This window comes from Mycobacterium sp. 852002-51152_SCH6134967 (genome assembly GCF_001667105.1).
Taxonomy (GTDB): domain Bacteria; phylum Actinomycetota; class Actinomycetes; order Mycobacteriales; family Mycobacteriaceae; genus Mycobacterium; species Mycobacterium neumannii_A.
Genome location: NZ_LZIK01000068.1, coordinates 227,485 through 339,219, shown reverse-complemented (window position 1 = coordinate 339,219; position 111,735 = coordinate 227,485). Strand labels below are relative to the sequence as shown.

General features: G+C 67.3%; 122 protein-coding genes and 1 pseudogene (2 of these 123 cut by a window edge). 86 read left to right on the top strand and 37 right to left on the bottom strand.

What is annotated here, in order from left to right; all coding sequences use genetic code 11:
• Window positions 1–127, top strand: the 3' portion of a protein-coding gene (locus tag A5790_RS22790; protein WP_066849532.1) for an NAD(P)/FAD-dependent oxidoreductase. It extends 1,049 nt beyond the left edge of the window; the window shows 127 of its 1,176 coding nt (coding positions 1,050–1,176); the start codon falls outside the window, past its left edge; the stop codon is at window positions 125–127.
• Between the two features lie 55 nt (window positions 128–182).
• Here the strand turns inward: A5790_RS22790 and A5790_RS22785 are convergent, their stop codons facing one another.
• The 4 genes and pseudogenes from A5790_RS22785 to mftR form a co-directional block, all read right to left on the bottom strand.
• Window positions 183–1,463: a VOC family protein gene (locus A5790_RS22785; RefSeq protein ID WP_066849529.1), complete on the bottom strand. Its 1,281-nt coding sequence runs from the start codon at window positions 1,461–1,463 to the stop codon at window positions 183–185.
• A pseudogene (locus tag A5790_RS22780) lies at window positions 1,460–1,983 on the bottom strand (RNA polymerase sigma factor). Before A5790_RS22780 ends, A5790_RS22785 begins: the two are co-directional and overlap by 4 nt.
• Window positions 1,984–2,062: 79 nt before the next feature.
• A complete protein-coding gene (locus A5790_RS22775) occupies window positions 2,063–3,721 on the bottom strand; it encodes an NAD-dependent malic enzyme (RefSeq protein ID WP_066849526.1) in 1,659 nt (552 codons plus the stop codon).
• A gap of 57 nt (window positions 3,722–3,778) precedes the next feature.
• Complete coding sequence (gene mftR / locus A5790_RS22770) at window positions 3,779–4,378, bottom strand: mycofactocin system transcriptional regulator (RefSeq protein ID WP_066849523.1); 600 nt, start codon at window positions 4,376–4,378, stop codon at window positions 3,779–3,781.
• A 104-nt stretch (window positions 4,379–4,482) separates the two neighbouring features.
• Here mftR and mftA point away from each other — a divergent pair, with 104 nt between their 5' ends.
• From mftA to mftG, 7 genes are all read left to right on the top strand, one after another.
• The gene (mftA, locus tag A5790_RS25595) at window positions 4,483–4,575 is read left to right on the top strand and encodes a mycofactocin precursor MftA (protein ID WP_067090967.1); all 93 of its coding nucleotides are present in this window, start codon (window positions 4,483–4,485) and stop codon (window positions 4,573–4,575) included.
• Window positions 4,560–4,877, top strand: a complete 318-nt coding sequence (gene mftB, locus A5790_RS22760) for a mycofactocin biosynthesis chaperone MftB (protein ID WP_066849518.1) — start codon at window positions 4,560–4,562, stop codon at window positions 4,875–4,877. Before mftA ends, mftB begins: the two co-directional genes overlap by 16 nt.
• Window positions 4,874–6,109 (top strand): mycofactocin radical SAM maturase, encoded by a 1,236-nt coding sequence (gene mftC / locus A5790_RS22755; protein ID WP_066849515.1) that lies wholly within the window; start codon window positions 4,874–4,876, stop codon window positions 6,107–6,109. The genes mftB and mftC overlap by 4 nt, the downstream gene beginning before the upstream one ends.
• 2 nt (window positions 6,110–6,111) lie before the next feature.
• On the top strand, window positions 6,112–7,302 hold the full coding sequence (gene mftD / locus A5790_RS22750; RefSeq protein ID WP_066849512.1) for a pre-mycofactocin synthase MftD: 1,191 nt from the start codon (window positions 6,112–6,114) through the stop codon (window positions 7,300–7,302).
• A 132-nt stretch (window positions 7,303–7,434) separates the two neighbouring features.
• Window positions 7,435–8,178 (top strand): mycofactocin biosynthesis peptidyl-dipeptidase MftE, encoded by a 744-nt coding sequence (gene mftE, locus A5790_RS22745; RefSeq protein ID WP_066849510.1) that lies wholly within the window; start codon window positions 7,435–7,437, stop codon window positions 8,176–8,178.
• On the top strand, window positions 8,175–9,587 hold the full coding sequence (mftF, locus tag A5790_RS22740; protein WP_066849507.1) for a mycofactocin biosynthesis glycosyltransferase MftF: 1,413 nt from the start codon (window positions 8,175–8,177) through the stop codon (window positions 9,585–9,587). The genes mftE and mftF overlap by 4 nt, the downstream gene beginning before the upstream one ends.
• A gap of 14 nt (window positions 9,588–9,601) precedes the next feature.
• Window positions 9,602–11,056, top strand: a complete 1,455-nt coding sequence (mftG, locus tag A5790_RS22735; RefSeq protein ID WP_231987870.1) for a mycofactocin system GMC family oxidoreductase MftG — start codon at window positions 9,602–9,604, stop codon at window positions 11,054–11,056.
• Here mftG and A5790_RS22730 read toward each other — a convergent pair.
• Complete coding sequence (locus tag A5790_RS22730) at window positions 10,979–12,628, bottom strand: MFS transporter (RefSeq protein ID WP_066849504.1); 1,650 nt, start codon at window positions 12,626–12,628, stop codon at window positions 10,979–10,981. The genes mftG and A5790_RS22730 overlap by 78 nt on opposite strands.
• Before the next feature lie 90 nt (window positions 12,629–12,718).
• On the opposite strand from A5790_RS22730, the gene A5790_RS22725 reads away from it, so the two are divergent.
• Entirely contained in the window at window positions 12,719–13,372 is a 654-nt protein-coding gene (locus tag A5790_RS22725) for a TetR/AcrR family transcriptional regulator (RefSeq protein WP_066849501.1), read from the top strand.
• On the opposite strand, the gene A5790_RS22720 is transcribed toward A5790_RS22725, so the two are convergent.
• Both A5790_RS22720 and A5790_RS22715 read right to left on the bottom strand, forming a co-directional pair.
• Window positions 13,338–14,600 carry a cytochrome P450 gene (locus tag A5790_RS22720; protein ID WP_066849498.1) on the bottom strand — a complete coding sequence of 421 codons (1,263 nt, stop codon included), beginning with the start codon at window positions 14,598–14,600 and terminating at the stop codon, window positions 13,338–13,340. The genes A5790_RS22725 and A5790_RS22720 overlap by 35 nt on opposite strands.
• 101 nt (window positions 14,601–14,701) lie before the next feature.
• Window positions 14,702–15,952 (bottom strand): cytochrome P450, encoded by a 1,251-nt coding sequence (locus A5790_RS22715; RefSeq protein WP_066849495.1) that lies wholly within the window; start codon window positions 15,950–15,952, stop codon window positions 14,702–14,704.
• Between the two features lie 40 nt (window positions 15,953–15,992).
• On the opposite strand from A5790_RS22715, the gene A5790_RS22710 reads away from it, so the two are divergent.
• The 12 genes from A5790_RS22710 (at window position 15,993) to rpsQ (ending at window position 23,596) form a co-directional block, all read left to right on the top strand.
• On the top strand, window positions 15,993–17,645 hold the full coding sequence (locus tag A5790_RS22710; RefSeq protein WP_082961852.1) for a carboxylesterase family protein: 1,653 nt from the start codon (window positions 15,993–15,995) through the stop codon (window positions 17,643–17,645).
• Between the two features lie 383 nt (window positions 17,646–18,028).
• Window positions 18,029–18,334 carry a 30S ribosomal protein S10 gene (rpsJ, locus tag A5790_RS22705; protein ID WP_003883485.1) on the top strand — a complete coding sequence of 102 codons (306 nt, stop codon included), beginning with the start codon at window positions 18,029–18,031 and terminating at the stop codon, window positions 18,332–18,334.
• A 13-nt stretch (window positions 18,335–18,347) separates the two neighbouring features.
• Window positions 18,348–19,022, top strand: coding sequence for a 50S ribosomal protein L3 (rplC, locus tag A5790_RS22700; RefSeq protein WP_064400120.1), 675 nt, complete (start codon window positions 18,348–18,350; stop codon window positions 19,020–19,022).
• A complete protein-coding gene (gene rplD / locus A5790_RS22695) occupies window positions 19,022–19,690 on the top strand; it encodes a 50S ribosomal protein L4 (protein WP_066849489.1) in 669 nt (222 codons plus the stop codon). The genes rplC and rplD overlap by 1 nt, the downstream gene beginning before the upstream one ends.
• Entirely contained in the window at window positions 19,690–19,992 is a 303-nt protein-coding gene (rplW, locus tag A5790_RS22690) for a 50S ribosomal protein L23 (RefSeq protein WP_064400118.1), read from the top strand. Before rplD ends, rplW begins: the two co-directional genes overlap by 1 nt.
• A 38-nt stretch (window positions 19,993–20,030) precedes the next feature.
• Window positions 20,031–20,867 carry a 50S ribosomal protein L2 gene (gene rplB, locus A5790_RS22685; RefSeq protein ID WP_064419510.1) on the top strand — a complete coding sequence of 279 codons (837 nt, stop codon included), beginning with the start codon at window positions 20,031–20,033 and terminating at the stop codon, window positions 20,865–20,867.
• 21 nt (window positions 20,868–20,888) lie between these two features.
• Window positions 20,889–21,170: a 30S ribosomal protein S19 gene (gene rpsS, locus A5790_RS22680; RefSeq protein ID WP_007167837.1), complete on the top strand. Its 282-nt coding sequence runs from the start codon at window positions 20,889–20,891 to the stop codon at window positions 21,168–21,170.
• Window positions 21,170–21,766: a 50S ribosomal protein L22 gene (gene rplV / locus A5790_RS22675; protein WP_066849485.1), complete on the top strand. Its 597-nt coding sequence runs from the start codon at window positions 21,170–21,172 to the stop codon at window positions 21,764–21,766. Before rpsS ends, rplV begins: the two co-directional genes overlap by 1 nt.
• Window positions 21,766–22,638: a 30S ribosomal protein S3 gene (rpsC, locus tag A5790_RS22670; RefSeq protein WP_064400115.1), complete on the top strand. Its 873-nt coding sequence runs from the start codon at window positions 21,766–21,768 to the stop codon at window positions 22,636–22,638. The genes rplV and rpsC overlap by 1 nt, the downstream gene beginning before the upstream one ends.
• Before the next feature lie 3 nt (window positions 22,639–22,641).
• Window positions 22,642–23,058 carry a 50S ribosomal protein L16 gene (gene rplP / locus A5790_RS22665; protein ID WP_059101353.1) on the top strand — a complete coding sequence of 139 codons (417 nt, stop codon included), beginning with the start codon at window positions 22,642–22,644 and terminating at the stop codon, window positions 23,056–23,058.
• Window positions 23,058–23,291 (top strand): 50S ribosomal protein L29, encoded by a 234-nt coding sequence (rpmC, locus tag A5790_RS22660; RefSeq protein ID WP_064419507.1) that lies wholly within the window; start codon window positions 23,058–23,060, stop codon window positions 23,289–23,291. The genes rplP and rpmC overlap by 1 nt, the downstream gene beginning before the upstream one ends.
• Before the next feature lie 2 nt (window positions 23,292–23,293).
• The gene (rpsQ, locus tag A5790_RS22655; protein ID WP_064419506.1) at window positions 23,294–23,596 is read left to right on the top strand and encodes a 30S ribosomal protein S17; all 303 of its coding nucleotides are present in this window, start codon (window positions 23,294–23,296) and stop codon (window positions 23,594–23,596) included.
• A 59-nt stretch (window positions 23,597–23,655) separates the two neighbouring features.
• Here the strand turns inward: rpsQ and A5790_RS22650 are convergent, their stop codons facing one another.
• The 3 genes from A5790_RS22650 to A5790_RS22640 form a co-directional block, all read right to left on the bottom strand.
• The gene (locus A5790_RS22650) at window positions 23,656–25,188 is read right to left on the bottom strand and encodes a sugar transferase (protein WP_082961851.1); all 1,533 of its coding nucleotides are present in this window, start codon (window positions 25,186–25,188) and stop codon (window positions 23,656–23,658) included.
• Between the two features lie 138 nt (window positions 25,189–25,326).
• Window positions 25,327–26,043 (bottom strand): GAF domain-containing protein, encoded by a 717-nt coding sequence (locus A5790_RS22645; RefSeq protein WP_066849483.1) that lies wholly within the window; start codon window positions 26,041–26,043, stop codon window positions 25,327–25,329.
• Window positions 26,044–26,130: 87 nt separating this feature from the next.
• Entirely contained in the window at window positions 26,131–26,820 is a 690-nt protein-coding gene (locus A5790_RS22640) for a TetR/AcrR family transcriptional regulator (RefSeq protein ID WP_066849481.1), read from the bottom strand.
• A gap of 56 nt (window positions 26,821–26,876) precedes the next feature.
• Here A5790_RS22640 and A5790_RS22635 point away from each other — a divergent pair, with 56 nt between their 5' ends.
• From A5790_RS22635 to A5790_RS22570, 14 genes are all read left to right on the top strand, one after another.
• Window positions 26,877–27,560 carry a DUF2306 domain-containing protein gene (locus A5790_RS22635; RefSeq protein ID WP_066849478.1) on the top strand — a complete coding sequence of 228 codons (684 nt, stop codon included), beginning with the start codon at window positions 26,877–26,879 and terminating at the stop codon, window positions 27,558–27,560.
• A gap of 42 nt (window positions 27,561–27,602) precedes the next feature.
• Window positions 27,603–29,954 carry an arylsulfatase gene (locus A5790_RS22630; RefSeq protein WP_066849474.1) on the top strand — a complete coding sequence of 784 codons (2,352 nt, stop codon included), beginning with the start codon at window positions 27,603–27,605 and terminating at the stop codon, window positions 29,952–29,954.
• 31 nt (window positions 29,955–29,985) lie between these two features.
• Window positions 29,986–30,672, top strand: a complete 687-nt coding sequence (locus tag A5790_RS22625; protein ID WP_066849471.1) for a hypothetical protein — start codon at window positions 29,986–29,988, stop codon at window positions 30,670–30,672.
• A gap of 305 nt (window positions 30,673–30,977) precedes the next feature.
• On the top strand, window positions 30,978–31,346 hold the full coding sequence (gene rplN, locus A5790_RS22620) for a 50S ribosomal protein L14 (RefSeq protein ID WP_064400107.1): 369 nt from the start codon (window positions 30,978–30,980) through the stop codon (window positions 31,344–31,346).
• A complete protein-coding gene (gene rplX / locus A5790_RS22615) occupies window positions 31,347–31,670 on the top strand; it encodes a 50S ribosomal protein L24 (protein ID WP_064400525.1) in 324 nt (107 codons plus the stop codon). It abuts the gene before it with no gap.
• Window positions 31,667–32,239 carry a 50S ribosomal protein L5 gene (gene rplE, locus A5790_RS22610; protein ID WP_066849468.1) on the top strand — a complete coding sequence of 191 codons (573 nt, stop codon included), beginning with the start codon at window positions 31,667–31,669 and terminating at the stop codon, window positions 32,237–32,239. The genes rplX and rplE overlap by 4 nt, the downstream gene beginning before the upstream one ends.
• A 3-nt stretch (window positions 32,240–32,242) precedes the next feature.
• Complete coding sequence (locus A5790_RS22605; RefSeq protein WP_064400527.1) at window positions 32,243–32,428, top strand: type Z 30S ribosomal protein S14; 186 nt, start codon at window positions 32,243–32,245, stop codon at window positions 32,426–32,428.
• 118 nt (window positions 32,429–32,546) lie between these two features.
• A complete protein-coding gene (gene rpsH, locus A5790_RS22600; protein ID WP_064345607.1) occupies window positions 32,547–32,945 on the top strand; it encodes a 30S ribosomal protein S8 in 399 nt (132 codons plus the stop codon).
• Between the two features lie 21 nt (window positions 32,946–32,966).
• A complete protein-coding gene (gene rplF / locus A5790_RS22595) occupies window positions 32,967–33,506 on the top strand; it encodes a 50S ribosomal protein L6 (protein WP_066849466.1) in 540 nt (179 codons plus the stop codon).
• A complete protein-coding gene (rplR, locus tag A5790_RS22590) occupies window positions 33,507–33,917 on the top strand; it encodes a 50S ribosomal protein L18 (RefSeq protein ID WP_064345609.1) in 411 nt (136 codons plus the stop codon).
• Between the two features lie 34 nt (window positions 33,918–33,951).
• Window positions 33,952–34,614 carry a 30S ribosomal protein S5 gene (gene rpsE / locus A5790_RS22585; RefSeq protein ID WP_064423144.1) on the top strand — a complete coding sequence of 221 codons (663 nt, stop codon included), beginning with the start codon at window positions 33,952–33,954 and terminating at the stop codon, window positions 34,612–34,614.
• A complete protein-coding gene (gene rpmD, locus A5790_RS22580; RefSeq protein ID WP_066849464.1) occupies window positions 34,615–34,839 on the top strand; it encodes a 50S ribosomal protein L30 in 225 nt (74 codons plus the stop codon).
• Window positions 34,836–35,279, top strand: coding sequence for a 50S ribosomal protein L15 (rplO, locus tag A5790_RS22575; RefSeq protein ID WP_064419497.1), 444 nt, complete (start codon window positions 34,836–34,838; stop codon window positions 35,277–35,279). The genes rpmD and rplO overlap by 4 nt, the downstream gene beginning before the upstream one ends.
• 115 nt (window positions 35,280–35,394) lie before the next feature.
• Window positions 35,395–35,736 (top strand): DUF732 domain-containing protein, encoded by a 342-nt coding sequence (locus A5790_RS22570; protein ID WP_066849462.1) that lies wholly within the window; start codon window positions 35,395–35,397, stop codon window positions 35,734–35,736.
• Between the two features lie 26 nt (window positions 35,737–35,762).
• Here the strand turns inward: A5790_RS22570 and A5790_RS22565 are convergent, their stop codons facing one another.
• Entirely contained in the window at window positions 35,763–36,689 is a 927-nt protein-coding gene (locus tag A5790_RS22565; protein WP_066849461.1) for an LLM class flavin-dependent oxidoreductase, read from the bottom strand.
• Window positions 36,690–36,750: 61 nt separating this feature from the next.
• On the opposite strand from A5790_RS22565, the gene sppA reads away from it, so the two are divergent.
• A complete protein-coding gene (gene sppA / locus A5790_RS22560) occupies window positions 36,751–38,547 on the top strand; it encodes a signal peptide peptidase SppA (RefSeq protein WP_066849460.1) in 1,797 nt (598 codons plus the stop codon).
• Between the two features lie 9 nt (window positions 38,548–38,556).
• On the opposite strand, the gene A5790_RS22555 is transcribed toward sppA, so the two are convergent.
• From A5790_RS22555 to A5790_RS22545, 3 genes are read right to left on the bottom strand one after another with little or no spacing between them, the layout of a single operon-like run.
• Complete coding sequence (locus A5790_RS22555) at window positions 38,557–39,456, bottom strand: class I SAM-dependent methyltransferase (RefSeq protein ID WP_066849458.1); 900 nt, start codon at window positions 39,454–39,456, stop codon at window positions 38,557–38,559.
• 9 nt (window positions 39,457–39,465) lie between these two features.
• Window positions 39,466–40,368 carry a class I SAM-dependent methyltransferase gene (locus A5790_RS22550; RefSeq protein WP_066849456.1) on the bottom strand — a complete coding sequence of 301 codons (903 nt, stop codon included), beginning with the start codon at window positions 40,366–40,368 and terminating at the stop codon, window positions 39,466–39,468.
• Window positions 40,365–41,321 (bottom strand): class I SAM-dependent methyltransferase, encoded by a 957-nt coding sequence (locus A5790_RS22545; protein ID WP_066849453.1) that lies wholly within the window; start codon window positions 41,319–41,321, stop codon window positions 40,365–40,367. Before A5790_RS22545 ends, A5790_RS22550 begins: the two co-directional genes overlap by 4 nt.
• Before the next feature lie 264 nt (window positions 41,322–41,585).
• Here A5790_RS22545 and secY point away from each other — a divergent pair, with 264 nt between their 5' ends.
• The 3 genes from secY to map are packed head-to-tail and all read left to right on the top strand — an operon-like array spanning window position 41,586 to window position 44,271.
• Window positions 41,586–42,926: a preprotein translocase subunit SecY gene (secY, locus tag A5790_RS22540; protein WP_066849450.1), complete on the top strand. Its 1,341-nt coding sequence runs from the start codon at window positions 41,586–41,588 to the stop codon at window positions 42,924–42,926.
• Window positions 42,923–43,471, top strand: coding sequence for an adenylate kinase (locus A5790_RS22535; RefSeq protein WP_066849448.1), 549 nt, complete (start codon window positions 42,923–42,925; stop codon window positions 43,469–43,471). The genes secY and A5790_RS22535 overlap by 4 nt, the downstream gene beginning before the upstream one ends.
• Before the next feature lie 5 nt (window positions 43,472–43,476).
• A complete protein-coding gene (map, locus tag A5790_RS22530; RefSeq protein ID WP_066849445.1) occupies window positions 43,477–44,271 on the top strand; it encodes a type I methionyl aminopeptidase in 795 nt (264 codons plus the stop codon).
• Between the two features lie 29 nt (window positions 44,272–44,300).
• On the opposite strand, the gene A5790_RS22525 is transcribed toward map, so the two are convergent.
• Complete coding sequence (locus A5790_RS22525; protein ID WP_066849828.1) at window positions 44,301–45,791, bottom strand: catalase; 1,491 nt, start codon at window positions 45,789–45,791, stop codon at window positions 44,301–44,303.
• A 12-nt stretch (window positions 45,792–45,803) separates the two neighbouring features.
• The gene (locus tag A5790_RS22520; protein WP_066849442.1) at window positions 45,804–46,235 is read right to left on the bottom strand and encodes a Fur family transcriptional regulator; all 432 of its coding nucleotides are present in this window, start codon (window positions 46,233–46,235) and stop codon (window positions 45,804–45,806) included.
• A gap of 158 nt (window positions 46,236–46,393) precedes the next feature.
• Between A5790_RS22520 and A5790_RS22515 the strand changes: the two genes are divergently transcribed.
• From A5790_RS22515 to A5790_RS22480, 8 genes are all read left to right on the top strand, one after another.
• Window positions 46,394–46,855 carry a MarR family winged helix-turn-helix transcriptional regulator gene (locus A5790_RS22515; RefSeq protein WP_066849439.1) on the top strand — a complete coding sequence of 154 codons (462 nt, stop codon included), beginning with the start codon at window positions 46,394–46,396 and terminating at the stop codon, window positions 46,853–46,855.
• Window positions 46,856–46,917: 62 nt separating this feature from the next.
• Window positions 46,918–47,433: a sigma-70 family RNA polymerase sigma factor gene (locus A5790_RS22510; RefSeq protein WP_066849436.1), complete on the top strand. Its 516-nt coding sequence runs from the start codon at window positions 46,918–46,920 to the stop codon at window positions 47,431–47,433.
• On the top strand, window positions 47,430–48,155 hold the full coding sequence (locus A5790_RS22505; RefSeq protein WP_066849433.1) for an anti-sigma factor: 726 nt from the start codon (window positions 47,430–47,432) through the stop codon (window positions 48,153–48,155). The genes A5790_RS22510 and A5790_RS22505 overlap by 4 nt, the downstream gene beginning before the upstream one ends.
• Before the next feature lie 71 nt (window positions 48,156–48,226).
• Window positions 48,227–49,933, top strand: coding sequence for a thiamine pyrophosphate-binding protein (locus A5790_RS22500; RefSeq protein WP_066849431.1), 1,707 nt, complete (start codon window positions 48,227–48,229; stop codon window positions 49,931–49,933).
• Window positions 49,914–50,579, top strand: a complete 666-nt coding sequence (locus A5790_RS22495) for a hypothetical protein (RefSeq protein WP_066849429.1) — start codon at window positions 49,914–49,916, stop codon at window positions 50,577–50,579. The genes A5790_RS22500 and A5790_RS22495 overlap by 20 nt, the downstream gene beginning before the upstream one ends.
• A gap of 7 nt (window positions 50,580–50,586) precedes the next feature.
• Window positions 50,587–51,597, top strand: coding sequence for a 3-oxoacyl-ACP synthase III family protein (locus A5790_RS22490; RefSeq protein ID WP_066849428.1), 1,011 nt, complete (start codon window positions 50,587–50,589; stop codon window positions 51,595–51,597).
• The gene (locus A5790_RS22485; protein WP_066849823.1) at window positions 51,597–52,631 is read left to right on the top strand and encodes a histidinol-phosphate transaminase; all 1,035 of its coding nucleotides are present in this window, start codon (window positions 51,597–51,599) and stop codon (window positions 52,629–52,631) included. The genes A5790_RS22490 and A5790_RS22485 overlap by 1 nt, the downstream gene beginning before the upstream one ends.
• Before the next feature lie 39 nt (window positions 52,632–52,670).
• On the top strand, window positions 52,671–53,183 hold the full coding sequence (locus A5790_RS22480) for a MarR family transcriptional regulator (protein WP_066849427.1): 513 nt from the start codon (window positions 52,671–52,673) through the stop codon (window positions 53,181–53,183).
• 16 nt (window positions 53,184–53,199) lie between these two features.
• On the opposite strand, the gene A5790_RS22475 is transcribed toward A5790_RS22480, so the two are convergent.
• Window positions 53,200–54,156: an NmrA/HSCARG family protein gene (locus tag A5790_RS22475; RefSeq protein WP_231987868.1), complete on the bottom strand. Its 957-nt coding sequence runs from the start codon at window positions 54,154–54,156 to the stop codon at window positions 53,200–53,202.
• Between the two features lie 88 nt (window positions 54,157–54,244).
• Here A5790_RS22475 and A5790_RS22470 point away from each other — a divergent pair, with 88 nt between their 5' ends.
• On the top strand, window positions 54,245–54,721 hold the full coding sequence (locus tag A5790_RS22470) for a MarR family winged helix-turn-helix transcriptional regulator (RefSeq protein WP_066849423.1): 477 nt from the start codon (window positions 54,245–54,247) through the stop codon (window positions 54,719–54,721).
• Window positions 54,722–54,728: 7 nt separating this feature from the next.
• Here the strand turns inward: A5790_RS22470 and A5790_RS22465 are convergent, their stop codons facing one another.
• Both A5790_RS22465 and A5790_RS22460 read right to left on the bottom strand, forming a co-directional pair.
• Window positions 54,729–55,967: a GAF domain-containing sensor histidine kinase gene (locus A5790_RS22465; RefSeq protein ID WP_066849422.1), complete on the bottom strand. Its 1,239-nt coding sequence runs from the start codon at window positions 55,965–55,967 to the stop codon at window positions 54,729–54,731.
• Window positions 55,964–56,626, bottom strand: a complete 663-nt coding sequence (locus tag A5790_RS22460) for a response regulator transcription factor (protein WP_066849419.1) — start codon at window positions 56,624–56,626, stop codon at window positions 55,964–55,966. The genes A5790_RS22465 and A5790_RS22460 overlap by 4 nt, the downstream gene beginning before the upstream one ends.
• Before the next feature lie 125 nt (window positions 56,627–56,751).
• Here A5790_RS22460 and A5790_RS22455 point away from each other — a divergent pair, with 125 nt between their 5' ends.
• The 3 genes from A5790_RS22455 to A5790_RS22445 are packed head-to-tail and all read left to right on the top strand — an operon-like array spanning window position 56,752 to window position 59,557.
• On the top strand, window positions 56,752–57,564 hold the full coding sequence (locus A5790_RS22455; protein WP_066849416.1) for an HAD family hydrolase: 813 nt from the start codon (window positions 56,752–56,754) through the stop codon (window positions 57,562–57,564).
• A 55-nt stretch (window positions 57,565–57,619) separates the two neighbouring features.
• On the top strand, window positions 57,620–58,849 hold the full coding sequence (locus A5790_RS22450) for a serine hydrolase domain-containing protein (RefSeq protein WP_066849413.1): 1,230 nt from the start codon (window positions 57,620–57,622) through the stop codon (window positions 58,847–58,849).
• A 12-nt stretch (window positions 58,850–58,861) separates the two neighbouring features.
• Entirely contained in the window at window positions 58,862–59,557 is a 696-nt protein-coding gene (locus A5790_RS22445; RefSeq protein WP_066849410.1) for a nitroreductase family protein, read from the top strand.
• 7 nt (window positions 59,558–59,564) lie between these two features.
• Here the strand turns inward: A5790_RS22445 and mmsB are convergent, their stop codons facing one another.
• From mmsB to A5790_RS22410, 7 genes are all read right to left on the bottom strand, one after another.
• Window positions 59,565–60,440: a 3-hydroxyisobutyrate dehydrogenase gene (gene mmsB / locus A5790_RS22440; RefSeq protein ID WP_066849407.1), complete on the bottom strand. Its 876-nt coding sequence runs from the start codon at window positions 60,438–60,440 to the stop codon at window positions 59,565–59,567.
• Between the two features lie 12 nt (window positions 60,441–60,452).
• On the bottom strand, window positions 60,453–61,619 hold the full coding sequence (locus tag A5790_RS22435; protein WP_066849404.1) for an acyl-CoA dehydrogenase family protein: 1,167 nt from the start codon (window positions 61,617–61,619) through the stop codon (window positions 60,453–60,455).
• Window positions 61,620–61,639: 20 nt separating this feature from the next.
• Entirely contained in the window at window positions 61,640–63,160 is a 1,521-nt protein-coding gene (locus A5790_RS22430) for a CoA-acylating methylmalonate-semialdehyde dehydrogenase (protein ID WP_066849820.1), read from the bottom strand.
• A gap of 93 nt (window positions 63,161–63,253) precedes the next feature.
• Window positions 63,254–64,096 (bottom strand): LLM class F420-dependent oxidoreductase, encoded by an 843-nt coding sequence (locus A5790_RS22425; protein WP_066849400.1) that lies wholly within the window; start codon window positions 64,094–64,096, stop codon window positions 63,254–63,256.
• Between the two features lie 22 nt (window positions 64,097–64,118).
• Window positions 64,119–64,964: an LLM class F420-dependent oxidoreductase gene (locus A5790_RS22420; RefSeq protein WP_066849398.1), complete on the bottom strand. Its 846-nt coding sequence runs from the start codon at window positions 64,962–64,964 to the stop codon at window positions 64,119–64,121.
• A 38-nt stretch (window positions 64,965–65,002) separates the two neighbouring features.
• Window positions 65,003–66,496 carry an ATP-binding protein gene (locus A5790_RS22415; protein WP_066849396.1) on the bottom strand — a complete coding sequence of 498 codons (1,494 nt, stop codon included), beginning with the start codon at window positions 66,494–66,496 and terminating at the stop codon, window positions 65,003–65,005.
• On the bottom strand, window positions 66,496–68,163 hold the full coding sequence (locus A5790_RS22410) for an FAD-dependent oxidoreductase (RefSeq protein WP_066849393.1): 1,668 nt from the start codon (window positions 68,161–68,163) through the stop codon (window positions 66,496–66,498). The genes A5790_RS22415 and A5790_RS22410 overlap by 1 nt, the downstream gene beginning before the upstream one ends.
• A gap of 692 nt (window positions 68,164–68,855) precedes the next feature.
• On the opposite strand from A5790_RS22410, the gene A5790_RS22400 reads away from it, so the two are divergent.
• From A5790_RS22400 to truA, 9 genes are all read left to right on the top strand, one after another.
• A complete protein-coding gene (locus A5790_RS22400; protein ID WP_156656495.1) occupies window positions 68,856–70,058 on the top strand; it encodes a S9 family peptidase in 1,203 nt (400 codons plus the stop codon).
• A 215-nt stretch (window positions 70,059–70,273) separates the two neighbouring features.
• Entirely contained in the window at window positions 70,274–70,495 is a 222-nt protein-coding gene (infA, locus tag A5790_RS22395; protein ID WP_003418601.1) for a translation initiation factor IF-1, read from the top strand.
• Window positions 70,496–70,532: 37 nt separating this feature from the next.
• Complete coding sequence (rpmJ, locus tag A5790_RS25590) at window positions 70,533–70,646, top strand: 50S ribosomal protein L36 (protein WP_003879483.1); 114 nt, start codon at window positions 70,533–70,535, stop codon at window positions 70,644–70,646.
• A gap of 221 nt (window positions 70,647–70,867) precedes the next feature.
• Window positions 70,868–71,242 carry a 30S ribosomal protein S13 gene (rpsM, locus tag A5790_RS22390; RefSeq protein WP_066849389.1) on the top strand — a complete coding sequence of 125 codons (375 nt, stop codon included), beginning with the start codon at window positions 70,868–70,870 and terminating at the stop codon, window positions 71,240–71,242.
• 6 nt (window positions 71,243–71,248) lie between these two features.
• Window positions 71,249–71,665 (top strand): 30S ribosomal protein S11, encoded by a 417-nt coding sequence (gene rpsK, locus A5790_RS22385; protein ID WP_064345641.1) that lies wholly within the window; start codon window positions 71,249–71,251, stop codon window positions 71,663–71,665.
• Window positions 71,666–71,686: 21 nt separating this feature from the next.
• Complete coding sequence (gene rpsD / locus A5790_RS22380; RefSeq protein ID WP_064399046.1) at window positions 71,687–72,292, top strand: 30S ribosomal protein S4; 606 nt, start codon at window positions 71,687–71,689, stop codon at window positions 72,290–72,292.
• 75 nt (window positions 72,293–72,367) lie between these two features.
• A complete protein-coding gene (locus A5790_RS22375) occupies window positions 72,368–73,420 on the top strand; it encodes a DNA-directed RNA polymerase subunit alpha (protein ID WP_064399044.1) in 1,053 nt (350 codons plus the stop codon).
• A 63-nt stretch (window positions 73,421–73,483) separates the two neighbouring features.
• Window positions 73,484–74,122 (top strand): 50S ribosomal protein L17, encoded by a 639-nt coding sequence (rplQ, locus tag A5790_RS22370; protein WP_066849388.1) that lies wholly within the window; start codon window positions 73,484–73,486, stop codon window positions 74,120–74,122.
• A gap of 7 nt (window positions 74,123–74,129) precedes the next feature.
• Entirely contained in the window at window positions 74,130–74,999 is an 870-nt protein-coding gene (gene truA, locus A5790_RS22365) for a tRNA pseudouridine(38-40) synthase TruA (protein ID WP_066849386.1), read from the top strand.
• Here truA and A5790_RS22360 read toward each other — a convergent pair.
• The 4 genes from A5790_RS22360 to A5790_RS22345 all read right to left on the bottom strand — a co-directional run bounded on the left by A5790_RS22360 (window position 74,996) and on the right by A5790_RS22345 (window position 78,238).
• Window positions 74,996–75,652: a cutinase family protein gene (locus A5790_RS22360; protein ID WP_066849383.1), complete on the bottom strand. Its 657-nt coding sequence runs from the start codon at window positions 75,650–75,652 to the stop codon at window positions 74,996–74,998. The genes truA and A5790_RS22360 overlap by 4 nt on opposite strands.
• Window positions 75,653–75,754: 102 nt before the next feature.
• Window positions 75,755–76,414: a cutinase family protein gene (locus A5790_RS22355; RefSeq protein WP_066849380.1), complete on the bottom strand. Its 660-nt coding sequence runs from the start codon at window positions 76,412–76,414 to the stop codon at window positions 75,755–75,757.
• 24 nt (window positions 76,415–76,438) lie between these two features.
• Window positions 76,439–77,188 carry a cutinase family protein gene (locus tag A5790_RS22350; RefSeq protein WP_231987867.1) on the bottom strand — a complete coding sequence of 250 codons (750 nt, stop codon included), beginning with the start codon at window positions 77,186–77,188 and terminating at the stop codon, window positions 76,439–76,441.
• A 33-nt stretch (window positions 77,189–77,221) separates the two neighbouring features.
• Window positions 77,222–78,238 carry a DMT family transporter gene (locus A5790_RS22345; protein ID WP_066849377.1) on the bottom strand — a complete coding sequence of 339 codons (1,017 nt, stop codon included), beginning with the start codon at window positions 78,236–78,238 and terminating at the stop codon, window positions 77,222–77,224.
• Between the two features lie 77 nt (window positions 78,239–78,315).
• On the opposite strand from A5790_RS22345, the gene A5790_RS22340 reads away from it, so the two are divergent.
• A complete protein-coding gene (locus A5790_RS22340) occupies window positions 78,316–78,882 on the top strand; it encodes a CGNR zinc finger domain-containing protein (protein WP_066849368.1) in 567 nt (188 codons plus the stop codon).
• A gap of 44 nt (window positions 78,883–78,926) precedes the next feature.
• Window positions 78,927–80,318, top strand: a complete 1,392-nt coding sequence (gene eccB / locus A5790_RS22335; protein ID WP_066849366.1) for a type VII secretion protein EccB — start codon at window positions 78,927–78,929, stop codon at window positions 80,316–80,318.
• Here the strand turns inward: eccB and mycP are convergent.
• Both mycP and eccD read right to left on the bottom strand, forming a co-directional pair.
• On the bottom strand, window positions 80,286–81,617 hold the full coding sequence (mycP, locus tag A5790_RS22330; protein WP_066849364.1) for a type VII secretion-associated serine protease mycosin: 1,332 nt from the start codon (window positions 81,615–81,617) through the stop codon (window positions 80,286–80,288). The genes eccB and mycP overlap by 33 nt on opposite strands.
• A gap of 14 nt (window positions 81,618–81,631) precedes the next feature.
• Window positions 81,632–82,957, bottom strand: coding sequence for a type VII secretion integral membrane protein EccD (eccD, locus tag A5790_RS22325; protein ID WP_197696862.1), 1,326 nt, complete (start codon window positions 82,955–82,957; stop codon window positions 81,632–81,634).
• A gap of 138 nt (window positions 82,958–83,095) precedes the next feature.
• Between eccD and eccCa the strand changes: the two genes are divergently transcribed.
• The 4 genes from eccCa (at window position 83,096) to A5790_RS22305 (ending at window position 88,639) form a co-directional block, all read left to right on the top strand.
• Entirely contained in the window at window positions 83,096–86,806 is a 3,711-nt protein-coding gene (eccCa, locus tag A5790_RS22320) for a type VII secretion protein EccCa (protein WP_066849812.1), read from the top strand.
• Window positions 86,803–87,936: a type VII secretion-associated protein gene (locus tag A5790_RS22315; RefSeq protein ID WP_066849358.1), complete on the top strand. Its 1,134-nt coding sequence runs from the start codon at window positions 86,803–86,805 to the stop codon at window positions 87,934–87,936. Before eccCa ends, A5790_RS22315 begins: the two co-directional genes overlap by 4 nt.
• A gap of 72 nt (window positions 87,937–88,008) precedes the next feature.
• Complete coding sequence (locus A5790_RS22310) at window positions 88,009–88,332, top strand: WXG100 family type VII secretion target (protein ID WP_064426603.1); 324 nt, start codon at window positions 88,009–88,011, stop codon at window positions 88,330–88,332.
• Between the two features lie 10 nt (window positions 88,333–88,342).
• Complete coding sequence (locus A5790_RS22305) at window positions 88,343–88,639, top strand: WXG100 family type VII secretion target (protein ID WP_066810521.1); 297 nt, start codon at window positions 88,343–88,345, stop codon at window positions 88,637–88,639.
• Between the two features lie 102 nt (window positions 88,640–88,741).
• Here A5790_RS22305 and A5790_RS22300 read toward each other — a convergent pair whose 3' ends face one another.
• Window positions 88,742–88,933 (bottom strand): excalibur calcium-binding domain-containing protein, encoded by a 192-nt coding sequence (locus tag A5790_RS22300; protein WP_066849355.1) that lies wholly within the window; start codon window positions 88,931–88,933, stop codon window positions 88,742–88,744.
• 329 nt (window positions 88,934–89,262) lie between these two features.
• Here A5790_RS22300 and rplM point away from each other — a divergent pair, with 329 nt between their 5' ends.
• From rplM to A5790_RS22270, 6 genes are all read left to right on the top strand, one after another.
• On the top strand, window positions 89,263–89,706 hold the full coding sequence (gene rplM, locus A5790_RS22295) for a 50S ribosomal protein L13 (RefSeq protein ID WP_064394308.1): 444 nt from the start codon (window positions 89,263–89,265) through the stop codon (window positions 89,704–89,706).
• A 50-nt stretch (window positions 89,707–89,756) separates the two neighbouring features.
• Window positions 89,757–90,191 carry a 30S ribosomal protein S9 gene (gene rpsI, locus A5790_RS22290; RefSeq protein ID WP_231984531.1) on the top strand — a complete coding sequence of 145 codons (435 nt, stop codon included), beginning with the start codon at window positions 89,757–89,759 and terminating at the stop codon, window positions 90,189–90,191.
• A 234-nt stretch (window positions 90,192–90,425) separates the two neighbouring features.
• Window positions 90,426–90,842 carry a hypothetical protein gene (locus tag A5790_RS22285; RefSeq protein ID WP_066849352.1) on the top strand — a complete coding sequence of 139 codons (417 nt, stop codon included), beginning with the start codon at window positions 90,426–90,428 and terminating at the stop codon, window positions 90,840–90,842.
• 132 nt (window positions 90,843–90,974) lie between these two features.
• A complete protein-coding gene (glmM, locus tag A5790_RS22280) occupies window positions 90,975–92,312 on the top strand; it encodes a phosphoglucosamine mutase (RefSeq protein WP_066849349.1) in 1,338 nt (445 codons plus the stop codon).
• Window positions 92,313–92,352: 40 nt separating this feature from the next.
• Window positions 92,353–92,658: a type VII secretion target gene (locus A5790_RS22275; RefSeq protein WP_066849347.1), complete on the top strand. Its 306-nt coding sequence runs from the start codon at window positions 92,353–92,355 to the stop codon at window positions 92,656–92,658.
• A gap of 1 nt (window position 92,659) precedes the next feature.
• Window positions 92,660–94,087: a hypothetical protein gene (locus A5790_RS22270; protein ID WP_066849345.1), complete on the top strand. Its 1,428-nt coding sequence runs from the start codon at window positions 92,660–92,662 to the stop codon at window positions 94,085–94,087.
• Window positions 94,088–94,094: 7 nt separating this feature from the next.
• Here A5790_RS22270 and A5790_RS25875 read toward each other — a convergent pair whose 3' ends face one another.
• Entirely contained in the window at window positions 94,095–94,304 is a 210-nt protein-coding gene (locus A5790_RS25875; RefSeq protein ID WP_156656487.1) for a hypothetical protein, read from the bottom strand.
• Between the two features lie 197 nt (window positions 94,305–94,501).
• Between A5790_RS25875 and A5790_RS22265 the strand changes: the two genes are divergently transcribed.
• A complete protein-coding gene (locus A5790_RS22265; protein WP_066849343.1) occupies window positions 94,502–95,068 on the top strand; it encodes a hypothetical protein in 567 nt (188 codons plus the stop codon).
• Here A5790_RS22265 and A5790_RS22260 read toward each other — a convergent pair.
• The 3 genes from A5790_RS22260 to A5790_RS22250 all read right to left on the bottom strand — a co-directional run bounded on the left by A5790_RS22260 (window position 95,065) and on the right by A5790_RS22250 (window position 98,488).
• Window positions 95,065–96,351, bottom strand: a complete 1,287-nt coding sequence (locus A5790_RS22260; protein ID WP_066849341.1) for a DEAD/DEAH box helicase — start codon at window positions 96,349–96,351, stop codon at window positions 95,065–95,067. The two genes, A5790_RS22265 and A5790_RS22260, sit on opposite strands and share 4 nt — an antisense overlap.
• A gap of 201 nt (window positions 96,352–96,552) precedes the next feature.
• Complete coding sequence (locus A5790_RS22255) at window positions 96,553–97,605, bottom strand: LLM class F420-dependent oxidoreductase (RefSeq protein WP_066849339.1); 1,053 nt, start codon at window positions 97,603–97,605, stop codon at window positions 96,553–96,555.
• 37 nt (window positions 97,606–97,642) lie between these two features.
• Window positions 97,643–98,488, bottom strand: a complete 846-nt coding sequence (locus tag A5790_RS22250) for a dienelactone hydrolase family protein (RefSeq protein WP_066849337.1) — start codon at window positions 98,486–98,488, stop codon at window positions 97,643–97,645.
• Window positions 98,489–98,543: 55 nt separating this feature from the next.
• On the opposite strand from A5790_RS22250, the gene glmS reads away from it, so the two are divergent.
• The 13 genes from glmS to A5790_RS22185 form a co-directional block, all read left to right on the top strand.
• On the top strand, window positions 98,544–100,412 hold the full coding sequence (gene glmS / locus A5790_RS22245) for a glutamine--fructose-6-phosphate transaminase (isomerizing) (RefSeq protein ID WP_066849809.1): 1,869 nt from the start codon (window positions 98,544–98,546) through the stop codon (window positions 100,410–100,412).
• Window positions 100,412–101,305: an alpha/beta fold hydrolase gene (locus A5790_RS22240; RefSeq protein ID WP_066849334.1), complete on the top strand. Its 894-nt coding sequence runs from the start codon at window positions 100,412–100,414 to the stop codon at window positions 101,303–101,305. The genes glmS and A5790_RS22240 overlap by 1 nt, the downstream gene beginning before the upstream one ends.
• 36 nt (window positions 101,306–101,341) lie before the next feature.
• A complete protein-coding gene (locus A5790_RS22235) occupies window positions 101,342–102,763 on the top strand; it encodes an NAD(P)H-hydrate dehydratase (protein WP_066849331.1) in 1,422 nt (473 codons plus the stop codon).
• A 26-nt stretch (window positions 102,764–102,789) separates the two neighbouring features.
• Window positions 102,790–104,172: a glutamate decarboxylase gene (locus A5790_RS22230; RefSeq protein WP_066849328.1), complete on the top strand. Its 1,383-nt coding sequence runs from the start codon at window positions 102,790–102,792 to the stop codon at window positions 104,170–104,172.
• A 30-nt stretch (window positions 104,173–104,202) separates the two neighbouring features.
• Window positions 104,203–105,390 (top strand): alanine racemase, encoded by a 1,188-nt coding sequence (gene alr / locus A5790_RS22225; RefSeq protein ID WP_369829811.1) that lies wholly within the window; start codon window positions 104,203–104,205, stop codon window positions 105,388–105,390.
• Window positions 105,390–106,511, top strand: coding sequence for an alpha/beta fold hydrolase (locus A5790_RS22220; protein ID WP_156656486.1), 1,122 nt, complete (start codon window positions 105,390–105,392; stop codon window positions 106,509–106,511). Before alr ends, A5790_RS22220 begins: the two co-directional genes overlap by 1 nt.
• Complete coding sequence (tsaE, locus tag A5790_RS22215; protein ID WP_066849317.1) at window positions 106,504–106,971, top strand: tRNA (adenosine(37)-N6)-threonylcarbamoyltransferase complex ATPase subunit type 1 TsaE; 468 nt, start codon at window positions 106,504–106,506, stop codon at window positions 106,969–106,971. The genes A5790_RS22220 and tsaE overlap by 8 nt, the downstream gene beginning before the upstream one ends.
• The gene (gene tsaB, locus A5790_RS22210; RefSeq protein ID WP_197696861.1) at window positions 106,950–107,585 is read left to right on the top strand and encodes a tRNA (adenosine(37)-N6)-threonylcarbamoyltransferase complex dimerization subunit type 1 TsaB; all 636 of its coding nucleotides are present in this window, start codon (window positions 106,950–106,952) and stop codon (window positions 107,583–107,585) included. The genes tsaE and tsaB overlap by 22 nt, the downstream gene beginning before the upstream one ends.
• The gene (gene rimI, locus A5790_RS22205) at window positions 107,582–108,034 is read left to right on the top strand and encodes a ribosomal protein S18-alanine N-acetyltransferase (protein ID WP_066849315.1); all 453 of its coding nucleotides are present in this window, start codon (window positions 107,582–107,584) and stop codon (window positions 108,032–108,034) included. The genes tsaB and rimI overlap by 4 nt, the downstream gene beginning before the upstream one ends.
• On the top strand, window positions 108,031–109,056 hold the full coding sequence (tsaD, locus tag A5790_RS22200) for a tRNA (adenosine(37)-N6)-threonylcarbamoyltransferase complex transferase subunit TsaD (RefSeq protein ID WP_066849313.1): 1,026 nt from the start codon (window positions 108,031–108,033) through the stop codon (window positions 109,054–109,056). Before rimI ends, tsaD begins: the two co-directional genes overlap by 4 nt.
• 181 nt (window positions 109,057–109,237) lie before the next feature.
• Window positions 109,238–109,540, top strand: coding sequence for a co-chaperone GroES (gene groES / locus A5790_RS22195; RefSeq protein ID WP_046754122.1), 303 nt, complete (start codon window positions 109,238–109,240; stop codon window positions 109,538–109,540).
• Window positions 109,541–109,634: 94 nt separating this feature from the next.
• Window positions 109,635–111,257, top strand: a complete 1,623-nt coding sequence (groL, locus tag A5790_RS22190; protein WP_066849310.1) for a chaperonin GroEL — start codon at window positions 109,635–109,637, stop codon at window positions 111,255–111,257.
• A gap of 53 nt (window positions 111,258–111,310) precedes the next feature.
• A protein-coding gene (locus A5790_RS22185; protein ID WP_066849307.1) for an adenylate/guanylate cyclase domain-containing protein crosses the window boundary here: on the top strand, window positions 111,311–111,735 show its 5' portion. It continues 1,087 nt past the right edge of the window; only the first 425 of its 1,512 coding nucleotides appear in the window; its start codon is at window positions 111,311–111,313; its stop codon lies off the right edge, out of view.

The window sequence follows — 111,735 nt, the reverse complement described above, 5'->3', positions numbered from 1 at the left end:
GTTCCTCGCCTACTACGAGCGTGACGGCGTGGTCGCCGGAGTCGTGGGCGGCGGAATGCCGGGCAAGGTGATGAAGGCGCGCGCCAAGATCGCGGCGCGCGCGCCCATCGCCGACCTGCTCGGCTGAGTGGATTGGGTGCGCTACCAATCGCTGATCGATAGGTAGCGCACCGAAATCACCCCTAGTGCTCGCCGAGGTAGAAGCGGGTGCCCTGATCGTCGGTGCACAGCGCGGACTTCCCGTAGGACTGCTGCGACGGCTCGTCGATGACGGTGCCGCCGGCCTCCCGCACGCGCGCCACCGCGGCATCGATGTCGTCGACCGTCCACATCGGCACGGTCACCGCCTCGGAGTTGCCGCCGGCGACACCGGACATCGGATGCGTCTCGCGCACCCCCCAACCGTCGTCGATGCGCCCGGGCTCGAACGTCCAGAACAGCACCCTGCTGTAGAACGCCTTGAATGCGCTCGAGTCCGGAACCTGATAGGTGATGTATGAAAGTTCTCCCGGCCCAGTGCCGTTGAGGGCTGGACGCGGTGTGCCCGGAGCCGGCCGGAAGACCGCGAACGCCATCCCGCTGGGGTCGGTGGCGTCGATGACGGTACCGAAGTCGAACTCCTGAGTCCGGCCCACGGTGCCGCCGCCGTCGATGATCGACTGCCGTGCACCGTCGATGTCGGTGACCGCGTAGCAGCAGAGCATGCCCTGCGGCCTGTCGACGCTGAAGATGCCGATCCGCTGGTCGGTGTTGGTCACCTGGTGGGCCGCGGGGTCATAGGTCCAGCCGAGCACATGACCGTAGAACCGCGCGGCCGCCTCGGCGTCTGGCACCCACACCGACACGTAGCCGACGTCACCGTGCTGGATCGGGACGGCCGCAGCCGTCACGGGCCCGGTGAGCATCCAGCGGTGGCCGAACGGATCGACGATCGCTGCGCTGCGCGCGCCGTAATTCTCGTACGGCTCGCGCTGCACCTCGGCGCCGTGCCTGCGAGCCCGTTCGAGCGCCGCGTCCGTATCGGCGACACGCAGCATCAAGCTCACCGAAACAGACTGCCTTGCAGGAGCTCTCAGCCCGATCTCGGGATACTCGTCGGCGAGGTAGAGCACGCCGTCGCCGATCGCCAACTCGGCGTGGCCGATGCGGCCGTCGTCCATCTCGAAGGGTTCACCGACCACCGTGGCGTCGAACGCGTCGACGTACCACGCGATCGCATCGCGAGCATTGCGGACCGTCAGATACGGAAGTGCCGCCGACCGGGGGACCGTCGGCGCGACGGTCGGCTCGGACAGTTCGGCGATGGCGGTATCGGTTCCACTCATGACGACCTCCTCGGTTCGATTCGGTAGAGAAAGCGCCGACTCCAGTCGGGCGCGCAGCCCGGCGGCGAAAGCCGGGTCGGGGGCGACCGGAAGTTCGTCGCCGCGCAGCACGGCCAGCGGATCGTGGCTGTTGTTCACGACTGCCTCCCTTCCGGTTCCGGGTAGTGAGCGCGAAACGCCTTGCGGGCCCGCACCAGCAGCGCCTCTGTCGCGTGCACCGTGCGGCCGATGAGCTCGGCGCATTCGGGCACCGAGCAGTCGTCCATGTAGCGCAGTGCCAGAACCGTGCGGTGCTGCTCGGGTAGCTTGGCGAGCACGCTCTCGGCGACGATGCGGTCAAGTTCGGCGTCCCAGTCGTCGGGCGGCTCGACAGGTCGGGCAGTTCGGCGACCGGCGTGGTGAACCGGTCGTGGCGGCGCCGGTAGTGGTCGGCCAACTTGTGGCGCGCCACCCCGAGCAACCACGGCACGGTCATCGGTGGTGGAGCGGTTTTTCTCGCGGCGTCCATGGCCGCCAGAAAGGTTTCCGACGTCAGGTCTTCGGCGGCTCCACGGTCACCACAGCGTCGGACGAAGTATCCGTACACCACCGGCAAGGATTCGTCGTACAGCGCGAGCAGCTCCCGTGGAGCGTCGGTGCCATTCGGTTCGGCGCTCACACCCATATCGTCGCCGTTGCGCGCCGAACTCCGACGGTTCCTGCGGAACTTTTTTGCGCTGGCGGACAGGGTTGCAGGGTCAGCCCCGGTATTCGGGAGTCCACCGCACGTCGGTGATCCGCTGCGCCAGCTCGTCGGGATTGCGGGTGGGTGCGACGCCGTCGGCGACGGCTTGGGTTGCGACCGCCTGCGCAATGCGTATGGCCACATCGGGGATGTCCGACCACGCGGGCAGCAACGATGCCCCGGCATCGACGACGGCGGGAGACGCGTCGCCGAGCGCCGCGGCCGCGGCCCGCATCATCTCGTCGGTCACCCGTGTCGCCTGCGCCGCGGTGACGGCCAGGCCCATCGCGGGGAAGATGTAGGCGTTGTTGCATTGGGCGATCGGCCGCTGCACCCCGTCGCGTTCCAGCGGCGCGAACGGCGAACCCGTCGCCACCAACGCGCGTCCGCCGGTCCAGGTGTCCAGTTCGGCTGGGTGGGCCTCGGCCCGGCTGGTCGGGTTCGACAGCGGGAAGATGATCGGGCGATCAACCTTGGCGGCCATCTTTCGCACGATGTGCTCAGTGAATGCCCCTGTGGCGGTTGACAATCCGAGCAATACGCCGGCATCGACGTGATGGATGACGTCGGCGAGCTGAGCCGGCCCGGACAAGCTCCAGCTCGCCACCCGCCCGGCGGGTTGGGCGAACGCCCGCTGGCCGGGGGACAGGTCGGTGCGGTCGTCGGTGAGCAGACCGTTGATGTCGACCACCCAGATCTGTGTCGACGCCTGCTGAGCCGACAGGCCCTCGCTGACCATCTGACGGTGCACCATCTCGAGCACCCCGATGCCTGCCGAGCCGGCGCCCAACATCACCACCTGCTGCTGTGACAGCGGGCGCCCCACCACCTGGGCCGCCCCGTGCAGCGCGCCCAAGGTCACCGCGGCGGTGCCTTGAATGTCGTCGTTGAAAGTGAGCAGCTTGTCGCGATAGCGCTGCAGGATCGGCAGCGCGTGCGCGGTGGCGAAGTCCTCCCACTGCAGAAGGACGTCGGGCAGCTCGTCGCGCACCGTGGTGACGAAATCGTCGATGAACGAGTAATACTCGTCGTCACCGATGCGGCGGTGCCGCCAGCCGAGGTACTGCGGGTCCTCGAGCAGCTCGACGTTGTCGGTACCCACGTCCAGCAGCACGGGCAGCGTGCGGGCCGGGTCGATGCCGCCGATCAGCGTGTACAGCGAGAGCTTTCCGATGGGAATACCCATGCCGCCGATGCCCTGATCGCCCAGGCCCAAAATGCGCTGGCCGTCGGTGACGACGATGACGTCGACCTCCCGTCGCGGGCGGTTGCGCAGCATCTCGCGCAGGAACTCGCGGTCGGGGTAGGAGACGAACAGCCCGCGCGGGCGCCGGTAGATCTCGCTGAAGCGCTGGCAGGCCTCGCCGACGGTCGGTGTGTAGACGATCGGCATGGTTTCGGCGATATGGTCGCGCAGCACCCGGTAGAACAGTGTCTCGTTGCGGTCCTGCAGGTTTCGAAGATAGATGTGCCTGTCCAGCGGCTCGCGGCGCCTGCTGAACTCGCGCCATGAATGTTCGGTCTGCTGCTCGAGGCTCTTCTCGGCCGAAGGAAGCAGTCCCAGCAGCCCGAATCGGCGGCGTTCTGCGTGGCTGAAAGCCGTACCCTTCGTCCACAGAGAGTCGTAGAGCAGATCGTGGCCCGTCTTGTGCTCGGCGCTGTGCTCGGCCATCGGCGTCCTTTCGCGACCGCCCCAAGCTATCGCGGTGGCCGAGTGCGCCGAGGTGATTCAGCGATCGAGTGCCCACAGCCCGTCGGCGACGGTGTCGAACGCCGCACCGAGCGCCTGAGCCAGCGAAACCTTCTCGTCGGCCAGCCAGTGTTCGTACGCCGAGAGCGCTACGCCGAGCATCGTCCACGCCACCGTCTGCGGTATCAGGTCGCCTGCGGTGGCGTCGAGGCGTTTGGCGACGAACTCGGCGACCACGCCGCGCCAGCCGGCGTACATGGTCATCGAGTAGGCCTGCAGCGCGGCGGTCTCCAGGATCACCCGCATGCGCATCCGGTGGCGCGCCGTCTCGGCGGCATCGAAGCTGTTGAACGCCAGCAACGCGGTGCGCAGCGCCTCGCCGATGGGCACCTCGGGATCGAGATCGGCCAGCAGGTTTCGCATGTGGGCCAGATGAGCGTCGAAATCGCCCCAGGGCAGGGCGTTCTTGGACGGGTAGTAGCGGAACAGCGTGCGCCGCGCGATTCCCGCGGCTTCGGCGATGTCGTCCACGCTGACGTCGTCGAACCCTTTTTTGGCAAAGAGGTCGATGGCCACGTTGCTGATGTGGTCCCACGTCGTCGAGCGCCGGCGGCCCACCCGGTGCTGGTCCGGCCCCATAGGGGGTCCCCTTTCCATTTAGGCACTCGATGCCATATTATTGCGACCTCGATCACAGTTGTCGAGAACCGGTGATATTGAAAGGCACAGCCATGGAGGGCCAGATGGAACCGAAGCAGCAGGTGGAGAACGACGAGCTGGTTACCGAGACGCTCGTCGAAGAGGTGTCGATCGACGGGATGTGCGGGGTCTACTGATCGTGACCTCGTCGTCGGCGGTGCCCGAGGAAGGCGTCGCATTCGACCCGGAGCTCGGCTGGCGGCTGCACCACCAGGTGGCGGTGCGGCCGGAGCCGTTCGGGGCGCTGCTCTACCACTTCGGGACGCGCAAGCTGTCGTTTCTGAAGAACCGGACCATCGTCGACGTCGTCAACACCTTGTCCGACCATCCCGACGTCCGATCCGCCTGCCGTGCCGTCGGTATCGACGACGCGCAGCAGGCGCCGTACCTGCAGGCACTCGGCGTGCTTGCTCGATCGAAAATGCTGGTGCCGCAATGACATCGACCGAAGCCGTACGTGTGCCCAAGCTGGTCGAGCAGTTCGAGCACGGACTCGACGCCCCGATCTGCCTGACCTGGGAACTGACCTACGCCTGCAACCTCGCGTGCGTGCACTGCCTGTCGTCGTCGGGCAAGCGCGACCCGCGCGAGCTGAGCACTGCGCAGTGCAAGGACATCATCGACGAGCTCGAGCGCATGCAGGTTTTCTACGTCAATATCGGCGGCGGCGAGCCGACCGTGCGTTCGGACTTCTGGGAGCTCGTCGACTACGCCACCGCCCACCACGTCGGGGTGAAGTTCTCCACCAACGGTGTGCGCATCACTCCCGAGGTCGCGACCCGGCTGGCCGCCAGCGACTACGTCGACGTGCAGATCTCCCTCGACGGTGCGACCGCGGAGATCAACGACGCCGTCCGCGGGGCGGGGTCCTTCGCGATGGCGACCAGGGCCCTGCAGAACCTGGCCGACGCCGGTTTCAAGGACGCCAAGATCTCGGTGGTCGTGACCCGCCACAACGTCGACCAGCTCGACGACTTCGCCGCTCTCGCAGCGCAATACGGCGCAACGCTGCGGATCACACGGCTGCGGCCGTCGGGTCGGGGCGCCGATGTCTGGGACGACCTGCACCCCACCGCCGACCAGCAGGTCCAGCTCTACAGCTGGCTGGTCGCCAAGGGTGACCGGGTGCTCACCGGCGACTCGTTCTTCCACCTCGCCGGGTTGGGTGAACCCGGCGCGCTCGCCGGGCTGAACCTGTGCGGGGCGGGCCGCGTCGTGTGTCTGATCGATCCCGTCGGCGACGTCTACGCGTGCCCGTTCGCCATTCACGACCGGTTCCACGCCGGAAACATCCTGTCCGACGGCGGTTTTCGGAATGTCTGGCAGAACGCGCCGCTCTTTCGTGAGCTGCGCGAACCGCAGTCGGCCGGTGCGTGCGGCAGTTGCGGGCACTATGACAGCTGCCGCGGCGGGTGCATGGCCGCCAAGTTCTTCACCGGGCTGCCGATGGACGGCCCGGACCCCGAGTGCGTGGAGGGCTACGGCGCTCCCGCCCTGGCTCAAGAACGGGTCAAGCCGAAGTCCAGCGTCGACCACTCGCGATCGGGTCCGGTGATGCTGAAGCTGCTCACGACGCCTCCCCGGCCCGATGTCGGCGCCGGGGCGCCTCCCCGGCCCGATGTCGGCGCCGGGGCGCCTCCCAAGAGGCTCTGCAACGAAAGTCCGGTGTGATCATGGCCGACACCTGGTTCGAAACGGTCGCCGCCGCTCACGAGCGTGCGAGGCGCCGGCTTCCCAAGCCGGTGTACTCGGCGCTCGTCGCCGCCAGCGAGAAGGGCGTGACGGTCTCCGACAACGTCGAGGCGTTCGCCGAGTTGGGCTTCGCGCCGCATGTCGTCGGTGCGACGGAGAAGCGCGATCTCGCGACCACCGTGATGGGACAGGAGATTTCGCTGCCGGTGCTGATCTCGCCGACAGGTGTGCAGGCGGTCCACCCGGACGGCGAGGTCGCGGTCGCACGCGCGGCCGCCGCGCGCGGCACCGCGATGGGCCTGTCGTCGTTCGCCAGCAAGCCGATCGAAGACGTGATCGCGGCCAACCCCAAGCTCTTCTTCCAGGTGTACTGGCTGGGCGGGCGGGATGCGATCGCCGCCCGGGTCGAGCGCGCGCGGCAGGCGGGTGCGGTCGGTCTGATCGTCACCACGGACTGGAGCTTCTCGCACGGCCGCGACTGGGGCAGCCCGAAGATCCCCGAGCAGATGGACCTGCGCACCACCGTGCGCATGCTCCCGACGGGGCTGACCAAACCGCGCTGGATGTGGCAGTGGGGTAAGACCCTGCGGCCGCCGAACCTGCGGGTTCCCAATCAGGCCGCGCGAGGCGAGGAGGGACCGCCGTTCTTCGCCGCGTACGGCGAGTGGATGGGCACCCCGCCGCCGACCTGGGAGGACATCGCCTGGCTACGCGAGCTGTGGGGCGGTCCTTTCATGCTCAAGGGCGTGATGCGTGTCGACGACGCGAAACGTGCTGTGGATGCCGGTGTTTCAGCGATCTCGGTGTCCAATCACGGCGGTAACAACCTGGACGGGACGCCGGCCTCGATTCGCGCCCTGCCGCCGATCGTCGAGGCGGTCGGTGACGACATCGAGGTGGTGCTCGACGGAGGCATCCGGCGAGGCAGCGACGTGGTGAAGGCGGTCGCGCTCGGTGCCCGCGCGGTCATGATCGGGCGGGCATACCTGTGGGGTCTGGCGGCCAACGGGCAGGCCGGTGTCGAGAACGTGCTCGACGTCCTGCGGGGAGGCATCGATTCTGCATTGATGGGGCTGGGTCGCGCCTCGGTACATGATCTTGGACCCGACGACGTCCTGGTCCCTCCCGGGTTCATCCGGGAGCTCGGCGTGCCCGGAGGTTCGGCCACCTGACGGCGAACCCTGCGGTCGGGAACATGCTGGTACAGGCGGGGCGCAGGGGACTGGGGGGGCGACGCCGGCGCCGGCGGCGAGAAATTCGGTGAATCAATTGCTGCGCATGCTTCAACAATTGGCGCACGACAGGTGAATTCGGCCTACCATCGGCGGGTGCCGTCTGTCAGCTTGCTCGCGAATGCGACGTCGAAGCAGCTGCAGAGCAAGCCGTCAGCCCTCCTCGTGCCCGTCGGATCCACCGAGCAGCACGGCCCTCATCTCCCGCTGGACACCGACACCCGCATCGCGACGGCCGTTTGTGGGGCGGTTGCTGACCGGCTCGCCGACACCGACGGCGTGAACTGGATGGTCGCCCCCGCCATCGGCTACGGCGCGAGCGGCGAGCACGAGGAGTTCAGCGGCACCGTTTCAATCGGGACATCCGCGCTGAGGCTGTTGCTGGTGGAGTACGGCCGGTCGGCATCCCGGTGGGCGTCACGGCTGGTCTTCGTCAACGGCCATGGCGGCAACGTCGAAGCGCTGGCCGCCGCGACCGCTTTGCTGCGCTACGAAGGCCGGGAGGCGGGATGGTGCTCGTGCACGGTGGCGGGTGCCGACGCGCACGCGGGCCATACCGAAACGTCTGTATTGCTACATATTTCGCCGCAGGACGTCCGTATCGACGAGCGGGTGCCCGGCAACATGGCGCCCCTTCGCGAGTTGATCCCCGAACTGCGGCGGGGCGGAGTGGCCGCGGTCAGTGAGGTCGGTGTGCTCGGCGATCCCACCACCGCGACCGTGGAGGACGGCGCCCGCATTTTTCCCGATATGGTCCAAACATGCCTTCGGCGGATCACGCGCTGGGCGCCCGACCGCGACGGGAAGCTGACATGACGGGACCGCGACTGCCCGACGGTTTTGCCGTGCAGGTGGACCGCCGGGTGAAGGTGCTCGGCGACGGGTCGGCCCTACTCGGCGGCTCCCCGACCCGCCTCCTTCGTTTGGCGCCGGCGGCGCAGACCATGCTCAACGCCGGCCGACTCGAAGTGCACGACGCCGTCAGCGCCCAGTTGGCCCGGACCCTGCTCGACGCGACGGTCGCGCACCCCCGTCCCGCCAGCGGCCCGTCGCACCGGGACGTGACGGTCGTGATACCGGTGCGCGACAACGCTTCTGGCGTCCGCCGACTGCTCACCGCCGTGCGCGGTCTGCGGGCGGTGGTCGTCGACGACGGCTCTGAGACACCACTCGAGGCGTCCGACTTCGCCGACGTCCACGCCGGGGTACAGGTGGTGCGACACGAGCGCAGCCGCGGACCCGCGGCCGCCCGCAACACCGGTCTGGCCGCGTGCACGACCGACTTCGTGGCTTTCCTGGACAGCGACGTCGTACCACGGCGCGGCTGGCTGGAGGCGCTGCTGGGCCACTTCTGCGACCCCGCCGTGGCCCTGGTCGCACCGCGCATCGTCGGCCTCCGCGAGCCGGACAATGTGGTCGCCCGCTACGAAGCGGTGCGCTCCTCGTTGGACCTGGGTCTGCGGGAGGCCCCGGTCATGCCCTACGGCACGGTGTCCTATGTACCCAGTGCCGCGATCATCGGCCGGCGGGCCATGCTGGGGGAGGTCGGCGGCTTCGACGAGACGCTGACCTCAGGTGAGGATGTCGATCTGTGCTGGCGACTCATCGAATCCGGTGCGCGTCTACGCTACGAGCCCATCGCGCTGGTGGCGCACGACCATCGGACCCAACTGCGAGAGTGGTTCTCGCGCAGGTCTTTCTACGGCGAGGCCGCCGCACCGCTGTCGGTGCGTCATCCCGGTAAGACCGCTCCGCTGGTGATCTCGGGCTGGACGTTGGTGGCCTGGATGCTGATGGCGATGGGTTCGTCGATCGGATATCTGGCCTCGATCGTCGTCGCAACCATCACCGGCAGGCGCATCGCCAAGTCCCTGTCGAGTGTGGAGCCCGAACCCAAAGACGTCGCGGTCGTGGCCGCACACGGACTGTGGTCCGCAGCGATGCAGCTGGCGTCGGCGATCTGCCGGCACTACTGGCCGGTCGCGCTCGTCGCGGCGGTCTTGTCCCGACGATGCCGGCAGGTCGTGCTCGTGGCCGCGGTGGTTGAAGGGGTCGTCGACTGGTTGACCCGGAGCCGAAACACCGAAGACGACACCCAGCGGGTCGGCCTGCTCACCTATATCGCCCTCAAGCGCCTCGACGACATCGCCTACGGGGCAGGTCTGTGGACGGGTGTTGTCCGTGAGCGTCATCTCGGTGCGCTCAAACCCCAGATCCGGACCTGAGACGACTCTGCCGCGTGCGCAGTATCTTTATTGCTCCTCGCGTCCGCAGTAACGTCCTGATCGTCGGTGCCGGCAGCGCCGGATCCGTTCTGGCCGAGCGGCTCTCCGCCGACCCGGCATGCACCGTCACCGTCGTCGAATCGGGTCCCGGGCCGTCCGACCCTCGGGTCTCGGCGCAGATCAATGACGGACTGCGGCTGCCGATCGGCGCCGCGAGTTCAGTGGTGCGGCGCTACCCGACAACGTTGACCGTCGATCCGCTGCGTCATGCGATGCTCATGCGCGGCGAGGTGGTCGGAGGATCGGGCGCCGTCAACGGCGGCTACTTCTGCCGTGGGCTTCCGTCGGATTTCGACGACTGGCGCCTGCCCGGCTGGGCATGGTCGGATGTGCTCCCGCACTTCCGGGCCATCGAAACCGACCTCGACTTCGACAATGCTATACACGGCTCGGAAGGGCCGATACGAATTCAGCGTGTTGCCGAATTCGACGGCTGCACAGCATCATTTGTGGCGGCGGCCACCGAAGCCGGGCATCCGTGGGTAGTCGATCTGAACGGTTCGACCGTCGAGGCGCCGGTGGGGGCCGGAGTGGGCGCGGTGCCGCTGAACATCCACCAGGGTGCCCGCATGGGTCCCGGTGGGGCCTTCCTGCAACCGGCTTTGGACCGTGCGAACCTCACCTTGCTCACCAATACCCGGGTGCACCGCATCCGCATCACCGCCGGGCACGCGGTCGGCGTGGAGTGTGCAAGCCAGGACGGTGCCACTTATCTCGAGGCGGACCGGATAGTGCTGTGCGCCGGAGCAATCGGGTCGGCACACCTTCTGATGCTCTCGGGCATCGGCCAACCCGAAACCCTCGAGCGGCTGGGAATACCGGTGGCGGCGAATCTGCCGGTGGGAGTGGTGATGTCGGACCACCCCGAGTGGGTGCTGCCGGTGAACTGGACGGAAACACACGGACTCCCACCCCTCGAGGCCGTGCTCACCACCGACGACTGGCTCGAAATCAGGCCGTACACAGCCGGTTTCGGAGCTATGGTGAGCGGCCGGCGCGACGATCCCGGCGACCATCCCCATATCGGGGTGACGTTGATGCGGCCGAAGTCACGAGGGGCCGTCAGGGTGGTGAGCGCCGACCCCGATGTGCCTCCGGTCATCGAGCACCGCTACGACAGCGAGCCCGACGACGTCGAGAAGCTGCGCGCCGGGGTCGCGTTGTCCCGCGAACTCGTCGGCGCAGCCGAGGTCGGGCCGGCATCATGGTCGACGTCGCAGCATCTCTCGGGGACTGCGCCGATGGGTGACGATGATGACGACGTCGCGGTGGTGGACCCGCGGTGCCGGGTGCGCGGGGTAGAGGGGCTCTGGGTCGTCGACGGGTCGGTGCTACCGGTGATCCCCAGTCGCGGCCCGCACGCCACCATCGTCATGGTCGGGCACCGAGCGGCCGAGTTCATCGTCTGACCGCGAGACGATCCTCTCGATGAAGCGTAACTGCCTTCCGTCTCGGCCAGGTGCCCACAGTGCGATGAACACCGCGGCAACCGCGCAAAGGCCCCCGAGGGCGATCAGGGAGATGTGCATGGCGTCCATGAACGCCAGTTGCGCGGCCTGTGACAGGTCGGCACCCTGTGGGCCCAGCCGTGCGGCCACCTCGAGCGCCTCGGCCAGCGAGTTCGACGCGGCCGTGCGGAGCGATTCGGGTAGGCCGCGCAAATGGGGCGCAAGGCTATCGCCGTACTGGGCGGCGAGCACCGAGCCCGCCACCGCGATGCCCAGTGCGGCGCCGATCTCGCGGGTGGAGTCGTTGACCGCCGACGCGACGCCCTGCTTCTCGTCCGGCACCGCACCCATGATCGCCGAAGTCGCTGGCGCCGTACACAAACCGATGCCAGTCGACATGACGAGTAGCGGCAGCGCGAGGTCCAGGTAAGGCGAGTTCACTTCGAGCGTTTGCATGTAGAACAGCCCGCCCGCAATCAGCGCCAGGCCGGTGGAAAGGACGATCCGCAGACCCAGTCGTGGCAGATACCACGGTGTTGCAAGGCTGAGGACCAGAAGAGGGGCAACCAGCGGCGCCAATGCGAAAGCCGTCTGCAGGGGGGTGTAGCCGAGCAACAGCTGCATGTATTGCATCGAGACGAAGAAGAACCCGAAGTTCGCGAGGAAGAAGAACGTCACCACGATGGCACCGGTGGTGAAGTCGGCCTTGGCGAACAGCCGGACGTCGAGCAGTGGGTGCGCGCTGCGCAGTTCCCACACCGCGAAGACGGCCGCCATGACAACGCCGGCAGCCATGCACCCGTATACGAGGGGATGTGTCCAGCCGTGGGCGGGCGCCTCGAGCACGCCGTAGACGAACACCGCGACGGCTCCGCCGATCAGTACCGCTCCTGGCCAGTCGAGCGGTGTGGCTTGCTGGTCGCGAGACGAGGCCACCGTGCAGGCGAGCCCGAACAGGCCCGCACCGGAGAGCGTGAACGCCCAGAAGATCGACTGCCACGACCAGAAGTGGAGTAGCACACCGGATCCCAGAAAGCCGACCACCGCACTCGAGCCCGCGACGCCCGCCCAGATGCCGACGGCCTTGTTGCGCTCCGCTTTCGGGTATGCGGCCGTCAACAGCGACAGGGTGGCGGGCATGACGAACGCCGCGCCCACACCGGCCACGGCGCGGGCGATGATCAATGCGAGTGGGCCGTCGAAGATCAACGGCGCCGCCGAGGCGAGTGTGAAGATACCGAGACCCGCGAGCAGAGCACCGCGGCGGCCGTACCGGTCGCCGATCGCGCCGGCGGGCAGCAACAGACACGCCAGCACCAGGGTGTAACCGTCGACCACCCACGTCAGCTGGGCCTGGGTGGCCGTGGTTTCCACCGCGATGTCGGGCAGGGCGGCGTTGAGGGCGACCATCGAGCTGATCACCAGCGCGACGCCCATGCAGGCGACGGTGAGTAGCCAGACGCGCGCACGGGAGGACAGGTCTGCGACGCTCGCGCCGATATCCTGGTCAGACCGGCTGAGGGTGTCGACCATACGTCGCTCTCTTCCGCAGTAGATTTTCGAGACTAACAGTCTCGGTATGAGACCGATAGTCTTGTTCCCGGCGAGGAAGTGGGTTAAACGATGAGCGGGGCGAGTACCGACCCGAGGCCGGCCCGGTCCCGTGCCCGCCTGCTCGAGGCGGCTACGACGCTGCTGCGGGCAGGCGGCCCGAGTGCGGTCACCATCGACGCGGTCACGAGAACCGCCAACGTCGCGCGCGCCACGCTGTATCGCCACTTTCCGAGCGCCAACGACCTGATGGCGGCGGCGTTCTTGAGCCTGCTCAATCCGGCGCCGATGCCGCCCGCCGAGGGCAGCCTGCGCGACCGATTGATTGCGGTCGTCGTGGGATGGGCGGAGTCAATCGCCGAGGCGTCCGCAATGATCACCGCCATGACATGGATGGCATCCGGTCCCGATGTGGGGACGTACTCCGAGGTGCAGCAGTCGGATTCGGATGCCGTGGGGACCCTGAGGTCACGCATCATCGCGCTGTATTCGGCGCCCTTCGACGCGATCCTCGACGGCGCTCAGGCGGCCGAGGAACTCGACGAGGTGGACCGGATCCAGACGATCGCACTTCTCATCGGCCCGTTGATTCTCGGGAAGCTGTCGACGGTGGCCGACTTCGACTACCGTGCGTGCGCGGAGGCCTCCGTCGACGGATATTTGGCCACCCACGCGAAGAAGCCGAGCGAGATCACCTCAGCGAGTAGCGAATCGGAAGATGCTTGAGCCCTCCGACGAACACTGTCGCGGCTAGTTCGGGTTCCCCGGCCAGCTCGATCGAGTCCAGCCTCGGCAGCAGTTCGGTGAACAGGCTGTTCATCTCCATGCGCGCCAACGCGGCACCGAGACAGAAGTGCACGCCGTAGCCGAACGAGAGATGCTTGTTGGGATCGCGGCCGACATCGAATTTGAACGGTTCGTCGAAGATATCTTCGTCGCGGTTCGCGGATGCGTAAGCGAGATAAACGGATTCACCCTTGGCGATCGGTACGCCACGGACCTCGGTGTCTTCGGCGGCGGTCCGCATGAACTCCTTGACCGGGGTGGTCCAGCGGATCATCTCCTCGACCGCGGTGCCCATCAATTCCGGTTGTGCCTGAAGTCGCGCGAGTTGGTCGGGGTTGTCGATCAGCGCGCGAAGACCGCCGGAGATCGCGTCCTTGGTGGTGTCGTGGCCTGCGGTGGCCACGATGACGTAGTACGACGCGGTGTCGACCTCGCTCAGCGGCTCACCGTTGATGGTTCCGTTGGCGATCGCCGATGCGAGATCATTGGTCGGGTTCGCCCGTCGTGAAGCGGTCAGTTCGCCGAAGTAGGCGAAGAATTCGACCACCGTCTGCAGTTTCTCCTCGGGGGTGGTCCCGCGCTGATACTCCTCGTCGTCACCGCCGAAGATCTCCTGGGTGAGCTTGAGCATGCGCGGGAAGTCCTCCTCGGGCAGTCCGAGCAGCGAAAGGATCACATAGAGCGGGTAATGCACCGCGATGTCCTCGACGAAGTCGCATTCGGGGCCGATGTCGCGCATCTTGTCGACGTAGCGCTTGGCCAGTTCGTCCACCCGAACCTTCAATTCGCGCATCGCCTTGGGGCGGAACCAATCCGCGCCGATCTTGCGGACATCGCGATGATGCGGGTCGTCCATGTGGATCAGCGTTCTCAGTCCCATGCCCGCTTCCAACTGTGCCCTTGCCAGGTCGTCGGCTTCGGCGGTCGCAAGCAGTGGCCGCGGCTCGCTCAGCCACAGGTTGTTGTCGCGTTCGATCGCCATGATGTCGGCGTGCTTGGTGATCGCGTAGAAGGGCCGGTACGGTGGGTGGTCCACATAGGGCACCGGGTTGTGGGCCCGCAGATGAGCAAAGGCGGCGTGCAGCCGATCGTCGTCGGCATACGCCTTGGGATCGGCGAAGACCTTCGCGGCTTCCTGTGATCTCTGGTCCATCGTCGGCGTGCTCATGAAGCTCCTCGGGAAAGACTTGACGGGTGTCAAGCACAGTCTATGTGACCGACACCACTTCGCGCCGCGAGGTGGCTCCCACCACGCCGACGGGTTCGTCTTCAGCGCAGCGAGTATCTGATCGGCAGGTGTTTGAGCCCACCGACGAAGATCGTCGCGATGAACTTCGGGTCGCCGGCCAACTCGATCGAATCCAGCCGTGGTACCAGCTCGGTGAAGAAGCTGTTGATCTCCATGCGTGCCAGAGCGGCGCCGAGACAGAAGTGCACGCCGTAACCGAATGACAGGTGCTTGTTGGGGTCACGCCCGACGTCAAAGCGGAAGGGCTCGTCGAAGATGTCCTCGTCGCGGTTGGCCGAAACATAGGACAGCAGCACCGATTCGCCCTGCTTGATCGGTACACCGCGCACCTCGGTATCGGCCGTGGCGGTGCGCATGAACTCCTTGACCGGAATGGTCCAGCGGATCATCTCCTCGACCGCGGTGCCCATCAGCTCCGGGTGGGCTTTCAGCCGGGCGAGCTGGTCCTGGTTCTCGATCAGCGCCAACAGACCACCCGAGATCGCCGCGCTCGTGGTGTCGTGGCCTGCGCTGGCGACGATGACGTAATAGGACAGGCAGTCGACGTCGTTGAGATATTCGCCGTCGATCTTGGCATTGGCGATCGCCGAGGCCAGGTCGTCGGTGGGGTTGGCCCGGCGTTCAGCGGTCAGCGCGGTGAAGTAGCGGAAGAAGTCGGTGATGACCTCGTGCAGTTCCTGCGCGCTCTTGCCACGGGTGAACTCGTCGTCGTCGCCGCCGAACATCTCCTGGGTGAGCTTGAGCATGCGGCCGAAGTCGGATTCGGGCAGCCCGAGCAGTGACAGGATCACGTAAAGCGGGAAGTTCACGGCGACCTCTTGGACGAAGTCGCATTCGGGACCCTTTTCGACCATCTTGTCCACATAGATCTTGGCCAGCTCGTCGACGCGGGCCTTCAACGCGCGCATCGCCTTGGGCCGGAACCAGTCCGCCCCGATCTTGCGGATGTCGCGGTGCAGGGGGTCGTCCATATGGATCAGAGTGCGCAGCCCGCCACCGGCGGCGAGGTTGGCCTGCGACAGATCGTCGGTGGCGGCCGTGACCAGCATCGGGCGCGGCGCATTGATCCAGAGCTCGTTGTCGCGCTCGATCGCCATGATGTCGGCGTGCTTGGTGACGGCCCAGAACGGCCGATAATCGGGCACGTCGACGTAGGACACCGGGGCGTTCTCGCGCAGGTGGGTCAATGCGGCGTGCAGGCCCGACTCGTTGGTGTAGGCCTTCGGATCGGCCAGCACCTTGGCGGCGTCTGCGATGATCGGCGTGCTCATAGGTTCCCTCGCTCAGGGTCATTCTTGACAGCTGTCAAGTATGCACTCTAAGCGATGGTCCTGCGGGGGGACCACGACGCGTCAGTACGCTCGCGAGGTGGCGAGTGGAAGGCGCGGCCGACCTGTCCGGCGCGGTGTCTGTCGCGTGGCGGCGGCGCTCGTACTGCTGGCCGCCGCGGTCTCCGGTTGCGCCGAGGGCCAGACCGCCGCGGTGAAGATGCCCGACGACCCCGGGGTGGTGCGAACCGCCGCGGGAGCGGTCCGCGGGACCGTCGCCGACGATCATCGGTACTTTGCTGGAATCCCTTACGCCGCACCGCCTCTCGGTGCGTTACGCTGGCAGTCGCCCGCGCCGGTCGAGTCGTGGGCGGGATTCCGGGATGCGACTCGCCCCGGTGCGCGCTGCATCCAGGACACCAGCTCCGACGTCGATCGACGCCCGCCCAGCGAGGATTGCCTGACCCTCAACGTCTGGACGCCGCCGCCGTCGGACGAACCGCGGCCGGTGATGGTGTGGGTCCACGGTGGCAGCTTCCTGAACGGCAGCGGCGACATCTACCCGGCGCGGCGGTTGGCCGGTCGCGGCGTCGTCGTCGTCACTATCAACTATCGCCTCGGGGCGCTGGGCTTCCTCGCTCATCCCGCATGGGGTTCCGGCGGCGACGTCGGCAACTACGGCCTCGCCGACCAGCAAGCCGCGCTGCGATGGGTCCGCGACAACATCGCCGGGTTCGGCGGAGATCCGGACCGGGTCACGATCGCCGGCGAATCGGCGGGCGGGATGGCGGTGTGCGACCACCTCGTCGCCCCCGGGTCCCGGGGCTTGTTCAGCGCGGCGATCATCCAGAGCGCGCCATGTCAGGCGCAGTACGACCTGCCGGCCGCCCAGGAGGCCAGCACCGCATACGCAGCCGATGTCGGATGCGCCGATCCCCGCGTCGCCGCGGACTGCCTACGGTCGCTGCCCGCCGATCGGTTGGCGGCCCCGCTGACGTACGCCCGGTTCGGGACCGAACGCCTGAGCGGTCCGGTGGCGGGCACCGAGGCGCTACCCGAGAAGTCGTTCGCCGCGATCACCAGCGGTGAGGCCGCCCGGGTGCCGGTGATGATCGGCACCACGCAAGACGAACACACGCTGTTCGCGGCGCTGCAGGCGTTGCGCGGGAGGACATTCGACGCCGCGAACTACTCCGGACTGCTGGCCGAGGCGTTCGGACCCCACGGGTCCGCCGTGGCGGCGCGGTATCCGCCCGAACGGTACGGCGGGAACGTCGCGCTGGCGTATTCGGCGGCGGTGACGGCGGCCGAATACGCCTGCGTGGCCGACCGGATGGCCGACGCCCTTTCCGACCAGCCCGTCTACGCCTACGAATTCGGGGACCGCGACGCGCCGGCACCCGAACCCCTGCTCGAGGCGCCGTTCCCGGTCGGGGCGGCGCATTCCCTGGAGCTTCGCTACCTGTTCGACGTCGGCGGCGCACCACCGCTGGACCTTGCCCAACAGCGGTTGTCCGAGGAGATGGTCGACTACTGGGCGCGGTTCGTCGCGGCCGGCTCACCAGGACCCGGTTGGCCGGAGCTGACCAGCGGGCCCGCGGGTGAGCGGATGTGGCTGGAACCGGATGGCAGCCGCGTCATCACCGATTTCGAGCAGAAACACCAGTGCGCGTTCTGGGCCGGCCTGGGAAGCTGATCCCGGACCGGACGCGGACTCGACGGCACCGCTGCAGTCACGGGTACGGTGGCCCTACGGGCCCGGCGCCAGGGCCAGCGGGTATCCCGTGGCCAGGGATTTGGAGCGTGCCGTTTTCTAGGGCATACTGTTCGGGTTGCCTTGAGCCGGGACGGTGCCTGTTCGGACCGCGTGGCCGGGGCATACGACCGGCGCCCAACCGGGCGCATCCGGTGCCAATCTCGATCGCGAAGATTTTCGAGCGGACGAGTGCGTGTGCGGGCGACACACCCGACCGCGGGGGCCGGTGGACCACAGACAGAAGAACAGCGGCGGCATGCAGCGTGATTGCGCCGGTGAGGGCGGCCCGATTTCGGGCCCAGTATGAGTGAGGTAGGAGAAGCGTGGCGGGACAGAAGATCCGCATCAGGCTCAAGGCCTACGACCACGAGGCGATCGACGCCTCGGCGCGCAAGATCGTGGAAACGGTCACCAGAACCGGCGCCAGCGTGGTTGGTCCTGTGCCGCTGCCGACTGAGAAGAACGTGTACTGCGTCATCCGGTCCCCGCACAAGTACAAGGACTCGCGGGAGCACTTCGAGATGCGTACTCACAAGCGGCTGATCGACATCCTCGACCCCACGCCGAAGACCGTTGACGCCTTGATGCGCATCGATCTGCCGGCCAGCGTCGACGTCAACATCCAGTAGGAGAGACCAGAACATGGCTAGCGGTAATAAATCCGCCGCCCCGCGGCGAGGCATTCTGGGCACCAAACTGGGCATGACGCAGGTGTTCGACGAGAACAACCGGGTCGTGCCGGTGACGGTCGTCAAGGCCGGGCCCAATGTGGTGACGCGTATCCGTACGCCGGAGCGCGACGGCTACAGCGCGGTGCAGTTGGCCTACGGCGAGATCAGCCCGCGCAAGGTCAATAAGCCTGTCACGGGCCAGTATTCGGCCGCCGGGGTCAACCCGCGCCGGCATCTGGCTGAGCTGCGGCTCGATGACGAGTCCGCCGCCGCCGAATACGAGGTGGGCCAGGAGCTGACCGCCGAGATCTTCGCCGACGGCAACTACGTCGACGTCACCGGCACCAGCAAGGGCAAGGGTTTCGCAGGCACGATGAAGCGGCACGGTTTTCGCGGTCAGGGCGCCAGCCACGGTGCACAGGCCGTGCACCGCCGCCCCGGTTCGATCGGTGGTTGCGCTACGCCCGGCCGCGTGTTCAAGGGCACGCGCATGTCGGGCCGCATGGGCAACGACCGCGTGACGACGCTGAACCTGGTGGTGCACAAGGTCGATGCCGAGAACGGCGTGCTGTTGATCAAGGGCGCAATCCCCGGCCGTAACGGCGGGCTCGTGATGGTCCGCAGCGCAATCAAGAGGAGCGAGTAATGGCTCTCAAAGTTGATGTCCACACCCCGGCTGGGGCGAAAGACGGCTCCGTCGAGCTGCCCGCCGAGCTGTTCGACGTCGAGGTGAACATCGCGTTGATGCACCAGGTGGTCACCGCGCAGCTGGCCGCGGCGCGGCAGGGCACGCACTCCACCAAGTCGCGCGGGGAAGTCCGCGGCGGCGGCAAGAAGCCGTACCGGCAGAAGGGCACCGGCCGCGCGCGCCAGGGCTCGATCCGGGCGCCGCAGTTCACCGGCGGAGGCATCGTGCACGGCCCCAAGCCGCGCGATTACAGCGAGCGGACCCCGAAGAAGATGATCCGGGCCGCGCTGCGCGGTGCGCTGTCCGACCGGGCACGCAACGACCGGATCCATGCGGTCACCGAAATCGTCGCGGGCCAGACGCCGTCGACCAAGAGCGCCAAGACGTTTTTGGCCACGCTCGTCGGCGACCGCAAGCTCGAGAAGAACAAGGTGCTCGTGGTGATCGGCCGCGCCGACGAGGTCAGCGCCAAGAGCGTGCGCAATCTCCCGGGCGTGCACGTGATCTCGCCCGACCAGCTCAACACGTACGACGTGCTGAACGCTGACGATGTGATCTTCAGCGTGGAGGCGCTCAACGCCTACATCAGCGCCAACCAGACTGCGAAAGAGGAGGTGTCGGCCTGATGGCGACCGTCACTGACCCCCGCGACATCATCCTGTCGCCGGTCATCTCCGAGAAGTCGTACGGGCTGATCGAGGACAACGTCTACACGTTCATCGTGCACCCCGACTCGAACAAGACGCAGATCAAGATCGCGATCGAGAAGATCTTCGGCGTCAAGGTCGACTCGGTGAACACCGCCAACCGGCAGGGCAAGCGCAAGCGCACCCGCACCGGATACGGGAAGCGCAAGAGCACCAAGCGCGCCATCGTCACGCTGGCCGCGGGTAGCAAGCCCATCGACCTGTTCGGAGCACCGGCTTGATTTCGTCAAGCCGGCGACGGAGGAAGACCTAGAGAATCATGGCAATTCGCAAGTACAAGCCGACGACCCCCGGTCGCCGCGGTGCCAGCGTCTCCGACTTCGCTGAGATCACTCGCGACCACCCGGAGAAGTCGCTGGTTCGACCGCTGCACGGCAAGGGCGGTCGAAACGCGCACGGCCGCATCACCACCCGGCACAAGGGCGGTGGGCACAAGCGTGCCTACCGGGTGATCGACTTCCGTCGCCACGACAAGGACGGCGTCAACGCCAAGGTCGCGCACATCGAGTACGACCCCAACCGCACCGCCAACATCGCACTGCTGCACTACTTCGACGGGGAGAAGCGCTACATCATCGCCCCCGAGGGTCTCAAGCAGGGCACCGTCGTCGAGTCGGGTCCCAACGCCGACATCAAACCGGGTAACAACCTGCCGCTGCGCAACATCCCCGCGGGCACCCTGGTGCATGCGGTGGAACTGCGGCCAGGCGGCGGCGCCAAGCTCGCGCGCTCGGCCGGCGCCAGCATCCAGTTGCTGGGCAAGGAAGGCACTTACGCGTCGCTGCGTATGCCCTCGGGTGAGATCCGCCGCGTCGACGTGCGCTGCCGCGCCACCGTCGGCGAGGTGGGCAACGCCGAGCAGGCGAACATCAACTGGGGCAAGGCCGGCCGCATGCGGTGGAAGGGCAAGCGCCCCTCCGTCCGTGGTGTCGTGATGAACCCGGTCGATCACCCCCACGGCGGTGGTGAAGGTAAGACCTCCGGTGGTCGTCACCCGGTGAGCCCGTGGGGCAAGCCCGAAGGCCGCACCCGCAAGCCGAACAAAGCGAGCAACAAGCTCATAGTCCGTCGCCGGCGCACCGGCAAGAAGCGCTGAGAGTAGGCAGGTACAAGGAATATGCCACGCAGCCTGAAGAAGGGTCCGTTCGTCGACGACCATCTGTTGAAGAAGGTCGACGCGCAGAACGAGAAGAACACCAAGCAGGTCATCAAGACCTGGTCGCGTCGGTCGACCATCATCCCGGATTTCATCGGGCACACCTTTGCGGTGCATGACGGCCGCAAGCATGTCCCGGTGTTCGTCACCGAGGCGATGGTCGGGCACAAGCTCGGCGAGTTCGCCCCCACCCGCACCTTCAAGGGTCACATCAAGGATGACCGGAAGGCGAAGAGGCGCTAATGACTACAGCGATTGAATATCCGTCCGCGACGGCGAAGGCGCGCTTCGTGCGCGTATCGCCGACGAAGGCGCGCCGCGTCATCGACCTGGTGCGCGGTAAGTCGGTGTCCGAAGCGCTGGACATCCTGCGGTGGGCTCCGCAGGCGGCCAGCGAGCCGGTCGCCAAGGTCATCGCGAGCGCGGCGGCCAACGCGCAGAACAACGAGGGCCTGGACCCGTCCACTCTCGTGGTCGCGACCGTCTACGCCGACGAGGGGCCAACCGCCAAGCGCATCCGGCCACGCGCGCAGGGCCGTGCGTTCCGGATTCGCAAGCGCACCAGCCACATCACGGTGATCGTGGAGAGCAGAGTGAGCCAGGAGCAGCGTGGCGGCGGCCAGTCGGCCAGCGCGGCTCGTTCGCGTCGCGCCCAGGGCAGTAAGGCCAAGAGCGCTGAAGCGGCCAAGAAGGCCCCCGCCAACAAGACCGCAGAGCAGGCGCCCGCCAAGAAGGCACCAGCCAAAAAGGCCGCGCCCAAGAAGGCCGAGGCGAAAGCCGGCACCAAGGCTGAGAAATCGACTGCTAAAGCGTCCGATGCGAAGGAGGGCTCGGAGTAGTGGGCCAGAAAATCAATCCCCACGGCTTCCGGCTCGGTATCACCACCGACTGGAAGTCCCGGTGGTACGCCGATAAGCAGTACAAGGATTACGTCAAAGAAGACGTCGCGATTCGACGGCTGCTAGCCACCGGCCTCGAGCGCGCCGGCATCGCCGACGTGGAGATCGAGCGCACCCGGGACCGCGTGCGTGTGGACATCCACACCGCACGCCCGGGCATCGTGATCGGCCGCCGTGGCACCGAAGCCGACCGTATTCGCGCCGACCTCGAGAAGCTGACCGGCAAGCAGGTGCAGCTGAACATCCTCGAGGTGAAAAATCCCGAGTCGCAGGCGCAGTTGGTGGCCCAGGGCGTTGCCGAGCAGCTGTCCAACCGCGTGGCCTTCCGCCGCGCCATGCGCAAGGCGATCCAGTCCGCGATGCGGCAGCCCAACGTCAAGGGAATTCGCGTGCAGTGCTCGGGCCGCCTCGGTGGCGCCGAGATGAGCCGCTCGGAGTTCTACCGCGAAGGTCGCGTGCCGCTGCACACGCTGCGCGCCGACATCGACTACGGCCTGTACGAGGCGAAGACGACGTTCGGCCGTATCGGCGTGAAGGTGTGGATCTACAAGGGCGACATCGTCGGTGGCAAGCGTGAGCTGGCCGCCGCCGTGCCGGCCGGTGCGGATCGTCCGCGCCGCGAGCGTCCTTCTGGCACCCGGCCGCGCCGCAGCGGCGCGTCGGGCACCACCGCGACGAGCACCGAAGCCGGCCGTGCCGCTTCGGGCGGTTCCGAGAGCGGCACGGCTCCGGCCGGCAGCGTCGCAGACAACGCCGCGGCTTCGCAGGCCGCAGCGGCGGCCGAGACGCCGACAGAAAATACGGAGAGCTGAATCATGTTGATTCCCCGCAAAGTCAAGCACCGTAAGCAACACCACCCGAGGCAGCGCGGCATCGCCAGCGGCGGCACGACGGTGAGCTTCGGTGACTACGGTATCCAGGCGCTCGAGCACGCCTACATCACCAACCGGCAGATCGAGTCCGCTCGTATCGCGATCAACCGGCACATCAAGCGTGGCGGCAAGGTGTGGATCAACATCTTCCCGGACCGCCCGCTGACCAAGAAGCCCGCCGAAACCCGCATGGGTTCCGGTAAGGGTTCGCCCGAGTGGTGGGTGGCCAACGTCAAACCGGGCCGCGTGCTCTTCGAGTTGAGCTACCCCGATGAGGCGACCGCCCGGGCCGCGCTGACCCGCGCGATCCACAAGCTGCCGATCAAGGCACGCATCGTCACCCGAGAGGAGCACTTCTGATGGCAGTGGGAGTGACGCCGGGCGAACTGCGCGAGCTGACCGACGACGAATTGAAGGGTCGGCTGCGCGAGTCCAAGGAAGAGTTGTTCAACCTGCGCTTCCAGATGGCGACCGGCCAATTGTCGAACAACCGCCGGCTTCGCACGGTGCGTCAGGAAATCGCGCGCGTGTACACCGTGCTGCGCGAACGTGAGTTGGGTCTGGCCTCCGGACCCGTGGGTGAGGATTCGTAGAAATGGCAGACAACACTGCAAAAGGGCCCAAGTACACCCCGCGCAAGGACGAGGAGCGTGGCCGCCGCAAGACGGCCATCGGGTACGTGGTTTCGGACAAGATGCAGAAGACCATCGTGGTCGAGCTGGAAGATCGTAAGAGCCACCCGCTCTACGGCAAGATCATCCGCACCACCAAGAAGGTCAAGGCACACGACGAGGACGACAGCGCGGGCATCGGCGACCGGGTGTCGCTGATGGAGACGCGTCCGCTGTCGGCGACCAAGCGCTGGCGGCTCGTCGAGATTCTCGAGAAGGCCAAATAGGCCGAACCGCAAGGAAAACCCCCGAACACCGAACGTGTCGGGGGTTTTCGCTTTTGCGCTCAGTCTTCTGCGGGCCGCAGGACCGCCAGCACGGTCAGAAGCAAAATCTTGAAATCCAAAAGCAGCGACCAGTTGTCGATGTAGTAGTTGTCCCATTCGGCGCGGTCGGCAATCGAGGTCTGGCCCCGGAAACCGTGCACCTGGGCCCAACCCGTCATGCCCGCCTTCACCCGGTGGCGCTGGCCGTAGCGACGTACGTGCATCTCGAACAACTCGACGAACTCCGGCCGCTCGGGGCGCGGCCCCACCAGGCTCATCTCTCCGCGAAGCACATTGATCAGTTGGGGCAGTTCGTCCAGCGATGCCTTGCGCATGATGCGGCCGATACGGGTGCGTCGATCGTCGCCCTCGACTCCGCCCGGCGCCGTACCCTTCTCGGGTTCGAAACCCGCAGCGGTCTTCTCGGGTTGGCGCATGGTGCGAAACTTCAAGCACCCGAACACCTTTCCGTCGCGTCCGATCCGCTCTTGACTGAAGAAGATCGGGCCCGGCGAGCTGAACTTCACCGCCATCGCGAGCACGAGCAGCAACGGCGAGATGAGCACAAGTCCGATCAGCGCAGCGACGCGGTCACTGCCATGCTTGACGGCGAATTGCCAGCCTTTCGGATTGACGCGGGTCAGCACCATGAGCGGTACGCCGCCCATGTGCTCGATTCGGGTGCCACTGCCCACTGAGTCCATCAATCGCGGCACCACGCGCACGCGTAACCCGAGTTCCTGAGCCAATTGCGCGGTCCGCGACAGGTGTTCGTCGGGTAGCGGCGATGGGGCGATGATGAGCTCCTCTGCCCGCGTGGCGCGCGCGGCGCTCTCGAGCTCGTTCGTACCACCCAGGTAAGGGACGTCGAACATCTCCACATCTGTGGGCCGCGTGTCGTCCAATACACCGACCGGACACATGCCGTAGTCCCGGATCTGACGCATGCGGGAAATGAGCTGATGGGCGACCGGACCGGACCCGACGACCAGTGCCGGCCTGCCGACATCGAACCTCCTGCGCAGCCAGCGGTTCACCAACGACCGAGCCAGGCGCACCACGGGAATGAGAATGGCGGCGAACACCCAGATCTTCAGGACGAGTTCGCTCGGGCGGACGTACGGCGTGAGAACCTCTCCGACCGGCAGACGGGGCACCAGGAGCACCATCAGCGTCAACGTGGCCAGAGCGGCCACCGCGATCGACGTTGCCACGGGCTCGAACTGGTCCAGGAAGCCCTCATTCAGCTTCTGTCGATACATCGACCGGGTGGTCATCACGAGCAGCAGGATCGGGACGAAAAGCCACGAGAACAGGGCGAGGTTGCGATCCTGCTCCATGTCGCCCGGGATCCACCAATGCGCCAGCGCCACCGCGGCCACAGCCAGGACGACGTCGATCGCCACGGTGATCATCGAGTACCACGGATCGACACGGAGAACTTCAACCCAGCGGGGTGTCGGATTGGGCGAAGGAGCCGGCACAACCTTCAACCGCGGCACCGTCGGACGGCTACTAGGCGCGTGCTCCGAGACATCCGCCTTAAGCTGCATTTATCACTCTCTCGGACAGAACTGGCAACTATGTTAGATGCACTGTACCGACCCCGATCTCAAAAAGCGCAGTCATAGCAAGCGTTGAAAACGCGCGCTCTCGTGCCAGTGAACTTCAAGTTTGCTGAAGTTCTGTTATCAAGCGTTTGACGTGGGAGGGGCGCTGAAAATCCGCTCCGTAGTCAGTTGCGCAAGATCGCTCAGAATCTGGACGTGGCCAGTGCTCCACTGCCTTGGCTTGCTGTCGGAAACACACAGCGTGCCGATCGCGTGGCCATCTTGATCGATCAGGGGTATGCCGAGGTAGGCGGCCATCGCACCGCCGCGCACCACAGGGTGGTTCATGAACACGGGGTCGGTCCGTGCGTCTTCGACGACCAAAGCGGCTCTATCGGCCACGGTGTACTGGCAGATGGATTGGTCGAAGGGCATCGCTCGGTCCTCGATCGAGAGCTTTCCCATCCCGGCGGTGCTCTTGTAGTACGTACGGTCGGCATCGACCAGGCTCACCGCCGCGAACGGGGTCCCCAGCGCCTCTGCGGCCGCTCGGGTGATCCGGTCGTAGGCCGGGTCCGGCGGCGAGTCGAGTAGTCCGGTCGAACGCAGTGAACTCAGTCGATCGGGGTCGTTTACCACCGTCGACACGTCCGGCATGGCATCGCTGTCCAGCACTCCTGATTCGGACAGGTGCGAGAGTAGTTCCTTCGCCGAGACGCTGGTGCGCATCTGGTCGGCGACCATTTGTGATGCGACCGCACGTGCGACGTAGGTTTCCACGTCCGTGCCGGCATTGCGTGCGCATTCTTCGAGTTGGCGGTTGAGCCACTCATCGAAGCGCCGAAACGAGCGAGTCACAATGCGAAACCGTATACGAATTGGCTGATCTGCACGTGTGGGTCGAATGGCAGCGGGAGTTTTCGGTCGCAGGCGTCGTCGCGCCCGCTAACCGATCCTGGCGGCGATGCCGTCGAGCAATTGACCCAACCCGGAGCGGAAGTCGGCGGAAGTTTCGTCGTCGGTGGGGTCGAAGACACCCTCGTGCAGCGCCGCGGCGAGTGCCGGGAACTTCTCCGGGTCGAGCAGGCTCCGAAGAAGTGCCGGATACCCCGGCCAATCGGTTCGACCAGCCTCGATGTCGACTGCCGCCGCACCGCGGACGAAGTGCAGAACCGCCATGACCGCGGCGAACTTCTCGCGCTCGGTGAGCCCGGTGTCGGCGAGGGCGGCCAGCCCCGCGTCCAGCCACGCCACCTGGCCCGGATCGGCCGGCGGCCCGGCGGACACGGCCTGTAGCACCCATGGGTGGCGGTGGTAGACGTCCCACAATCCGTCCGCCCAATTCGTCAGGGCCTCAGCCCAATCGGCGGCCGCGCCGCTTGGTGGACGGCCGACCGCGTCAGCCGACATGAAGATCACGAGCTCGTCCTTATTGGCGACATGCCGGTACAGCGACATCGTGCCGCACCCCAGACGCTCGGCCAGTCGGGCCATGGACAGTGCGTCGAGACCGTCGGCGTCGGCCAGTTCGACGGCTGCGCGCACGATGCGCTCGCGGCTCAGCCCAGTGGAGCGTGCGGGCTCGCTCGGCTCATGCCAGAGGAGCTTCAGTGCGCGCGGTAGGGATTCGCTCATCGATGGTCAGCCTAAGTCACTGGACACCGGGCGCGTATGCCGTACGCTCGTTGCGTATGTCATACGCATTTTGTCGGACTTCTCACCGGTGGGCGCTTGCACTCGCGGTCGTCGTGGCGTGCTTTCTGGGCTTCTCCGTACCGCCGTATCTGGCCGGCGGCACCCGGGTGCCCGCCACGTTCTGGCTGCACTACCCGCTGTTGGTGTTTCATGTGATGTTTGCGAGCGTCGCGATGGTCGCGGCAGTCGTGCAGATCTGGCCCCGGCTTCGTACCCGTCACCCCGCGCTGCATCGCCGTTGCGGACGCGTGTACGTCGTCGCTGCACTTCCGGCGGCCGTGTCGGCGATGGTGATCGGCGCGGTCACTCCGTTCGGACCACTTTTGGCCGTCAGCAACGTGACGTTGGGCGCGCTGTGGCTGTGGTTCACCGCGAGGGGTTATGTCGCGGCCCGGAGTCGCCGTATCTCCGCCCACCGGCGGAACATGGTGCGCAGCGCGGCGCTGGCACTGTCTGTCATCACCAACCGAATCTGGACGCCTGTCATCTATGTCTCCTTTCAACCATTGCAGGACAACGTCTTTGGCGGCAATGCCGAACATTTCCAATGGTTTGTCGCCGGAGTCGGTGCATGGCTGGGGTGGACGGTTCCTCTCGGAGTCGTTCAGTGGTGGCTGACCAGACGGGCGGTGACGGCGTCGTCGTCGAATCGTCAGCTAACCGAGACACCCCACGTGTAATCTCCGGGCCACACTGCGACGCGACACCGGACAAGGCTGGGCATGGCAACCGAATTCAACGGCAAGATCGAACTCGATATCCGCGACTCGGAACCGGACTGGGGCCCGTACGCCGCACCGACTGCCCCCGAAGGCGCCCCCAACGTGCTCTACCTCGTCTGGGACGACATCGGTATCGCCACATGGGACTGCTTCGGCGGCCTCGTCGAGATGCCCACGATGAGCCGTATCGCCGAACGCGGCGTTCGACTGTCGCAGTTCCACACCACCGCGCTCTGCTCGCCGACCAGGGCGTCCCTGTTGACCGGTCGCAACCCGACGACCGTCGGCATGGCGACCATAGAGGAGTTCACCGAAGGCTTCCCCGGCTGCAACGGGCGGATTCCGTTCGACACCGCGCTACTGTCCGAAGTGCTGGCCGAACACGGATACAACACCTATTGCGTCGGCAAGTGGCATCTGACACCGCTCGAGGAGTCGAATCTGGCCTCCACCAAACGACATTGGCCCCTGTCGCGCGGCTTCGAGCGGTTCTACGGGTTCATGGGCGGCGAAACCGATCAGTGGTATCCGGAGCTGGTCTACGACAACCACCCCGTCGCGCCGCCGGCCGCGCCGGAGGAGGGTTACCACCTGTCAAAGGACCTGGCGGACAAGACCATCGAGTTCATCCGCGATGCGAAGGTGATCGCACCGGACAAGCCGTGGTTCTCCTACGTCTGCCCAGGAGCCGGACACGCCCCGCATCACGTCTTCGCCGAGTGGGCCGACCGCTACGCCGGCAAGTTCGACATGGGCTACGAGCGATACCGCGAGATCGTGCTGGAGAACCAGAAGAAGCTCGGCATCGTGCCCGCCGACACCGAACTCTCGCCGATCAATCCGTACGGAGACGTCAAGGGGCCCAACGGTGAACCGTGGCCGACACAGGACACGGTGCGGCCGTGGGATGAGCTCGGCGACGACGAGAAGCGCCTGTTCGCGCGCATGGCCGAAGTGTTCGCCGGATTCCTGTCCTACACCGATGCGCAGATCGGTCGCATCATCGACTATCTGGAGGAGTCGGATCAGCTCGACAACACGATCATCGTCGTCATCTCCGACAACGGCGCGAGCGGCGAAGGCGGCCCGAACGGCTCGGTGAACGAGGTCAAATTCTTCAACGGATACATCGACACCGTCGAGGACGGCCTTCGTCTCATCGACGACCTCGGCGGCCCGGAGACCTACAACCACTATCCGACCGGCTGGGCGATGGCGTTCAACGCACCCTACAAGCTCTTCAAGCGCTACGCCTCGCACGAAGGCGGGATCGCGGACCCTGCAATCATCTCCTGGCCCAAGGGAATCGCCGCACACGGCGAGGTGCGAGACAGCTACATCAACGTCTGCGACGTCACACCGACGATCTACCAGCTCCTCGGCATCACCCCGCCGGACACGGTCAAAGGAGTGCCCCAGAAGCCGCTGGACGGGGTGAGTTTCGAGGCAACGCTGCGGGATTCGTCGGCGGCAACCGACAAGCGCACGCAGTTCTACACGATGCTCGGCACACGGGGGATCTGGCACGACGGCTGGTTCGCCAACACCGTGCACGCCGCATCGCCGGCGGGTTGGTCGCATTTCGACAGCGACCGATGGGAGCTGTTCCACATCGAAGCCGACCGCAGTCAGTGCCACGATCTGGCCGCCGAAAACCCGGACAAACTCGAAGAACTCACCAAGCTGTGGTTCGCCGAGGCCGACAAGTACAACGGGTTGCCGCTTGGTGACCTGAACATCTTCGACACCATTTCGCGGTGGCGGCCGGGGGTGGCGGGCCGGCGTGACTCGTACCGGTACTACCCGGGCACCGCCGACGTCGGGATGGGAGCTGCGGTCGAGATACAAGGGCGGTCGTTCGCGGCCATGGCCGAGATGGTGATCGACACGTCGGGCGCCGAAGGCGTGATCTTCAAACACGGTGGCGCCCACGGCGGTCACGTGATGTTCGTACAGGACGGGCGGCTTCACTACGTCTACAACTTCCTGGGCGAAGACGAGCAGCGAATGTCGTCGCCGGATGCAGTGCCGTTGGGGCGGCACTCGTTCGGGGTCGCGTATGTGCGCACCGGAACTGCCGAGGGCAGCCATACCCCGATCGGAGACGCGGCTTTGTATATCGACGACCAGCAGGTCGCGACGTTGCGCGAAATGCGTGTCCACCCGGGGACGTTCGGGCTCGCCGGCGCGAGCCTGAGCATCGGCAGGAACGCTGGATCCCCGGTCTCCCGTTCGTATACGCCGCCGTTCGCGTTCACCGGCGGCACCATCGTCGCGGTCAACATCGACGTCTCGGGCAAGCCGTATCTGGACCTGGAGCGGGAGTTCGCTCGCGCCTTCGCGAAGGACTGAACACACCGAGCGTGGGGGCGGGACGGAAACCATGAAGTACGCCGTCGGGCAGGCGATCGCGCTGACGTGCCTGCTGACCGCGTGTGTCGACAACAGCGAAGGCGTACCGATCGCAGAAGAGGCCGTCGTCTCCGACACGACGATCTCCGCCACCTCGACGCCGCCGTCGACCGCGCCGTCCGACCCGCAGGTCGACACCGCCCAGCCGGGCATCGTGTCGACCCCGCAACCGTCGGCGGCCCGTCGCGCTTGCAGCCTGCCGGGACCCGCGCACGTGTTGGCCGCGGTGCCCGATCCGGCGGCGCCCAGGATCACGGTGGCTCTACCCGCGGGATGGTCCACGGCGGCGGGGCAGGGGGATGTCGCGCTGCGGCTGGCCGGGCCGGACGGGATGTGGGCGACGGTCACCATTGCCGAGACCACGCTGCCGCCGGCCGAAGCGTTCGAACGCTATGCCGACGACGCTGTGGCGGCGGCCGACATCAGCACGCTGAGCGTGTTGCCGGCCGAACTGTGCGGCTACAGCGGTCAGAAGCTGCTCGGGTCGTGGGCGGGCTCGCCGGGACCCGCGGTGCAGTTCGGCGACCGGATCGCCCATATCCCGACGAGCACCGGCGACTACCTGGTGGCGGTGCACGTCGAAGCTCCCGCTCAGACGGCGGGCTTCGACCCGCTCGCCTCGCCGCTGCTGGGGGGGTTCGGCATCGTCGTTCCCTGAGCGATCATTCATCGAGTCGACGCGAAGTCGCTGATTACGGGACGCTCGGGGTCCTGCGAGCGTGCGGAAAGTGTCGAGAATCCGCGGCGGGTCGTCGACAAACACGCACGCTCGCGCCGCAGGGGAGGGCGTGATCTGCGACGATTTGGCTTCCTGCAGGTCCTCCCATAGAATCAGGCGGTTGCCTTGGGCAGACCTCGGCCAGTCGCGTGCGGCGGGCCCCGCGTGCCTTTCGGTGACAGCAAGACCGCGTACGTCCAGGTCGGTATCTGGCGTGCATACAAAAACCAGGTCGAGGAGATCGAGTGATTCAGCAGGAATCGCGGCTCAAGGTCGCCGACAACACGGGCGCCAGGGAGATCCTGTGCATCCGCGTGCTCGGTGGCTCGTCGCGGCGCTATGCCGGCATCGGCGATGTCATCGTGGCGACCGTCAAGGAAGCCATTCCCGGCGGCAACGTCAAGCGTGGCGAGATCGTGAAGGCCGTCATCGTGCGCACCGTCAAGGAGCGCCGTCGCGCCGACGGAAGCTACATCAAGTTCGACGAGAACGCCGCCGTCATCATCAAGGCCGACAACGACCCGCGCGGTACCCGCATCTTCGGCCCGGTCGGACGCGAACTGCGCGAGAAGCGCTTCATGAAGATCGTCTCGCTTGCTCCGGAGGTGTTGTAGATGAAGGTCCACAAGGGCGACACCGTGCTCGTCATCTCCGGCAAGGACAAGGGCGCCAAGGGCAAGGTGCTGGTCGCCTACCCGGCGCGCAACAAAGTCCTCGTCGAGGGCGTCAACCGGATCAAGAAGCACACGGCGGTGTCGAGCAACGAGCGCGGCGCACAGTCCGGCGGCATCGTCACCCAGGAGGCGCCGATCGACGTCTCGAACGTGATGGTCGTCGACTCCGACGGCAAGCCGACCCGCATCACGTACCGGGTTGACGAGGAGACCGGCAAGAAGGTCCGCATCGCCAAGACCAACGGCAAGGACATCAACTCATGACCACCGTCGAAAACACCGCAAAAACCCTGCCGCGCCTCAAGCAGCGCTACCGCGAAGAGATCCGCGACACGCTGGCCAAGGAGTTCGGCTACGCGAACGTCATGCAGATCCCCGGCGTGGTCAAGGTCGTCGTCAACATGGGCGTCGGCGACGCCGCCCGTGATGCGAAGCTGATCAACGGCGCGGTCAACGATCTCGCACTGATCACCGGTCAGAAGCCGGAGGTGCGCCGGGCGCGTAAGTCCATCGCCCAGTTCAAGCTTCGCGAGGGCATGCCGATCGGCGCCCGCGTCACGCTGCGCGGCGACCGGATGTGGGAATTCCTCGATCGGTTGATCTCGATCGCGCTGCCGCGTATCCGCGACTTCCGCGGGCTGTCGCCCAAGCAGTTCGACGGCACCGGCAACTACACCTTCGGACTCACCGAGCAGTCGGTGTTCCACGAGATCGATGTGGACTCCATCGACCGCCCCCGTGGCATGGACATCACCGTCGTCACCTCGGCGACGACCGACGACGAAGGACGAGCGCTGCTGCGGGCGCTGGGCTTTCCGTTCAAGGAGAACTGAGTTATGGCAAAGAAGGCACTGGTCAACAAGGCCAACAAGAAGCCGAAGTTCGAGGTGCGCGCCTACACCCGCTGCCAGCGGTGCGGCCGCCCACGCGCCGTCTTCCGCAAGTTCGGCCTGTGCCGGATCTGCCTGCGCGAGATGGCGCACGCCGGCGAACTGCCCGGTGTGCAGAAGAGCAGCTGGTAACGAAGCCCGACGATGAGCGCTTGCGCGACGAGCGGCAAGCAACGACCAGACCCCAACCAAACAGGTTGCGGTAGGCCCGGATACCGGGAACCACCGCGAGAAAGGTGAGCCGGCTGTCATGACTATGACGGACCCGATCGCAGACTTCTTGACACGTCTGCGCAACGCCAATTCGGCGTACCACGACGAGGTGACACTGCCCCACTCCAAGCTCAAGGCCAACATCGCCGAGATCTTGAAGAAAGAGGGCTACATCGCCGACTACCGCACCGAGGATGCTCGGGTCGGCAAGTCGCTTGTCGTGCAACTGAAGTACGGCCCCAGCCGGGAGCGAAGCATCGCCGGCCTGCGCCGCGTGTCCAAGCCCGGTCTGCGGGTGTACGCGAAATCCACCAATCTGCCGCGGGTTCTCGGCGGCCTCGGCGTGGCGATCATCTCCACGTCGTCGGGGCTCCGGACCGACCGCCAGGCAGCCCAAGAGGGCGTGGGCGGCGAAGTCCTCGCGTACGTGTGGTAGGCGAGAGGGAGTAGAGCTCAAATGTCGCGTATTGGAAAGCAGCCGGTCCCGGTCCCCAGCGGGGTCGACGTGTCGATCGACGGGCAGAACGTGTCGGTGAAGGGGCCCAAGGGCACTCTCGAACTGGCGGTGGCCGACCCGATCCGGGTCGCCCGTGACGACGACGGCGCCATCGTGGTGTCGCGGCCCGACGACGAGCGGCGCAGCCGTTCGCTGCACGGTCTGTCGCGCACGCTGGTGGCGAACCTTATCACCGGCGTCACCGAGGGTTACACCACCAAGATGGAGATCTTCGGTGTCGGTTACCGCGTGCAGCTCAAGGGTTCCAACCTCGAGTTCGCGTTGGGCTACAGCCACCCGGTGGTCATCACTGCCCCCGAGGGGGTGACGTTCGCGGTGGAGACACCGACGAAGTTCTCGATCTCCGGCATCGACAAGCAGAAGGTCGGCCAGGTCGCGGCGAACATCCGCCGCCTGCGCAAGAGCGATCCCTACAAGGGCAAGGGCATCCGCTACGAGGGCGAGCAGATCCGTCGCAAGGTCGGAAAGACAGGTAAGTAAATGGCTTCGACAACAAATTCGGCAGCGCCGACGCGCAAGCCCGTGGGCCAGAACATCTCGCAGACCCGGCGGGTTGCGCGGCTGCGTCGGCACGCTCGCCTGCGCAAGAAGATCTCCGGCACGGCAGAGGTGCCGCGGTTGGTGGTCAACCGTTCGTCACGGCACATTCACGTGCAGCTGGTGAACGACCTCGAAGGCACCACGCTGGCCGCGGCGTCCTCGATCGAGGCCGATGTGCGGGCGGTCGACGGTGACAAGAAAGCCCACAGCGTGCGGGTCGGTCAGCTGATCGCCGAGCGCGCGAAGGCCGCAGGGATCGACAAGGTCGTGTTCGACCGCGGTGGGTACACCTACGGCGGACGGATCGCGGCGCTGGCCGATGCGGCGCGCGAAGGCGGGTTGGAATTCTGATGACTGAGCTCAACACAATGGGAAGGACTGCATGATGGCCGAACAGGCAACAGCCGGCGGCCCCCAGGACGGCCGCGGGTCGCGGGGCGACCGCGACGGACGTGGTCGTCGCGACGACCGTGGCGGTCGCGGCCGCGACGGCGGCGACAAGAGCAACTACCTCGAGCGCGTCGTCTCGATCAACCGCGTCTCCAAGGTGGTCAAGGGTGGCCGCCGGTTCAGCTTCACCGCGCTGGTGATCGTCGGCGACGGCAAGGGCATGGTCGGCGTCGGATACGGCAAGGCCAAGGAAGTTCCCGCCGCCATCGCCAAGGGCGTCGAAGAAGCACGCAAGAACTTCTTCCGGGTTCCGCTGATCGGCGGCACCATCACCCACCCGGTGCAGGGCGAAGCCGCCGCCGGTGTGGTGATGCTGCGTCCGGCCAGCCCCGGTACCGGTGTGATCGCCGGCGGTGCGGCTCGCGCGGTGCTGGAATGCGCCGGCGTGCACGACATCCTGGCCAAGTCGCTGGGCAGCGACAACGCGATCAACGTGGTGCACGCCACCGTTGCCGCGCTGAAGCTGCTGCAGCGTCCCGAAGAGGTCGCCGCCCGACGCGGGCTGCCGATTGAAGATGTGGCGCCTGCGGGCATGCTGCGGGCGCGCCGGGAGGCCGAGGCGCTTGCCGCGTCGGCAGCGCGTGAAGGGTCGTCGTAAATGGCAGAGCTGAAGATCACTCAGGTGCGCAGCACCATCGGTGCGCGCTGGAAGCAGCGGGAGAGCCTGCGGTCGTTGGGGCTGCGCAAGATTCGCCAGTCCGTTGTCCGTGAGGACAACGCGCAGACGCGCGGCCTGATCAAGACCGTGCATCACCTCGTCAAAGTTGAGGCAGTAGAGGCCGGCGATGAGCGCTCGCGCGAAGAGCGGAAGGCTAAAGCATGACACCTATCAAACTGCATGACCTGAAACCGGCACCCGGTTCGAAGACCGCCAAGACCCGGGTGGGTCGGGGCGAGGGTTCGAAGGGTAAGACCGCGGGTCGCGGCACCAAGGGCACCAAGGCCCGCAAGAACGTCCCCGCGACGTTCGAGGGCGGTCAGATGCCGATCCACATGCGGCTGCCGAAGCTCAAGGGCTTCCGCAACCGCTTCCGCACAGAGTACGAGGTCGTCAACGTCGGCGACATCAACAAGCTGTTCCCGAAGGGCGGTGACGTCGGTGTGGACGAGCTGGTGGCCGCGGGCGCGGTGCGCAAGAACGCACTGGTCAAGGTGCTCGGCGACGGCAAGCTCACCGTCAAGGTGAACGTCACCGCGCACAAGTTCAGCGGCAGTGCGCGCGAGAAGATCTCCTCGGCGGGCGGTTCGGCGACCGAGCTGTAACCCCGCGTCGACCGGGAGCCCCTGCCGTGGAGGCGGGGGCTTTCGTGTCGGGCGGTCGTAACGTCGGGCGCCGTCCGCCGATATGGTGCGTAGGCGTGACACATCAGGAGCAGATATGACCTACCTCCGCCGGCTCACCGCCGTCGCTGGGGCCGCCGGTATCGCGTTGTTCGGCGGCGTGGCGACCGCCCACGCCCAGGACGACGATGCGAAGTTCGCCGATCGCGTCGAGGCGCTGCAGATTCCGCTCGGTGAAACCGACCTGCCTGCGTTGGGTCAGGGTATCTGCGACATGCTGACCGCGGGTCTGGACGGCACCGCCAACCCGGTTCCTGTCGTGCGCGGTGTGGTCAACCGCCTTACCGGCACCGGTATGGATCGCGGGCAGGCCGCGGGGCTGATGCGCGCGGCGGTCGCCGTCTACTGCCCGCAGCACGGCCGTTTCATGGGCCGCTGACCGGGCTTCATTCGAGTCGACGCGGGTCACTTCAGCTGCGGAATGACCGCTGCCGCCAGACGTTCCATCTGCTCACGGTCTTCGGAGACGTTCTCGCCGACGGGGTTGAGCAGTAGCATCTCGGCGCCTGCGTCGACGACATCGCGCAGCCCGCGGACCACGTCGGCGGGTGTGCCGGATACCGGGACCTCGTCGATGCCGGCCATACCGCCGTAGATGCGGCGCAGGCCGGCCAGTACCCGCTCCCTGGCACGCAAGGGGTCATCGTCGACGATCAGGTACACGCGCTTGCCGACGGTGAATTCCGCAGCATCCCTTGATTGTTCGGCGAGTTCGCGGCGAACGCATCTGACGGCTTCGGCGAACGCCGCCGTGGTGGACGAGCCTGCTCCCAGAAACGCGTCGCCGTGGCGCACCGCCCTGGCGATGGCGCGAGAAGCGTTGGCGCCGAACCAGATCGGCGGGTGCGGTCGCTGGACTGGTTTGGGTTGGATCGGCAGCCCGTCGACGTCACGAAACCGGCCGTGAAACGTCACCTTGGGTTCGTCGGACCAGGCCGCCTTCATCAACTCGAGCCCTTCGGTGAAGTTCCTGACGAACGTGGCGCGTTCGACGCCGAAGGCCGCGAACTTGCGGGTGCCGCCGCCAGGGGCCACCCCGAGGTCGAGCCGTCCGTGGCTGAGGTGGTCGACCGCCGTCACCGCTGAGGCCAGTTGAAGCGGTTCGTGCAGGGAGGTCACGAGGACGGCCACCCCCAGGCGGATCCGATCGGTGTGTGCGGCGGCCCATGCGAGCATCTCCAGCGGTGCGAGCAGCGGTGAGGGCCCGATCGTCTGCTCCAGCGTCCACGCGCCAGTGAAGCCCAGTCCTTCAGCCCGGATCAGGTAGTCGCGAGTGGCGCCGGCATCGAAACCGCCCGCGACGCGCTGGGGGATGGAGATGTCGAACCGCACGGCACCACGGTAGACGCGCTCGCCGGGCCGAGGCGCTGCGCGGCGTCGGTAGGCTCGCAACATGTCCGTTTTCCTGCCCGGCATGTCCGGACTCCCCGGTCTCGACGACGTGCGCGCGCTGGCGCGGCGCATCGACACCGCCCGCCACAACGGTATCCCGAACGGATGCGTGCTCGAACTGGACCTGACGTCGGTGCCGAGCGAGACCGCCGGGTTCGACCCGCTGGCATTGATCTCCGGGTCGGGCCGTCCGCTGCTGTTGCGGGAGGCCGTCGCGGCGATCCACCGGGCGGCCGAGGACGACCGGGTCGCGGGCCTGGTCGCTCGGGTGCAGCTGCCCGCTGCGTCGCCGGGCGCGGTGCAGGAACTGCGTTCGGCCATCGCGGCGTTCAGCGACGTCAAGCCGTCGTTGGCGTGGGCCGAGACCTATCCCGGCACGCTGTCGTACTACCTGGCCTCAGCATTCCGCGAGGTGTGGATGCAGCCTGCGGGCACGGTGGGCTTGGTGGGTTTTGCGACGAACGCACTGTTCCTGCGCGGCGCACTCGACAAGATCGGAGTCGAGGCGCAGTTCATCGCGCGCGGTGAATACAAGTCTGCGGCAAACCGTTTCACGGAAGACGGCTACACCGAGGCCCATCGCGAGGCCGACGAACGGTTGATTCAAAGCCTGCACGCCCAGGTGCTGGAGGCGGTCGCACAGTCGCGTCACATCGAGCCCAAGGACGTCGACGCGCTCGCCGACAAGGCGCCCTTGCTGCGCGAAGACGCGCTCGCCGGAAGGTTGATCGACCACGTCGGCTTCCGTGACGAAGCCTACGCACGCATGGCCGAACTGGCCGGCGCACCGGACTTCACGGCAGGCGCGGACGCGGACTCCGAGGACGCGCCGCCGCGGCTGTTCCTGTCGCGTTATGCGCGTGCGACGGCTGAACGCCCGGGTCTGCCCGTGCCGTCCATCCCCGGACGCAAGAAGGCGACGATCGCCGTGGTGACCCTGCACGGCCCGATCGTCAGTGGTCGCGGCGGCACGCAACCGCTGCCGCTAGGCAGTTCGAGCGCGGGCGGCGACACGATCGCCGCGGCGCTTCGCGAAGCCGCGGCCGCCCAAGACGTTTCGGCGATCGTGTTGCGGGTGGACAGCCCCGGCGGCTCGGTGACCGGATCGGAAACCATTTGGCGCGAAGTGCAACAGAGCCGCGACAAGGGCAAGCCGGTGGTCGCGTCCATGGGCGCGGTCGCGGCATCCGGCGGCTACTACGTGTCGATGGCCGCCGATGAGATCGTCGCCAATCCCGGCACCATTACGGGCTCGATCGGTGTGTTGGCGGGCAAGCTAGTGGCCCGCGAGCTCAAGGGGCGTCTTGGCGTCGGCTCCGGAACGGTACGTACCAACCGCAACGCCGACGCCTGGTCGCTCAACGAGCCGTTCACCGACGAGCAGCATGCACATGTGGAGGCCGAGACAGACCTGCTCTACACCGATTTCATCGAGCGGGTCGCGGTGGGCCGCAAGATGAGCGTCGAGGATGTCGACGCCGTCGCGCGCGGTCGGGTGTGGACCGGCGCGGACGCGCACGAGCGCGGGTTGGTCGATCACCTCGGCGGCCTGCGCGCCGCGATCACGAGGGCCAAGGTGTTGGCGGGGATGGACGCCGACGCCGAGGTGCGCATCGTCTCGTATCCGGGTTCGTCGCTGCTGGACCGGCTGCGGCCCAAGGCGTCGTCGCAGCCGGCGGCATCGCTACCGGACGCTGTCGTCGGGTTGCTCGGGCGCTCCGTGGTGAAGCTGGCCGATCAGACCGAGCGTTCGCTCAGTGGCCTGAGCGTGTTGTGGCTCGGTGAGCACCGATTCTGAGCGAACGGTTCAGCATTTGATCGCCGACAGGTAGCTCAGATCTTTGAAAAAGCCGATCGTGCTGTCCTCGTCGAAGGTGAACCCGTTGGCGGCGTAGGCATCCGGCATGTTCTGCGTCGTGACGTCCCAGCCGCGGGCGGTCAGATAGTCGACGACGTCGTTGCGCTCACCGTGATAAATGAGCTCACCCATCTCGATGTTCTGTCCGTAAGCCTGGAACTTCTCGGCGATCTCCCGGGCCCGCTCGTCGGAGAACATGCTGACATCGGGGATGTGCTCGGTGGCCACCCGGCTACCCGGTGCGCTCAGTTCATCGATCCGGTCGAACAGCAGGTCCTGCGCTTCGGGTGGCAGGTAGATCAGCAGTCCCTCGGCGATCCAGGCCGTCGGTTGGGTCGAGTCGAAGCCATTGTCCAGCAGCGCTTTCGGCCAGTCTTCGCGCAGGTCGATCGCCACCACGCGCCGGTTCGCGGCCGGTTCGGCCCCCAACGCCGAAAGGGTGTCGCCCTTGAACGCGATCACCTCCGGCTGGTCGAGCTCGAACACGGTGGTGCCCGTCGGCCACGGCAGGCGGTAGGCGCGAGCGTCGAGCCCAGCGGCCAAGATCACCGCCTGGCGGACATCACGGGCCGCGGCGTCGGCGAACAGCCGGTCGAAATGGCGGGTGCGCACAGCCATTCCCTCGGCGGCGCGACGGGTGTTGAAGCGCGGGTCGATGTCGTCCAGCGATATCTCGCCGTCGAGCGCTCGGATGAAGAAGTCGAGCCCGACCGCGCGCACCAGAGGTTCGGCGTACGGGTCGTCAATCAGGCCCTCGCGGTGGCTCAGTACGCGTTGTGCGGCGACCATGGTCGCGGTCGAGCCGACGCTGGATGCCAGATCCCAGGTGTCGTTGTCGGTACGGGCCATTTGTGCTCCTCAGTTGCGGGTTGCGATGATCGCGAGCGAATCACGCATCGGGGCAAGCAGTTCCGTGTCGGGAAAGTCTCGGCCGTATTCAGCGAACACCTCGGGACGGCTTTTGGTGCACACCTGCCACCCGTGCCCGGTCAGATAATCGACGACGTGGCTGCGCTCGCCCTCGTAGAAGAGGTGCGAGATGTCGAGGTGGATGCCGTTCTCACCCCACTGCTTGCTGATCGCTTTACTGCGTTCGCCGATTGTCGCCGCAGCGTCGGGATGGTATTCGGTGGCGAGCCTGCTGCCCGGTGCGCTGAGCGCGCCGATGTCGTCGAACAGCTTGTCCTGCGCTTCGGGTGGCAAGTAGACGAGCAGTCCTTCCGCGCTCCACGCTGTCGGTTGTGCCGGGTCGAAACCGCTGTCGTGCAACGCTTTCGGCCAATCGTCGCGCAGGTCGATACCGACCGGGCGCAACTGGGCAGAAGGGGAGGCCCCCAGCGAGGACATCGTGGCGGTCTTGAACCCGATCACCTGCGGCTGGTCGATCTCATAGACGACGGTCCCGTCGGGCCACGGCAGCCGGTAGGACCGCGAGTCCAGACCCGACGCCAGGATCACCGCCTGCCGGATGCCACCTCCGGCGGAGGTGAGAAAGAAGTCGTCGAAGAACCGGGTGCGCACTGCGATCATCCTGGCCATGAAGTCGGCACCGGCACCGTCGATGTCGTTGCCTTCGATGCCCCCGTCGACCAGGCCCGTGAAGAAGTCGATGCCGACCGCGCGCACCAGCGGCGCGGCGTACGGATCGTCGAAGAGCGGGTCATCTTCGCGGCTGGCGATCGCGCGGGCAGCGGCGACCATCGTGGCCGTGGTCCCCACGCTCGATGCAGGGTCCCAGCTGTCCGAATCCGTTCGGCTCATTTCTCGAGTATGCCGCTGAGGTACTGCATCTCACCGAATCTGGCGACGTCGTCGTCCTCGGGCAGCGGGGGCAGACCGTTCTCGGCCAGCAGTTCGCCGACCGTGCGACGGGTCAGGCGCCAGCCCCGCTCCTCGAGGTAGGCGCCGGCCTCGTTGCGCTCGCCGATGTAGACGAGTTCGGAGAAGTCGAGTTCGAAGCCGTGTTCGCGCCACCGCTCCGCTGATTCCTGCATCCGGGCCAGTACCTTCTCCCGATCGGCGGGGTCGCTGCTGGAGGGGCCGCTCTCGACCGCGACCCGGCTACCGGGAGCGCTCAACTCGGTGATCGTGTCGAGCAGCTTGTCCTGTGCCTCCGGCGGCAGGTATCCGAGCAGGCCCTCGGCGCTCCATGCGGTCGGCAGGGCCGGGTCGAAACCCGCGTCCTTCAATGCCGCGGGCCAGTCGAAGCGCAAGTCGATCGCCACCGCCCTGCGCAGCGCGGTCGGTTCGGCGCCGAGATCGGCCATTGCCCGGGTCTTGAACGCGATGACGTCGGGCTGGTCGATCTCGAAGACCGTCGTCCCGGCCGGCCATGCCAACCGGTAGGCGCGCGCGTCGAGCCCGGAGGCCAGGATCACCGCCTGCCGTACACCACTTTCGGCGGAGTCTGCGAAGAACTCGTCGAAGAACTTCGTCCGCACCGCCATGTTGTCGGTCATCCGGGCCATTCCGACCGTGGCCCCGTCCGAGGCGTCACCGTCGAGGTCCTCGAGCGTGAGCTCACCGCTGGCCAGGCGGGTGAAGAAGTCCACGCCCACCGCGCGCACCAACGGTTCGGCGTACGGATCGGAGATCAGCGCGTCGGCACCCGTGCTGGCGATCGCCCGCGCCGCGGCGACCATCGTCGCGGTCGCACCGACGCTGCTGGCGAGGTCCCAGGTGTCTCCCTCAAAACGTGGACCCGTACGTGCCATCTCAAACTCCTGACGCTATTGATTAGTGGATATAACGAGATCGGTTCCACGGTATGTTCCCGTCCTGAGAAGTCGCTGTGAGGCGGGGCGATCAGCGGGATGCGGGCCAACGGGGCCCTAACTGTTATTCTCGTAGACTGTTTGACGGGTAACTCTGCAGGCTGCGCGCTTGGCGGGGGTCCGCACACGACTTAACCACGACGCTGGTCGAATCCAGCCCCATCCGCACGCCGCGATCAACAGGCCGGCTGCGCAGGAGGAAGAGTGCTTTCGGCTTTCATCTCATCACTGCGGACGGTCGACCTGAGGCGAAAGATCCTGTTCACCCTCGGCATCGTGATCCTCTACCGGGTCGGGGCCGCGATCCCGTCTCCGGGGGTGAACTACCCGAACGTGCAGGAGTGCATCGCGGAGGTCACCGGCGGTGAGTCCGGCCAGATCTACTCGCTGATCAACCTGTTCTCCGGCGGCGCGTTGCTGCAGTTGTCGGTGTTCGCCGTCGGTGTGATGCCTTACATCACCGCGAGCATCATCGTGCAGCTGCTGACCGTGGTGATCCCGCGTTTCGAGCAGCTGCGTAAGGAAGGCCAGTCCGGCCAGGCCAAGATGACGCAGTACACGCGCTATCTGGCCATTGCGCTGGCCATCCTCCAGAGCACCAGCATCGTGGCGCTGGCGGCCAACGGCGGCCTGCTTCAGGGCTGCTCGCTGGACATCATCCAGGGCCAGCACGAGGGTCTGAACATCTTCACCCTCGTGGTGATGGTGCTGGTGATGACCGCGGGCGCGGCGCTGGTGATGTGGATGGGCGAGCTGGTCACCGAGCGCGGCATCGGCAACGGCATGTCGCTGATCATCTTCGCGAGCATCGCGTCGGCGATCCCGGGTGAGGGTCAGACCATCCTCGAGAGCCGCGGCGGCCTGGTGTTCGCGCTGGTGTGCGCCGGTGCGCTGGCGATCATCGTCGGCGTGGTGTTCGTCGAGCAGGGCCAGCGCCGAATCCCTGTGCAGTACGCCAAGCGGATGGTCGGCCGCAAGATGTACGGCGGCACGTCGACGTACCTGCCGTTGAAGGTGAACCAGGCAGGCGTCATCCCGGTGATCTTCGCCTCGTCGCTGATCTACATCCCGCAGCTCATCACCCAGCTCATCCAGAGCGGAAGCTCGAATCCGAACAGCACCAACTGGTGGAACACGTTCGTCGCGAACTACCTGACAGATCCCAGCAGCCTGGCCTACATCGGCGTCTACTTCGCGCTGATCGTGTTCTTCACCTACTTCTACGTCTCCATCACGTTCAACCCCGATGAGCGGGCCGACGAGATGAAGAAGTTCGGCGGCTTCATCCCCGGCATCCGGCCAGGCAAGCCGACGGCGGACTACCTGCGTTATGTGCTGAGCCGGATCACCCTTCCAGGTTCGATCTACCTGGGTCTGATCGCCGTGCTGCCGAACCTGTTCCTCTCCGTGGGGAGCAGCGGGCCCGTGCAGAACCTGCCGTTCGGTGGTGTGGGCGTACTGATCCTCGTCGGGGTCGGATTGGATACCGTCAAACAGATCGAGAGCCAGCTGATGCAGCGCAATTACGAAGGGTTCCTGAAGTGAGAGTCGTTCTGCTCGGACCGCCCGGCGCCGGCAAGGGAACACAGGCCCAGAAGCTCTCCGAGAAGCTCGGAATTCCGCAGATCTCGACCGGCGACCTCTTCCGCAAGAACATCGGCGACGGCACCCCGCTGGGGCTGGAAGCCAAGAAATACCTCGACGCCGGCGACCTGGTGCCATCGGAGCTGACGAACAAGCTGGTCGAGGACCGCATCGAACAGCCGGACGCGGCCGACGGGTTCATCCTCGACGGTTACCCCCGCTCCGTGGAGCAGGCCAAGGCGCTGGACGACATGCTCAAGCGCCACGACACCAGGCTCGACGCGGTGCTGGAGTTCAAGGTCTCCGAGGACGAGCTGTTCAAGCGTCTCAAGTCCCGCGGCCGCGAAGACGACACCGAAGACGTGATCCGTAACCGCATGCAGGTCTATCGCGACGAGACCTACCCCCTGCTCGAGTACTACAGCAGCAACAACCTGCAGCAAGTCGACGCGGTCGGCGCCCTCGACGAGGTTTTCGCGCGCGCACTGCAGGCGCTCGGTAAGTAGCGGATATGGGCCTGATGGGCCTGCGCGGACGCAAGGTCGTACCGCAGCGCACCCCCGATGAACTTGACGCGATGGCCGTCGCGGGAGCCTTGGTGGCGTCGGCGCTGGCCGCGGTCCGTCAGGCCGCCGCCCCCGGCGTGACCACTATGGCGCTCGACGAGGTCGCCGAGTCGGTGATTCGCGACGGCGGAGGTGTGCCCTCCTTCCTCGGCTACCACGGATATCCCGCGAGCATCTGTTCCTCGGTCAATGACCGTGTGGTGCACGGCATTCCGTCTGCGGCAGAAACCCTGGCGCCCGGGGACCTGGTGTCCATCGACTGCGGGGCGATCGTCGACGGCTGGCACGGCGACTCGGCCATCACGTTCGGGGTCGGGACGCTGATCCCGGTCGACGAGGCGTTGTCGCAGGCCACCAAGGAAGCCATGGAGGCAGGCGCGTCCGCGATGGTGCCCGGCAACCGGCTCACCGACGTTTCACACGCCATCGAGACCGCGGCGCGCGCCGCCGAGAACCGATACGGCCGCAAGTTCTTCATCGTCGACGGTTACGGCGGCCACGGCATCGGACGGCAGATGCACATGGACCCGTTCCTGCCCAACGAGGGCGCGCCCGGCCGCGGCCCCTATCTGGCGGTCGGGTCGGTGCTGGCCATCGAGCCGATGCTGACGCTGGGCACCACCAGGACCGTGATCCTCGAGGACGAGTGGACCGTCGTGACCGCAGACGGATCGCGGGCGGCCCACTGGGAGCACACCGTGGCCGTCACCGAGGACGGGCCGCGGATCCTCACTCAGTAGGCCGCCCGCCCGCAATCATCTAAGGGCGGTTAGCCCTCGCCCATACCCTGCACGGGTTCGGGTGCGGCGTCCCCGCGGACCGCCTTCTCGATCCGGGCGCCCAGATCGTCGTCGACGTTGCGCCAGTACTCCAGCGACCGGTCGAGCACCTCGCCGGTCACCCCGTCGAGGCTGCCCGCGATCGTCTCGACCGCCGCGGTGCGTTGCGCGTCGTTCCACACCTTGCGCACCATCGTGCCGGGCTGGCCGAAGTCGTCGTCCTCGGCGTGCAACGCGTAGGCCGAGCGCACCAGTTCGGCGTCTGCCTCCCAGCCGTCCTCGGCCGGGCCGGTGGTGTCCGACCACGGACGTCCGCCGCTGTTGGGCGCGTAAACCGGTGCCGCGCCGGAGTGGTGGTAGGTCATCTGGCCGTCGAACATGTAGGAGTTCATCGGCACCCCGTCGCGCGGCTGGTTCACCGGCAGCTGGTGGAAGTTGGTGCCGATCCGGTTGCGCTGCGCGTCGCTGTAGGCGAACGCGCGGCCGAGCAGCATCTTGTCCGGCGACAGGCCGATACCCGGCACCGTGTTACCCGGGGAGAACGCCGCCTGTTCGATCTGGGCGAAGAAGTTCTCCGGGTTGCGGTTGAGCGTGAAGCTGCCGACCGGAATCAGCGGGTAGTCCGCGTGCGGCCACACCTTGGTCAGGTCGAACGGGTTGAACCGGTAATCGGCCGCCTCGGCATACGGCATCACCTGCACCGAGAGCCGCCAGCTTGGGTGCTCTCCCCGGTTAATCGCATCGAAGAGGTCCCGGCGGTGGAAGTCGCTGTCCTCACCGGCCAGGGCGGCGGCCTCGTCGTTGGTGAGGAACTCCATGCCCTGGTCGGTGTGGAAGTGGTACTTCACCCAGAACTTCTCGCCTGCGGCGTTGACCCACATGTAGGTGTGCGAGCCGTAGCCGTTCATGTGGCGCCAGGTCCGTGGCAGGCCGCGCTCACCCATCAGGTAGGTCACCTGGTGGGCGGACTCGGGGTTCAAACTCCAGAAATCCCACTGCATCTGCGAGGACCGCAGGCCGGAGTCGGGCAGCCGCTTCTGGCTGCGGATGAAATGGGGGAACTTCATCGGGTCGCGGACGAAGAAGATCGGCGTGTTGTTGCCGACCAGGTCGTAGTTGCCTTCTGAGGTGTAGAACTTCAGCGAGTATCCGCGCACATCCCGCCAGGTGTCCGGGCTGCCCTGTTCACCGGCCACTGTCGAAAACCGAATCAGCAGATCGGTTTTCGCGCCCTTCTGGAACAGTGCGGCCTTGGTGAACTGCGAGACGTCCTCGGTGGCGGTGAACACCCCGAAGGCGCCGGAGCCCTTGGCGTGCGGGCTGCGTTCGGGGACACGCTCACGGTTGAAGTGGGCCATTTGCTCCAGGAAATGCACGTCGTGCAGGACGAGTGGTCCGTTCGAGCCGACGCTGAGACTATTGCGGTCGCTGAAAGCCGGTGCGCCGGTGCCGGTGGTGGAGCCGAATTTCGAAGCGGTCATCAGAATCTCCATTCAAATGGGTTGTGTGCTGCCATTGCAGTCGGGGCATAGGCCCCAGAACGTCACTTCGGCCTCGTCGATCGCGTAGCCGGTTGCACCGTCGGCATGTAGGCACGGGGCTCGCCCGGTGGCGCACTCGACGTCGTCGATGGCGCCGCACGATCGACAGACCACGTGGTGATGGTTGTCGCCGGTCTGCAGTTCGAAGCGGGCGCGTGAGCCGGCCGGTTCGACGCGGCGTAACAAGCCCGCGCCGGTGAGGGCGTAGAGCACGTCGTAAACCGCTTGTGTCGACAGCGATCCGATGCGCCGACGCGCTCCGGCGGCGATCTCTTCGACGTCGGCGTGCGGATGCTTCTGGACCTCGGCGAGCACCGCGAGTCGGGGTTTGGTGATTCGCAGCCCCGCGGCGCGCAGATCGTCGTGCCAACGACTCACGGACATGCGGCCCCTCCGAATACTTGAACCAGTCAAGTTTCTAGTCTGCCTCAATCCCTTGCATTATGCAAGTCTTGCAAAAAGCAATACCTAGGAGGTCAGCAGTGCTGAGTGGGTGCGCCCGCGTGCGACAATTTCGGCATGCACGCGCCCGGAATACCGACGTGACCAAGACACCAAAAGAAGAGCTGACGGCGTTCGAGGTGGCGGCCAGGGATTTGGTGGGCCTGGCGCTGCGCAGTGTCGAAGAGGTGGACGTCTCGCTGCCGCAGTTCCGGTTGCTCGCGGTGTTGCAACAGCGCGGCCGATCGACGTCGACGGAATGCGCCAAGGCGCTCGGCGTGGTCGGATCCACGGTGACGCGTCTGGCCGACCGACTGCATGCCTCTGGCCACCTGGTGCGCGGCTCGGATCCGTCGAACCGCAGCGTCGTCACCCTGGAGTTGACCGCTTCGGGCCGCAAACTGGTGCGGCAGGTCACCGCTCGTCGGCGCCGCGAACTGGCCCGGGTGCTCGACCACATCGACCCGGCCGAGCGGGCGGCGTGTGCGGCGGTGCTGCGCACCCTGCATGAGCGGTTCGCCGACAGCCAGGCAGGCGCCCGGCGCAACTCCGTCCCGCTGTGAAGATGCAGCGCCGATACTGAACCGGATGACCGCCAACCTCGTGTCTAGGGCGGAGGTTGATTTTGGACGACCCGGACGCGACCGTCATGCGGGTGCTCTATGCCGAGCACGCCGCCGCGATCTGGCGCTATGCGGTCCGGCTGACCGGCGATACGGCCCGGGCGGAGGATGTGGTGCAGGAGACGCTACTGCGGGCGTGGCGACACCCCGAGGTGACGGCCGACTCCTCGAGGTCGGCGCGGCCGTGGTTGTTCACCGTGGCCCGCAACCTCATCATCGACGAGACGCGCAGTGCCCGCTTCCGTAGCGAATCCGGCGCCGCCGACATGGAGACGACCGCGGACCGGGCCGGGCCCGACGAGGTGGAGGCTGCGTTGAACCGAATGATGCTCGGCGAAGCCGTCGGTGCGCTGTCCGATGAGCATCGCGCGGTCATCAGCCGCGCGTACTACCAGGGCTGGACCACGGCGCAGATCGCAGCCGACCTCCACATCGCCGAGGGCACGGTGAAGTCACGGCTGCACTACGGGGTACGAGCGCTCAAGCTCAAGTTGGAGGAGATGGGGGTGACACGGTGACGGCATTCGAACCCGTCCTCGGCCGGGCGGACGACGATCGGTACGCCACGTGGGACGCCGCCTACGTCCTGGGCTCGCTGACCGAACAGGACCGCCGCGAGTACGAGGCACATCTTGCGACCTGTGAGCGCTGCACGGCCGCGGTCGCCGAACTGCGCGACATCTCCACTCTGCTGAGCACGGTCGAACCCGCCGAGTTCGACGGCCGCCCACCCACGCACCCAGAACCCCCGCCGGAACTGTTGAGCGGGTTGTTGGACAGGGTGCGCGCGCGACGTAGGCGGTCGCGGTGGATGACCTCGGCCGCCATCGGTCTGGCCGCCGCGGTGCTGGCGGTCGGCATCGCGATCGCGGTCCGTCCGGAGGCGTTCGGGTTGCAGACCGCTACACCGCCGCAGGCGTCGGGTCAGCAGCTGGAGATGGCCAAGGTTTCCAAGACGCCGATCAACGCGACCATCTCGATGACGGGGTACGGCTGGGGCACTCGAATCGACATGGCATGCACCTACGGCGACTGGGGCCAACGCGATGCGCCGCCCCAGAACCTGGGGATGGTTGTGGTGGGACACGACGGCAGCCGCAACCAAGTCGCGACGTGGCTGGGGCTGTCGGGCGCTACCGCACTGCCGAGCGCCACCACGCCGATGCAGATGGACGAAATCGCTGCCGTGCAACTGGTTTCACCCGACTCCGGTGAAGTGCTTCTTGAGCGTTCGCTGTGAATGTTCTGAACCGATGAACTCCACGTGCCCGCGCACCGTGTAACTCGCTGAAGTCCGAAAGCAGGTGAGAGATGGGCCACCGAGTCGTCGACCACATCGTCGAGTACCTTGCGGCGATCGGCGTGCGGTTCATCTTCGGTGTCGACGGTGCCAACATCGAAGATCTCTACGACGCGGCGTATTTCCGTTCCGACATCGACGCCGTACTCGCCAAGCACGAGTTCTCCGCGGCCACCATGGCCGACGGATACAGCCGCGGCGGCTGCGGAATCGGCGTGGTGGCGGCAACGTCGGGTGGCGGCTGCTTGAACACCGTTCCCGCACTGGGGGAAGCGTTGGCCAGCCGAGTGCCGGTGCTGGCGTTGATCGGACAACCGCCGAGCGCACTCGACGGTCGAGGCGCGTTCCAGGACACCAGCGGACGCAACGGGGCACTCGATGCGCACGCGCTGTTCTCGGCGGTGTCGGTGCACTGCCGGCGGATACTCACGCCCGCGGACATCGTGACCGCACTTCCCGCAGCGATCGAGGCCGCAGCGGCCCGGCGAGGGCCGTCGGTGCTGTTGCTACCCAAGGACATCCAGCAAGCCGAGGTGCCGGTCAACGGCGGCGCGGCGGTCGGTGGGCGCGCCGGTGTGGCACCGGCTGCCCCGCATGCGGTCGCACGTGCGCTTCGGAGAGCCGAGGGCCCCGTCACGATCATCGCCGGAGAACAGGTTGCCCGCGACGACGCGCGTGCCGAACTCGAGGCGCTGCGAGCGCTGCTGCGCGCCCGGGTGGCCACCGTGCCCGACGCAAAGGACGCCGCGGGCACACCGGGGATGGGATCGTCGTCGGCGCTGGGCGTGACCGGGGTGATGGGTCATCCGACCATCGCCTCGGCCGTGGCCGGCAGTGGGGTGTGCCTCCTGGTGGGCACCATGATGACGCTGACGGCGCGGGCCGGCCTCGAGAACGCCCTGGCCACGGTTCCCGTGTACTCGATCGGCTCCGCCCCACCGTATCTCGCGTGCACCCACGCGCACACCGACGATCTGCGCACCTCGCTGGCGGCGCTCACCGAGGCGCTGTCAGGTGCGGGCCGGCCTGCGCGCCTGCGGGTGCCCGACACGGTGATGCGGGACGAGTTGCGCCCGCCGCCCCATCACGGAACCGGCATCCGGTATCGCGACGCGATGGTCGCGCTCGACGCGACGCTGCCCGACGGGGTGGACATCGTGGTCGATGCGGGCAATATCGGGGCGGCGGCGATTCATCACCTGCCGGTGCGTCGCGACGGCCGGTTCGTCGTCGCGCTCGGCATGGGGGGCATGGGATACAGCTTCGGCGCGGGAATCGGAATGGCCTTCGGACGGGGCAGGCGGACGCTGGTGATAGCGGGCGACGGCAGTTTCCTCATGCACGGCATGGAGATTCACACCGCGCGCGAGTACGGGCTGCCGGTGACGTTCCTGCTGTTCGACAACCACGCGCACGCGATGTGCCTCACCCGCGAGCAGCTGTTCTACGGCGATCGCTACAGCTACAACCGGTTCGGGCCGAGCCGGTTGGGGGCCGGCCTTGGCGCGATGTTCCCGGGACTGCCCGCCGCCGACATCGAGGACGTCGCATCGCTGCCCGCCGCACTCACAGCCGCGCTCGAGACCGACGGCCCCGCCGTCATCAGCATCGAATGTTGTGCCGACGAGATCCCGCCGTTCGCGGCGTTCCTCGACCGAGTCAACGTCAAACCACCTGCCGCAGAGGAGATCCGCAACCATGTCCCTGCCCGCCCTTGACGACATCACCACCCATCGCGGCACTGGCGAGCCGCTCGACGGCCTCATCCGCGTCGAGACGTCACCGCGTGAGAAGGCCACCCCGATCATCATGGAGATGATGCGGTCGGTCTATCCGCACGACTCCGTCTACGGCGAGTACTGCACCGTTAACGAGTACGTCGACTGTCCACCCGGCGCGTTGTTCGAATACCTCTCCGACACAAGGTGTCTGGAGGAATGGACCTACAGCCTGCGCGGTTTCACCCCCACCGAGGAACCAGGGCTGTGGGTGGCCTACGACCGGCTGGGCTCGCAGACGCAGATCTTCACCCGCACGGTCGCCAACGATGCGGCCATGACGGTGGATTACCACTGCGCGTGGGATCAGGGCAGGCACCTGTGGATGATCTACCTGATGCGCGTCGTCGATGCCCAGGTCGTGTTCGACAAACCCGGTTCGGTGGTGCTGTGGACCAACTGTCATCACCCGTTCTACGACCGCAACCCGTACCCGGAGTCGGCCCCGCCCGAACGACCCGTATGGGTGGGCGACTTCTGGGACATGTTCGGTCCCGGCCACCTGCTCGAGTTGCGCAATCTCAAGGCGATCGCCGAGTACCGGCACCGCAACGGCCTTCCCGTGACGCCCGATTGGATGAGGTGAGTTCGGTATGACCGTCAGCCTTCTGGACGTATCGACGTACCTGCCCGGTGAGCCGATCGGCGCCGAATACTATGCGCAGTTCGCCGAATCCGACGATCTGCGGGACAGCATGATGTTCCGCGCCCCCAGATTCCGCCATCACGTCGCGCCCGACGAGACCGCCGTCGACATGGTCGAGCGGGCGGCCGCCGGCCTGATCGAGCGTCACGGCCAGGACGCCGTCGCCGGCGCCGACGTCCTGATCACCCACACGCAGATGCCCGACGTCCCGTTCTACGGTGGCGGCGGCGCCATGGCGCACCGACTCGGTATGAAGCCGACATGGGTGCTCGATCTGCACAACGGCGGCTGCGCGGCGTTCGTGTTCGGGCTGCAGGTGGCGCGGCAGCTGCTGTCCTCCGGCGCGGGACGCACGGCGCTGGTCGCCGTCGCGCAGAACGCCGCCGGTCAGGTCTTCGACCAACCGCAGGTGCGGCGCAAGGCGCAGGCATCGGTGCCGGGCGACGGCGCGGCCGTCGGCCTGGTGGCGGTGTCGGAGCAGTCACCGATCCTCGACGTCGAATGTCGTACCTACGGCGAGTTCGCCGGCGATATGACGATCGCGTCCGACCCGCCGCGCAAGTGGTGGCAGCCGGGTCCGGGGGAGGGCTACATCGGTTTCACCGAAAGCAAGATCACCAAGGTGCTGGCGCGAGGCAACCGGCAGGTTCCCGAGGTGTCGTACGCGGTATGCGACCGCATCGGGATCAAGCCCCCCGATCTAAATCTGCTCGTCACCAACCAGCCGAACCGGGTGTTCTTGCGCAACTGGCGAGAAGCGCTCGAACTCCCGCCCGAGCGTCACGTCGACACCTTCGACCAGTGCGGCAACCTGTTCGCCGCGGGTATTCCGGTCAACCTCGATCGTGCGATCGACAGCGGAAGACTCCAACCGGGGGAGGTCGTGTTGATGGCGGCGTTCGCCCACGCCGGTGATTTCGCCGGGGCGGCCGCAGTGCGGTGGGGCGGCCGCGGCTGATGTCCGAACCGATGCACAGGGGAGCGGAGGCGCTCGGCGCGCTACCCACCTCATTGGACCCGATGGCGCTGTCGCTCAACGAGAATCCCTTCCCGCCACTGCCGTCCGTGCGTTCGGCGCTGAGCGCCTCGATCGAGGCGGCCAACCGGTATCCGGAGTACCTGCCAGAGCGGCTGCGCTCGCTGATCGCCGGACACACGGGCCTGTGCGACGAGCAGGTCGTGGTCGGGGCCGGCGCCACCGGTGTGATCATGCAGGTGTTGCATGCGGTGACGGATCCTGGCGATCGAATCGTCATGGCCACGCCGACGTTCGACGGATATCCGATCTTCGCGCAGATGGCGCGGCTGGAATCGGTCCCCGTTGCCCTGGACGCGCACGGTCACCACGATCTCGACGCGATGGCGTCGGCCGCGACCGGTGCCAAGGTCGTGGTGGTGTGCCGTCCGCACAACCCGACCGGCACAGTCGAGCACGGCGCCGAACTCGAGCGGTTCCTTCGGCGCCTGTCGCCGGAGACGGTGGTCCTTCTCGACGAGGCCTACGCGGAGTTCCTGGCGCCGGAGTGCCGCATGGACGCCGTCGGATTGGTCGCGCGGCACCCCAATGTGGTGGTGCTGCGGACGTTTTCGAAGGCCTACGGGTTGGCCGGACTCCGGATCGGGTACGGCTTCTGCGCCCCGCAGCTGGCCCGCAGGCTGTGGAGCATGCAACTGCCTTTTGGTGTCGCGATCACCGCACTCGTTGCGGTCGCGGCGTCGTTTGACGCGGAAGCCGAGCTGTGTCAACGCATCCGGATGATCACCAGCGAGCGTCGACACCTGCGCATGCGGCTGCGGTCCATGGGGGTGTACAGCACCGAGAGCAACGCCAACTTCGTCTACGTGCCGGACTGTGGCCGTGGCTGGGGGCAGATCTTCGAGACGAACGGAGTGCGTGTCCGCCAGTACGCCGACGGTGGCGTGCGCATCACCGTGGGAGACCGCAGATCCACCCGCGCTGTGGTGGCCGCGGTCGCCCAGGCCATGCGCTGAAATCTGCTGACCGCGCCGATCGATGCGGTATGAAGAGGCGTGGCCCCCCAACCGTCGCGGCAGGATGACCATGACCCGATCGCGCTCGCGCGGGCCAACTGGGAGCGCTGCGGGTGGGGCGAGGTCGCCGACGGCATGGTCGCCGTGACATCGGTGATGCGGGCACACCAGATCCTGCTGGCGCGCGTCGAAAGCGCACTTCGACCCTACGATCTGAGCTTTTCGCGGTTCGAGTTGCTGAGGCTGTTGGCGTTCACCCGCAACGGCGCGCTGCCGATCACCAAGGCCTCCGATCGGCTGCAGGTGCACGTCACCAGCGTCACGCACGCGATCCGGCGACTGGAGGGCGACGGTCTCGTCGAGCGGATTCCCCATCCGACCGACGGGCGCACCACGCTGGTTCAGATCACCGACCTCGGCCGCTCGACGGTCGAGGACGCCACGGTGACGTTGAACAACGAGGTCTTCGCCGACATCGGAATGTCAAGCGCCGAGTCGCGGGCCCTTGCCGATTCGATCCAGACGCTGCGCCGCAACTCCGGGGACTTCTAGGTCCGGTCTGTGCTGGTCATGCCGCGTTCTGCCGCGCCACCCAGTCGCGGAAGGATAACAGATCGGGGTTCAGCGTCCGTACGAACGCCAGATCGCGCGCAGCGGTGAACCGTTCGGAGTCCTCGGCGTAGAACTGGAACATGTTGCCCATCTCGATAGCGCCGGGGAAGTCCATGGCGCGCAGCTCATCCCAGGACTGCGGTCGATAAGCCACCGGTTCGCCGTGCAGCCTCGAGAGTTCGGCGGCGAACTCCTCGCCGGTCAAGTGGTCACCGGCGATGCTCACGGTCTGGCCGATGAACTCCGGACCTCGCTTGAAGATGCCGAGTGCGGTTCGGCCGATGTCACCGACGGCGATCGCCGCCATCGGCCGGTCCGCCATCGGCAGCGTCAGCACTAGGTGCCCGTCCGGATCGCGGACCGGTTGCAGGTCGGAGAGGAACCCCTCGTAGAACCCGGCTGTCCGGAGAAACGTCGTGGGCACGCGGTGTTCGGCGAAGAGGGCGTCGGCCTCTGCCTTCGCGTCGAAGTGCGGCACCTTGTACCGTCCCTCGACCGTCGGCACCCGTGCGTCGTCGCCGAAGTGGTCCCGGGTGTCCTCCAACGTCGACCAGATGACGTGCGCCACGTCCGCTGACTTCGCCGCGCGCGCCGCCGTTTCGGCTTGGTACAGCTCCGATTCCGCCCTGGTGCGCACCGCTTCCTCTTCTGCCGTCCGCTCCGCCCAGTAATTGGTGACAACAAACGCCGCCTCGGCTCCGTCGAAGGCGCGCTGCATGCCCGTGACGTCATACAGGTCGGCCTCGACGACTTCAGCGCCCGCTGCGGCAAGCCGCTTTGCCTGCGTGGACTGCGGGTTGCGCGTCACTGCACGGACCGAGAACTTCCCGCTCGGATCGGCGAGGATCGCTCGGGCCAGTCCGCCGCCCTGTTTGCCGGTCGCTCCCACAACGGTGATCACATGCTGAGCCATGGTCATCTCCTTCTAGGTTGATACGTCAACCCAACCCAGGGTAGTCGGTCGGGTTGATATGTCAACCCGGTCCGGTAGGATCGTCGCCATGGCTGGTAAGGGGCGGCTGACCGAGGAAGAACTGGGCGCCTGGCGCGCATTCGTGACGATGCAGCACAGGCTCGAGCGTCACCTGGTGATGCATCTGCAGCGCGAGTTCGGGCTCTCGGATTCCGACTTCGAGATTTTGGTCAACCTGTCGGAGGCACCCAAGGGGCGGATGCGCGCGTACGAGCTCGGCAAAGCCACCCACTGGGAGAAGACCCGGCTGTCACACCACCTGACCCGGATGCAGAAGCGCGGCCTGATCCGCAGGGAGGAGTCGACCGGTCGCTACCCCGACATCGTGCTGACCGACACCGGCCGCGCGGCGATCAAGGCGTCCGCACCGGCCAACGCGGAACGGGTGCGCGAACTGTTCATCGACGTGCTCGGCCCGAAGCGCCTTGCGGCATTTCGTGAAGCGTCCGAAGACGTGATCACCGGCATCGAGGAGCACCTGGCGAAGGCCTGCACCCTCGAGTGAAGCGGGCCTACTCCAGCACGGTCGGCAGCGGAATCGTCGCCGTCACCGCCGTCCCCGCCCCGGGGCGGGACCGGATGTTGAGCCGACCGCCGACGATCTCGGCGCGCTCGGCCATCGACAGCAGGCCGTAGCCGCCCATGTCGTCGCCGCCCAGCGGATGTTCGAAGGTATCGAAACCCACTCCGTCATCGACGATTTCGAGACGTGCGATGTCGCCGCTGTCGCCGGGGTCGACGGCGAACGTCAGCCGGGCCGACGCGGCCTTGGCGTGTTTGACGACGTTCTGCAGGCACTCCTGTGCGATGCGGTACAGCGCGAGCTCGATGTGGTCGGGGAGGCGGCGCTCGGCCAGATCCACCTCGATGCCGATCTGCGGTATCGATCGGGCGAGGCTGGCCAGTCCGCCGGCCAGTCCGAGGTCGTCGAGAACCGGCGGGCGCAACCCGCTGATCGCCGCGCGGGCCTCCTGCAGCGTCAGGTCGACCAACTCGCGTGCCTTGCCGAGCTGTTCGGCGACGATCGCGGGTTCGTCGGATCGGGTCGCGGCGTCCAACCGATAGGACAAGGTGACCAGCCGCTGCGAGATACCGTCGTGGATATCGCCTGCAAGCCTTCGCCGTTCGAGCTCCTGAGCCTCTATCACCTGCTCGACGAAATTCTCGTGGGCCCGTTCGCGGGCCACCAGCTGCCGGTGCAGCCGGGCCTGGTGCATGGCCCCTGCGATGAGCCTGCCGATCACCACGAGCAACTCGACGTCGCGCTCGGTGAAGTCGCGGCGCTCCACGGTGTGCACGTTCAGCACGCCGACAAGGCCGCCCGGGTCGGTCTCCATCGGCACCGACACCATCGACGTGAAATCGCGGCCCCGCAGCGACTGAAACGGCATGTAGCGCGGATCGGACTCCTTGTCCTGCGTGATCACCACCGGCTCTCGGTGGCTGGCGACCCAACCCGAGATGCCCTGGCCCAGAGGCAGTCTGATCTTCCCTATCTCGGCGTCGAACGGCGGTGTGGCACCGGCCAGCGTGAGTGACCGGTCGCTGTCGTCGAGGACGTGCACGAAGCACACGTCGCTGGCGGTGGCCGCAGTGATCATCCGCGCGGCCGCGGCGGCCAGCGGTTCGACACCCGGACCCTTGGACGCGGCCTGGATCAGTTCGCGCAGCAGTGCCAGCTCGCGGTCGGCGGCCAGCGCGTACTGGCTCAGCTCCCGCACCGCGTCCGACGGACCCGATTCCGTGGTCACTTGAAGATTCCCTCGCGCAGGGCCGTCGCGACGGCGCCGGTGCGGTCGCTGACACCGAGCTTGCGGTAGATCGAGCTGAGGTGGGTCTTGACCGTCTCGTCCCCGATCACCAGCTTGGCCGCGATCGCCCGGTTGGAGAGCCCGTTGACGACGAGCGAGAGGATCTCACTCTCACGCTGGGTCAACCCCTGGCGCGCGCCCGGCCAGAACTCGTCGCGCTGAAGCCGCGCTGCGGTGTCGACGGCCCTGGCCGCCATGCCCGGGTCGATCGCGGTCTCGCCGCGGTGGACGAACTCCAACTGCCGCACCAGTTCGTCGCTGCTGATGCTCTTGAGTAGATATCCGGACGCCCCGACGCGAAGGGCCTGGAACAGGTACTGCTCGTCGTCGTAGACCGACAGCATGACGATCTTGCGGTCGGCGTTGCGTTCGCGCAGTTCGGCGCACAGGTCCAGGCCGCTGGCACCCTGCATCCGCACATCGCACAGCACGATGTCGGGATCAAGATCGTCGATGACCGCGGCCGCGCGTTCGGCGCCGACGGCCTGCCCGACAACCTGCACCCGGTCGGCGAACGCCGCGAGCATGGCCTTGAGGCCCTCGATGACCATTTCGTGGTCGTCGACCAGCACAAGACGTACCGGTGGGCTGCTCGGCATGCACCTACCTTAGAGGTGCCATTTCCCAGGTGAAGCATGTCGGCGGGGTGCGGCGGGCCGAAGCGGCACCGTCGATCCCCCGATTGGGGGAGGACGTCGCGAGTGATGGGGGCCACGCTCTACGTATGCCGACAACGCAGGAGACGACGTGGCGCGCGGGCCGATTCTGGTGGGACTCTTCTCCTCCTGGTGCCGGGCCGGGTTCCGGCTGTGCCGTGCGCGGTCTGGTGTTCGACCTCGACGCGCTGACCGACATCGAATGTGACGGCCACCGGGTCGCCTACAACGCCGCCTTCGCGACGCACGGCCTGGATTTCCAGTGGTCGGTGCCGCGTTATCGACAGCTGCTCGCGCTCACCGACGAGCGCCAGAGGGTCGCCGCCGAGCTTCGCAAGCGGTGCGTGGCCACCGAGGCCGACGTGCTCACCAAGCTGCTGGCAGACGAGATCTACGCCACCAAGACCATGCTGTTCGACGAGTTGATCCTCGAGCGCGACCTGTCTCCGCGCGCCGGGTTGGTCGACTTCGTGATGGACGCCGTCGGCGCCGGCGTGCAGGTGGCCGTCGTGGTGAACGGTCAGCGCGGCTGGGCCGAGCCGCTGGTGCGCCAACTGGTCGGCGAGGGTCTTGTCGAGGTCGTGGTCTCCGCCGAGGACGTCGTCAAGCCGATGCCCGATCCGGAGGCACACCGGCACGCGTTGTGGGAGCTCGGGCTGTCCGCCGACGACGCGTTCGCCGTCACCGGCTCGGCCTCGGGGCTGCGGGCGGCCAACGCCGCCGGGATGCCGACGCTGGTGATCACGGGGGAGGGCACCCCCGACATCCCGGCCGCGGTGGCGGTGCGGCCCGACTACGGTGGCGCCAGCCCGCTGCGCCTCGCCGATTGCCAGCGCCTGCACGCCAACTGGTCGCGCGGCCGCAAGCAGACGGCCGCCTAGCCGAAGCATTCGCCGAACGACCGCACCGACGGCGCGGTGGCTCTACCATCACGCGATGGCTCAGAAGACCCGAATCACGTCCGACATGATCGGCGGCGACGTCGACGAGGGCTACGGGAAGGTCGCCGACGCATTCCGCCGCAACCTGGGCAGCGGACGCGAAATCGGGGCCGCGGTGGCGGCGTACCGCGACGGCCGCAAGGTGGTGGACCTGTGGGGCGGCTACCGCGACGCGTCCACGCGATCGCCGTGGCAGGGCGATACTCTTGTCAATGTCTTCTCGACGACGAAAGGTGTTGCCTCCCTTGCGGTCGCGGTCGCCGTCTCGCGCGGGCTTCTGGACTACGACACAAGAGTCGCCGAGTACTGGCCCGACTTCACGGAGGCGGGCAAGGCCGACGTCACCGTTCGTCAGTTGCTCGGTCACCAGGCCGGCCTGGTGGCGGTCGAGCCCCCGCTCACGCTGTCCGAGCTCGCCGACCCAGAGGTCGTGTCGGCGCGGATCGCGAAGCAGGCCCCGGCGTGGCCTCCGGGCACCCGGCACGGGTATCACGCCGTCACCCTCGGTCTGTACGAATCCGCGTTGATCCGGCAGGTCGACCCCGCGCGGCGCACGCTGGGCCGGTTCTTCGCCGACGAGATCGCCGCACCCCTCGGCCTGGACCTGTTCATCGGCCTGCCCGAATCCGTCGACCGTGAGCGTGTCGCGCGCCTGAAGGCGCTGACCCGGTGGGATCTGCTGTTGCACATGAACACGATGCCGCCCCGGTTCGCGATGTCGATGATGAACAAGGCCAGCCTGGTGGCGCGGGCGTTCGTCGTCGCGCAGGGGTCCGTCGACGCCGAGGCGTTCAACCGCGACGAGTTCCGCATCGTCGAGATGCCCGCCGTCAACGGCACGGCCACGGCCAGGGCGGTCGCCAAGCTCTACGGCGCCGCGGCCACCGGCGCGCCCAAGCTGGGCCTGGCCGATACCGTGCGTGTCGCGCTGGAGGCGCCGGCCGTCGCACCGACCAAGGGCGTGCGCGACCGGATCCTGCACACCGACGTGTCGTACTCGCTGGGCTTCGGCAAGCCGACGTCCACCTTCGTGTTCGGGTCGTCGGGAAGGGCGTTCGGATGGCCCGGCGCAGGTGGGTCTTTCGGCTTCGCCGACCCGGAGACCGGCACCGGATACGGCTACGTGATGAACAAGATGGGCTTCCATCTGTTCAGCGATCCGCGGGAACTCGCGCTGCGGCAGGCATTGTTTCGCGATGTCCTCGGCGCCCGGCCGCAACGCTAGTAGTTTCGACCCATGACCGACATCCCCACCGCCGAAGAAGCGCTCGCCCGCCTCGGCATGCCGCTGGTCGAGGCGATGATGACCCAGCGTGCCGTCCGCCGCGTCCTACCCGACCCCGTCGACGACGCTGTCGTGCTGAAGTGCATCGAGCTGGCGCTGCGGGCTCCCACCGGATCCAACGGGCAGAACTGGGAGTTCATCGTGGTGAAGGACCAGGCCGTCAAAGACCAGCTCGGCAAGCGTTATCGGCAGGCCTGGTCGCTGTACGGCGGGATAGGCCGGCGTCTGGCCGCCGGCGACGAATCGATGCAAAAGATCCTGCGGGCCGTGCAGTGGCAGGTCGACCATTTCAGTGAGATCCCGGTCCTCGTCGTACCGTGTCTGCGCGGCGGTTCACGGCTGCCGTACATGCCGTCGCCGTTCGTCGGCGAGTCGTCGTTCTTCGGGTCGATCTACCCCAGCGTGCAGAATCTGCTGCTGGCTGCACGCGCGATGGGGCTTGGTGCGTCGCTGATCACCCTGCCGCTGTGGAGCGTGACATCGGCCCGGCGAACCCTGGGCCTGCCGCTGACCGTGACACCCATCTGCGTCGTGCCCCTGGGCTGGCCGCGTGGCCGGTACGGACCGACGACGCGCAAGCCGGCCGGACAGGTCGCGCACCTGGACACGTACGGCGAGCGCGCCTGGGTCGACGCCGACGCTCGGTGACGCCGGGTCAGTTGCCCCGCAGCGCCTCGATCACCGCGCTGAAGTCCTTGTCGGCATGGTCGGCGGCGAACTTCTTGTAGATCTCCGCGGCGTGGCTGCCCAGCGGGGCGTTCGAACCGGTCGACTCGACCGCGGCCATGGCGAGGCCGAGATCCTTGTTCATCAACGCGGTCGCGAAACCGGGTTTGAAGTCGTTGTTGGCCGGCGACGTCGGAACCGGTCCCGGGACAGGACAATTCGTGTGCACCGACCAGCAGTTGCCGGTGGCCCCGGTGATCACGTCGAACAGCGACTGCGCCGGCAGGCCCAGCTTCTCGGCGAGCACGAATGCCTCGCCGATCGCGATCTGCTGGACCGCGAGCACCATGTTGTTGCACAGTTTGGCGGCCTGGCCGGTACCGGAGGCGCCGCAGTGAATGATCTTGCCCGCCAACGGTTCGAGCACAGGCCGGGCGCGTTCCACCGCTTCGTCCTCGCCGCCGACCATGAACGCCAGCGTGCCCGCGGTGGCACCCTTCACCCCGCCCGACACCGGGGCGTCGAGTTGCGCGAAGCCACGCTCGAGGGCCTGCTGATGAATGCTGCGCGCGTCGTCGACAGAGATTGTGGAGGTGTCGATGAACAGCGCGTTGTCCTTGGCCGCGGGGAGCACTTCGGCGTAGCACGCTTTCACGATGTCGCCGTTGGGCAGCGAGGTGATCACGACCTCGGCCTCGCCGACCGCCTCAGCGCCGCTGTCGAAAACCGACACGCCCTTGTCGGCCGCGGCCGATTTCAGCGTCGGCTGGGGGTCGAACCCGCGGACCGTCTGGCCGGCGGCAACCAGGTTCGCCGCCATCGGCCCGCCCATGTTGCCCAACCCCAAGAACGCGATCGTCGTCATCGATGACCTCTCCTAAGCGGACGCCCGCACCTTGGCGGCCTGCGACCGCCCGATGACCACCCGCATGATTTCGTTGGTTCCCTCGAGGATCCGGTGTACGCGCAGGTCCCGGACGATCTTCTCCAACCCGTACTCGTTTAGGTAGCCGTAGCCACCGTGCAACTGCAGTGCCTGGTCGGCGACCGTGTAGCAGGCATCGGTGACGTAGAGCTTGGCCATCGCGCACAGCTCGACCTTGTCGGGGTGGTTCTCGTCCAGCGCGGTCGCCGCGCGCCACAACAGGTTTCGCGAGGTCTCGAGCGCGGTGGACATCTCGGCCAGGGTGAACCGGATGGTGGGCTCGTCGAGAAGTGGGCCGCCGAACGCTTCGCGGTCTCGGACATAGGCGGCGGCCTTGTCGTAGGCGGCCTGCGCACCGCCGAGCGAGCACGCCGCGATGTTGATCCGGCCGCCGTTGAGCCCGTTCATCGCGATCCCGAAGCCGGTGCCCTCGCCGTCGGCACCGCCCAACATCGCATCGGCGGGTACGCGGACGCCTTCGAAGATCACCTGGGCTGTTGGCTGGGCGTGCCAGCCCATCTTCTCTTCGTCGGCCCCGAAAGTCAGTCCAGCAGCGTCCTTCTCGACGAGGAAGGTCGAGATGCCCCGCGGGCCCTCTCCGCCGGTGCGCGCCATCACCACGTACACGTCCGAGGACCCGGCGCCGGAGATGAACTGCTTGACCCCGTCGAGGACGTAGTGGTCACCGTCCCGGACGGCCCTGGTGCGCAACGCACTCGCATCGGACCCCGCACCGGGCTCGGTCAGGCAGTAGCTGGCGATCGACTCCATCGACGCCAGCCGCGGCACCCAGCTCTTGCGTTGTTCGGGCGTGCCGTAGGTGTCGACCATCCACGTGCACATGTTGTGGATGGACAGGAACGCCGCCACCGTCGGATCCGCCGTCGCGAGCTGTTCGAAGATCCGCACGCCGTCGAGCCTGCGCAACCCGCTGCCACCGACGTCCTCGTTGCAGTACACCGCCGCCATTCCGAGCTCGGCGGCCTCGCGCAGCACATCGGTGGGGAAGTGGTGCGTGCGGTCCCACTCCAACGCGAACGGCGCGAGCCGCTTCTCGGCGAACGCGGCCGCCGTCTCGGCGATCACGCGCTCGTCGTCGTCGAGCCCGAAATAGTCCATGCTGCCGGTGTTCTCGTGCGCTACTTCATGGTCGGCAGGACGAACTCGGCGCCGTCCTTGATGCCCGACGGCCACCGCTGCGTGACGGTCTTCGTCTTGGTGTAGAACAGGATCGAATGTGGACCGTGCTGGTTGAGGTCCCCGAAACCGGACCGCTTCCAACCGCCGAAGGTGTGGTAGGCCACCGGAACCGGGATCGGCACGTTGACGCCCACCATGCCGACCTGCACGCGTGACACGAAGTCGCGGGCCGCGTCGCCGTCGCGGGTGAAGATCGCCACGCCGTTGCCGTACTCGTGCTCCGAGGGCAGCGCCAGCGCCTCCTCGTAGTCCTTCGCGCGCACAATGCACAGCACCGGCCCGAAGATCTCGTCGGTGTAGATCGGCATGTCGGTGGTGACGTGGTCGAACAGGGTGGGGCCGATGAACCAGCCGTTTTCCAGGCTGTCGTCGCCGAACTGCAGTTCGTCGCTGGCGCGTTCGCGGCCGTCGACGACGATCTCGGCGCCCGCCTCGACGCCGGCGTCGATGTAGCCGCGCACCCGCTGCAGCGCCGCCTCGGTCACCAGCGGCCCGTAATCGGCCTTCGGGTCCAGGCTGTGGCCCACCCGCAGGTTGTTGATCCGCTCGACGAGCCGGGCGCGCAAGCGATCTGCGGTCTCATCGCCAACAGGAACCGCGACGCTGATCGCCATGCAGCGCTCGCCCGCACTGCCGTAGCCGGCGCCGATCAGCGCGTCGACGGCCTGGTCGAGGTCGGCATCGGGCATCACGATCATGTGGTTCTTCGCGCCGCCGAAGCACTGCGCGCGCTTACCGTTGGCCGTCGCGCCCGCGTAAATGTACTGCGCGATATCGGAGCTGCCGACGAAGCCGACGGCCTGGATCGCCGGGTGTTCGAGGATGGCGTCGACGGCTTCCTTGTCACCGTGCACAACCTGGAAGACGCCGGGGGGCAGGCCCGCCTCGAGGAACAGTTCGGCCAGCCGGACCGGCACCGACGGGTCCCGCTCGGACGGCTTGAGGATGAACGCGTTGCCGCACGCCAACGCGGGGCCCGCTTTCCATAGCGGGATCATCGCCGGGAAGTTGAACGGGGTGATGCCCGCGACGACGCCGAGCGGCTGGCGCAGCGAGTACACGTCGATACCCGGTCCCGCGCCCTCGGTGAACTCACCCTTGAGCAGGTGCGGGATGCCGACGCTGAACTCGATGACCTCGAGGCCGCGCTGGATGTCGCCGAGGGAGTCGGCGTGGGTCTTGCCGTGCTCGAGAGACAGCAGTTGGGCGAGCTCGTCAGCGTTCTGGTTGACCAGCTCGATGAACTTCATCAGCACGCGGGCCCGGCGTTGCGGGTTCCATGCCGCCCACGACTTCTGCGCCTCGGCCGCACCCGTGACCGCCACGTCGACGTCGGCGGCCGATGCCATCACGACCTGCGCTTGCACCTCACCCGTGCTGGGGTTGAAGACGTCGCCGGTGCGGCCCGACTGGCCATTGGTGCGCTTACCGTCAATGAAATGCGGAACCTGGGTGGTCATGAACGTGCCCCTCACTACTAGATAGTTGGATATCCTAGTAATGCGGTGGCGCGCGACGCAAGAGCGCCGCGGAGGCGGGTTTGGGCGGGTTTGTCAGCCCTTCAAACCGAGCGGCCCGGCCAATTCGGTCAGCGTGGGGATCAACACGTCCCATCCGCCGAGCACCTGGATCGCGACATGATCGGCGCCGGACTCCAGGTGCTCGTTGAGCCGAGCGGCGATGGCGTCGGGCGTGCCGTGGGCGACGAGCGCGTCGATCAGCCGGTCGCTGCCGGGCTTGGCGACGTCGTCCTCGGTGAAGCCCAAACGTTTCCAGTTGTTCAGGTAGTTCGACAGGTTGAGGTAGAAATCGACTGTCTGCCTACCGATCTCGCGGGAGGCCTCGGCGTCCCTGGCCAACACGACCTTGTGCTCGGGCGCGATGAACACCGTGGGCCCCAGCAGGTTTCGCGCTTCCCCAGTGTGCTGCGGGGTGGTCAGGTACGGATGCGCCCCGGCACTGCGCTGCGCTGCCAGCTTGAGCACCTTCGGCCCCAGCGCCGCGATCACCCGCCGGCTCGTCGGCACCTTCTTGGCGTCCAGCGCGTCCAGGTACTCGACGAGCACGTCATACGGTTTGCGGTACTCCTCGGTGTGCTCGGGGTGACCGATACCGATGCCCAGCAGGAAGCGGCCCGGATACGCGTCCTCGACGCGGTGGTAGGCGTCGGCGACCTCGCCGGCGGGCGCCGTCCACACGTTGATGATCCCGGTCGCGACCTGAAGGTTCTCAGTGCGCTCGAGGATCGGCTCGACGTATTCCAGGTTGCCGGCAGGCGATCCGCCGATCCACACCGCGCCGTAGCCGAGCTTCTCGATCTCCACGGCCTGTTCGGGTTTCGGGACGCCGAACGTCCATACGCCGTAGCGGCCGAAATTGGGCTTGAGCTCAGTCATACGGATCCCTTCGGTGGTGACGTCACTTCAATCCGAGCGGACCCGCCAATTGAGCCAACGCGTCCACCAGCTTGTCCGGTCCGGTGAGCATCTGCACGGGCACGTGGTCGGCGCCCGCTTCGAGATGCTCGTTGAGCCGTTCGGCTATGGCGTCGACGGTGCCATACGCCACCACGGCATCGACAAGCCGGTCGCTGCCCGGCTTCGCGACCTCGTCGTCGGTGAATCCGAGACGCTTCCAGCTGTTGAGATAGTTCGTCAGGTTGAGATAGATGTCGAGCGCCTTGCGGCCGACCGCGCGGGCACTCTCGGCATCAGTGGTCGGCACCACTTTGTGTTCGGGCGCGATGAACGCATCCGGGCCGATCAGCTTGCGCGCCTCGGCGGTGTGTTCCGGCGTCGTCAGGTAGGGGTGCGGCCCGGCGGCGCGCTGCGCGGACAGCTTGAGCACCCGCGGACCGAGCGCGGCGACCACCCTTCTGTCCTTCGGCACTCCGTACTCGTCGAGCTTGTCGAGGTAGGCGACGAGCGCGTCGTACGGCTTCTGATATTCGGTGTGGGCTTCGGGGTGGCCGACGCCGATACCCAGTACAAAGCGTCCCGGATGGGTCTTCTCGATGCGGTGGAAGGACTCGCTGACGGGCTCGGCGTCCGCGGTCCAGATGTTGACGATGCCGGTCGCCAGTTTGAGTGTGTTCGTCGCCTCGAGAATCGGTTCCACCCAGGACAATTCGGCCGCAGGGGAACCGCCCGCCCAGATCGCCCCGTAGCCGAGGTCTTCGATGGCCCGCAGCTGCTCCGGGCTCAGCTTCTGCCACATGGAGTAATGGCCGAACGCGCCGTACCTGCCGAGATCGGGTTTCGTCATGGTCGCTCCAACTTCTCGGTGTCCAAGGGATATTCCGGCTATCCGGCTGCGACGGGAAGTTCCGTCGGAGTCGGCGCCTCGGGGGCCGGCGCAACTAACGGTAGATCGATGATGAACCGGGTATCGCCGGGCGCGGACTTGACCCGGATGTCGCCGTGGTGCTTCTCGACGACGATGCGCCGGGCGAGATCGAGCCCCAGACCGGTGCCCTGACCGAACGGCTTGGTGGTGAAGAACGGTGTGAAGATGCGGTCGATGTTCTTCTCGGCGATGCCTTGGCCGTCGTCGCAGATCTCGACGCGGACCATCTCGTCGTTCTTACGCGATGTGCGGATCGTCAGCGTGCCCTCATAGTTCATCGCCTGGATCGCGTTGTCGATGATGTTGGTCCAGACCTCGTTGAGATCGCCTGGGTAGCACATCAATTGAGGCAGTGTGGTGTCCTTCTCCCACACCAGCGCGACTGGTTTGTCCTTACCTACCTTGTCGCCGAAGATGGTCTTGATCGTGCTGTGGATCAGCTCGTGGACGTTGGCGGCCTGATACTCGCTGCGGTCCATCTGGGAGTACTGCTTGGCACCGGCCAACAGCGCCGAGATCCGCTTGCTGGCGTCGGCGATCTCGTTCATCCGTAGTTCGGCGTCGATCGTGTACTTCAACCAGCCCAATGCGCTTTGCAGCGTCGCCGAGCAGTCGACGTCATCGATCGAGGCCTGCACGCGTTCGAGCCAGTCGAGGTCCAGACCCGCCTCCACGAACGTCGGTGCGTAGTCCCAGGCGCTGGCGATGCCGCGGCCCTCCAGCCAGTCGCCGATGTGCTCTTCCCGGTCGGACAACTCGAGCGCGGTGAGTTCCTGCGCCTTGGACTTGGCGACCTGCTCGGCGACCTCGTCCTGGATCCGTACGAGCACCCGCAACGCTTCCGGGGTGAACTTGCCGTCGGCCAGCATCGCCAGCTTGTAGCGCATCTTGCCGACGCCCTCGCGAAGGTCCGCCACCGCGCGTGCGGCGGCCGCCGCCGGGTTGTTGAGCTGATGGGTCAGGCCGGCGGTGATCGTGCCCAGTGCGAGCAGCTTCTCGCGCTGGCCGAGGATCTGGCTCTGGCGCCGGCCGCCGACGCGGTGCCCCTCGAGCAGGTGCACGGCCATCGGGAACTCCGCCTGCATGAACTTGGCGAACGCCTCGGCGTCGAGCACAAAGAAGCGCGACGGCATCGTGACGCGGACCGAGGCTTCATAGAGGTGCTCTTCGTCGGGGACGTAGGCCGACCACGCGCCGCAGTACACCCCGCGCTGGGACGTGCGATTGGTTTGGATGTCCACGCCGCCCGAGCGCTTCGACATCACCAGTTCACCGTCGAGCAACACGTAGAAGCAGGTTGCCGGGTCGCCCTCGGTGCACACGGGACCGGGTTCGAACGTGGCGATGTGGCCGTTGTCGCACAGAACCTGTAGTTGCCGGTCGGTGAGCGCCTCGAACAGGAACAGCGACCGCAGTTCGTCGGGTATGCACTGGTTCTCGTTGTCACCCATCACGCCTCCGCCAGGTATCGGTGCACCAACATCACCGCCATCGACCCTTCGCCGACGGCGGCCGCCACCCTCTTGGCGGATTCCGAACGCACATCTCCTGCAACAAACACACCGGGCACGCTTGTTTCCAGGTGGTGCGGCGGACGGTCCAGCGTCCAGCCGGCCACGTTACGCAGATCGGGCCCGGCGAGGATGAATCCGTGGTCGTCGCGGGCGATACCCGCCTGTTCCACCCAGTCGGTGCGCGGTTCGGCCCCGATGAAGATGAACATGCGGCCGCACGTGTGTTCCTCGCGCTCACCGGTGTTCAGGTTCTCCAGGCAGATGCGTTCCAGGTGGCCGTTTCCTTCGACCTTGTGCACCGCGGTGTGCGGAAGTTCGCGGATGTTGTCGGTCGCCCTGATCTGCTGAATCAGGTAGTAGGACATCGAATCCTCAAGGGTGCGGCGACAGACGATGCTCACCTTCTTCGCGGTTCGCGACAGGAACATCGCGGCCTGTCCTGCGGAGTTGGCGCCGCCGATGACGAAGACCTCCTCGTCCTCGCATTCGGCGGCCACCGACGAGGTGGCTCCGTAGTAGACGCCCGCGCCGGTGAAATCGGCGCAGCCCTCGGCGGGCAGCTGCCGGTACTCCACGCCCATCGCCAGGATCACCGCCCGCGTCCCGATCGATCGGCCGTCGGACAGGTGGACGGTGCGGGCGTTGCCGTCGATCTCGAGCGCGCTGACCTCGGCCGTCGTGATGAGCTCGGCTTCGAACTTCTCGGCTTGTCTGCGGGCCCGCTCGGCGAGCTGAGACCCCGAGAGGCCGTCGGGAAAGCCGAGGTAGTTCTCGATCCGTGAGCTCTGCCCGGCCTGCCCACCCGTGGCCGTGCGCTCGATGAGGACCGTCTTGAGGCCCTCGGAGGCGCCGTAGACCGCCGCGGCCAGACCCGCGGGGCCGCCACCGATGACGACCAGATCGTAGAAGTCCTCCGAGGGCGTGATCGACAAGCCGAGCGTCGCGCCGAGTTCGGCGTCGTCCGGCCCGACGAGCGTCTCGCCCTGTTCGGTGACCACCACCGGAAGCGTCAGCCCGTCGAGGCCCGCGGCGTCGAGCAACTGCCTGCCCTTGGGTTCGTCGGCGCGAAACCACGTGTAGTAGAGCCGATTGCGGGCGAGGAACTCGCGAACCTCCGACGAGCGAGCGTTCCACGGGTGCCCGATGATCTTGGTGTGCGGGATCGCCCGGTCGCCGGTCTCGCGCCAGGCTTCGATCAGCGCGTCGATCACCGGATAGAGCTTCTCCTGCGGCGGGTCCCACGGTTTGAGCAGGTAATGATCAAGGTCGACGACGTTGATCGCGTCGATCGCGGCGTGCGTGTCGGCATATGCGGTCAGCAGCACGCGGCGGGCCATCGGGAAGATGTCCATCGCCTCTTCGAGGAACTCGATCCCGCTCATCTGCGGCATCCGGTAGTCGGCGACGAACACCGCGACGGTCTCACCGCGCAGCTTGAGTTCGTTGAGCGTCGCGAGGGCATCGGGGCCGTTCTCGGCGCGCACGACGCGAAAGGCCTCGCCATAGTGGCGGCGCAGATCTCGGGCGACGGCGCGCGACACCGCCGGATCGTCATCGACGCTCAAAATGACGGGTTTACGAGGCTGGGGCGAGGGGCCGGTCATCGCGTACAAGTATGCGCCCAACGTCCAGCCGATATGGGGGTCAGCAATCAGGTGCTCTGCGAAACCTTCCCGAGTCGACGAGAACGCCTTCCTGACGGGTGCCGGTTGAGCGCTTCGGTGATCTCCCGCCCGCGGGTCCGCGGGGCGCGCTGTGCTATGCCCCGCATCATCTTCTGCTCCACCACGAAATGCGGTATGTCGAACCAGGAATGCCCCACCGCGCCGCCGCTGCCGCGCACCACAAGGTGCGTCCGTCCCATTTCTCGGCGGAGCGCGAATGACCAACAGCCCGAGGTCTTCTCGCCCCGTTTCAGCCGCCCGAAGTCTGTCGGTGACACCAGCACGAGTTGTGATCCGGTTTTCACTGCCGTTGACCACTTCTCATCGGACAACCGGCCACCGGCGATGGCCAGGCACCGAGGTCACCTATGCGCCAGACGAAGCGGCAGAACGAGGTAGGTCGTGTATAAGGGCCGCCACATTTGTCCTGCACAGTGGTGAGCGCCACTTGGGGCTGGGCGGCCTGCACCGAATCCGGCTCAGCCTCAGCGCGATTGCACGCTTTGACAGGTGACCAATGGCACTACGGGTACGACGACCGCGTGGCTACTGTCGGAGGTGTGGGAACAGACGACATCGGCATCGGCGCCGACAACGACGCACGGACTCCGCACCGCCCCACCGTGCCGCGGATACAGGCGCCGCTGCGCAATGCGGTGCAACCGCTGACGAGAACTGGCGGTTACTACGCGCGCTCGTGGCGTGACTACCTCCATGACGGCCGCGATCAAACGCCGACCGTGCGGCCGACGGTCGCGTTGGCCGCCGAGGCGTTTCGTGATGAAGTGGTGCTGCTCGGGCTGCGAGCGCGGCGTCCGCTCAGCGATCCGCGGGCGTTCGAGCGGATCCACGGTGAAGTGGTCGCGGCGCTGGACTTCTACGGAGAGCGTGGATGCCTCGACGATCCGGCGGCGTTCTTCGCCGCGCCGGGGCCGCCCAGCGACTTGGACGTCTCACCGGTGCGTCGCCGCAACCGCTCCTATCACCGGTTGCGCTGGACCAGCGGGTACCGGCCGGACGCGGCCGAACCGGGCGCCGACCGCTGGCTGGGTTATGGCGCCGTCTCCCGCGGCTACGGTCTGCTGCTGCGCCACCCCGAACCGCGGCCGTGGCTGGTGTGTGTCCACGGCACCGAGATGGGGCGGGCGGCGATCGACCTGGCGATCTTCCGCGCCTGGTACCTGCATGAGGAGTTGGGTCTCAACGTCGTGATGCCGGTGCTGCCGATGCACGGTCCGCGCGCCAAGGGGCTGCCGAAGGGTGCGGTGTTCCCCGGCGAGGACGTCCTCGACGACATCCACGCCACCGCGCAGGCGGTGTGGGACGTCCGCAGCCTGCTGTCGTGGATCCGCCGGCAGCAGCCAAAAGCGTCGATCGGCGTGTACGGCCTGTCGTTGGGCGGTTTCATCGCGGCGTTGGTGGCCAGCCTCGACGACGACCTGGAATGCGCGGTGCTGGGCGTGCCGGTCGCAGACCTGGTCGGGCTTTTGGCGCGGCACTCCGGCATGGACAGCGACGATCCGCGCATGGAGACGATCAGGCTGGCCGCCCCGCTGGGCCGGATGATCTCGCCGCTGTCGTTGCCGCCACAGGTCCCGATGGGCGGGCGCTTCATCTACGCGGGCATCGCCGACCAGGTGGTCCACCCTCGCGAGCAGATCGACCGGCTGTGGGAGCACTGGGGCCGTCCCGATATCCAGTGGTACCGCGGCGGGCACACCGGCTTCTTCAGGTCCCGGCCCGTGCACCGGTTCGTCACGGCCGCGCTGGTGCAATCGGGCCTGGTCCGCGGCAGTGACGCAGAACCGGACCGGCCCGAGACGGCGACGGGTTGACGGAGCCCTCCGTCGCGATTTTGGGCGCGGCCGGTGGGCGAGTACCATGGATCAACGGTGCGGTGATCGCGCCGACTCTTTGCGTGCCCTGTTCAGGAATTTCTGGCTACTGGCTCACGTTCTGTAGTCGGAGCAAATGCTGCGCCGCAAGCAGTATCCGCCGCTCGCGGCGGGAAGGCGCCAACGATCAGGACACGGAGGATCTCCGAAAAACAATGGCCAAGAAAGACGGTGCCATAGAGGTCGAGGGTCGCGTGGTCGAACCCCTGCCCAATGCGATGTTCCGCATTGAGCTGGAGAACGGACACAAGGTCCTTGCCCACATCAGCGGCAAGATGCGGCAGCACTACATCCGCATCCTGCCCGAGGACCGCGTCGTGGTGGAGTTGTCTCCCTACGACCTGTCCCGGGGCCGCATCGTTTACCGGTACAAGTAAAAAACAGACACTCCAGAAGAACAGGATCGAACGAGCCGTGAAGGTGAACCCGAGCGTCAAGCCCATTTGCGATAAGTGCAGGGTGATCCGCCGGCATGGGCGGGTCATGGTGATCTGCTCTGATCCACGCCACAAGCAGAGACAAGGCTGAGGCGCCGATGAGCGCTTGCGCGAAGAGCAAACAAGTGAGCTTCCGCTTCCGCTCGTCCAGACACAACTGAATGACGAAACCCCAGTACCACTGAGCTGCCCGGCGCGTCAGCGCCAAAAAGACGTATCAGCGCCGCTCGTCACGTCCGGCACGGAGGCCGGACCCCACATGAGGGAACGGACTGGGACAAGACCTCCGCATAGAAGAAGGAACACCGCCTGATGGCACGTCTCGTGGGCGTCGACCTCCCGCGCGATAAGCGCATGGAGATCGCCCTGACCTATATCTACGGCGTCGGCCGCACCCGCTCCCAGGAGATTCTGGACGCCACCGGCATCAGCCGGGATCTGCGCACCAAGGACCTGACCGATGATCAGGTGACCCAGCTGCGCGACTACATCGAAGCCAACATCAAGGTGGAGGGCGATCTGCGCCGCGAGGTGCAGGCCGACATCCGCCGCAAGATCGAGATCGGCTGCTACCAGGGTCTGCGGCACCGCCGTGGGCTTCCGGTGCGCGGCCAGCGGACCAAGACCAACGCGCGCACCCGCAAGGGGCCCAAGCGCACCATCGCCGGCAAGAAGAAGGCCAGGTAATCGACGATGCCACCCGCCAAAAAGACCGCGGCCGGCCCCAAGAAGGGGCAGAAGACCCGTCGCAGGGAAAAGAAGAACGTCCCGCACGGTGCCGCGCACATCAAGAGCACGTTCAACAACACGATCGTGACGATCACCGACCCGCAGGGCAACGTCATCGCCTGGGCGTCGTCGGGGCACGTGGGCTTCAAGGGCTCGCGTAAGTCCACACCGTTCGCCGCGCAGCTGGCCGCCGAGAACGCCGCCCGCAAGGCGCAGGAACACGGCGTGAAGAAGGTCGACGTGTTCGTCAAGGGCCCGGGCTCGGGCCGCGAGACCGCGATCCGGTCGCTGCAGGCCGCCGGCCTCGAGGTCGGCGCGATCGCCGATGTCACGCCGCAGCCGCACAACGGGTGCCGTCCGCCGAAGCGGCGCCGGGTCTAGTAGGACGAGGAGAAACAGACAATGGCTCGTTACACCGGACCCGCGACCCGCAAGTCCCGCCGCCTCGGCGTGGACCTGGTCGGCGGCGATCAGTCGTTCGAGAAGCGCCCCTACCCGCCCGGTCAGCACGGTCGCGCGCGGATCAAGGAAAGCGAATACCGCCTGCAGCTGCAGGAGAAGCAGAAGGCCCGCTTCTCCTACGGCGTGATGGAAAAGCAGTTCCGTCGCTACTACGAGGAGGCCAACAGGCTGCCCGGCAAGACCGGTGACAACCTGCTGCGCATCCTGGAGAGCCGGCTGGACAACGTCATCTACCGCGCAGGCCTGGCCCGCACCCGCCGGATGGCGCGGCAGCTGGTCAGCCACGGCCACTTCCTGGTCAACGGTGTCAAGGTCGACATCCCGAGCTACCGGGTGTCGCAGTACGACATCATCGACGTGAAGGAAAAGTCGCTGAACACCGATCCGTTCGTGATCGCGCGGGAGACCGCGGGCGACCGCCCGATCCCGTCGTGGCTTCAGGTCGTCGGCGAGCGTCAGCGCATCCTGGTGCACCAGTTGCCGGAGCGTGCGCAAATCGACGTGCCGCTGTCCGAGCAGCTGATCGTCGAGCTGTACTCGAAGTAAGGCTTCCCGCCGCCCGGATGGCGGTAGGGATTTGCGGCATCAAATAGCGGGTGCCGTAGAGGAGGAAAGAAACACATGCTGATTTCTCAGCGCCCCACTCTGTCCGAAGATGTCAAGGCCGAGAACCGCTCCCAGTTCGTCATCGAGCCGCTGGAGCCGGGTTTCGGTTACACCCTTGGCAATTCGCTTCGTCGTACGCTGCTGTCGTCCATCCCGGGCGCGGCGGTCACCAGCATCCGCATCGACGGAGTGCTGCACGAGTTCACCACGGTGCCCGGAGTCAAGGAAGACGTCACCGACATCATCCTGAACCTCAAGGGCCTGGTCGTCTCGTCGGAAGAGGACGAGCCGGTCACCATGTACCTGCGCAAGCAGGGGCCGGGTGAGGTCACCGCGGGTGACATCGTTCCGCCCGCCGGCGTGACGGTGCACAACCCCGAGATGCACATCGCCACCCTCAACGACAAGGGCAAGCTCGAGGTGGAGCTCGTCGTCGAGCGCGGTCGCGGCTACGTGCCGGCCGTGCAGAACAAGGCCTCGGGCGCCGAGATCGGCCGCATCCCTGTCGATTCGATCTACTCGCCGGTGCTCAAGGTCACCTACAAGGTGGAGGCCACCCGCGTCGAGCAGCGCACCGACTTCGACAAGCTGATCCTCGACGTCGAGACCAAGAACTCGATCACGCCGCGTGACGCGCTCGCATCCGCGGGCAAGACGCTGGTCGAATTGTTCGGTCTGGCACGGGAACTCAACGTCGAGGCCGAAGGCATCGAGATCGGGCCCTCCCCGGCCGAGGCCGATCACATCGCCAGCTTCGCGCTGCCGATCGACGATCTGGACCTGACGGTGCGGTCGTACAACTGCCTCAAGCGCGAGGGTGTGCACACCGTCGGCGAATTGGTCGCACGCACGGAGTCCGACCTGCTGGACATCCGCAACTTCGGCCAGAAGTCCATCGACGAGGTGAAGATCAAGCTGCATCAGTTGGGCCTGTCGCTCAAGGACAGCCCGGCCTCGTTCGATCCGTCCGAGGTCGCCGGCTACGACGTCGCGACCGGCACCTGGAACAGCGATGCCGGCTACGACCTGGACGACAACCAGGACTACGCCGAAACCGAACAGCTCTAAACAACAGAGTCCGTCCCGGCCCTACCTGATACGGGGGTCGGCCCCACATAGGAGATAGTCGCAATGCCCAAGCCCACCAAGGGCCCTCGCCTCGGCGGGTCGTCCTCGCACCAGAAGGCGCTGCTGGCCAACCTGGCCACCTCGCTCTTCGAGCACGGCCGCATCAAGACCACCGAGCCGAAGGCACGGGCGTTGCGTCCCTATGCGGAAAAGCTCATCACGCATGCCAAGAAGGGCACGCTGCACAACCGGCGTGAGGTGATGAAGAAGATTCGCGACAAGGACATCGTGCACACGCTGTTCGCCGAGATCGGCCCGTTCTACGCCGACCGCGAGGGCGGCTACACCCGCATCATCAAGGTCGAGAACCGCAAGGGCGACAATGCCCCGATGGCGGTCATCGAGCTGGTGCGGGAGAAGACGGTGACCTCGGAGGCCAACCGTGCACGCCGGAGCCGCTCCGGCGGCGACGTCGGATCCGGTGCCGCGGGTGCGCAGAAGACCGAGCAGCCGGTCGCGGCCGTGTCGGCCCCGCAGGCCGCGGTTGTGCCCGAGGCCGCCGAGGGTCCCACCGAGGAGGAATCGGTCGAGGAAGCCAGGACCGAATCGAGCGAGGCCGAGTCGTCCGAGGTCGTTGAGGCCGAGGCTTCGGCCGACGAGCCTGCACAGGTCGAGGCCGATAAGGATGACGACAAGTCCTGAGGACGTCATGAGCGAGCCCGCCATCGAATCCGGTGGCGGGCTCGTTCGTCTTCGGCTCGACATCGCCTACGACGGAACCGAGTTCGCCGGCTGGGCGGTCCAGACAGGACAGCGCACCGTGGCCGGTGTCCTCGAGGAGGCGCTGTCGACGGTGTTCCGCACCGCGGTGGTGGTGCGCGGGGCGGGTCGTACCGACGCCGGTGTGCACGCCACCGGTCAGGTCGCTCATGTCGATGTGCCCGAAGAGGCCCTGCCACACGCTTATCCGCGTGCGACGCGTCCCGGCGACAGCGAGTTCCTGCCGCTGGTGCGACGGCTCGGCCGGTTCCTGCCCCGAGATGTGCGCGTGCTGGACGTCGAGCGTGCCGCGGCCGGTTTCGACGCCCGGTTCTCCGCGCTGCGCCGCCACTACGTCTATCGATTGTCGACGGCGCCATACGGTGTCGAACCGCACGAGGCGCGCTTTGTCACTGCCTGGCCGCGCCCGCTCGACGTGGACGCGATGACCGAGGCGTCACGGAAGCTACTGGGGCTGCACGACTTCGCCGCATTCTGTCGGCACCGCGACGGCGCCACCACCATCCGCGACCTGCAGCGCCTGGACTGGTTGCGTGAGGCGGCGCGCGTCACCGCGCATGTCAGCGCCGACGCCTTCTGCTGGTCCATGGTCCGGTCACTGGTCGGTGCGCTGCTGGCGGTCGGCGAACACCGCCGCGAACCCGACTGGTGCGCAAGCTTGTTGGCCGCCGATCGGCGGTCCAGCCAATTCGCGGCAGCACCCCCGCAGGGGTTGACCTTCGTCGGCGTTGACTACCCGTCAGACGATCAACTCGAAGCTCGGACCAAGGTCACCCGCGACCTGCGGGTGGTCGACTAGATCCGGGGCGCGATGAAGTCGGCCGCCTGGTTGACCATGCCCGCGTTCACATACGCCCGTGCCGCGTGGTCGGGCCAGTTGCCCTCCCACGTCTTCGGCTCGGCGGGGTTGCAGATCGGGTCGGCGCCGTGACACAACTCGATGGTGCGCTCGCCGTAGAGCGGGCTGAAGTTCGTGATCGGCCCGGCCCATGCGATGCCGTTGCCGAACAGTGCGACCGCGGCGATGTGGCGGTCCATTCCCGGAGGCAGCGGCTTGTCGAACCCGAACGCGGCGATGGGCGCGGCAAGCACGACGTCGGTCACCGCGGCGCCCAGCGAGTATCCGCCGAGCACCAGCCGGGTGTCGGGGCACCGTGCGGCCATGTCCTGGATCCGTGAGCTCATGTCGTTGGCACCGATGTCGACCTCGTAATCGGCCGGATAGCTCACAGAGTAGAGGTTGATGTTCTTGTCGGTCTTGCTGCGCAGCGCGCTGATGAGCGCGTTGCCGATCACGCCGGCTCCGGGCGACTCGGTGCGACCACGGGCGAAGATGAGCTCCGCTTGCGGGCACGACTGCGCGGCGGCGACGGACAAAAGGCCCTGGGTGCCCTGCGGGACGGGCGCGATCAGCCCCGCGACCGCGAGGACGACCGCCCCGATGAGCAGCATCCCCCGGCGCCTCAAGCAGCGAACAAGATCGTTTTGCACCCCGCCGATCCTATAGGAACTAATCAACGCCGACGAAGGTAATCCATAGCGGTTGCCGCGACCTCAGACCAGGCGCGCCACGAAATCCGCAGCCCGGTTCGCCATTCCGGCTCCGACGTAATCGCTGTGGGCGAACGGATTGCGGCCGCGGGAGCAGATCGGGTCGCCGTCGGTGCACAAGTCGATCGCCCGCCCACCGAAGATCGGCGCCGAGGTTATCGGGTTGCCGAACTTGGTCGCCGGGTTACCGAACACCGCGACGGCGGCGACGGTGGGCGCGACGTTCGGTGGCAGCACCGGGCCTAGCGCGCCGATCCGATTCCCCAGCGGCGGGATGCCGGCGAGCATGTCGACGACGGCAGCGCCCTGGGAGAACCCGCCGAGCACGATGCGTGAGTCCGGACACGATTGCGCGGTGCTGGTGACGAACGCCGCCGCGTCGGCGGCACCGTCGGCCGCCATCGCGAAGTCGTAGGTGGCCGGATAGGCCACCCCGTAGGCCGACAGCGTGCGGCCCCCGAGCTGCGGGCGCAGCGCGTCGACGAAGGCCTGGCCGACACGGCCGATGCCGGCAGGTTCACCGGTTCCGCGGGCGAACACCACCGTCACGTCTGAGCAGCTCTGCGCCGAAGCGGCCGTTGGCGCCAGAAGGGCGGGGGTCAATCCGATTGCCGCGATGACGGCGGCGCCGGCGAACCGACGACGAAGGCGAACGAAATCCACGGGACGAGATGATATCGCGCGGGATCAGACCAGACCGGCGACGAAGTTCGCTGCCTCCTGGACCATTCCGGCCGTCACATAGTCGTTGTGGGCGAACGGGTTACGCCCCCGGGAGCAGATCGGGTCGCCATCCTTGCACAGGTCGATCGCGCGGCCCGCGAACACCGACTTGGTGATCGGGTTGTTGAATTTGGTCGCCGGGTTGCCGAACACCGCGACCGCGGCGACGTTGGGCACCAGGCTGCCGGGCAGCGGGGGAGCCGAACCGATCGAGCCGATCTTGTTGCCGAGCGGCGGAACACCGGCCAGCATGTCGACGACCGCGGCCCCCTGCGAGTACCCGCCGAGCACGACGCGGGTGCTCGGGCACTGCTGCGCCAGCATCGCGATGCGGTTCGTGGCGTCGGTCGCGCCGTCGGCGGCGGCCAGGAAGTCGTATGACGCGGGATAGTCGACCGCGTATGTGCTGATGGTGCGCCCTCCGGTCAGGCCGCGCAGCGCGTTGACGAACGCGGTGCCCGGCGTGCCCAGGCCGGGGGTGTCGTCGGTGCCGCGAGCGAAGATCACCTCGATATCGCTGCACGAGGACCTCGAGGACCCGTATCCCGGTCCGGTGGCCGCCGGCCCGGGCGTCGCGCCGGAACCGTATCCGGGGCTGACGGGGCCGGGTGGGGGGCGGGGCTGGGCGGCCGCCAGCGGTGCCGCGCCGCCGACGAGTGCGGCGACTGCGGCAACCGCGGCCGCCGCTCGGGCCGTCTCGCGCAGCGAAGTCACGCGGACATACTCACATACCAAGGGGTCTGCGGGCTAACAGTTCGCTCGCACGGACGACTCCCCGAGTGGGCCGTCCGGCCACGTCGCCTCTGCAACCGCTTCGGAACGGTCACCTGCGCGCGCCAGCGCCAGGCCGGCCAGGACGATGGCACCCCCGACCGCCTGCGTGGGGGTGATCGCTTCGCCCAGCAGGATCCAGGCCGCCAGCACCGCGAACATCACCTCGGACAGGCCCACCAGCGACGCGAAGCGTGGCCGCAGCCGGGCGATGCCCATGATGCCCAGCGTGTAGGCCACCGCGGTGGCGATGACGCCCAGGGCGATGACCGGCACGAACCACGAGGTCGTGTATCCGGCGATGACGGTGTCGGAGGCGGTGAACGTCAACGGCATGATCCCGATCAGGCCGAGGAGCGTGACCGCGACCGAGCCGACGATCAGCCCCGCCGCGGCCAGCGTGACCGGGCTGATTCCGTCGCCGTGGCCCGGGTAGCCGGCGCTGGCCGACATCAGGAAATATCCGGCGGCGCAGACGGCGGCCGCCAGCCCCCAGCCCACGCCGACAACGTTGATGTGCGCGCCCGAGAACACGTCGAGCACCAGAATGATCCCGGCGATCGCCAGCCCGACACCGGCCAGGGTCAGGGTGGTCGGGCGACGGCGTGTGGTGGCCCAGACCCAGGCGACGACGATGACCGGCGAGGTGTACTCCAACAGCAGCGCGACGCCGACGGACAGGTGCGCGACGGCGTTGTAGTAGAACAGCTGCGCACCCGCGATCGGGACGACGCCGTAGGCGAGCACCGTCGTCGGGTGGCGCAGCGCTTCGCGAACCCACCCGCGCCTGACGATGCTGGCGAAAATCGCCATCACCAGCGCGCCGCCCGCCAGCCGGGCGACGACCGCGGCGGTCGGACTCCAGCCCGCGGTCATCAGCGCCTTCGCGAAGGGACCCGAAGAGCCGAACGCGACCGCCGAACCGACCGTCAGCATCAGCCCGAGCCGGAAGTGGTCGGCAGCGGGCCGCGTGCCCGATGCCGTCACGGCCATGGTCGACCTCCGAGGGAAAGTAAGGAGTAAAATAAACTACGCTCCTGACATTAACGACGAGAGGCGTCACGAGTCAAATGCTTTTCAGTCATGACACCGAGCTCACCCTGCGGGCCGCGTGTGAGCTCATCAACAGCAATCGCGTCGACGGTGAGCGGCTGGGTGACATGGCGGCGTTGAACACCTACCTCGACAGCTTCGGCTGGACGGGCCGCCGTGACCGCGACGCCGAGGAACTCGAGTCGGTGCATCGGCTTCGCGACCGCCTGGGCCGAATCTGGGCGGTCGCCGACGAAGAGGAGAGCACCGTGGCTCACGTCAACGCATTGCTGGCCGACACCAACGCCTCGCCGTGGCTGACCCGGCATCCGGAGATGCCGGAGTGGCACCTGCACCTCGCGTCGGTGGACGACCCGCTGTGGCAGCGGATGGGCGCGGAGATGGCGATGGCGTTGGCCGACCTGATCCGCATCGGCGAGCTACGCCGCCTCAAGACGTGCGCGGCGTCAGACTGTGACGCGGTGCTGGTCGACATGTCCCGCAACCGGTCGGGCAAGTTCTGCGACACCGGCAACTGCGGCAACCGCCAACACGTGGCGGCGTACCGGGAGCGTCGAGCCATGGAGCACGGCCGAAAGCGGTGACGGTGTGGGCTCCCCGCAGGCCTTAGGCTTTCGGCGGGGGAGTGATGACGGGGCGATCGACCACCAAACTGCAGACCAGCGGACACCGCTTCTTGCTGCGGCGCATGCAGCATGCCCTCGTCCGCGGCGACGTGCAGATGCTCGACGATCCGATGCGCGCGCAAGCACTTTCGCTGTCGGTCGGATCGGTCCTGGCAGTCATCGGGCTCGGGGTGGCCGCCGTCCTGGCGTTTCTCCAGCCCCGAGGCGGACTCGGTGACGCTCCGATCGTGATCGTGCGCGACACCGGCGCCCTCTACGTGCGGATCGACCACAATCTGCACCCGGTCCCGAACCTCGCGTCGGCCCGGCTGATCACCGCTTCGGCGGCCAAACCCCGGCTCGTCAGCTCGTCGGCCGTCGACCGGGCCTCGAGGGGCGCGTCGCTCGGCATCCCCGGCGCCCCTGACATGATCGGCGTGCCACTGACGCAGGACAATTCGGGATGGCTTGTGTGCGACGATGATTCGTCGATGTCGACGGTGCTGGTGGGGTACGCCGACGAGAAGCGCGCCGCGGCGGACAGCGTCCTCGTGAGCGCAGCGGGGGAAGGTGCGGCGACGACGTACCTGCTCTTTGACGGGCGGCGCGCGAAAGTGGATCTGCGTAATCCGGCCGTGGTGCGTGCGCTCGAACTCGACGGCGTTGCGCCACGGCCGGTCACCCGCACCTTGCTCGACACCGTGCCGGAGGTGCCCGAACTCGCTGCGCCCGCCATCCGCGGCGCCGGAGCGCCCGCGCCCCCGCCGCTGCACGGACTGCGGGTCGGCGCCGTGATCCGTGTGCCGCATGCCGAGTCGTCGCAGCACTACGTGGTACTGCGGACGGGAGTGCAGCGGATCGGCATGGTGGCGGCCGATCTCATCCGGTTCACCCAGCCGCAGGCCGCACACGAGATCGTCACCGTCGAGCCCGGCGCGATCGGCACCGTCCCCGTGGTTGACGAGCTACCCACCGGACAGTTCCCCGAACGTGCCGGTCCCGCAACCGATCCGGTCGTATGTGCGCGGTGGCAGTGGTCAGCGGCCGCCGAATCGGTAGTCACGGAAACCCTCGCGGGCGACGCGATACCCGACAGCGCTGAGCTGCGGCCGGCGCAGCTGGCGCACGCCGACACCGAAGGACCCCGAATCGACGCCTTCGCGATGAGCGGGGGCCGCAGCGCGTACGTGCGAGCGGCGGGCGTGACTGGTGACGGTGCACGAAGTGGAACGCTTTTCCTGGTGAACGACGCCGGGGTGGTCTTCGGCATCCGGGATCAGGAGACGGCCGAGCGACTCGGGCTGACCGGCGATCCCCTGCCGGCGCCGTGGCCCCTGTTGGCGCGACTGCCGCGCGGGCCGGAGCTGAGCGTCGAGGCCGCGTCAGTCGCGAGCGGCGGAGTGGGGCCGACGTAACCGCCTCACCGACAACGTCATCGCGATGACGCCTACGACCGCCAGGCAGACGATGGCTCCGCGGGTGGCGGTACGCGCCGCGTGCCCGTCCGGTGGTTGCTGTCGCGACAGCGACACCACCGTCGGGTGGCCGGGCTCGGTGGGGAAGGAGGCGCCGCCGGTGACCGCGGCAAGGGTGTCGACGACGCCATGACCGACGAGCGGATTCCAGCCGCCGGCCGGGTGCCGCGCGGTGTCTTCGATACGGCGCATGACCTCCCGGGCGGTCAAATGCGGCGAACGTGACCGCAGCAGCGCAACGATCCCGCTGACAACGGGTGCGGCGTAACTGGTTCCCGCGAGCGGCTTCTCACCGGCCGATGTGGGTAGCGCGGCGACGAACCCGTCGCCAGCGCGATCCAGCGACACCACCCGCTCCCCGGGAGCGGCGACGTCGACCCAGGGACCCGCCAACGTGAACTCCGAAGGCGCACCACTCGGTCCGACCGATCCGACCGTCAAGACATAGTCGTCGTACCAGGCCGGGCTCACCACCGCTTTGACGTCGTCCCAGTCCGGTCGTCCCGGCCGGGCCGGATTCTGATGCTCACACTGTCCCGGCGCGCCGGCATTGCCCGCGGCAGCCACCACCACGACGTTCTTCACGTCGACCGCATACGCCAATGCGGCGCCCAGAGGTCCGTCGTCCAAAGCCGTGCCCACGGTGACACAGGCGACGGTCGAGACGTTGATCACGGTGGCGCCCACGTCCGCCGCGGTGCGGACCGCGCGAGCGAGGGTGTCCACGTCGCCGAAACCGGATGTTCCCCTGGCATCTTCGGCGCTGAACTTCGTGCTCGACTGGCGGATGGCGATGATCGTGGCCTCGGGTGCGATACCGCTGAACGCGCCGGCGGTAGCCGAATCCGGTGCGGCGCCGACGATCCCCGCGACGATCGTGCCGTGGCCGTCGCAATCGTCGGTGCCGTCGCCGCTGGACACGTAGTCGCCGCCGGGCACCAGGCGAGGCAACAGTCGATGGCGCGAGACGCCGGTGTCGATCACCGCGACGCTCTGACCGGCTCCTCTGGTGAGTTGCCAGACCGACCGCAAATCCAGCTCGCGCAGTTGGCCGCCGGGGTCGCCGCCGCGGGTGGCCTTCGGTGCGATCGTGCATCGGTCCGTCTGCTCGGTGGGTTGCGGCGGTGCCGGCGATTGCGAGGGGGGAAGCAGCGAATCATCGACGCGCGGCGGCGTTATCGCGGCCGCCTCGGGGGTGACGATCAGCGGAGCGGCGGCGAATGCGGCGGCGATGATCATACGAAAGAGCGGTGTCACGTCAGCGCCAGGTTGCGGACGAGGCCGAAGACGCCGGCGATCCAGCAGCCCAGCGGTATCACGGCCACCAATGCCGCGTACTCGGTCAGCTCGGCGGCGCGGCGCGCCACCAGGCGGGGTGTGAAGCGCAGGAGCGGGATCAGAAGTCCGGTGCCTGCCAAAGCGGCCAGAGCCCCCAACCAGTGGGCGTGCTGCCGAAGGGCTACGGCGAGGACCACGAACGCCGCTGTGAGCGCGACGAAGCCGCTCACTGCCAACGCAGCGCGACGCGCAGTCCCGATATGAGTACGGGTGCGCAGTGACAGCGCGGCACCGACGACACCGTCGAACGCCGCAGCCGGCACGGAGAACTCGCGCGCCTCGGAGGAACCGTAGCCAACGGACACGGCGGCGATGGCCGCGGCGATCGATGCGCCGGCGACCATCGCGGTCAGCAGATCGTGGGCGCGCGCCGCCTCGCTCTCCTCAACAACGTCGGGAAGGCGATCCATGTCGTCGTCCGGCGGGGCGGGGCCGATGCGGGTGAGCGCAATGGCCAGCCGCGGTGCCAGACTCAGCGTCGCCAGCGCCAGTGCCGCGAGCAACGCGCCCGAAGCCGTCCCACCGAGGCGCCATGCGACCGAGGCCGCCGAGGCCGTCGTGCACAGCAGTGAGGTGGTGGCGATCGCGGCGAGCGGCACAAGACCGCGGCCGTTGAGGCGCAACGAGACCGCCGCGGTGGCCAACGCCGCCGATGAGGCGAGCAGCAGATGCGCGGCGAGCGGGCCGCCAGGTACCGCGACGGCACCCGTCACCGCCGCCATCATCACCGCGATCACGCTTAATGTGGTGCACAGCAACGGTTCCGAGTGCGTACGCCCGCCGACGGCGGCGGCGGTGACCGCGGCGCAGGTCAGTGTGGCGCCGATGAGGACCGGAAGTGGGCGGCCAGCTCGATCGGCCGACCACAAGAGCGCGATACCGCCGATTCCTGCAGCGACCACGCTGCCGGTCACGCACAGTATGCGCGGAACACCACCGGTCGCGGGCTGCCGCCTGGTCACCGTGCGAGTGGCATCGCGGTCGGCAAAGACCGGGTCTGGAACGTCCTCAGCGCTGAGCCACAGCATCTCTCCGTCGCGGACATGGTTGTCGGGCAACGTCAGTGATTCGTCCAGCGACGATCCGTCGATTCGGTGTAGCCGCCACCGCTCTCGGGCCTCCCGGTGATCGGGCTGAACCAGCTCGACGATTGACGGGAGCATGTCGCCCAGGTAGGCCCGGCGGGGAAGCGCCAGATCCACAGTCTGGGCCGTACCCGCCCCATCGACGTGAATGCTCACTCGGCAGCCTGAACCAGCCATCGCATCCCCCTACCGCGCCCGTATGGTCACCGTAACGCCGCCGACGACGGGGCCTCGACACTTGTTTGGTCGGCTGTGGATGGAACCGAACCGATCCCGGACGCGTCCCATCTCTCGATGAACTCATCTGCGAAAACACTCGGCATCGTGGTGAAATCGCCGCCGGCGCTGCCGAAAGCGCCTTCGACCAACCCGGTCGCACGGCTGCTGCCGCTGGCCATGCTCGTCGCAGCGGTCGGCATGATGGCCGTGTACTTCACCTCAGGCGCCAGCGCGAACCGGACGCCGATGTTCGCATTCTTTCCGGTGATGATGGTCATGTCGGTGCTCGGCACGACGATGTACGGAGCCCGCGGCGGGGCAGACCGATCCGCCGAGATCGACCGTAATCGGCGGAGCTATCTGCGCTATCTCGACGGGCTCGACGATGAGGTGGTGGCGGCGGCCGTCGAGCAACGCCGCCAACAGTATTCGCGCCATCCGGCACCCGAGTCGCTGTGGGCGTCGGTGGGTAACCGGCGAACGGTGCGAGCGGACCGCGACGATGACGACTTCTGCTGCGTCCGGGTGGGCGTCGGTGTGCAGACGTTGTGCGCGCCGTTGGTGGAGCCGGATCTCGGCGCGGTCGAGGATCGGGATCCGGTGATGGTGTCCGCGGTGCGCACGCTGGTTCGGCAGCGCTCGGTCGTGCCGCGATCACCGGTCACGGTCGCGCTCCGACAACATGGCGTCATCGCGGTGTGCGGCGATGACGATTCTGCACGCGGTCTTGTGCGAGCGATGGTGTGCCAACTCGCGACACATCACGACCCTCACCAGGTGGCGATAACGGCGGTCACCGATCACGAGACGTGTCAGGAATGGGAGTGGCTCAAATGGCTGCCGCACCATGAGCATTCAGGCCGAGCTCGTGGTGGTGCTACCGGTAGGCACCTCGTGGTGGTCGCGGAGGGAAGCCGGACCGGCGAGGTCGTGACGGAGACGAGCGGCGTCACGGTCCTCGCGATCGGGGCTGACCCGGTTGAATCCGTGCCGTGTCTGCGTGTTGACGGCGAGCACCTGACCGTGCCCATCGGTGACCGCCGTGACACGGTTTGCGAGCCGGACTCGCTGACGCTGACGCAGGCCACGATGTGTGCGCGACAGTTGGCGGCCCACGGGTCCGACGCCGCACCCGCCGGTGGAACGCGCCGCATGTCGGCGGTCCGGGGCTGGCTCGACCTGATGGGCATCGACCAACCGAACCGGCTGACGCCTGAAAAGGTGTGGTCCCAAACCCGTCAGGTGCGGCCGGTACCCATCGGCGTCGCGGACGACGGCACGCCGGTTCTGATCGACATCAACGAGGCCGCCCGCAACGGCATCGGCCCGCACGGTCTCTGCGTCGGCGCTACGGGATCCGGAAAATCCGAGCTACTGCGCACGCTGGTGCTCGGCATGATCACGACACACCCGCCAGAGGTGCTCAACTTCATCCTCGTCGACTTCAAGGGCGGAGCGACGTTTCTCGGCGTGGAACGGTCTCGACACGTTGCGGCCGTGATCACGAACCTGGCAGGCGAAGCCCACCTCGTGGCCAGGATGAGCGACGCGCTGGCCGGGGAGATCCACCGCAGGCAGGAGTTACTGCGTGCGGCAGGCAATTTCGTCAACATCGCGGACTACGCCAGGGCTCGGTCAAATGACGCTCGCCTGCCGCCGCTGCCCGCGCTGTTCATCGTCGTCGACGAGTTCTCCGAGCTGCTCGCCCAGCACCCCGACTTCGCCGAGTTGTTCGTCGCAATCGGCAGGCTGGGCCGGTCGCTGGGTATCCACCTGCTGTTGGCCAGTCAACGACTCGACGAGGGCAGGCTGCGCGGTCTGGACACCCACCTGTCGTATCGGATCTGCCTCAAGACGTTCTCCGCCGGCGAGTCCCGAGCCGTACTGGGTGTGCCCGATGCGCACACGCTGCCCGGCAGGCCGGGCGCGGCCCTGCTGAAGACGGCCGCCGGGGACCTGATCCGGTTCCAGACGGCGTTCGTCTCCGGACCCTGTCCTCGACCCAACGCCGATGACGGGAGCGACATTGCGGTGCCGATGATCTTCACCGCCACACCGCCGACGGACCGTGACGAGCACGCCGAACATGCACCGGCCCTCCTCGACGCGGTGTTGGATCGAGTCGCGGACCGAGGGACCGCCGCGCACCGGGTGTGGCTGGAGCCGCTCGCCGCGCCTCCGACGCTCGACCTGATCATGTCGACAGCGGCGAAGGATCCGCTCAGTGTCCCGATGGGTCTGGTGGACATTCCGTTCGACCAACGCCGCGATCTGCTCGTCGCGCAGATGGCCGCGGGGAACGTCGCCATCGTCGGCGCTCCTCAGTCGGGCAAGTCGACGGCCCTGCAAACGCTGATGCTGGCCCTCGCGGAGGCGCACAGCCCCGAAGACATCTCGCTGTACATAATCGATTTCGGGGGTGGGGCGCTCATGCGCCTCGCGGATCTGCCGCACGTCGGCGCGGTGTCCGGTCGAGCCGATACGGACCTGTGCCGTCGCACGGTCGCCGTCGTCGAATCACTGATCCGGTCGAGGGAAAAGCTCTTCCGGACAATGGGAATCGGGTCGGTGGCCGAGTATCGCACCCGTCGCGCCGCGCAGGATCCCGCTGCGGCCGGCGACCCTCACGGTGACGTCTTCCTCGTCGTCGACGGTTGGGCTCACCTGCGTCGCGAGCTCGAACAGTTGGAGACGCCGATCACCGCGATAGCCGGGCAGGGACTCGCATTCGGCGTGCACGTGGTGATCACCGCCTCGCGGTGGCCCGAACTGCGGCCCGCGTTGAAGGATCAGATCGCGACGCGCATTGAACTGCGACTCGGCGATCCGGCCGAGTCGGAGATGGACCGCCGCCGCGCCCGGTCGCTGACCAACTGCCCTCCGGGGCGGGGTATCACCGCCGACGGGTGCGAGATGATGATCGCACTGCCGCGCTTTGACGGTGTGCCCAGCACCGAGGGTCTCGGCGAGGCGTTGGCCGCAACCGTCGGGCGGCACCGACAGCGGTGGCGCGGCTGCCTCGCCCCGCGCATCCAGCTGCTTCCCGCGCTCGTGCGACATCCCGAACTGGTCGCGCGCGGGGTGCAACCGGCCGAGACGATGGTGCTCGGCCTCGACGAGCACGAGTTGTCCCCTGTGAGTGTCGATTTCGCCAAGCAGATGAACATGCTGGTCCTCGGGGAGGGCGGCTGTGGCAAGACATCTCTGCTGCGCGTGGTGTGTCACGAGATCGTCCGGACTCACCGCGTCGACCAGGTGCGCCTCGAGATCGTAGATTTCCGTCGCTCTCTGCTCGGCGTCGTGGAAACCGAGCACCTCGCCGGGTACGCCGCATCACCGGTGGCTTTGGCGGCGAGGATTCCCAAGCTCCTCGGGATGCTCGAGGCGCGCATGCCCGGCGAAGACGTGACACAACAGCAGTTGCGCGACCGATCGTGGTGGTCGGGCCCTGAAATCTTCCTCGTCGTCGACGATTACGACCTGGTGGCCGGATCGACGGGCAATCCGCTGACCCCGCTTGCCGACTTCCTGCCGCACGCCGCCGACCTCGGTCTGCATGTCATCGTCGCTCGCCGATCGGGAGGTGCCGCGCGGGCGATGTTCGACCCACTTCTCGCCAGGATGCGGGAGATCGGGTGCCTGGGCGTCATGATGAGCGCAAGCGCGGACGACGGTGTGCTGATGGGCTCGGTCCGCCCCTCATCGCTGCCGCCGGGGCGCGCCACGCTGATCACGCGCGGCGAAGGTGAACGCCTGATCCAGGTCGGCTGGGCGGAACCGCCATGAGCCGCACCGTCGTCGAGGTCGGACCGGCTTCGATACGCGGAGCTAATCCGCTTGATTCGGAACTGGTCTCGTCGGCGTTGGAGGCCATCGACGACGATCTCGCACTGGTCGGCGACGAGGCGGTGCCCGCGCCCGAACTCTGGTCCCAGCTGATGGCAGCCGCGGTGGGCGGCGCCGACCATGTCGTCCTCGTCTGCCCGACGTGGTGGCCGAGTGCACGCATCGATCGCGTACGCGAAGCGACGACGGCGACCAGCGTCGAGGTGATCCGGCGCACCGCGGTGCTCCAGCGGCAGATAGGCGCAACCGTCGTCGAGATCGCCGCGGAGTTGGTGGTTGTCACCCGTCCCGCCGCCACCGCCGTCGTCATCGCCAATGTCGACGACGAAGTGGCGAACAGGTTGGTCGCAGCGGTCGGGTGCGCTGGGCCGGCGCTGATCGACGCCCCGGCCGGCCTCGAACCGCTGACCAACGTGATCGCTGAACGGTTGCGCGGCAACGGTATCGAGGTTCGCTTCGCCCACGAAGACACAGTTCGTCGACCAGAAGCCGAACCTCCCGCTCCCGATGCCGTCAGCGCCGGCAGCGATCCGTACCAGCCACGACGAGCGGCGGTGCTGACCATCGTCGTCGCCTCGACGATAGCGATATGTGGCGGGTTCGCCCTGCGTGGTGACGGCGACCGGGAACCGAACTTCGCGTCAACCCTGTTGATGGAGGGGCGAGTGCAGGTGACGGTGCCCGCCGCGTGGTCGGTGCAGCACATCACATCCGGCCCGGGCTCGGCTCGCGCGCAGATCACCTCGCCGTCAGACGCCGACGTCGCGCTTCACCTCACCCAGTCCGTGGGCGCGCCGCAAGCGGACCTCGCGCAGACTGCGGCCGCGTTGCGAAGCGCCCTGGCAGGTGAGCCCGACGACGTCTTCGTCGACTTCAACGCAGCCGGCACGCCGGCCGGACGAGCAGGCGTCACCTACCGGGAACTGCGCCCGGACCATCACGTCGCATGGACCGTTCTGGTCGATGACGGTGTCCGCATCGCCATCGGCTGCCAGAGCGCACCGGGTCGCGAGTCCACGGTCCGCGAGGTCTGCGATCGGGCGATCAGATCCGCCCACGCGATTTCTTGAATCCAGTGGAACCGGACCGACACCCGGTGCGTCGTACCAGTCAGAACCGAAGCGAGCAACGAGAGGATTCCGATGACGACACCGCAAGGCGGTTCGCTCACCACCGATTTCGATCTGATGGCCGCGGTCGCCGGCCAGACCGACGCGCGCAACGAGGAGATCCGCGCGATGCTGCAGTCGTTCATCGGTCGGATGACCGCCGTGCCACCGTCGGTCTGGGGCGGCGTTGCGGCCGCCCGCTTCCGCGACGTCGTCGACCGATGGAATGCCGAGTCGCTGAAGCTGCATGCCTCGCTACAGAGGATCGCCGAGACCATCCGGCTCAACCAGCAGACTCTTCGGGAAGCCAACGAGAGCCATTCGCACCGCATCGACGCGGTGGCCAACAACCTGTAGAGGAGCCGTGATGGACCACGTGTTGTCGTACAACTTCGACGAGATCGAATACACCGTCAGGCAGGAGATCCACGCCACCTCTGCCCGGCTGAACGGCGCCCTCGAGGAGCTGCGTGCGCAGATCGCGCCGCTTCAGCAGGTGTGGACCCGCCAGGCGGCCGAGGCATACCGGCTCGAACAGGCCCGGTGGGAACAAGCGGCAGGCGCGCTGAACGAGATTCTGTTCAGCCTCGGCAACGCGGTTCGCGACGGCGCCGACGACGTTGCCGCCACCGACCGCAGTGCCGCAGGAGCGTGGGGCGCCTGACTAAAAGAGACTTGTGCGGTCCGGCTGGAGGGGAGCCAGGGGACCGCACGGTAAGCGCCACCGTGGTCGAGGAGAGCGGCCACGGTGGCGCAACACCGTCGACTACTCGCAGGCGATGCCGTCGCCGTCGCGGTCCAAGTGCTCGGCGTAGCCGTCTTGACCCTGCAGGATCGGTGTCACGCCGGCCTCGCGCGCAGCGGAGCAGTTCTTGTAGTAGGTGTCCGCAGACGCGGTGGCAGCGCCAGTGGCGGTTGCCGCGACGACGAATGCGGCAACGATCAAGCCACGAATCATTTTCACTCCATTGAGATCTTGTGTTTCCGGATGTGAGACAGCCGGTTTGCTGTAACCCCCGCGACGACGCTAAGGGCCAGGAAACGAAAATGAATCAGGGGTTTCCCTATGTTTCGACACGTTTCTGGACGGCTTTGGCTTTTACCCTCGGGTTTGAGCCGATGCACCGTTTTGACCTGCGGCGACGCGCCCGGGTAAGCTGCCTCGTTGGCGTGCGGTAAGCACGGGTCCTCGGGTCAACGTCGGTCGCCGAGATCAACCCCGCCGGATGCGCCTGACCGGCCCCCGGGCCACCGGGACAGGAAACCCGATAGAGGAGAGGTAGCGCTGTGCCTACGTACACGCCGAAGGCGGGTGACACCACACGTTCGTGGTACGTCATCGACGCCACCGACGTGGTGCTCGGCCGGCTCGCCGTTGCAGCAGCCAATCTGCTGCGCGGCAAGCACAAGCCGACATACACGCCGAACGTCGATGGTGGCGATTTCGTCATCATCATCAACGCCGAGAAGATCGCCATCGCCGGTAACAAGGCGGACCGCACGTTTTTCTACCGCCACTCGGGTTACCCCGGCGGTCTGCGCAAGCGCTCGCTCGGTGAGGAGATGGAGAAGCACGCCGACCGCGTCGTCGAGCGGGCGATTCTCGGCATGATTCCCCACACCAAGCTGGGCCGTCAGGTGAAGAAGAAGCTGCGCGTCTATGTCGGGCCGGAGCATCCGCACACCGCCCAGCAGCCGATTCCGTACGAGATCAAGCAGGTGGCGCAGTGACTGAGCCAGTTGAGACGACCGTTGACAACACCGAAGCCAACACTGATGCCGTGACCGAGGCGGCCGCCGAGGCCACGCCCCGCGAGCCGGTCTTCATCGACCGTCCGATCCAGACCGTCGGCCGCCGCAAAGAGGCCGTCGTCCGGGTTCGCCTGGTTCCGGGAACGGGCCAGTTCAACCTCGACGGCCGCAGCCTCGAGGACTATTTCCCGAACAAGGTCCACCAGCAGCTCATCAAGGCTCCGCTGGTCACCGTCGACCGGCTGGAGAGCTTCGACATCTACGCCCACCTCGACGGTGGCGGCCCCTCCGGTCAGGCAGGCGCGTTGCGTCTGGCGATCGCCAGGGCCCTGATTCTGGTGCAGCCTGAGGACCGGCCGGCACTGAAGAAGGCCGGCTTCCTGACCCGCGACCCGCGCGCCATCGAGCGCAAGAAGTACGGCCTGAAGAAGGCCCGCAAGGCGCCTCAGTACAGCAAGCGCTGATCGATTCGCAGAAACCGCCGGATGTGCACCGCACACCGGCGGTTTTTGTATTCAACACGCTGCGGTCTATCTCACAATCGCGGCGATCCGGTTTCGTTGAACGGCCAGTCGTGAACCCACCGGGACTGGAGGCGGCGGCGCTGCACGCGCGGCAGACCGCAACTGCCACCGGTACGAGCCAGTCACCTCGTTGGGGGATCGGACCGTCGTCTCCTGACTGAGAAGGAGCAATTGATGAAGAACGCGAAGACACTGACCGCGGGCGCTGTGATGGGCGGATCGCTGCTCTTCACCGCCGGCCTGGGTATGGCCATGGCGCAGCCGGACACGCCTGCGGACAACCGCGTCAACGTTTCGATCGGTAACGCCGGCGTTTTGCACGACGTCGACCTGACCGCCGCGGCGCAGATCGCCGCCGACGTGTGCCACACCGACGTGAACTCGGTCAACGCGTTGGCGCAGGCCACCGACACCGAGGGCACCGAGAAGACGGTGTGTACGAACAACCTCGGCACCGTCACGATCCAGCAGAACGGCCCCGGCCACTCGGAGAACGCGCCGGGCCAGGCCGAGCAGCAGGAACCAACGCCGACGTCCGAGGCGCCCACGACCTCGCCGACGGCCCCGACCGTTGAGAACAACGGCAGCTAAGACCGCACCCTCACCGCCCGCATCCGACCGGATGCGGGCGGTGAGTCGCGTCTGGGTACCGATTGGGCGACGGCACGACCCACGACACGCGCGGTTGGCCCTGAAGCGGCCATTTATGAGAAGTTTGTCGGCATGGCTCGACTGTTCGGCACCGACGGAGTGCGCGGCGTCGCCAACCGGGATCTGACCGCCGAACTGGCTCTGGCCCTCGGTTCGGCGGCGGCGCGACGGTTGGCCACCGCCGGTGGGCACGCCAGGCGGGTGGCCGTTGTCGGCCGCGATCCGCGGGCCAGCGGTGAAATGCTCGAGGCGGCCGTCATCGCGGGACTGACCAGCGAAGGCGTCGACGCGCTGCGCGTCGGCGTACTGCCGACCCCGGCCGTGGCCTATCTGACCAGCGCTTACGACGCGGACTTCGGCGCCATGATCAGCGCCTCGCACAACCCGATGCCCGACAACGGCATCAAGATCTTCGGCCCCGGCGGCCACAAGCTCGACGACGCCACCGAGGACCGGATCGAGGAACTGGTGCACCAGGGGCCCGGAGACCGGCCCACGGGCGCCCGGATCGGTCGGGTGGTGGACGCCGCGGACGCCCTCGACCGGTATCTGCGGCATGTCAGCAAGGCCGTCACGACCAGGTTGGACCAGCTCACCGTCGTCGTCGACTGCGCCAACGGTGCCGCCTCGGCCGCCGCACCGCAGGCCTACCGCGCCGCGGGCGCCAACGTCATCACGATCAATGCCGACCCCGACGGGCTGAACATCAACGAGCGCTGCGGCTCGACGCATATGGAGATCCTGCGATCCGCCGTGGTGTCGTATGGAGCCGACCTGGGCCTCGCACACGACGGCGACGCTGACCGGTGCCTCGCCGTCGACGCGCACGGGCGCGTGATCGACGGCGACGCGATCATGGTCATCCTCGCCCTCGCTCTGCAGGAGAGTGGAGAGCTGGCGTCGAACACCTTAGTGGCGACGGTGATGAGCAACCTCGGCCTGCACCTGGCGATGCGCGCGGCCGGGGTCGAGGTCCGCACGACGAGCGTGGGGGACCGTTATGTCCTCGAGGAACTGCGCGCCGGCGGATATTCGCTCGGCGGTGAACAGTCGGGCCACATCGTGATGCCGGCGTGGGGCACGACCGGCGACGGCATCGTCACCGGGTTGCGGTTGATGTCGCGGATGGCGCAGACGCGCACCCCGCTCGCCGCGCTCGCCGAGCCGATGCGCACGCTGCCTCAGGTTCTGATCAACGTCGCGGTCGCGGACAAGGCGACCGTCGCCGACGCGCCGTCGGTCCGCACCGCCGTTGCCGAGGTGGAAGCCGAACTCGGCGACACGGGTCGAATCCTGCTGCGCCCGTCGGGAACCGAGCAAGTCGTGCGGGTGATGGTGGAAGCGGCCGACGAAGACACCGCCCGGCAGTTGGCCGTGCGGGTGGCCGAGCAGGTCAGCGCGCAACGCTGAGAGTGGAACCGGTCGCGGTCGCCGCGCGTCCAACCCATACATGGGAGGAACGGACGCGGCTCGCGTCGATGCCGCCACCTTATTGAGCGTCGCACGGCAGTACCAGGGCGCGGCCGACGCCCTCGACGCCGCCGTGCGAACACATCTGAGCGGCCTGGCGTTCGACGGGGCGGGTGCAGGCCGATCGTATGCCGCGGGTGGTGACGCGGTGCGGTCGGCGGTAAACGACGTGGTGAATCAGTTGCGGCGATGGTCACGTGCGTCGGCCGAGATCGCCGTCGCGCTTCGCACCTGCCTCGACCGGTACACCGAAGCCGACGCGCGCGCTGCCGACCGGTTGCGCTGACATGGGCGAAACCTTCGACGCTGCAGCGCGATTGGCCGATGGCACACCCGGCGTCGGCGATGTCACGCAGTACGTCCTGGCATGCCAGAGCCTGGGCTACCGACATCCAGACCTGACGACGCATCCCGGGCAGCTACACGATTGGTATGCCGCCGAGAACGGTATGGATCTGAGCGCTCTTGAAGCGGACTGTGCCGCACTGCAAGCCGCCGCGGCGGCGGCCGAGGATACGCTCGCCCGCCAAGAAGCTCAGGTGGCCGCGCTGACGAACGCGTGGCAGGGTCTGGGCGCGAACGCCTCGCGAGAGTTCCTGCGCAGCCATGCCGAAGCGGCGACGGTCGCTGCGACGGCCGTCCGCACCGCGGCAGTCGCACTGGCCGATCTGCGTGAGCGGCTGTGGCGGGCGGTGGACGACAAAGTGTCGAAGGTGCTGGCCATCGGCGACGGCGTGCGCGCCAGACGCGCGGACTGGTTGGCGGCAGCGCACACCGTCACCACGGGCGCCGGCGATCGGGCGGTCGCCAGTGAGTTGGTGGACCAGGAGGTGAAGCCGTTCGTGGACACGGTGATCGGCGGCGAGTGGCTCGCGGCAATGCGGGCGGCCACCGACGCGATCAACGCGGCTTACGAGGCCGTGGCGGCGGCACTCGCATCCGAGGCGGGCGCGAGGTTCGAGATTCCCGGCGACCTCGGACCGGTGTGGACGCCGTCGGCGGCGGGGGTCGGCGAGGCCCCGGCGGCGGGTGTCGGCGAAACCGCGGCGCGAAGTGTCCCCGCAACCCCGGGGGCGGTGGTTGCGGCAAACCCGACTCCACCGGCTCCCGTCGTGCCGGCCGGATGGGGCGCATCCGTTGCGAGCCCACCACTTGCGCCCGCGCCGCCCGCGCCGCCCGCCCCGCCGGTCCCGACCGAACCTCCGGTCACGCAGCCGGCGGCCGCTTCGCCGGTGCCCTCGCTCGGCGGAGGAATGCCCGACTTCGGAGGCGGCCTAACGAGTTTCGGTCAGCAATTGGGGGACATGCTCGGCGGATTGCTGGGCGACGGTGCACTCGATGCCGCCATCGACGACGGGGAACTGGACGGCCTGCCAGAATCGGATCTCGGCGAAATCGACGACAGTGAAACGACAGAGACTGACGAGGCGTCAGAGGCGAGCGAGGCTGGCGAGGACAGCGATGACGACGCGGCCGCGCCCAGCGAGGTCACCGATCCCGCGGCCGCCGAGCCGATGTGTCAACCCGCGCCGCCACCGGATTCCGAAACCGAACCTCCCGCAGAGCCGGCCGCGACGGTGCCTCCAGAACCGCCGACCGTGACTGAAGAACCACCGGCGGTGCCGCCCGAGCCGTTGGCGGCGCCGCCGAAACCGCCGGGCGCCGGCACCCCGTGCGAGATCGCCGCCGATGAGCTACCGCAGGTCGGCGAATGAGCGACGGCTAAGAACCGAACCCAGGATCGGGGCCGTTGACCAGCAGCCGGACACACTCGGCGGCGATCAACCGGTTGCTGTGGTTCGTACCGCAGTGATCACACCAGAAGTGGACGGTCTCGCGGTCGCCCATGCGACGGTTGAAATTCCGGCAAGTCGCGGGAAATTGCACACCACGCGCGGATTTGGCATGCGGCGGATAGGTGATCCTGCCCATTGCTGCACCCCCTTTCAGGAGTGAACCCCGGATACCCAAGGCTGCATGAAGATAACTGGATCTGTGGTCACGGTTGGGTAACCAAAATGATGACAATCCGGCGTTGGCGCAACGGAATTCAGGGCTGACCACTGGTAGAAGTCTGCTGAGTTTGCAATTTTGGATCTTTGCGAGGTCTTCCCGGTAGCGTCCCCCTGGTGAAGTTGCGGCCGCGGGAGCTTCTGTTCTTCCTCATCCTGGGCGCGGGGGCGTCGCTCGTCGGCGACCACAGCCATGTCGTCACCGGCACCACCGAGTACTTCACCGATGCGGTGCCGTTCGTGTGGAGCAGCCCGATCTGGTTTCCGGTGCTCGTCGCGCTGGCAACGGTGTCGCTGGCCGAACTTCGGCTGCGCCTAACGTCGCCGCGCGCCGACGTCACGGCGCGTCAAGGTCTCGCGGGTGTAGCCGCGGTGCTCGGCATCTACGTTATGACCGCACTGATCCACACCGCGCCCGTCGTTCCGGCGGCCGCGCTGATCGTCACGCTCGCGACCATCACCTGGTGTGCGCTGGGCGACCGTCCCTCGATCGTCGGCGGCTTACTGGCCGCGGTCATCGGCCCCGTGGTCGAGATCGTGATCGCCAAAGCGGGCCTGTTCGCGTATCACGACGCCTGTGACGGTCTGTTCGGCGTCGCGCCGTGGCTGGTGCCGCTGTACTTCGCGTTCGGTGTGGTGGTCTCGTTACTGGCCGAGATCGCGGCCAGGAATTCGCCGCGCTAGGCGCGTGCCGGACGCCGCGACCGCGTGGGGCGCCGACGCCGTTGCTGGTGGCCCCTGGCCGACGACGGCTGGTGCGGCCGCGTGGGTTCGGGCCTGCCGGCGACGATCGGATCACCGAATGTCCGCTCGCCTGGGGCGATTTCGCTCAGGACCGGATGCGACGAGCCGCTGAAGCGGGTGATCGTCGGCTTCACGCCGGCCTTGCGGGTCAGCTGTCGCACGTCGGACACCTGCTCGTCGAGCATCAACGTCACCACGGTGCCGTCGGCCCCCGCGCGCGCCGTGCGGCCCGACCGGTGCAGGTACGCCTTGTGCTCGACGGGCGGGTCGGCGTGCACGACAAGGCTCACGTCGTCGACGTGGATCCCGCGCGCCGCGATGTCGGTAGCGACCATCACGGTTGCCGAGCCGTCGGAGAACGCGGCGAGATTGCGGGTGCGCGCATTCTGAGACAGGTTGCCGTGCAACTCCACTGCCGACACACCGCGCGAGTTAAGCTGTCGGGCAAGGTTCTTCGCGCCGTGCTTGGTGCGCGCGAACACGATGGTCCGGCCGGGCGATGCGGCCAGGTCGGCCAACACACCGAGGCGGGCGGCCTTATCGACGTGCAGCACATGGTGTTCCATCGCGGTTACCGGCGACTGCTCCGAATCGACACTGTGCACAACGGGATCGGTCAGGTACCGCTTCACCAGCACGTCGACGCCGCCGTCGAGGGTGGCCGAGAACAGCATGCGCTGCCCGTTGCGAGGAGTCTTGTCCAGCAGGCGTTTCACCGGGGGAAGGAAGCCGAGGTCGGCCATATGGTCGGCCTCGTCCAGCACGGTGATCTCGACGCCCGACAGGTCGGCATGGCGCGATTTGACATGATCTTCGAGCCTGCCCGGGCAGGCGATGACAATGTCGACGCCTTGACGCAGCGCATGGATCTGCGGGTTGGGACCCACACCACCGATGATCGTCACCGAGCGCAGGTTGGTGGCCGCCGCCAGCGGTGCCAGCGACGCGCTGATCTGGGCGGCCAGTTCGCGCGTCGGCGCGAGGATGAGGGCACGCGGGCGGCCGGGCACGCGTTTGGCCGGGCTCGCAGTGAGTCTGGTCACCACAGGCAGCAGGAAGGCGTAGGTCTTCCCGGATCCGGTGCGGCCGCGGCCGAGGACATCGCGACCGGCCAGTGAGTCGGGCAGCGTCGCCGCCTGGATCGGGAAGGGTGACTCGACGCCGTCGGCGGCGAGAGTGTCGACGACGGCCTTCGGCAGGCCGAGGTCGGCGAAAGTGGGCACGGTTGTGCCACTGGGGATTTGCACAGACAAGTGGAAACTCCGAAAGTTCAGTGTGGTCGTCCTGCCCGGCGCGGATGATCCGCGGCGCTCGGTGTGACGATCGAACGGGGTCGATTATCGCCTTCGGCGATGCGGCAAAAGGCAGAACAGAAGATGCCGCTGTGCCCACTGTACAGGGGCATCGGCGATCGGCGTAATCGGCTAAGGCAGCAAGCCGTGCAGTTCCTCGACGAATCCGACGATTTCACTGCGGTCGATGGAAAGCGGCTGCAGCAGAAGCGTCGTCGCACCGGCTTCGGCGAATGCAGCCAGTCGCTCCTTGACGTACCCACGTGGTCCGACCAGCGACACGCTGCGCACCAGTTCGTCCGGCACCGCCGCGATCGCCTCGGTCTTCTTGCCCGCTAGGTAGAGGTCCTGGATGGTGTTGGCGACCTCGCCGTACCCGTAGCGGGTGGCCAGGTTGTGGTAGAAGTTGCGGCCGCGCGCGCCCATACCGCCGATGTACAACGCCAACTGCGGCTTCACCCAGGACAGCCGGTCATCGACGTCCTCGCCGATGGCCAGGGGAGCGCTGACCATGACGTCGAGTGGGCCCAACGAGGGGTCACGTTTGGCGAACCCGGCGCGCAGCGCCTCACCCCACACGGCGTCGGCCTGTTCAGGGAAGAAGAACACCGGCTGCCATCCCTCGGCGATCTCCGCGGTGAGTTCGACGTTCTTCGGCCCCAGAGCGGCGATTGTGATCGGAATACGTTCGCGTACAGGGTGATTGATCAACTGCAACGGCTTGCCCACGCCGGTGCCCCGGGCCCCCGGTCCCTCGCTGGGCAGCGGAATCTGATAGTGCTTTCCGTCGAACTGCACGCGCTCGCGACGCCACACCTGCCTGCAGATCTCGACCACTTCGCGGGTGCGCCCCAGCGGCGCGTCGAACGCCACGCCGTGAAAGCCCTCCATCACCTGCGGGCCGGACGTACCGATGCCGAGCCGGAAACGGCCGCCGGAGACATAGTCGAGACCCGCGGCCGTCATCCCCAACAACGTCGGCGTGCGGATGTAGATCGGCACCACGCCCGTCCCGAGTTCCATGCGCGTCGTCCTGGCCGCCAGGAAACCGAGCTGGCTGATCGCGTCGTAGGAGTACGCCTCGGGCACCAAGGCGAGATCGACGCCGACCTTCTCGAGCTCGACGACCTGATCGACGGCCTGGAGAAACCCGTCGGTGTAGTTGAGGAAGATCCCGGTGCGCATCATCGAGTTATACACCCAACCGGTTGGTTGGTCACCCTCACGGCTTCAGCAGCGCGACGACCTTGTTCTCCAGGTCCACCGGGTCTTCGGCGAACGGGTCGACGTTCGGGGCCTTCGGCAGGGCGATGTCGGGATCGGCGAAGTCGCGGTAGGTCTTGTCGCCGGTCAGGGTGTGCAGCAGGTAGCCGGTGATCAGCGCCCGCACCACCTTCTGGGTGCTGCGGTCGGCTCCTGGCAGGCCGACGGCGCGGGCCAACCGACGACCCTCGATCAGCCCGCCCGGCTTGGCCCCGTTGACCGTGCGCAGCGTGGCTTTGTTCCACGTCCGGGCCAGCTCGACCGCATTGGAGCGCAGCGTCATCGGGTCACCCGGACCGCTGAGCACCAGGCCGGGGACCTGCAGCGCCGCCGCGGGCTCCTCGGCGGGTGGTGACGTGACTGTGGGGAAAATCGCAACGACGGCTTTCGGCTTGACCGGCATCCCCGCCGCGGTGAACACGGCTGCGGACCCGCCGAACCCGTGCCCGACGACGCCGAGCTTGTTGGGATGCACGCTGATCTCTCCCGGTCCCAGCCGGACCCCGGTGATGATGTCGAGCGTCGTGCCCAGGTCATAGGCGAAGTTCAGCGCCGACGGCGCCAATCCCGTCTCGGTCGCCGGCGCCGCCGCGACGATGCCCCAGGACGCCAGATGCTCCAGCGTGCCGGAATAGCGGTCGGCTGCGGCAAGCCAATCGTGACCGAACGCCACGCCGGGCAGGCTGAAACCGGAATCCGGGGTGAACACGACACCGGGAAGTCCGGCAAACGCCAGGTCACCTCGCAGAACGCGGTGCGGACCGCGGCGGGTCAGGGCCTTGAAGAGCTTCTTCGTGCTGGCCACCAGACGACCGTAGCCGACGGGGTTCTGAGCCGCTCTTGCACTACCCTGAATGGCTATGTGCGGAATCGTCGGCTACGTCGGGCAGCGCCCTGCCTGCGAGATCGTCGTCGACGCACTGCGCCGGATGGAGTACCGAGGCTACGACTCGTCGGGTGTGGCTCTGCTCGACGGACACGGCGGGCTCACGGTCCGCCGCCGGGCCGGGCGACTGGCCAACCTCGAAGCCGCGCTGGCCGACACCGACGCGTCCAGCCTCGGGGGCAATACCGGCCTGGGGCACACCCGGTGGGCCACCCACGGCAGGCCCACCGACCGCAACGCCCACCCGCACCGCGACGCCTCGGGCAAGATCGCCGTCGTCCACAACGGGATCATCGAGAATTACGCCGCCTTGCGGGCCGAGCTCGAGAAGACCGGGGTGGAGTTCGCCAGCGACACCGACACCGAGGTTGCGGTGCACCTGGTCTCCTGGCAGTTCCACCACGGCCCCACCGCCGGAGATTTCCCGGCGTCCGTGCTCGCCGTGCTGCGGCGCCTCGAAGGGCACTTCACGCTGGTATTCGCCAACGCCGACGATCCGGGCACGATCGTGGCGGCGCGCCGCTCCACGCCCCTGGTGGTCGGCGTCGGTGACGGCGAGATGTTCGTCGGCTCGGATGTGGCCGCGTTCATCGAGCACACCCGCGACGCGGTGGAGCTTGGCCAGGATCAGGCGGTGGTCGTGACCGCCGACGGATACCGCATCACCGACTTCGACGGTGTGGACGACGGCGCGAACGCGCGGTCGTTCCATATCGACTGGGACATGTCGGCCGCCGAAAAGGGCGGCTACGAGTACTTCATGCTCAAAGAGATCGCCGAGCAGCCTGCCGCGGTTTCCGACACGCTGCTGGGCCACTTCGTCGACAACCGCATCGTCCTGGACGAGCAGCGGTTGTCCGATCAGGAACTGCGTGAGGTCGACAAGGTCTTCGTGGTGGCATGCGGCACCGCCTACCACTCCGGGCTGCTGGCCAAGTACGCGATCGAGCACTGGACGAGGTTGCCCGTCGAGGCCGAGCTCGCCAGCGAATTCCGTTACCGCGACCCGGTTCTGGACAGCCATACCCTGGTGGTGGCGATCTCGCAGTCCGGCGAGACCGCCGACACCCTGGAGGCCGTGCGGCACGCCAAGGAGCAGAAGGCCAAGGTGCTGGCGATCTGCAACACCAACGGCAGCCAGATCCCGCGCGAATGCGATGCGGTGCTCTACACCCGTGCCGGACCCGAGATCGGGGTGGCGTCCACAAAGACGTTCCTCGCGCAGATCGCGGCCAATTACCTTGTCGGACTTGCGCTCGCGCAGGCGCGCGGCACGAAGTACCCCGACGAGGTGGAGCGCGAATACCGCGAGCTGGAGGCCATGCCCGAGCTGGTCGCCCGGGTCCTGGAGATCGTCGAACCGGTCAGGGCGTTGGCCCACCGCTTCGCCCAGTCGCAGACGGTGCTGTTTCTCGGCAGGCACGTCGGTTACCCGGTCGCGCTCGAAGGTGCGCTCAAGCTCAAGGAGCTGGCGTACATGCACGCCGAGGGCTTCGCGGCGGGTGAGCTCAAACACGGTCCGATCGCGCTGATCGAGGACGACCTCCCGGTCATCGTCGTGATGCCGTCACTGAAGAACGCGCCGATGTTGCACGCCAAGCTGCTGTCGAACATCCGCGAGATCCAGGCGCGCGGCGCGATCACCATCGTGATCGCCGAAGAGGGCGACGACACGGTCCGTCCCTATGCCGATCACCTGATCGAGATCCCGGCGGTGTCAACACTTCTCCAGCCGCTGCTGTCGACGATCCCGCTGCAGGTGTTCGCCGCGGGGGTGGCGCAGGCGCGCGGCTATGACGTCGACAAGCCCCGTAACCTGGCCAAGTCCGTCACCGTCGAGTAGTGGCGGGCCGGGTCGGGGACTTCAAGGGCGATCGGGCTCGCCGCCACTTCCTCGAGGTCTACCAAACCGCGATGGCAGAGCTGCCCGAGCCTGCCGAAATGCACGATGTGGCAACGTCATTCGGGTTCGTGCGGGTGTACCGGTTCGCCGGGCCGCCCGATCTGACGCCCGTCGTACTGCTCCCCGGTCGCAACGCTTCGGTCCCGATGTGGCGGGGCAACATCCCCCTGCTGCAACGGCATCGGCCGGTGATCGGGATCGATCTGCTCGGGGAGGCGGGGCTGTCGGTACAGGAGAAGCCGATCACCGGACCCGACGACGAGGCGCAATGGCTCGACGAGGTGTTCGCGGGCGCCGGGCTGGACCTAGTGCATCTGATGGGAGTGTCGATCGGTGGATGGACGGCGGCCAACTACGCCGCCCGCCGCTCCGGCCGAGCCGCCTCGCTGGTGCTACTCGATCCCGTGTTCACCTTCGCCCCGGTCGCATTCAAGGCTGTACTGGCCTCGCCAGCGTTGTTCCTCCCCGGCGTGCCCGAGAAATTGCGCAGGCGCGTGCTCCGCTGGATCTCCGGCGGCGCCGACATCGACGAGGCGGCAACCGAAGCGGCACTGATCTCCTCCGGCTCAACCGATTACACCGTGCGCAAGGCGATGCCGAAGATGATCACCGACGAACAGCTGCGCGAACTGGATATACCGGTGCTGGCCCTGCTCGGGGGGCGCAGCGTGATGCACGACGCCGACCGGGCGGCGCAGCGGGCGCGACGCCTGCTTCCGCGGGGCCGGGTCGAAGTGTGGCCCGGTGCCTCGCATGCGATCAACAGTGAGTACGCGGTCGAGATCGCCGAACGGGCAGTCGATTTCTGGGCCGACGCAGACGGTCGAAACTGAGCCTCTCGGCACTGTTTGCCACTAACGTGAGCAGCGATGCGGCACTACTACACCGCGGACCAGATTCGCGAGGCTGAAGCGCCGCTATTGGCGTCCCTGCCCGACGGTGCCCTGATGCGCCGCGCCGCCAACGGCCTTGCCGTCGCGATCGCGCGCGAACTGGTGCTACGCACCGGCGGAATCTCCGGGCGACGCATCTGTGCCGTGGTCGGTTCGGGCGACAACGGCGGCGATGCGCTGTGGGCGGCGACATTCCTCCGCAGGCGCGGCGCCGGTTCCGCCGCCATGCTGCTCAATCCGGACCGCACCCACCGCAAGGCACTGGCGGCGTTCAGCGCCGCCGGTGGGCGTGTCGTCGGATCGATTCCGGCGGACACCGCTCTGGTGATCGACGGCGTGGTGGGGATCTCCGGGTCCGGGTCGCTGCGGCCGAACGCCGCCGAGGTGTTCGCCGCCGTCGACGAAGCGGGCGTTCCGGTGGTGGCCGTCGACATCCCCAGCGGCATGGACGTGCATACCGGGGCCACCGACGGACCCCATGTGCGGGCCGCGTTGACCGTGACATTCGGCGGTCTCAAACCCGTTCACGCACTGGGGGAATGCGGTCATGTCGAGTTGATCGACATCGGTCTGCAGTTGCCGGCGTCCGACATGATGTCGTTCGACGCCGCCGATGTAGCCGCTCGCTGGCCGGTGCCCGGTCCGACCGACGACAAATACACCCAGGGGGTCACCGGCATCCTCGCCGGCTCGACCACCTACCCCGGCGCCGCGGTGCTGTGCACAGGTGCGGCCGTCGCGGCGACCTCGGGCATGGTCCGGTACGCCGGATCCGCCGGGCGGCAGGTTCTCTCGCAGTGGCCGGAGGTGATCGCCGCACCGAACGCCAGCGCGTCTGGGCGGGTGCAGGCCTGGGCCGTGGGACCCGGCCTGGGTACCGACGACACCGGCGCGGCTGCCCTGTGGTTCGCGCTGGACAGCGGGCTGCCGGTCGTCGTCGACGCCGACGGGCTGACGATTCTTGCCGCCCATCCCGATCTCGTCGACGGTCGCGAGGCGGCGACGGTGTTGACGCCGCACGCGGGCGAGTTCGCGCGCCTGGCCGGTTCGGCGCCCGGCGACGATCGGGTCGGTGCCACCCGCAGGCTGGCCGACCGGTTGGGCGTCACCGTGTTGCTGAAGGGCAACGTGACAGTCATCGCCGAACCGGGCGGCCCGGTATACCTCAACCCCGCAGGCCAATCGTGGGCGGCCACAGCGGGTTCCGGCGATGTGCTGACCGGCGTCATCGGCGCGTTGCTTGCCGCGGGCTTACCCGCCGGCGAGGCGGCCGCCGCCGCCGCGTTCGTCCACGCCCGCGCCGCGAACCTCGCTGCTTCCGATCCAGGGCCGCATCCCGCCCCGACTTCGGCGTCGCGCATCCTCGCTCACATCCGAACCGCCCTAGCCAGTCTGTAAGCCAGTTTGTAACGAGAGGAAATCCCATGTCGCCCACGCGTCCTCACGCGCCGCAGGTTGCCCCCGCCTATACCGGACGGCTGGCGATGGCGCCGGTGCCGTCGCTGCGGTTGCCCGACGATGCGATGGATCCCGATGCCGCGTACCGGTTCATCCACGACGAACTGATGCTCGACGGCAGTTCCCGGCTGAACCTGGCCACGTTCGTCACGACGTGGATGGACCCGCAGGCCGAACGGCTGATGGCCGAGACGTTCGACAAGAACATGATCGACAAGGACGAGTACCCGGCGACCGCCGCGATCGAGCAGCGGTGCGTGTGCATGGTGGCCGATCTGTTCCACGCCGAAGGGCTGCGCGACGACGACCCGTCGAGTGCGATTGGTGTCTCGACCATCGGTTCCAGCGAGGCGGTGATGCTGGCCGGGCTCGCGATGAAGTGGCGGTGGCGAGACCGCGTCGGCGACAAGTGGAAGGGTCGCACACCGAACCTGGTGATGGGCGCCAATGTCCAGGTGGTCTGGGAGAAGTTCTGCCGCTACTTCGACGTCGAGGCGCGATACCTGCCGATGGCCGAGGACCGCTACGTCATCACACCCGAACAGGTGCTCGAAAACATCGACGAGGACACCATCGGTGTGGTGGCGATCCTCGGCACCACCTACACCGGGGAGCTGGAACCCATCGGTGAGATCTGCGCGGCGCTCGACAAACTCGCCGCGGACGGCGGCCTGGACATCCCGGTCCACGTGGACGCCGCCAGCGGCGGCTTCGTGGTGCCGTTCCTGCATCCGGATCTGGAATGGGACTTCCGGCTTCCGCGTGTGGTGTCGATCAACGTCAGCGGCCACAAGTACGGCCTGACCTATCCCGGGATCGGGTTCGTGGTGTGGCGCAGTGCCGAGTACCTGCCCGAGGGCCTGGTCTTTCACGTGAACTATCTCGGCGGCGACATGCCGACCTTCACGTTGAACTTCTCCCGGCCCGGCAACCAGGTCGTCGGGCAGTACTACAACTTCCTGCGGCTCGGCCGTGGGGGCTATTCACAAGTGATGCAGTCGCTTTCGCAAACCGCGCGGTGGCTTGGTGACCAACTGCGCGAAAGTGAACACTTCGAGGTCGTCGCCGACGGATCGGCGATCCCGGTGGTGAGTTTCAAGCTCGCCGGCGATTTCGGTTACACGGAGTTCGACATCTCGCAGGGCCTGCGCGCGTTCGGCTGGCAGGTACCCGCCTACACCATGCCGGAGGGCGCCACCGACGTCACGATGTTGCGCATCGTGGTGCGGGAGGGATTCTCCGCGGACCTGGCCCGAGCGCTGCACGACGACATGGTCACCGTGCTCTCCCACCTCGACGAGCTCAAACCCCGAGGCCACTTCAACCAGTTGCAGCCCTTCGCGCACTAGCGTCGGGCCGCTGCTCGCCTGTCTGGGACAATCGGCCGTGGTGAAACGACGATGCACACGACCGAGCTGACGACGCCGACCGCGACCGCGGCCCCCCAGGCGGTGGTCGACCTCGACGCGATCGCCCACAATGTGCGGCTGCTGCGCGACCTCGCGGGCACTGCGCAGGTGATGGTCGTCGTCAAGGCCGACGGATACGGACACGGCGCCACGCAGGTGAGCCGGGTCGCGCTCGCCGCGGGAGCGTCTGAACTCGGAGTGGCGACCGTCGCCGAGGCGTTGGCGCTGCGCGGCGACGGCATCACAGCGCCGGTGCTGGCCTGGCTGCACCCGCCGGGCACCGACTTCGCGCCCGCCGTGGCCGCCGACGTCCAGATCGCGGTGTCGTCAGTGCGTCAGCTCGATGAACTGCTCGACGGCGTCGCACGGGCCGGGCGCGGCGCCTTGGTCACCGTGAAGGTCGACACCGGGCTGAGCCGCAACGGCGTCGGTCGTGCCGACTACCCGGCGATGGTCGCCGCGCTCACGCGGGCGCAGGCCGACGACGCGATCAGCGTGCGGGGGCTGATGTCGCACCTCGTGCACGGTGACCGGCCCGACGATCCGCTCAACGGCATACAGGCGCAGCGGCTCACCGAGATGCGGACCTACGCGGCCGAACAGGGCGTGCAGTTCGAGATCACCCACCTGAGCAACAGCCCGGCCGCGATGACACGGCCAGACCTGGGCATGGACCTGGTGCGCGTCGGTATCGCGGTGTACGGCCAGACCCCGATACCCGAGCGCGGGGACATGGGCCTTCGTCCGGCCATGACCTTGAAATGCCCTGTGACGCTGGTCCGTTCGCTGCGCGCGGGTGACGGCGTGTCCTACGGGCACACCTGGGTCGCCGATCGTGACACCACCGTGGCGCTCTTGCCCGTCGGGTATGCCGACGGGGTGTTCCGCCCGCTGAGCAACCGCATCGACGTGATGATCAACGGCAGGCGGTGCCGCAACGTCGGCCGGATCTGCATGGACCAGTTCGTCGTGGACCTCGGACCGGAAGGCGGTGCCGCAGAAGGTGACGACGCGATCCTGTTCGGGCCGGGCACCCACGGTGAGCCGACTACCCAGGAGTGGGCCGACCTGCTCGGCACCATCAACTACGAGGTCGTGACCAGCCCGCGTGGCCGCTTTGTGCGGACCTACACCGGATCGATGGACAAGACACCCTGATGGACAACGAGATTCCGATTCCGCGCCGCCGCCGCAACGCGAACGGGCGCTGGCTCGCGGGCGCAGCCGGCCTGACCACGGTCGGCAGCGCGGCGGGAATGTCGGCGGCGCGCTCGCTGCGGCGTCGACTGGACACCGTGGACCACTACAAGGACGAGGATTTCGAACTCCTCGACGCCGACCGCAGCTCCGTCGTCACCACACCCGACGGCGTGTCGCTGGCGGTCCGCGAGGTCGGCCCGCAAGACGCGCCGCTGACGGTGGTGTTCGCGCACGGATTCTGTCTGCGCATGGGCGCCTTCTACTTTCAGCGCGTCAGGCTCACCGAGCAGTGGGGACCGCAGGTCCGGATGGTGTTCTACGACCAGCGCGGACACGGTCAGTCCGACGAGGCGCCGCCGGAGACCTATACGGTGGCCCAGCTCGGGCAGGATCTCGAGGCTGTGCTGGCGATCGTGGTTCCGCGTGGCCCTGTGGTGCTGGTCGGCCACTCGATGGGCGGGATGACCGTACTGTCGCACGCGCGCCAGTTCCCGCACCACTATCCGAAGCGGATCGTCGGCGCCGCGATCATCGCCTCTGCCGCCGAAGGGGTTTCGCGCTCGCCGCTCGGTGAGATCCTGAAAAACCCGGCACTGGAGGCGGCCCGATTCGCGGTCCGGTACGCGCCCAAGATGGTGCACCGAACCCGCGGCGCCGCGAAGTCGGTGATCGCGCCGATCCTGCGCGCCGCGTCCTACGGCGACGAGAAGATCAGCCCGAGCGTCGTGGCGTTCTCGGAACGGATGATGCACGATACTCCGATCGCGACGCTCGTCGAATTCCTGCACGCGCTCGAGGTGCACAACGAGATCGACGGCCTGACCACGCTGGCCAAGGTGCCCACCCTGATCGCGTGCGGCGACCGCGACCTGCTGACGCCGATGGAGTACTCGCAGGCCATGGCCGCGGTTCTGCCGAAGGCGCAGGTGGTGATCGTCGGGGGCGCTGGACATCTCGTTCAGCTCGAACAACCCGAGGCGATCAACGAGGCACTGGTCCGACTCGTCGAACGCGCGACACCGTCCAAGCTCGTCGCGTTGACGAGGCGGGTGCGCGAGAAGGTCCGCCACAATGGGTGAACGCAGCTCGGGCACGGCCGAACTGTCGACCGCAGAGGACACCGTCGCGCTCGGCGTCGAACTCGGTAGACACCTGCACGCGGGCGACGTCGTTGTCCTCTCAGGACCGCTCGGCGCGGGAAAGACGGTGTTGGCCAAGGGTATTGCCCAGGCGATGGAGGTGGAGGGCCCGGTGATCTCACCGACCTTCGTGCTGGCACGCGTACACCGGGCGCGCCGATCGGGTGCGCCGGCCATGATCCACGTCGACATGTATCGCCTCCTCGACCACCCGTCGGTCGACCTGCTCGCCGAACTCGACTCGCTGGACCTGGACACCGATCTCGACGACGCCGTCGTGGTCGTCGAATGGGGTGAGGGGCTGGCCGAACGGCTCTCCGACAGCCACCTCGACGTGCGGCTCGAGCGTGCCCGCGACACCGAGGTCCGCACCGCGGTGTGGGAGTGGAGCAAGGCGTGAACGTACTGGCCATCGACACCGCGACACCTGCGGTGACGGCGGGCGTGGTCCGTCTCGACGGAGTGGAGGTGCTCGCCGAGCGCGTGACGGTCGACGCGCGGGCGCACGCCGAGCAGCTCACCCCGAACGCGGTGCAGGCGCTGGCCGACGCGGGGCTCGGTGTCGACGAATTGGACGCGGTGGTCGTCGGGTGCGGCCCGGGACCGTTCACCGGCCTGCGCGTCGGGATGGCGACCGCCGCCGCCTACGGGCACGCGCTGGGCATCCCGGTCCACGGCGTCTGCAGCCTCGATGCGATCGGTGTGGACACCGTCGGTGACGTGCTCGTGGTGACGGACGCGCGCCGTCGAGAGGTCTACTGGGCGCGCTACCGCGACGGGGCGCGTACCGACGGACCCGCCGTCTGCGCAGCCGCGGACGTGCCACCAGGCGCCACGGCGGTCGCCGGGTCACCCGAGCACGCGGCGCTGTTTGACCTGCCCCGTCAAACTCCGGTGTATCCGACCGCGTCGGGGTTGGTGCGCGTAGTGGCGGACTGGAACGCCGAACCTGCCCCGCTCGTCCCGCTGTACCTGCGCCGGCCCGACGCCAAACCGTCGGTGGCCAAGCGATGAGCATCGAGTACGGGCCGTTGAAGCCGTCCGATGCGGCCAGGTGCGCCGAGCTGGAGGCTCAGCTGTTCGACGGCGACGATCCGTGGCCCGAACGGGCCTTCCTCGCCGAACTCGCCGCCAAGCACATCCGCTACGTCGCCGCACGCGATCAGGACAAGCTCGTCGGATACGCCGGTATCGCCCGCCTCGGCCGAAAGAAGCCCTACGAGTACGAGATCCATACCATCGGCGTAGACCCCGCCTACCGGGGCCAGGGGATCGGCAAGCGCATGCTGGCCGAGTTGCTCGACCACGCCTCGGGCGGGTGCGTGTTCCTCGAGGTTCGCACCGACAACGAAGCAGCGATCAAGATGTACGAGAGCTTCGGCTTCACCAATGTGGGGCTGCGCAAACGGTATTACCGGGCCAGCGGCGCCGACGCCTATACGATGCGACGAGACCCGACATGACGATCATCCTGGCCATCGAGAGCTCCTGCGACGAAACCGGCGTCGGCATCGCCGAATTGGGCGCCGATGGTTCGGTGCGGCTGCTCGCCGACGAGGTGGCTTCCAGCGTCGACGAACACGCCCGCTTCGGCGGGGTGGTCCCGGAGATCGCGTCCCGGGCGCACCTGGAGGCGCTGGGCCCGACGATGCGCCGCGCGCTGCAGGCGGCCGACGTGACCAGACCCGACGTCGTCGCCGCGACGATCGGGCCGGGCCTGGCGGGTGCCCTGCTGGTGGGAGTGGCTGCGGCCAAGGCATATTCGGCGGCCTGGCAGGTCCCGTTCTACGCCGTCAACCACCTGGGCGGGCATCTGGCCGCCGACGTCTACGACCACGGCCCGCTGCCGGAGAGCATCGGTCTGCTGGTCTCGGGCGGGCACACCAACCTGCTGCACGTGCGATCGCTGGGCGAGCCGATCGTCGAGCTCGGCAGCACCGTCGATGACGCCGCGGGAGAGGCCTACGACAAGGTGGCGCGCCTGCTGGGCCTGGGCTATCCCGGCGGCAAGGTGCTCGACGAGCTGGCCCAGGGGGGCGACCGGGACGCGATCGTGTTTCCGAGGGGCATGACCGGCCCGCGCGACGATCCGTACGCGTTCAGCTTCTCGGGGCTCAAGACCGCGGTCGCCCGCTATGTCGAAAGCCATCCGGAGGCGTCGACGGCCGATGTGGCGGCCGGATTCCAGGAGGCGGTAGCCGACGTGCTGACGCTCAAGGCGGTGCGGGCGGCCAAGGCGCTCGACGTCTCGACGCTGCTGATCGCCGGCGGCGTGGCGGCGAACTCGCGGCTGCGCGAGCTGGCCGAGGAGCGGTGCGCCGCCAACGGGCTGACGCTGCGCATTCCGCGACCACGCCTGTGCACCGACAACGGCGCGATGATCGCCTCGTTCGCGGCACACCTGATCGCCGCGGGGGCCCGGCCGTCCCCGCTGGACGCCGCCAGCGATCCGGGCCTGCCCGTCGTGCAGGCGCAAGTGGCCTGATCTTGTCGATACCCGGCCTTGAGTGCTAGCACTCTCGTGTATAGAGTGCTAGGTGGCACGCGGCCAATCCCTGCGCCGGCACCCGCGACGACGGTGCGTGGGCACGGACGCATGCCGAACACCTGGTAACTGAGAGATCCGGAAACCCGGATCGACACCCGAACTAGTGGAGGGCTCCATCGTGGCGAGCGTGAACATCAAGCCACTCGAGGACAAGATCCTCGTTCAGGCCAACGAGGCCGAGACCACGACCGCATCCGGTCTGGTCATCCCCGACACCGCCAAGGAAAAGCCGCAGGAAGGCACCGTCGTCGCAGTTGGCCCCGGCCGCTGGGACGAGGACGGCGAGAAGCGCATCCCGCTGGACGTCTCCGAGGGCGACACCGTCATCTACAGCAAGTACGGCGGCACCGAGATCAAGTACAACGGCGAGGAGTACCTGATCCTCTCGGCACGCGACGTGCTGGCCGTCGTCAACAAGTAAGCACCCGTGTTCCGCCCCGGGAATCCCCGTCCACACGGGTGATTTCCGGGGCGGCATGCGTATATAGCGAATTGCGACTCAAAGAAAGACACTTATGAGTAAGCAGATTGAGTTCAACGAAACCGCGCGCCGCGCAATGGAAGCCGGCGTGGACAAGCTGGCTGACGCGGTGCGGGTGACCCTTGGGCCGCGCGGCAAGAACGTCGTGCTGGCGAAGTCGTGGGGCGGGCCGACCATCACAAACGACGGTGTGACGATCGCCCGTGAGATCGACCTGGAGGACCCGTTCGAGAACCTCGGGGCGCAGCTGCTCAAGTCGGTCGCCACCAAGACCAACGAGGTCACGGGCGACGGCACCACCACCGCCACCGTGCTGGCCCAGGCATTGGTCAAGGGCGGGCTGCGCAACGTCGCGGCCGGTGCCAACCCGATCGCGCTCGGCGCGGGCATCGCCAAGGCCGCCGACGCGGTGTCGGATGCCTTGTTGGCCGCGGCCACGCCGGTGTCGGAGAAGAACGCCATCGCCCAGGTCGCGACGGTCTCGTCTCGCGACGAGAAGGTCGGCGAGCTGGTCGGTGAGGCGATGACCAAGGTCGGCGCCGACGGCGTCGTCTCCGTCGAGGAGTCCTCGACGCTGGAGACCTACCTGGAGATGACCGACGGCGTCGGCTTCGACAAGGGCTACCTCTCGGCGTATTTCGTCACCGACTTCGACGCCCAGGAGGCGGTGCTCGAGGACGCGCTGGTGCTGCTGCACCGGGAGAAGATCAGCTCGCTGCCCGACCTGCTTCCGCTCCTGGAGAAGGTCGCCGAGGCGGGTAAGCCGCTGCTGATCGTCGCCGAAGATGTTGAGGGCGAAGCACTCTCGACGCTGGTGGTCAACGCCATCCGTAAGACGCTGAAAGCCGTGGCGGTCAAAGCTCCGTTCTTCGGTGACCGCCGCAAGGCGTTCCTCGACGACCTCGCCGTCGTCACCGGCGGCCAGGTCGTCAACCCGGATGTCGGCCTGGTGCTGCGCGAGGTGGGTCTCGAGGTGCTGGGCACCGCCCGGCGCGTCGTGGTGGACAAGGACAGCACCACGATCGTCGAAGGTGGCGGCACCAAGGAGGCCATCGAGGCGCGAAAGGCGCAGCTGCGCTCCGAGATCGAGGCCTCCGATTCGGACTGGGATCGCGAGAAGCTCGAGGAGCGGCTGGCCAAGCTGGCCGGCGGCGTTGCCGTCATCCAGGTGGGCGCCGCGACCGAGACCGATCTGAAGAAGCGCAAGGAAGCAGTGGAGGACGCCGTCGCGGCGGCCAAGGCCGCTGTCGAGGAGGGTGTCATCGCCGGTGGCGGTGCGGCGCTGCTCCAGACGCGCGGCGCGCTGGAGAAGCTGCGTGACAGCCTGTCCGGTGACGAGCGCCTCGGTGTCGAGTTGTTCGCCGCCGCGCTTGCCTCCCCGCTGTACTGGATCGCCACCAATGCCGGCCTGGACGGCGCGGTTGTGGTGAACAAGGTCTCCGAATTGCCTGCGGGACAAGGCTTCAACGCCGCGACCCTCACCTTCGGTGATTTGGCGGCCGACGGCGTCGTCGACCCGGTCAAGGTCACGCGGTTGGCGGTGCTGAACGCGGCGTCGGTGGCCCGCATGGTGCTGACCACCGAGACCGCGGTGGTCGACAAGCCGGAGGAGCCGGAAGACGACGGTCACGGCCACGGCCATCACCACCATCACTGAGTGAATTGAACGAAGCACCCCCGGTCACATGGCCGGGGGTGTTTCGTTCTGACATGGACCGTATCTGGCAGTGGGCGTGGGACGGGTATGGAGCGAGGTACTCGTGGATGATTTGGGGATTGACGTTCGCCGCGATGCTGGTGGTCTACATCCTGTGGTCACAGCTTCTCGTCGCTTCCGAGAACTCGAATCGCTACCTCGCGGCGGCGGTGGTCACAGGAATCGCCGTTCTGGTGAATGCGTCGGTGTCGATACTTCCCGCCAGCCGGAGGTTTCGTCGAGCGCATCAGTGGGCGGCCGGTCGCGAGGTCGACCGGATGCAGGCGCTGACAGACACCTACGCCTGGGCCCGTGCTGCTAGGGCCCGAGCGATCTGGTTCCTGCCTGTTTGGACGGCACTCTTCACGGTGTCCGTCGGCGCGGTGGCGGAAGCGAGGGGGTGGCGTCTGGCCCAGTACGGAGTCTTGGGTGCCGCATT

Coding starts and splice junctions, on each gene's coding strand:
- rpmD (WP_066849464.1), top strand. CDS start 34,615: ATGGCAGAGCTGAAGATCACTCAGGTGCGCAGCACCATCGGTGCGCGC.
- tsaD (WP_066849313.1), top strand. CDS start 108,031: ATGACGATCATCCTGGCCATCGAGAGCTCCTGCGACGAAACCGGCGTC.
- mmsB (WP_066849407.1), bottom strand. CDS start 60,440: ATGACGACGATCGCGTTCTTGGGGTTGGGCAACATGGGCGGGCCGATG.
- rpsM (WP_066849389.1), top strand. CDS start 70,868: ATGGCACGTCTCGTGGGCGTCGACCTCCCGCGCGATAAGCGCATGGAG.
- A5790_RS22285 (WP_066849352.1), top strand. CDS start 90,426: ATGAAGAACGCGAAGACACTGACCGCGGGCGCTGTGATGGGCGGATCG.
- A5790_RS22305 (WP_066810521.1), top strand. CDS start 88,343: ATGGACCACGTGTTGTCGTACAACTTCGACGAGATCGAATACACCGTC.
- rplP (WP_059101353.1), top strand. CDS start 22,642: ATGTTGATTCCCCGCAAAGTCAAGCACCGTAAGCAACACCACCCGAGG.
- glmM (WP_066849349.1), top strand. CDS start 90,975: ATGGCTCGACTGTTCGGCACCGACGGAGTGCGCGGCGTCGCCAACCGG.
- A5790_RS22570 (WP_066849462.1), top strand. CDS start 35,395: ATGACCTACCTCCGCCGGCTCACCGCCGTCGCTGGGGCCGCCGGTATC.
- A5790_RS22270 (WP_066849345.1), top strand. CDS start 92,660: ATGGGCGAAACCTTCGACGCTGCAGCGCGATTGGCCGATGGCACACCC.
- A5790_RS22710 (WP_082961852.1), top strand. CDS start 15,993: ATGCACTCTAAGCGATGGTCCTGCGGGGGGACCACGACGCGTCAGTAC.
- eccB (WP_066849366.1), top strand. CDS start 78,927: ATGACGGGGCGATCGACCACCAAACTGCAGACCAGCGGACACCGCTTC.
- A5790_RS22635 (WP_066849478.1), top strand. CDS start 26,877: ATGTCATACGCATTTTGTCGGACTTCTCACCGGTGGGCGCTTGCACTC.
- rpsE (WP_064423144.1), top strand. CDS start 33,952: ATGGCCGAACAGGCAACAGCCGGCGGCCCCCAGGACGGCCGCGGGTCG.
- mftD (WP_066849512.1), top strand. CDS start 6,112: ATGGCCGACACCTGGTTCGAAACGGTCGCCGCCGCTCACGAGCGTGCG.
- glmS (WP_066849809.1), top strand. CDS start 98,544: ATGTGCGGAATCGTCGGCTACGTCGGGCAGCGCCCTGCCTGCGAGATC.
- mftR (WP_066849523.1), bottom strand. CDS start 4,378: ATGGGGCCGGACCAGCACCGGGTGGGCCGCCGGCGCTCGACGACGTGG.
- A5790_RS22310 (WP_064426603.1), top strand. CDS start 88,009: ATGACGACACCGCAAGGCGGTTCGCTCACCACCGATTTCGATCTGATG.
- A5790_RS22625 (WP_066849471.1), top strand. CDS start 29,986: ATGAAGTACGCCGTCGGGCAGGCGATCGCGCTGACGTGCCTGCTGACC.
- A5790_RS22275 (WP_066849347.1), top strand. CDS start 92,353: ATGGGAGGAACGGACGCGGCTCGCGTCGATGCCGCCACCTTATTGAGC.
- rplV (WP_066849485.1), top strand. CDS start 21,170: ATGACTACAGCGATTGAATATCCGTCCGCGACGGCGAAGGCGCGCTTC.
- A5790_RS22470 (WP_066849423.1), top strand. CDS start 54,245: ATGGCTGGTAAGGGGCGGCTGACCGAGGAAGAACTGGGCGCCTGGCGC.
- A5790_RS22315 (WP_066849358.1), top strand. CDS start 86,803: ATGAGCCGCACCGTCGTCGAGGTCGGACCGGCTTCGATACGCGGAGCT.
- A5790_RS22640 (WP_066849481.1), bottom strand. CDS start 26,820: ATGAGCGAATCCCTACCGCGCGCACTGAAGCTCCTCTGGCATGAGCCG.
- rpsD (WP_064399046.1), top strand. CDS start 71,687: ATGGCTCGTTACACCGGACCCGCGACCCGCAAGTCCCGCCGCCTCGGC.
- A5790_RS22630 (WP_066849474.1), top strand. CDS start 27,603: ATGGCAACCGAATTCAACGGCAAGATCGAACTCGATATCCGCGACTCG.
- A5790_RS22460 (WP_066849419.1), bottom strand. CDS start 56,626: ATGCCGAGCAGCCCACCGGTACGTCTTGTGCTGGTCGACGACCACGAA.
- tsaE (WP_066849317.1), top strand. CDS start 106,504: ATGGGTGAACGCAGCTCGGGCACGGCCGAACTGTCGACCGCAGAGGAC.
- A5790_RS22345 (WP_066849377.1), bottom strand. CDS start 78,238: ATGGCCGTGACGGCATCGGGCACGCGGCCCGCTGCCGACCACTTCCGG.
- A5790_RS22410 (WP_066849393.1), bottom strand. CDS start 68,163: ATGACCGGCCCCTCGCCCCAGCCTCGTAAACCCGTCATTTTGAGCGTC.
- rpmC (WP_064419507.1), top strand. CDS start 23,058: ATGGCAGTGGGAGTGACGCCGGGCGAACTGCGCGAGCTGACCGACGAC.
- A5790_RS22235 (WP_066849331.1), top strand. CDS start 101,342: ATGCGGCACTACTACACCGCGGACCAGATTCGCGAGGCTGAAGCGCCG.
- rpsS (WP_007167837.1), top strand. CDS start 20,889: ATGCCACGCAGCCTGAAGAAGGGTCCGTTCGTCGACGACCATCTGTTG.
- A5790_RS25875 (WP_156656487.1), bottom strand. CDS start 94,304: ATGGGCAGGATCACCTATCCGCCGCATGCCAAATCCGCGCGTGGTGTG.
- rplR (WP_064345609.1), top strand. CDS start 33,507: ATGGCTTCGACAACAAATTCGGCAGCGCCGACGCGCAAGCCCGTGGGC.
- A5790_RS22525 (WP_066849828.1), bottom strand. CDS start 45,791: ATGACCGCTTCGAAATTCGGCTCCACCACCGGCACCGGCGCACCGGCT.
- A5790_RS22300 (WP_066849355.1), bottom strand. CDS start 88,933: ATGATTCGTGGCTTGATCGTTGCCGCATTCGTCGTCGCGGCAACCGCC.
- A5790_RS22220 (WP_156656486.1), top strand. CDS start 105,390: ATGGACAACGAGATTCCGATTCCGCGCCGCCGCCGCAACGCGAACGGG.
- A5790_RS22375 (WP_064399044.1), top strand. CDS start 72,368: ATGCTGATTTCTCAGCGCCCCACTCTGTCCGAAGATGTCAAGGCCGAG.
- A5790_RS22445 (WP_066849410.1), top strand. CDS start 58,862: ATGACCGACATCCCCACCGCCGAAGAAGCGCTCGCCCGCCTCGGCATG.
- A5790_RS22520 (WP_066849442.1), bottom strand. CDS start 46,235: ATGTCCGTGAGTCGTTGGCACGACGATCTGCGCGCCGCGGGGCTGCGA.
- rplW (WP_064400118.1), top strand. CDS start 19,690: ATGGCGACCGTCACTGACCCCCGCGACATCATCCTGTCGCCGGTCATC.
- A5790_RS22455 (WP_066849416.1), top strand. CDS start 56,752: ATGCCGACAACGCAGGAGACGACGTGGCGCGCGGGCCGATTCTGGTGG.
- A5790_RS22340 (WP_066849368.1), top strand. CDS start 78,316: ATGCTTTTCAGTCATGACACCGAGCTCACCCTGCGGGCCGCGTGTGAG.
- A5790_RS22430 (WP_066849820.1), bottom strand. CDS start 63,160: ATGACCACCCAGGTTCCGCATTTCATTGACGGTAAGCGCACCAATGGC.
- groL (WP_066849310.1), top strand. CDS start 109,635: ATGAGTAAGCAGATTGAGTTCAACGAAACCGCGCGCCGCGCAATGGAA.
- A5790_RS22550 (WP_066849456.1), bottom strand. CDS start 40,368: ATGAGCCGAACGGATTCGGACAGCTGGGACCCTGCATCGAGCGTGGGG.
- A5790_RS22425 (WP_066849400.1), bottom strand. CDS start 64,096: ATGACTGAGCTCAAGCCCAATTTCGGCCGCTACGGCGTATGGACGTTC.
- A5790_RS22650 (WP_082961851.1), bottom strand. CDS start 25,188: ATGCAGCTTAAGGCGGATGTCTCGGAGCACGCGCCTAGTAGCCGTCCG.
- A5790_RS22775 (WP_066849526.1), bottom strand. CDS start 3,721: ATGGCCGAGCACAGCGCCGAGCACAAGACGGGCCACGATCTGCTCTAC.
- A5790_RS22500 (WP_066849431.1), top strand. CDS start 48,227: ATGGGCCACCGAGTCGTCGACCACATCGTCGAGTACCTTGCGGCGATC.
- A5790_RS22495 (WP_066849429.1), top strand. CDS start 49,914: ATGTCCCTGCCCGCCCTTGACGACATCACCACCCATCGCGGCACTGGC.
- A5790_RS22725 (WP_066849501.1), top strand. CDS start 12,719: ATGAGCGGGGCGAGTACCGACCCGAGGCCGGCCCGGTCCCGTGCCCGC.
- A5790_RS22605 (WP_064400527.1), top strand. CDS start 32,243: ATGGCAAAGAAGGCACTGGTCAACAAGGCCAACAAGAAGCCGAAGTTC.
- mftF (WP_066849507.1), top strand. CDS start 8,175: ATGACGGGACCGCGACTGCCCGACGGTTTTGCCGTGCAGGTGGACCGC.
- A5790_RS22715 (WP_066849495.1), bottom strand. CDS start 15,952: ATGAGCACGCCGATCATCGCAGACGCCGCCAAGGTGCTGGCCGATCCG.
- A5790_RS22555 (WP_066849458.1), bottom strand. CDS start 39,456: ATGGCCCGTACCGACAACGACACCTGGGATCTGGCATCCAGCGTCGGC.
- A5790_RS22730 (WP_066849504.1), bottom strand. CDS start 12,628: ATGGTCGACACCCTCAGCCGGTCTGACCAGGATATCGGCGCGAGCGTC.
- A5790_RS22720 (WP_066849498.1), bottom strand. CDS start 14,600: ATGAGCACGCCGACGATGGACCAGAGATCACAGGAAGCCGCGAAGGTC.
- rplX (WP_064400525.1), top strand. CDS start 31,347: ATGAAGGTCCACAAGGGCGACACCGTGCTCGTCATCTCCGGCAAGGAC.
- A5790_RS22255 (WP_066849339.1), bottom strand. CDS start 97,605: ATGCGCACCGGGATCTTCCTCAACTACACCGACGGGTTTCTCCAGGCC.
- rplF (WP_066849466.1), top strand. CDS start 32,967: ATGTCGCGTATTGGAAAGCAGCCGGTCCCGGTCCCCAGCGGGGTCGAC.
- rplB (WP_064419510.1), top strand. CDS start 20,031: ATGGCAATTCGCAAGTACAAGCCGACGACCCCCGGTCGCCGCGGTGCC.
- A5790_RS22435 (WP_066849404.1), bottom strand. CDS start 61,619: ATGGACTATTTCGGGCTCGACGACGACGAGCGCGTGATCGCCGAGACG.
- A5790_RS22420 (WP_066849398.1), bottom strand. CDS start 64,964: ATGACGAAACCCGATCTCGGCAGGTACGGCGCGTTCGGCCATTACTCC.
- A5790_RS22545 (WP_066849453.1), bottom strand. CDS start 41,321: ATGGCACGTACGGGTCCACGTTTTGAGGGAGACACCTGGGACCTCGCC.
- mftA (WP_067090967.1), top strand. CDS start 4,483: ATGGAACCGAAGCAGCAGGTGGAGAACGACGAGCTGGTTACCGAGACG.
- eccCa (WP_066849812.1), top strand. CDS start 83,096: ATGAACTCATCTGCGAAAACACTCGGCATCGTGGTGAAATCGCCGCCG.
- A5790_RS22475 (WP_231987868.1), bottom strand. CDS start 54,156: ATGGCTCAGCATGTGATCACCGTTGTGGGAGCGACCGGCAAACAGGGC.
- infA (WP_003418601.1), top strand. CDS start 70,274: ATGGCCAAGAAAGACGGTGCCATAGAGGTCGAGGGTCGCGTGGTCGAA.
- A5790_RS22450 (WP_066849413.1), top strand. CDS start 57,620: ATGGCTCAGAAGACCCGAATCACGTCCGACATGATCGGCGGCGACGTC.
- mycP (WP_066849364.1), bottom strand. CDS start 81,617: ATGATCATCGCCGCCGCATTCGCCGCCGCTCCGCTGATCGTCACCCCC.
- rplO (WP_064419497.1), top strand. CDS start 34,836: ATGACACCTATCAAACTGCATGACCTGAAACCGGCACCCGGTTCGAAG.
- rpsH (WP_064345607.1), top strand. CDS start 32,547: ATGACTATGACGGACCCGATCGCAGACTTCTTGACACGTCTGCGCAAC.
- A5790_RS22490 (WP_066849428.1), top strand. CDS start 50,587: ATGACCGTCAGCCTTCTGGACGTATCGACGTACCTGCCCGGTGAGCCG.
- A5790_RS22415 (WP_066849396.1), bottom strand. CDS start 66,496: ATGGGTGACAACGAGAACCAGTGCATACCCGACGAACTGCGGTCGCTG.
- mftC (WP_066849515.1), top strand. CDS start 4,874: ATGACATCGACCGAAGCCGTACGTGTGCCCAAGCTGGTCGAGCAGTTC.
- rplE (WP_066849468.1), top strand. CDS start 31,667: ATGACCACCGTCGAAAACACCGCAAAAACCCTGCCGCGCCTCAAGCAG.
- rpsQ (WP_064419506.1), top strand. CDS start 23,294: ATGGCAGACAACACTGCAAAAGGGCCCAAGTACACCCCGCGCAAGGAC.
- A5790_RS22360 (WP_066849383.1), bottom strand. CDS start 75,652: ATGCTGCTCATCGGGGCGGTCGTCCTCGCGGTCGCGGGGCTGATCGCG.
- rplC (WP_064400120.1), top strand. CDS start 18,348: ATGGCTAGCGGTAATAAATCCGCCGCCCCGCGGCGAGGCATTCTGGGC.
- rplQ (WP_066849388.1), top strand. CDS start 73,484: ATGCCCAAGCCCACCAAGGGCCCTCGCCTCGGCGGGTCGTCCTCGCAC.
- map (WP_066849445.1), top strand. CDS start 43,477: ATGGGCCTGATGGGCCTGCGCGGACGCAAGGTCGTACCGCAGCGCACC.
- rplD (WP_066849489.1), top strand. CDS start 19,022: ATGGCTCTCAAAGTTGATGTCCACACCCCGGCTGGGGCGAAAGACGGC.
- A5790_RS22230 (WP_066849328.1), top strand. CDS start 102,790: ATGTCGCCCACGCGTCCTCACGCGCCGCAGGTTGCCCCCGCCTATACC.
- truA (WP_066849386.1), top strand. CDS start 74,130: ATGAGCGAGCCCGCCATCGAATCCGGTGGCGGGCTCGTTCGTCTTCGG.
- rpsK (WP_064345641.1), top strand. CDS start 71,249: ATGCCACCCGCCAAAAAGACCGCGGCCGGCCCCAAGAAGGGGCAGAAG.
- rimI (WP_066849315.1), top strand. CDS start 107,582: ATGAGCATCGAGTACGGGCCGTTGAAGCCGTCCGATGCGGCCAGGTGC.
- A5790_RS22485 (WP_066849823.1), top strand. CDS start 51,597: ATGTCCGAACCGATGCACAGGGGAGCGGAGGCGCTCGGCGCGCTACCC.
- sppA (WP_066849460.1), top strand. CDS start 36,751: ATGTCCGTTTTCCTGCCCGGCATGTCCGGACTCCCCGGTCTCGACGAC.